The following is a 110,742-nucleotide window of genomic DNA, read 5'->3' as shown; positions in this document are numbered from 1 at the left end:
AGTCGACCTCGCCGAGCGGCTTCGCACCGACCGTCTCGAAGGCGTCACGTCGCGAGGTGTGGTTCTTCCGGACCCGGGTACCGCGGTGGAGCGCCACCCGGTCGTCGCTCTGGGTCGCGTGCATGGCGACCATGACCTCGGCGGCGTCGGCTTTCGCGGCCTCGACGGCACAGACCGCGTTCATCACGTTGTCCGACGAAGGCCGATCCGCGGAGCGCTGACTCCCGGTGAAGACGATCGGCACCGGCGTGTCGAGCATGAACGCGAGCGTGCTCGCGGTGTACTGCATCGTGTCGGTCCCGTGCATGACCACGACGCCGTCGGCGCCGTTCTCGACCTCCTCGTGGACGACGGCCGCGAGGTCCTGCCAGACCGACGGGTCCATGTTCTCGGAGAGGATGTTGGCGACGACCCGACCGCGGTAGTTCGCGCGACCGGCGAGGTCCGGGACCGCCCGGAGGACGTCCTCGGCGTCGAACTGGGCGGTCACGGCGCCCGTCCGGTAATCGACGGTGGAGGCGATGGTCCCGCCGGTCGAGATGAGCGCGATGGTCGGCAGGTCGTCGTCGAACTCGACGGCGGACGTCTCGTCGGTCGTCCCCGAGTCGACGTCGTAGACGTCAGATTCGAGCACCTCGACGGTGGCGTCCTCGCGATCGATCCCGACGTTGTACCCGCTGTCGAGTTTGACGACGAGCGAGCGAGCGGACGAGGAGGGCAACAAGATGCCCTCGTGGGTCGTTCCGCCGTCGTCGACACGGATGCGGTCCCCTGGGTTCATGGAACGGCCTACCCGGGCGGGAGCCTTGAAACCATCTATGGCGGCCCGTCGGAGCGGCTCGGACTCAGCCGGTGATCGTCCAGCCGACGTCGGTCTGATCGACGACGTCCTGCTCCGCGAGGTCCGCGAGGACACGTTCGATTAGCGTGTCGGGGACCTCCACCTCGCGCGCGAGGGAGTCGATTGTCCGTTCGTCCCCCGCGAGCGCACCGAGGACCTCCGCCGTGAGTTGGCTCCCGTTGCCGTCGGCGTACTGGTTCAGCTCCGTCTGGACCTCCGTGAGGCGTCCCTGGACCCAGCGCTGGGCCATCGAGAGTTCGCGTTCCAGGTCCCGCAGGTCGTCGAGTCGCGACGCGAGGGTGGCGACGTCGTTCTCGTCGTCGAAGGCCGTCGTGATGGCGAGGTGCGAACACCGACCGAGGTCCAGGTCCGCGGAGGCCGGATACGCACTCTTGGCCCCGAAGTCGTAGGGCGAGACGCGGACCTCGAGGCGGAGGTTCTGGGCGATGTGGAAGTACTTCCGCCGCTTTTCGTCCACGTGACTCTCGACCAGCCCGGCCTCCTCGAGTCGCCGCAAGTGGTCGATGACCGCCTTCGGACTCACGCCGATGTACTCCGAGATCTCGGTGACGTAACTCGGTTTCCGCGCGAGCAGCCGCAGGATGCGTCGGCGGTTCTCGTTGCCGAGCAGGTCGAGCAGCGCCCCGGAGTCCATTTTCAGCGAGGGGTAAGCCATCCGCGGGGAAAAGCATGTCTGCTCGTCGGCCCCCGCCCCGACCGGCCGGCCGCCCGAGGGCGGTTTCCACCCACCGGCACCCTTTTCACTGGCCGTGCCTGACATACACACGCATGTTCGAGCCGTTCTCGAGCGGATACTACCTGGGACGGCTGTTCGTGGAACCGAGCCACGACGAATCGGCCACGATGCAGCAGAATCAACACGAGCGCGTCAACCGGCAACTGTACGCCAGTGGGGACGGCGTCGAGCGACTCGACGCCCCGCTCGTGATGAAACTCGGGGAGACACACCTCGCGGTACACGGATCGCCGGAGGTCCCCGAAGGGACCCTCGCGGTCCCCGAGGAGACCCTCGAATCCATCCGCATCGAGAATCCGCCGACCCTCAGCGACGTCCTCCTCGCGAAAGCCGAGCACGCCGAGCGACTGGTCTCCTATGGTGCGGTCTGATCGGTCGACGATGGCGGTTCGGGACCTCCCTCCTGGCGTGGGTCTCCGGAGCCATTAAGCGGCCACGGGTCCCTCCTCCGGACGATGCTGGATCGGTTGCTCGGTCGCGCGTCGCTCAAGGAGCGCATCGAGACGCTCGAGGCCGAACGCGACAGTCTCGAGTCCCAACTCGAGGCCGAATCCGACCGCCGAAGCGAGGCTGCGCGCAAGCGACAGGAGGCCGAGGCGCGCGTCAATCACCTCGAGGACCGCATCGAGGAACTCGAGGACCGCGTGGAGCGCGCCGAAGCGACGGAGAGCGACACGGCCGTCAGGGGCGAGGAGATCCTTCGCGGCGACCGCCTCGACGCGGTTCTCTCTCGTCTCGAAAGCGTTAGCACTGGCCCGGAAGGGGCGCTCTCCGCGATGGTCGACGGGATGCTGCCAGATGCGGTCCGCGAGGCGTTCGGCGAGCGCACACCGCTCGTAGAGCACGCGGCCCCTGCGCTGGTGTACGCCGACGACGCCCACCTCGTGAACGTCGCCCTCAGACCGCCGGTCGCGCCGGACCCGTTCGTGCGATGGGACGACTCGTTCGAGATCGACCGCGAGTGGTTCGAACCGTCGGGCGAGTACGCTCTGACACTGATCCGGGCCGATCGCTTCGCCATCGGCGAGTACGACGGGCGCGAACGGCGCTCCGTGACCGGGTTCGAGAGCGACGTAAAAGGTGCCCACTCGAAGGGCGGGTTCTCGCAGGCCCGGTTCGAACGGCGACGCGACGCCCAGATCGACGACCACCTCGAGGCCGCCCGGGACGCCATCGAGGACCGAGATACCGACCGGCTCTACGTCGTCGGCGAATCCACGCTGCTCCCGGAGTTCGCCGACGTGGCGACCGTCACCCATCCCAGCGACGCCACCGGGAAGCCGACGGCCGCCCTGGAGGAGGCGTTCGCCGATTTCTGGTCGGTCCAGCTGACCCTCCTGTAGAGGGGGTGGCGGGTGCGAGACCGTACGACACCGCACCGCTCTCGACAGCTGGTTCAGCAGCGTTAAGCATCCGCCGCGCGATTTCCCCGACATGCGTGTCGCACTCCTCGCACACGAGAAATTTCCGGACGACGCCAAGACCGCGGTCGGCGTGCTCCGGTACGCGGATTACGACGTGACCGCGGTCCTCGACAGGGATCTCGCCGGCGACCGGGTCAACGACCACCTGGAGGGCGTTCCGGACGCGCCCATCGTCGCGGGGATGGACGACCTCGACGAACCGGTCGACGCCCTGCTTATCGGCATCGCCCCCATCGGCGGTGGCTTCGACGACTCCTGGCGCCCGGACGTCAGGGCAGCCATCGAGAGCGGTGCGGACGTCATCGCTGGCCTCCACTATTTTCTCTCGGAGGACGACGAGTTCGCCAGTCTCGCGGCCGAGAACGGTGTGGACCTCTGGGACGTCCGCAAGCCCGACGCGGACCTCACAGTCGCCCAGGGGGTCTCGGGTGACGTCGCCGCAGACGTAGTGCTCACGGTCGGGACCGACTGCTCGACCGGGAAGATGACGGCCTCCGTGGAGATGACCGACGCTGCGACGGACCGGGGTGAGGACGCCGCCTTCGTCCCGACCGGCCAGACCGGAATCATGATCGCGAACTGGGGCCATCCCATCGACCGGGTCATCAGCGACTTCACCGCGGGCGCGGTCGAGGACATGATCGTCGAGAAAGGCGACGAGCACGACTACCTCTTCGTCGAGGGACAGGGTGCCATCACCCATCCCGCCTACTCGGCGGTGACCCTGGGTATCCTCCACGGGTCGATGCCCGACAAACTCGTGCTCACGCACAACGCGGGCCAGGAGGTCGTCCACGGCTACGAGGACTTCGAACTGGCCGACCTGGAGACCTACGTCGACCTCTACGAGGACCTCGCGGCGCCGGTCCACGAGGCCGAGGTCGTCGCGGGGATGCTCAATACCTCCGCCATCGAGTCGGACGAGGCAGCCCGTGAGGCAGTCGAGACGTACTCGGACGCCATCGGTGCTCCCGCGACCGACCCGGTTCGGTTCGGCGCCGAGGAGATACTGGACGCGGTCCTATGAGTCTGACCGCGTCGTTCGAACGGGTCGAGTACGCACTCGAGCACCCGTTCACCATCGCCCGAGGCACCCAGGACACCGCCGAGAACGTCATCGTTCGCATCGAGGACGACGAAGGGACTGTCGGCGTCGGCGGGGCCGCGCCGTCGACCCACTACGGCGAGACGCCCGATACCGTCGAGGCTGTCCTGCCCGCCCTCTTCGAGGTCGTCGAGTCGGTCGGTGACCCCCACCAGCTGGACCGCATCGAAGCCAGCATGGACCGCGTCGTCACCGACAATCCGTCGGCGAAGGCCGCTGTGGACATCGCGCTCCACGACCTCGCGGCCAAACGGGTCGACCTCCCCCTCTACCGGTATCTCGGTCTGGATCCCGCGGCGAGCCTGGAGACCTCCTACACCATCGGCATCGACGACCGGGAAACGATGCGCGAGAAGACCCTCGAGGCACGAGCGCGTGGCTTCTCCACGCTCAAGGTGAAGGTGGGGACCGACCGCGACCGCGAGATCCTCGAGACCGTGCGGGGTGCCGCCCCCGACGCCATCATCCGCGTCGACGCGAACGAAGGCTGGACGCCTCGCGAGGCGGTTCGCAACATCGAAGCCATCGCCGAGTTCGACGTAGAGTTCGTCGAACAGCCGGTCCCGGCCGAACACCCCGAGGGACTACGATACGTCTACGAGCGCTCGCCACTACCCATCGCCGTCGACGAGAGTCTCGTCCGGGCGACCGACGTGCCCGACGTGGCGGACCGGGCCGACATCGCGAACCTCAAACTCATGAAGACGGGCGGTATCCGGGAGGCGATCCGGCTGATCCACGCCGCCCGCGCCCACGGGATGGAGATCATGGCCGGCTGCATGATCGAATCGAACGCCTCGATCGCTGGCGCCGCACACCTCACACCCCTTCTCGATTACGTCGATCTCGACGGGTCGATCCTCCTCGCCGAGGACGACTTCGAGGGCGTCCCGATCGACGACGGGTCCGTCGACCTCGCCGCGATCGAGCGGCCCGGAACCGGCGCCCGAATCTGAGCGCCGACGAACCGGGAGCGGTTCGGCACGTTCTCAACAGGCTTATAGCGGGCACCCAAGTTAGTGGCCTGCATGAGCAGTGTCACGGTGACGCTCCCCGACGGCTCGACGCTCGATGTCGAGGCGGGGGCGACTGTCGAGGACGTAGCGCACGAAATTGGCCCCGGCCTCGGCCGTGACACAGTCGCCGGAAAACTGGACGGGGACCTCGTGGCCAAAGAGCAACCAATCGAGGACGACGTCGCCATCGAGATCGTCACCGATGGGTCCTCGGAGTATCGGTCGGTGCTCCGGCACACGGCCGCACACGTCTTCGCCCAGGCTCTCCAGCGGTTGTTCCCCGAGGCCAAACTCGCCATCGGCCCGTACACCGACGACGGATTCTACTACGACGTCACGGGCGTCGACCTCGACCAGGACGACCTCGAGGCCATCGAGACGGAGATGGAGGCGATCATCGAGGCCGATTACCCGGTCGAACGGGTCGAAGAATCCCGGGAGACGGCGACGGAGAAGTACGCGGACAACCCCTACAAACTCGAAATCTTGGATGAGGAGGCCGCCGGCGAGGACCCGGTGACCTTCTACCGACAGGACGGCTGGGAGGACCTCTGCAAGGGTCCGCACGTCGAGTCCACCGGCGAGATCGGTGCCGTCTCCCTCCTCAACGTCTCCGCGGCCTACTGGCGGGGCGACGAAGAGAACGAGACGTTGACCCGCATCTACGGGACGGCCTTCGAGTCCGAGGACGAACTCGAATCGTTCCTCGAACAGCGCGAGGAGGCCAAAAAGCGCGATCACCGCAAGATCGGTCGGGAGATGGAACTGTTCTCCATCCCCGACGTGACCGGACCGGGCCTCCCGCTCTACCACCCGAACGGCAAGACGGTCCTGCGCGAACTCGAAGCGTACGTCGACGAGTTGAACCGGGACGCCGGCTACGACTTCGTCGAGACGCCACACATCTTCCGAACGGAGCTCTGGAAGCAGTCGGGTCATTACGACAACTACGTCGACGACATGTTCCTCCTCGACGTCAACGACGAGGAATACGGTCTGAAGCCGATGAACTGCCCGGGCCACGCGACGATCTTCGGTCAGACGACCTGGAGCTATCGCGACCTGCCGGTGCGGTACGCCGAGAACGGGAAGGTCTACCGCAAGGAACAGCGCGGCGAGCTCTCCGGGCTCTCCCGCGTCTGGGCGTTCACCATCGACGACGGCCACCTGTTCGTCCGGCCGGACCAGATCGAAGACGAGATCAGACAGATCATGGGCATGATCTTCGAGGTCATCGAGAACTTCGATTTGGACGTCGAGGTCGCCCTCGCGACCCGCCCCGAGAAGTCGATGGGCTCGGACGATATCTGGGAGCAGGCGGAATCCCAGTTGCGCTCCGTGCTCGAAACGGGTGGCTACGACTACGACGTCGAACCCGGCGACGGCGCCTTCTACGGACCGAAGATCGACATCGGCTTCGAGGACGCCCTCGGCCGGACCTGGGACGGTCCGACGGTCCAACTCGACTTCAACATGCCCGAGCAGTTCGACCTGACCTACGTCGGGACGGACAACGAGGAACACCGCCCGGTGATGATCCACCGCGCCCTCTACGGAAGCTTCGAGCGCTTTTTCATGGTGCTCATCGAGCACTTCGACGGCAAATTCCCGCTCTGGCTGGCGCCCGAACAGGTCCGCATCCTCCCCGTCTCCGACGACAATCTCGGCTACGCCCACCGCGTGAAAAACGAACTCGACGGCTACCGGGTCGAGGTCGAGGACCGCGACTGGACGGTCGGCAAGAAGATCCAGCAGGCCCACGAGGACAGGGTCCCCTACATGATCGTCGTCGGCGACGACGAGGAGGCGGCGGGGACGGTCTCCATCCGCGACCGCATGGAACGCGAGGAGAAGGACGTCTCCATCGGTGAGTTCCGGACCCATCTCGATTCGGAACGGGACGAGAAGCGGACCGCCCCGGACTTCCTGGCGGAGTAGCTGGCCACCGGGACGGGCGACCCGATCGACGGCGTCTCGTCGGAACGGAGCCGCCGTCACGCACCGACGCCCGATCATTCTGGTGCACGGTCGTGATTTCTCACGAGGCGACGGTCCAGCTGGCGGCGCTGGTCCGCCGGAATCCCTCTCGATCGAAACTGTCGTGTCCGCAGGCTGCCGGTGCAGTCTCGCCGGCAGATCAGACCGTGGCTGGCCGAGCGACGGCGAGTGACGCGGAGGCTTCGTCTGGTGGCGTCTCGAGGACGGCGTCGATGACGACCTCGGTCTCGGCGGCCGCGTCCTCCATGACGTCGGTCACCGTGCCGCCGAACGGTTTGGCGACGAGACCGCTGTTCATCCGGGCGATGTAGGTGTTGCCGTCGGCCTTCTCGTAAATCGCCACACGGCACGGCATCATCGGGGTGACGATGCGTTCTTCGCTGCCCGCGAGGATCTCCGATGCGTGACCGGCGTTACAGAGTTCGAAGACCTTGACCTGCTCGACGTCGTGGCCGTGTTTGTCCATGGTGGCCGCGAGGTCGTGGGTCGTCACGAGCGACCACTCGGTACCCGATACTTCCTCTTCGAACAGTTCCACGGTCGTTTCGAAGTCGTGGGGACTCCGGTCTTCCTGAATCATGAGCGAGGGCATGGCGTAGAACCCGATTGCTCCAGTCAACAGGCTCCCGACGAGAACTCCGGCGATACCGACGATGATGACGTTACGATCCATCGATCGAGCAAGGGACCGCCCCGCTCATTATATTTTGGGTTGTGTACAATACTACCAAGAACGGAATGCGAATTTTCCCGCTGAATAGGGGTGACACGTTCGCTCAGCGAGCGTACTCCATCACATTCCAGGGGCCGTGACATTCGAGTACTGCGGTGGGACACGTTCGGAAACCGGCTGTCCGATCACGTCACCGCTGGCGTCGTCGGTCTGTACGCGGCCTGTCGATGTGTATTGAACAATGTCTCCAATAACGACGACGTGTGCGAAGCGTTTCCACGGAACAGAACGGCGAACAGAACCGACGTGCCCCGGTCGCCTGGTCGCCGTACGGGCGTCGCTCGGAGGCAGGGTCCGGCGAAAACGATCGTGTGATCGGGGTCGGCACACGTCCCCTCGATTCGGGTGCTCACTCTCGGGTCTGTTCGTCCCGCAACTCCTCGAGTTCGGCTTCGACGGCCTCCTCGTCGACCGACTCATCGATAGCTGCCTCGGCTTCCGCTTCGTCTGCGGTTGTCTCCTCGCCGCCACTCTCCCCTCGAAGCGTTTCGAGTTCGCTCTCGATGGTGCGTTCGGTGCGGCCCGCCTCGAGTTCCTTGTCGATTGCGTCCTCGTCGGAGAGTGGGTCTTCGAGGACGCCGCGATCCTGCAGTTCGTCCATCGCGGCCGCCCGCGCCTCCATGTCCTCGGTCCGTTCGTTGGCGCGCTCGATGGCGCGGCCCACGTCTTCCATCTCGTCCCCGACGCCGGTCATGGCCTCGGAGACCCGTGTCTGGGCTTCGGCGGCCTCGTAGCGGGCCTTCACGGTCTCCTTTTTGGTCTTGAACTCGTCGATCTGGCTCTTCAACTCGGACTTCTGCGATTCGAGGTTGGACTGGGTGGTCTGTAACGAGCCGATCTGTTCTTCGAGTTCCTCGATCTGGGACAGCTTGGCCTGCTTTTTCTCGAGCGCCCGTTTGGCCAGATCCTCTCGGTCCTGGGCCATCGCCTCGCGGGCCTGTTCGTTGTGTTTCTCGACGTTCTCCTGGAGGCGATTGCGCTGGACCTCCAGGCGCTTTCGCTGGGCGGTTACGTCGGCGATACCCCGTTCGACGTCCTTGAGTTCGTCGCGCATCTGTTCGTAGGAGTAATCCAGTGTCTCGCTCGGATCCTCGACCCGCCCGAGGATCGCGTTGATCTTCGAGCGGATGATGAAGGAGATGCGTGAGAGGATGCCCATACCCGGTCAAAGGGTTCGGTGCCATAAAATACTCTCCCCGGCCGCGCGGTTTTTGACGCGGGACGGCGTTCTGGCCGATATGGCCGACACGACGGTGCTGGTTCCCGGTGCACGGACGGTCGAATCGTCCCTCGACGAACCGACCGACGGGACAGACGTCTGCGTCGTCGCCTGCCCGCCACATCCCCAGCACGGCGGGCATCGAGGCGACAGACGGCTTCTGGCAGTGAGCGATTATCTCGTCGAGCACGGTATCGCGGTTCTCCGCTTCGACTACGGCGAGTGGGACGATGGAGAGGCCGAACGGGAGGACGTTCGCAATGCCCTCCGCTGGGCCGCCGACCGGTACGACCGGGTCGGTCTCTTCGGATTCAGCTTTGGCGGTGCCATGGCCGCGCTGGCCGCCGCCTCGACGCCCGTCGATCTCTGTGGAGTGGCGCTGCTTGGACCGGCCGCCCAGGTCGCCGATGACCTCGACGCCACGGCGACACTCGAGGCCATCGACACCCCGCTCCGCCTGGTCTACGGGACCCGCGACACCACGGCGGAGTGGAAACCCTTCTATCGTGCGGCCGAGGCTCTGGAGAACTCTATCGAATCGATCGAGGGCGACCACTTCTTCGTGGGGCAGTCAGCCGCGGTGGCGGCGGCCGTCGGCGAATTTCTGGCCGACCACTGCGATGACGTGACGTAGGCGCTCGCGCGCTCCGAAATGGTTTTTGCCGCCCCTCTCTCACACACGGTATGCCGACAGAGACCGGGTACGATCCGACACTCGGGAACAAATTCATCTTCGTCACCGGCGGGGTGATGTCCGGGCTCGGGAAGGGCATCACCGCCGCGAGCCTCGGACGGCTTCTCACGAATGCCGGCTTCGACGTGACGGCGGTCAAGATCGACCCCTACATCAACGTCGACGCGGGGACCATGAACCCCTACCAGCACGGGGAGGTGTACGTCCTCGACGACGGCGGCGAGGTCGACCTCGACCTGGGGAACTACGAACGGTTCCTCGAGACGGACATGGCCTTCGACCACAACCTCACGACGGGGAAGATCTACCAGCACGTGATCGAACGCGAGCGTGCCGGCGACTACCTGGGCAAGACGGTCCAGATCATCCCGCACGTCACCGACGACATCAAACGCCGCATCCGCGAGGCCGGCGAAGGACACGACGTCACCATCGTCGAGGTCGGTGGCACGGTGGGCGACATCGAGAGCATGCCCTTCCTCGAGTCGCTCCGCCAGTTCTCCGACGAACAGGACGACGAGGACGTCATCTTCGCCCACGTCACCCTCGTTCCCTACGCGCCGAACGGCGAACAGAAGACCAAGCCCACCCAGCACAGCGTGAAAGAACTGCGCAGCATCGGACTCCGCCCCGACATCGTCGTCGGCCGGTGTGACGACCCGCTCGAACCGGACGTCAGAGAGAAGATAGCGCTGTTCTGTGACGTTCCCACCGACGCCGTGTTCTCGAATCCGGACGTCGAGGACATCTACCACGTCCCGATGGTCCTCGAGGAGGAGGGCATGGACGAGTTCGTGATGGATCGACTCGACCTCGCCGACGCGGCCCTGCCGGACGCCGAGCGCTCCACTGCGTGGCGAGAGCGAGTCACGACCGAGGCCACCGAATCCGTCGACATCGCCCTGGTCGGCAAGTACGATCTCAGAGACGCCTACATGTCGGTTCGGGAGGCGCTGAAACACGCCGGCATGCAGCAGGCCGTCGACGTCGAGGTCGCGTGGGTCGACGCCGAGCGGATGGAAGACCATCACCGCGAGCGCCTTCGAGCGGCGGACGGGGTCGTCGTCCCAGGCGGCTTCGGCAGTCGGGGAACGGACGGTAAACTCGAGGCCATCCAGTACGCCCGCGAGCACGACGTCCCCTATCTCGGTCTCTGCTTCGGGTTCCAGCTGGCCGTCATCGAGTACGCCCGCAACGTCCTCGGACTCGAGGACGCCAACTCGACGGAACTCGACGACGAAACGCCCGATCCGGTCATCGATCTACTGCCCGAACAGTACGACCTCGAGGACCTCGGTGGGACCATGCGTCTGGGCTCCCACGAGACCCAGATCGACGAGGGTACCATCGCTCACGACCTCTACGAGGCGGATTCCTGCATGGAACGCCACCGCCACCGTTACGAGGTCAACCCCGAGTACATCGACGACCTGACCGCGGGCGAGTTGACGTTCTCGGGGCGCGCCGGCAACCGGATGGAGATCCTCGAGATGGACGACCATCCGTACTTCGTCGGCACCCAGTTTCATCCCGAGTTCACCTCGCGACCGACCAGTGCGAGCCCGCCGTTCGTGGGCCTGCTAGAGGCCGTCCTCGACCGCACGATCGACGACGAGGGAGGTGACTGAGATGGTCGACACCGATCAGTTCATCGAGGAAGCCGTCGCGGAGATCGCCGACGAACTCGGCGAGAACACGGCCATCATCGCCCTCTCCGGTGGCGTCGACTCCTCGACCGCCGCCGCGCTGGCCTACGAAGCGGTCGGCGAACAGCTCGTCCCGGTCTACGTCGACACCGGCCTGATGCGGAAGGGCGAGACCGACGGCGTCCGTGAGACGTTCGATTACATGGAGAGTCTCCGGATCGTCGACGCTGCCGACCGATTCTTCGACGCGCTCGCCGGCGTGACCGATCCCGAGGCGAAGCGAAAGGCCATCGGGGAGCAGTTCATCCGCGAGTTCGAGACCGTCGCCCGTGAGGTGGACGCGGACTATCTCGTCCAGGGCACCATCTACCCCGATCGCATCGAGAGCGAAGGGAACATCAAGTCTCACCACAACGTCGGTGGCCTTCCCGAAGCCGTCGACTTCGAGGGCATCGTCGAACCGGTGCGCGACCTCTACAAAGACGAGGTTCGCGAGGTCGCCCGTGCCCTCGACCTCGAGGCGGTCGTCTCCGAGCGCATGCCCTTCCCCGGCCCCGGACTGGCCGTCCGCGTCATCGGCGAGGTAACGCCCGAGAAGGTCGACGTCGCCCGCGAAGCGACCGCCGTCGTCGAGGAGGAACTCGAGGAGTACGAGCCATGGCAGGCGTTCGCCGCGGTGCTCGGGAAAGCGACCGGCGTCAAGGGCGACAACCGCGTCCACGGGTGGGTCGTGACCGTCCGCTCGGTCGAGAGCCGCGACGGGATGACCGCCCGCGCCCAGGAACTCGACTGGCAGACCCTCCAGCGGATCCAGAGCCGGATCACCGGGACGCTGGACAACGTCTCTCGTGTCGTCTACGACGTGACTCACAAGCCGCCGGCGACCATCGAGTACGAATAACCCCACTTTTTTACTCGAGGTATTTCCTCGTGCCTTCGGCACTGCGGGAACCCCTCGACCAAAAACCTGGACTAAAAACGTCCCGCTCGCTCGCTTCGCTCGCTCGCGGCCAGCGACACACCCCCTCCCGGCGGCCACGATTCCCCACTGCCACGGCAAATTTTACGCCATCTGTCGAACTCCATTTTCGGAGTGCTGGAACGCGCCCCGTCTTTAAGCTATGCCGATTTGAACCTCAAATTGTAGATGATTGTGGAATAGAGTCCGAATATACGTTACAAACAAAAACTAAACTCGAACTCGACCACGATGTTCAAATTACGGCTTCGGCCGGCGCTCGGATCGCACCGGAACGGTGGAAGTACCCGTAGCTGGCGTGTCGATCGGCCTTCGGAGGTGTTCTCGTAATGGCATTCGTCGAATCACTGGTGGGTAGTGGCGTCTTCGTGATGTTCCTGGCCGTCCTCATCGGGATGGCCTTCGGCAGAATCAACCTCGGCCGGGGCATCAAATTCGGCGTCGCCGGTCCGCTGTTCGCTGGCCTGGTCCTCGGCCACGTCGGATTCACCGTCCCGGGGGCGTACTCGGGGCTGACCCTCGCGCTGTTCGTTGCCGCGGTCGGCCTCATCGCGGCTCACGAGATCGAAGGGACGGTGAAGACCTACGGGCTGAACTTCCTCGTGATCGCGGTCCTGATGCCGACGATCGCGGTGATCTTTACGTACATCTGGACGCAGTTCGTCTTCGCTGACGCCTCGACGGGGCTGATCATGGGGTCCTTTTCCGGGGCGCTGACGAGCAGTCCGGGCCTTGGATCGGCCATGGAGGCACTCCCCGAGGCTGCCGCTCAGCAGTACCAGATCGGCCACTCGGTCGGGTACGTCATCGGGGTGTTGATCATCGTGATGTTCCAGCAGTTGTACCCGAAGGCCATCCAGATGGACGTCGCTCACGAGAAACAGCGATTCACGGAAACGGTGAGCCAGATTGCCGGGGAAGACGGTCCCGGAATCGAAGAGGTAACCTTCAGCGTCCTCGGATTCGCGATCGTGCTCGTCGCGGGGTCGATCCTGGGCAGTATCCCGATCCCGCTGGGGCCGATCGGGGTCATCTCCCTCGGGACGACCGGCGGCGTGCTCATCGCGGCCCTGGTCCTGGGGTACATCGGTACGATCGGTCCGGTCACGATGCGCATGGAGACGACGGTGCTCTCCGAGATCCGGGCGTTCACCCTCGCGATGTTCCTGGCCGTGGTCGGTATCGACGCGGGTGCGGGCCTGGTCGAGACGATTCAGGAGTACGGCGTTCAGATCGTGATCGCCTCCGGGCTGAACAGTATCCTCGCCATCGTCGGCGGCCTACTGATCACCCGGTTCGTCTGGAAGATGGACTGGATCCACGCGGCCGGCGGGATCGTCGGTGGGCACACGGACACGAAGGGCCTGGCCGCGGCCATCGACGCGACCGACTCCGACGAGGTGGCCGCCGGCTACGGGAACACGTACCCCTTCGCCCTCCTCGCGATGGTGATCTACGCGAAACTCCTGGTGGCGGTGATTCCGCTGTAACCCATCGCGGCACCGCTGGAGGGTGACGGCCGGTCGGACAGCATCGGCGATGCTGATGCCGCTGCGTTAGGGCCGTCGGACCGGGCGACCCGAACCGTCGCGGACCCGAACCACGTCCCCGCTACTCGGCGATGGATAACTCCACGACGAACACCGACCCGACGGGGTCGTTGTCCTCGACGTACACGTCGCCATCGTAGCGGTCCACGAGAGTGTCGACGAGATAGAGTCCGAGACCGGTCCCGTCGCTATCGAGGCCCATCTCCCCTTCCTCGAAGATGGTCTCCTTGCGATCCTCTGGAATCCCAGGGCCGTTATCGGCAACGCGCACGACGGCGGTATCGTCGTCGACAGCCGCGCCGACCTCGACTTCTGGAACCGTCTTGTCGTTGTGGATGATGGCGTTTTTCAACAGGTTTCGGAACACCGACTCCAGCATGTCGTCGGCCCGGACTGCCACCTCCGGAATTGGGCCATCGACCGTGACCAGCCCACTCCGATTGCTCTCTCGAACGTTGTCGACCGCTTCTTCGATCACGTGGCGGAGGCGTTTCGGGTGCTGGTCGACGCCGGACTGCAGGACGACGTCGGCGACCTCCCGGGCCGTCGTGGTGATATCGACGGCGTCACGGGCCGCTGCGAGAACCTGGTCGACGTACTGCGCTCCGTCACCTTCCACCTGGGATTGCAGCATCTCTCCGTAGGCCAGTACGAGTTGCAGATCGTTGCGGATGTCGTGTCGCACGACCTGGCTCAACACTTCGAGATTGTCTCGCTGGGTCTCGAGTTCGCGCTCGTACTCTTTGAGTTCGGTCACGTCGCGAGCGTAGCCGAGTACGGCATCCTCGCCGCTGCCCGCGACCTCGAACGGTATCTTCGTCGTGTCCAGGATTCGCGTCTCGCCGTCGGCCGTCGTCAACTCCTCCGCTGGGATGAACTTCGGCTCCCCGGATTCGATCACCGCGATGTCGTCCTCCCGGAAGTCCTCGGACTCGCTGCGCTCCGGTAGCAGCTCGTCCTCAGTCGATCCTTCGATCTCGTCGATGGTCTTTCCATAGGCATTCGCAGTCGCCTCGTTCGCCAGCAGGTACCTCCCCTCGCGGTTCTTCGCGAAGAGCAGGTCGGGGACGAGATCGATGACCTGTCGGAGCTCGTCCTGGGCTCTCGCCAGGCCGTCGCGTTGGGCTTCGATCCCTCGTTTCGCCCGTTCCTGTTCGAGTTCGTAACTCGCCCACTTCGCGAGGACCTGCACCAGGGTGCGCTCTGCCTCGGAGAACGCTCGTTCCCGCGGTTCCGTCGCAGCGAAACAGAACGTCCCGTAGAGCTCGTCGTCGACGTCCACCCGCCCGCCGATGTAACTCCCGAGATCGAACGTTTCGTACGCCGGATCCCCCTCCCACCCGTCGTCGACGGCGTTTTGGATCGTCAGGAGACTGTCCGACTGGATCGTCTTCCGGCAGTACGCCTTCGAGAGCGGGGCCGATTCGCCGGGTTGTAACCGCTCGTGGTCGCCCTGCGATCGGTATATTTGCTGGACGCCGGACTCCTTGCCCCTCTCGTCGACCGTAATCCGGGACAGAAAGCCGTAGGGGAGCCCCGTCGCGTCGACGCCGATCGTCAGGAGTCGATCGATTTTCTCCTCGAAGGAGAGCGCCGAGTTCGTGGTGACGTCGTGGATCGATTGGAAAGCCGATAGCACGTCACCGGGTTCCACTGATTCGTCTGGTCGACTCGCGTCTCCCGGTCCGTCTTCGCCGTCAGTCGAATTCATCGAATGGCTACTACATTCCGTTCGATGGCCTTTTAGCTTCCGAGCAGATGCAACTGAGCGGATCGGACCCCATCGTCTCACCGCTGTGACGTTCGTCGCCCCGAGAATCACCCCAAAGAGTTTCATGGTTGTTCGTGTTCTCTGTTCCATGCACCGAGGAGGCACGTAACGGTGCCCGAAGAGCGATCCGAGGCCGTGGCATCGGTCGGCGAGGACGACGCTTCAGCCCCCGAGCGGGACGAAGCCCGCACACTCATCGGCCTCGGTACCGACGGCCGGATTCGATCGTGGAACCGACCAGCGGAGGAACTGACTGGATTCGCGGCGTCGGACGTCGTTGGCGACGAACTCGACGTTCTCGTCGCCGAGGACGACGGCCTGGACCGCGTGACCCGAGCGCTGGAACGAGTGGCCGATGGCGAACAGTTCGTCGACCGGATTCGCCTCCAGCGGAAGGGTGGCGGACGATTCACGGCCACGGTCACTATCGCCCTCGGTCGGGGCGGGGACGGCGAGCGAACGGGATATCTCTGCTCCATCGAGGTGGCGGCAGCTGGGACAGCCACGAACCGAGCGTTCTCCTGGAACCGACGATGGCTGCAGATCCTCTTCGACGAGTCCCCCCACGCGATTGCCGTTCACGACGACGTCGGTCGAATCCAGGCGGTGAACGAGCAGATCGTCCGGGACCTCGGGCACTCTCGTGATGCCCTCCGCTCGATGAACGTCGCCGAGTACGACGTCGCTCACGACCGGGCGGAACTCCGGGAGATGTGGGCCGAAATGGAGACCGGTGACCGGGTGAAAGCCAGATCCGAGCACCGCCGGAAGGACGGAACCACGTTCCCGGTGGAGGTCTGGGTGACGAAACTGGGGCTGGACGACGAGGCGCTGTTCCTGGCACTCGGCCGAGACGTATCCGACCAGCGAGAGCGAGAACAGAAGCTCGAACGACAGCGTACATCGTTGCAGCGGATCCAGCAGATAACCGAGAGCCTTCGCCCGCTGAATCGGTCACTGGCCAGGGCGTCGACTCGCGAGGAGATCCAGTCGCTGGTCTGCGAGCAACTGGCGGCGACCGATTCCTACCGGCTCGCCTGGTACGGTGAGTACGAGCCGCTCTCCGAACGGATCGTACCCCGTGCGTCCGCCGGGTTCGACGATGGGTATCTCGATTCGGTCGAGATCGCGGTCGGTGCGGGGAACACCGCGCTGGGACCGGCCGGCCGGGCCGCCCGAACCGGGGAGGTACACGCGTCCCGAAAGATCGTCTCGGACCGGACGTTCGAGCCCTGGCGGGAGGAGGCCCTCGCCCGCGGTTTTCGCTCCGGGGCCGCGATTCCAGTGGTCATCGAGGGCAACGTCCACGGCGTCGTGGGGGTGTACGCGGACCGGCCCAACGCCTTCGACGAATACGAGCGTGGGTTACTCGGCGAGCTCGGCGAACGGGTCGGCCACGCGCTGCACGCCGCCGAACAGCGACGATTGTTACATTCCGATGCGGTCGAGGAGCTGGTCTTTCGCACGGAAGACGAACGCTCCCCGTTCGTCGCGGCCAGCGATCGATTCGACTGTCGGCTGGAACTTCAGGCAGTCATCCCGGCCGACGACAACGCCTACGTCTGTTATCTAGACGTCGAAGGCACCGAACCAGAGCGGGTGGCATCTCTCTTCGAGGACGCCGAAGGCGTCTCCTCGCCTCGGGTCGTGTCGGCGGACGGCACGACGGGAACCATCGAATATCGGGTCTGTGACTCGCCAGTGACGAAACTGCTCGAGTACGACGCGTCGGTCTCGTCGGCGGTTATCGAAGACGGCGTCGAGACTGTCCACGGCCAGGTCACACCGAAAGCCTCGACGAAGTCCATCATCGCCGGTATGCAATCGGCGTACTCGGACCTGCAGCTGGTGGCCAAACGAACCGTGGACCGGCCGTTCCGGACGACTGAGGGCGTAAAGACCGCGATCGTAGACATGTTGACCGACCGTCAGCGCGAAGTCCTCTCGCTCGCCTACCACGCGGGCTTTTTCGAGTCACCCCGGCGCTCGACCGGGGACGAACTCGCCGACGTGCTCGGCATCGCAGCACCGACCTTCTACCTCCACGTCCGCCGCGGAACGGTGAACGTCCTCGAGCAACTCGAGGAGTTCGGCATTCTCGATTAGGGGAAGCGGTGGGTGGGGGGGGGGGTCAGCCACCCGTGTCCAGTCGGTCTCCCGACATCGTATCAGCCATCGGATACCGTATGGCTAGCTGACTAGCACGTAGCTTTCTACCCCTTGCCATCGACTGTCAATAGGCCGGTCGAAGGTGCGTGGGGGAGAGAACGGTGCGACCCGGACCGGTGGGAGCGGGAACTCCCATCGCCGCGTTCCCGCGGCACTCGTTCGCCAGTGCATCCACGATACCGGCGAAATGGGGAGCTACGACGCATGAAAACGTGCAACTCGTGTGGTGGATTCGTCACGCCCGATTTCGTTCGCGTCTTCGGATCCGAGGAGGGAGAGATATACGGCTGTCCCGATTGCGTCCCGAATACGGCCCTCTATGGGGGTGTCGCTGCGCGTGGTCCATAACGATTCACTCGCAGCCACTGTCATGGCTACCGTGTCGAGACGGGAGTCGGTCGAGCGAGGGTGGTCTCTATGAGATACTACCGGTGCTCGAACGGATCGTTCTACTCCGACGAGGAGATATGGGAGCGACTGGAGGCCGGCGTCTGGGAAGTCTGTTGCTGGGACGAAGCGACGGGCGAGGAGTGGATGGCGTCCGGCGAGGGGCGACTGCTCCACCTCGCGCCAGTGGACGCTGGGGACGTCCCGGCCGAACGCAGCATCGGGCAGATCGAGGGATAGATTTCGGGTGGATGACGGGGGGGGGGGGGACGAGTGGACCCTCCGAACTGTGGACCGCATTCGTCGATGGGGACTTCCGCGGAGATCGGGATGATCTGTCCGTCGCTGCGCATTCACAATAGGGGAGGTTCTCGCTATCGCTCGAGCCTCGCAGCTCACGCATCGCTCGTCCCTCGCTCCGCGTTCGCCATATCGAGGTTCTCGCTGTCGCTCGAACCTCGCAGCTCACGCATCGCTCGTCCCTCGCTCCGCGTTCGCCATATCGAGGTTCTCGCTGTCGCTCGAACCTCGCAGCTCACGCATCGCTCGTCCCTCGCTCCGCGTTCGCCATATCGAGGTTCTCGCTGTCGCTCGAACCTCGCAGCTCACGCATCGCTCGTCCCTCGCTCCGCGTTCGCCATATCGAGGTTCTCGCTGTCGCTCGAACCTCGCAGCTCACGCATCGCTCGTCCCTCGCTCCGCGTTCGCCATATCGAGGTTCTCGCTATCGCTCGAACCTCGCATACACCAAATTCATACCTACTCCCCACCGAGAGACGACCATGCAGGCAGTCATCGTCGGCCCGGACCGCGGCATCGAAGCGGCGCTCGCGGACCACGACGTCGAAACCACCCGCGTCGAGGGCCTCGCGACCGGCGAGTCACTCGACGACGCGGGCCTCGCGGACGCCGACCTCCTCGTCATCACCGACGCCGCGGAGGCGACCGCCGTCCCCGTCGCCAAGGACCGTCACCCATCGATCCGTATCGTCTTCTACACCACCGACTCCGTCCCCGAGTTCGTCACCGGACAACTCGACCTCGCCGTCGACCCGGACCTGCTCTCGCCCGACGTCGTCGCCGAGGAACTCGTCGCCTCGATCAGCGCGTAACGCCGGGGTGCCAATCGTTTTCCTCCGGGCCGACGTAGACCGGATATGGCACTCGACCGTCTCCCGGATCTCGATCCCGACGAGGGAACCGTCATCGACGAAGAACTCGCGTACTTCGAGGACGTCCTCGTGAAGGTCTTCGCGTTCGGGCCGAACGCGACACTGGAACCCCACGCTCACGAGGGCTCCACGAACGTCTTCCACGTCGTCGAGGGCGAGGTCGTCGTGGTGCAAGACGACGTCGAAGAACGGGTGACCGCTCCTGGGGTCGTGGTCCACGAGCCAGGCGCAGTCCACGGCGCGCGGAACGAGACAGACCAGCGGGCGGTCCTCACCGCGACGTTCGCTCCGTCGCCGGGCTAACCGCGCCCGCGCCGCGAGGGACGGAGTCGCTGGAGGATCGGAATGGCCTCGATGGTCGCCTCGTCCAGGCGTTCCCACTCGATACCCGCCGGTCGATCGTCCCGGCGGTCGGTCTCGATGGTTCGCTCTGGCGTCACGATCAGGTCGATCGGGACGTCGTGAGGTTCGGTCTCGACCGTTCGGTCGAGCACCTGCATCTCGTGGACGGTCGTGACGATGGTCGTCTCCGGACCCACCAGTTCGGCCTCGCGAAGGATGGCGAACTCCAGGTCGCTGTAGCCCTCGCCTTTGCCAATTCGGTCGCCCGCTGGCGTGACCGCGACGCTGCCGGCGACGATGAGGTCGACCGGCCCCATCCCGTCGGGACCGACCCGGGTGGCGTACTCGTCGACGTGGGAGATGGTCGCGGCGGCCTCGGTGTCGTCGATGGTGGCCGGATCGAGTGTCAGGAAACATCGTTCGTCACGGAGTCGCGGTACAGCCATGGACACCCGCTTGCCTGCTCGTAGTGCTCCGCGCCTGACCGGAAGCTGGGGCGCGTCGGGATTGGACTTCACGGTCCCGGCGGCCCGCCACTCGGATCGGTCGAACAGCCGGGCTGCCGCCTCCTCGGCCCCCGCGAAGTTGGGGATGCGGTCGTGGGGCGGGAACGGAAAGCGCGCCACTCTCTCGGCCTCGAGGGCGTCCCAGACCCGCTCGCGGAGGGTCTGTTTGTCTTCGCTCATCTCAACTGAACTCCTCCGAGAGGGGGACGGCGAGCGGTCTGTCGGTCGGCCGGTCCGCATCGACGACGGCAGCGACCGGGCTGACGTGCTCCCAGCAGACGAAGGTAGCCACGCGCTCCGGTTCGTAGAGAAAGAAGTCGGCGGGGCTGGAACACGCCTCGCACTCGGGTTCGGTCGTCCGATTGGCCAGGGCGGCCGTGAGGGCGTCGTCCGCTCGCTCGCGCGCCTCCTCGGCGTGTTCTCCTGGCCGGGCCATCGTGTCATTGTTGGCTGGTATCACTGATAAATTCGAACCCGCCGGCGGAGACGGCCGTCGCTCCTCGGTGTGAAAGATGACGGCCCGATAGTTGCGGTTTGGCGGTGGGCCGAACGCACCAGACCGGTTGTTCGCTGACGATAGCGCCTGGTTACAGACGTTCGAGATTCTCGGCGCGCGGGCCCTTGTCGCCCTGGCCGATGTCGAATTCGACTTCCTGACCCTCTTCGAGGTCCGGGCCGCCGACATCCTCCATGTGGAAGAACACGTCGTCGTCAGAATCGTCCGTTTCGATGAAACCGTAGCCCTTCCGATCATGGAAGAACGAGACCGTACCTGTTGCCATTGTAACTCCGCTTTGCAGTAGCGCGCTTCGACGTATATGCCTGCCGATGCCGTACCGCGACGAGATCACTCCTCGTCTTCGTTCCGGTCGCGAGTCGCCAGACCAGCCAGGTGCCCCGCTTCGGGCAGGATGATCTCGGCCGTCGCGAGGGTGACTGCGTTCTTGCTTCCGGGGAGGACGAACACCGGGACGCCGTTCGCGATGCCGGCGGTGGCCCGCGTCCCGACGACCTTCGTCCCGATTTCGTCGTAGGACTCCGCCCGGAACACCTCGCCGAAGCCCGGCAGGTCCTTCTCGAAGAGTGGGCGAACCGCCTCGACGGTGACGTCGTCGGGTGAGACACCCGTTCCGCCCGTCGTCACGACGAGGTCCACGTCATCTCGCTGGACCAGGTTGTCCACGGTTGACTGGATGACGTCCCGGGAGTCGCGGACGAGTTCACGGGTGACGATCGTGTTGCCCGGGGATTCGAGGATCTCCTCGATGGCGTCACCGCTGGGGTCGTCGTCGAGTGACCGTGTGCTGGTGATGGTCACGACGCCGACGCCGAGTTCAGTCTTGTCGTGGGCGTGATGTTCGTGCCCGTGTTCTTCGTGAGCTCCATGGTCGTGTGCCCGTTCGTCGCTGGTTCCGTGGTCGTGGGCACGTTCCTCGTGTGATTCGGGCTGCTGGGCTCGTTCGCCCGCGTCGTGGTCCGACTCGCCTCCGTCGTCCTGGTCGGGTGATTGCTCGTCGCTCGCCGCCTCGCCATCGCCGTCGATCCTGGTGTCCCGCGACTGGTAATCGACCATGGCGTCCCTTTGCCCGCGGACTACCTAAACCTTCGACGCCGTCGGGTTCGTCCGCGGGACGGTCGCCCGGGGCCGCGGACGAACACCGTCGGCCATACAGTAAAGGTCTCGACCCGCAAGGACTGGGACATGAAGGCAGTCCAGTTCCACGGACACGGTGAGACCGACGTCATCGCGTACGAGGAGGCGCCCGACCCGGCTGTCGGGCGAAACGACGTCCTGGTGGACATCGAGGCGGGGGCACTGAACCATCTCGATATCTGGACGCGCCGGGGGCTCCCGGGCCTCGACCTCGAGATGCCCCACGTTCCGGGGAGCGACGGGGCGGGCGTCGTCCTCGAGGTCGGCGACGGCGTCTCCCGGTTCGAACCGGGCGATCACGTCGCGCTCAGCGCTGGCGTCTCGTGTGGCGAGTGCGAGTTCTGTCGCGACGGCGAGGAATCGATGTGTACGAACTACCACATCATCGGCGAACACGTTTCGGGCGTCCACAGCGAACTCGCGTCGATCCCCGAGGACAATCTGGTCCTCGTCCCCGACCACGTCGACTGGGAGACCGCTGCGGCCGCCCCGCTCGTCTTCCAGACGGCCTGGCGGATGCTCGTCACGCGGGCGGATCTCTCGCCGGGGGAAACGGTCCTCGTCCTGGGCGCGAGCGGCGGGGTCGGCCACGCCGCGGTCCAGATCGCCGACTACGCCGGAGCCGAGGTGATCGCCACGGCGAGCAGCGAGGAGAAACTCGCCTACGCCGCGGAGATCGGTGCCGACCACGCTATCGACTACGAATCGGAGAACTTCGCGAGCGCCGTTCGCGAACTGACCGGGAAGCGGGGCGTGGACGTGGTGGTCGATCACATCGGCGCGGCGACCTGGCAGGACTCGCTCCGGTCGCTGGCGAAGGGTGGCCGACTGGTCACCTGCGGCGCGACGACCGGCCCGAACCCGGAGACCGACATCCGCCGCATCTTCTGGAATCAGTTGTCGGTCATCGGGTCGACCATGGGGACGCCCGGGGAGGTCGACGACGTGCTCTCACTCGTCTGGGACGGCACCTTCGACGTCCGGGTCCGCGACGTCCTTCCGATGAGCGAGACGGCAACCGCCCACGACATGATCGAGAACCGCGAGGGCTTCGGCAAGGTGGTCGTCGTCCCGGACGGGGAGTACTGATGGCGGATTCGACGGACCTCTCGGGGTCACGGGGCTGGCTGCTGGTCGGGCTCATCGCCCTGACGCTGGTCGTCGTCCCGGCGGCGGTGTGGTATCTGACCATCGGTCTTCAGGCTGGATACGGCGTCTACGTCGCTCTCGCCATGCTGCCGGCACTGCTGTTCGGGGCCATCGGCGTCTGGACGGCGCTGCGCCACCGGGACGCTGTCTGATCGTCAGGTCCCGTCCGCCGACCTGACCGACAGGGCAGCGAGTTCGAATTCGCTCCCGGTCCACCGCCACGCGTCCATTACCGGCGGCCGGCGGGCGAGCGAAACGATCAGGTAGTAGTGATCCTGCCACGTGGCACGCTCGTGGTCGGTCTCGCTCGGGCGCTCTGGACCGGCCGGATGGGAGTGATAGAACCCCACGACCGACTGGCCATGTTCCTCGATGGTCTCCATCACCGCGAACTGTTCTTCGGGGTCCATCTCGTAGGTGATCCGTGGCGCGGCGGCGACGTTCTCCAGGCGAAGGGCTCGCTGGACCACCCACCGGTCGTCCAGCTTCCGACCGGCGAGGATACCACAGGCCTCCCGGGGCACGTCCTCCTGGGCATGGTCGAGGACGTCTTCGTAGGCGTCGGCAGTCAGGACGAGCACGATCGACGTTTCGGCGGCCTGGAAGAAAAGTCCTCACGCTCGGGCCGGGATCACCGAGCGTTCAGAGATCGGTCGTGTCGACCGAGGGATCGAGGTCGCGGCGCATCGCGATCTCGAACCACGGGCAGAGACGGAGTTGCCGGTAGTAGCGAGCGTTCTCGTAGAGGTCTTCGTAGTCGACCCAGAGCAGGCCGCCGACCTCGGCCTCGTCCGGTTCGAAGTCCATGTCGGTGACGGTCGCGGTCAGTACCGAACAGACCTCCCATTCGAGTCCCTCGTCGAGGTAGTAGCGCTTGTACTCGAAGCGGTCGGTCACCGCCAGGTCGTCGTACTGGTCCGGGGTGAGTCCGAGTTCCTCCTCCAGGCGTTCCTCGGTGGCCTCGACCTGGGTCTGTCCTTCCACCGGGTGGGAGGCGACGGTGCCGTCCCAGTAGGTGTCCCAGAGCCGTTTCCGGGGGGCCCGCTGGGCGAGCAACACTCGTCCCTCTTCGTCGAAGAGCATGCAGGTAAAGGCGCGATGGCGGACGCCCTCGCCCGTGTGGGCGTCGAGACGGTTGACCGTCCCCTGTGGGGTGTCGTCGGCATCGACCGCGATCACGTCCTGGCTGGCGTTCTCTGCGGTCTCGTCCTCGCGGTCCGGGCCCGCGCTGGGTGTATCGGCCATACCGATTCAAGGCGAACCCGGATAATTTATCCTGCGGTCTGCGCCGGTCCCGGCGAGGGTGTCACCCGAGCGTCTCGTCGAGGATGAGCCGGGTCTTGGTGCTCACGACCTCGTCTTGCTCTCTGGCCTTCGTGATGAGGTCGTTGACCCGCTGGGTGTCGGCGGCGTCCACGACCACCACGATGTCCTCCTCGCCGCTGACCTGCCAGACGAAGTCGACTTCGTCCCACGCGGTCATCCGCTCGCCGACGGCTTCGGTGTTCACGTCGACGGCGACGCTGACCTCGATCATCGCCTTGACGTTCCCCGTGTGGGTGGCGACGGTGAATCGCTCGATGACGCCATCCGCGACGAGTCGGTCCACGCGATTGCGAACCGTGCCCTCCGAGACGCCGATCGCGTCGGCGATCTCGGTGTACGGCGTCCGCGCGTCCCGTCGCAGGAAGTCGAGTATCTCTCGGTCGAGGTCGTCCATGGCGGGCCCAGGTGCTCGCGTCTCCTAAACGTTACGAATATCGTAACTTCGTTACGAAAGCAAGGCTTTAGTACGCTGCATACTTTCGAATCTCATAATGACGGATGCCTACATTGCCCTGGAGACGGGTGACGTGGTGACCGCTCGCTCCCGGGCGCCCGGCGAGGCCTACGGCGAGCTGGTGTTCACCACTCCCTACACGGGCTACGAGGAGAGTCTGACCGATCCCTCCTACGAAGCGCAGGTGCTCACCTTCGCGTACCCCCTCATCGGGAACTACGGCGTCCGAGAGGATCGATTCGAGTCCGACCGCGTCCACCCATCCGCCGTCGTCGCTCGGGAACTCACCGACGACGTCGCCGACTGGCTGACCGAGGAGGCCGTTCCCGCCATCGATCGGATCGACACCCGCGACCTGGTACTCGACATCCGGGAACGGGGTGCGATGAAATGTGGCATCGCCGCCGGGCCGGATGCGACCCCGGCAGACGCGAAAGCGCAACTCGAGCAGTGTCCACACATGAGCGACGTCACGGACATCGGCGATCGGGTCTCCGTCGACGACGCCGAGTTCCACCCGAGTGGTGCCGACGACCCGCTGACCACGGCGCTCATCGACTGCGGCACGAAAAAGAGCATCGTCGACTCGCTCAACGAGCGCGGCGCGGACGTGCACGTCTTTCCCCACGACGCCACCCGGGAGGACGTCGACGCAGTGGACCCCGACCTCCTGTTCGTCTCGAACGGCCCGGGCGATCCGGCCAACTTCGAACGGACCGAGGAACTCGTCGTCGATTCGATAGACGAGGTGCCCATCGCGGGCATCTGCCTCGGCCAGCAGATCGTGGCTCGCGCGGCCGGTGGAGAGACCGAGAAGATGGACTTCGGCCATCGCGGGGTCAACCAGCCAGTGCTCGACGTGCGGACGGAGAAGGTCGTGATGACGACCCAGAACCACGGTTACAGCGTCGCCGACCCGGGCGAACTCGAGGTCACGCAGATCAACGTCAACGACGACACCTCCGAGGGCCTCGAGTCCGCAGATCGGGATATCATCACCCGCCAGTACCACCCCGAGGCGCATCCAGGGCCCCACGACACGCTCGGGTTCTTCGACGACGTCCTCGAAATGGCCGAGGACGGTCGCCATCCGTCCAGGGCAGATTGACCCCATCGCTGTCCGCTACCTCACCATTCTTGGCGCTTCACGAATGAATGGCTCGTATGCCCAGTGACTACGTAGCGCGGATGCGTGAGGAGCGCGAGCAAAAAGAGCAGTACTTCGGAAACAACCCGCGGTCGCCGATTCCGCCCGAAGAGCGCGAGGACTTCGAGGGGCTGGCGTACTTCCCCGTCGACGAGGACCTGCGTTTCGAACTCCCGCTACACGAACACGACGACAAAGAGGAACTGATCGTCGAGACCACGACGGGGAGCCAGCGAGAGTACTTGCGATGGGGCGAGTTCCGCTTCGAAATCGATGGCGAGGCAGTCACGCTCCAGGCGTACAAGGCCGACCCTCACGAGGAGTATCTCTGGGTGCCGTTCCGGGATGACACCAACAGCGAGGAGACCTACGGTGCGGGGCGGTACCTCGACCTCCACTACGGCGAGGACCAGGTCGACGACCGATGGATCCTCGACTTCAACGAGGCGTACAACCCGACCTGTGCGTACAACGAGGCCTACGAGTGCCCCCTCATCCCGACGGAGAACTGGCTCGACGTCCGCATCGAGGCCGGTGAGAAGGCGTATCCCGGCGAGACGCAGGGCTACGAACACTGAGTTAGGTGTTTCTCAGGTCGTCGACATCCGTCTTTGCCAACGCCGTCGTCCCGACGGAGTGGGACAGAAGCGTGCGGCGTCGGTTATTTTGGCTGGCCCCAGTACTCCTCGCGTTTCGTCCGGCGCTGTACGGACTCGACGTCGAGCGGTTCGTCCTGGGCCTCGATGGCCGAGAGCGCCGCCTTCGCGGAGGGGTACGTCGAGAAGTACGTGATCTCCTCCTCGACGGCCACCTGGAGTGGCTCCTCGTTGCGGGAGATGATGAGGTCGATGTCGCCGGCCTGGATGGCCTCCATGAACCGCTCCGTGTCCGAGAAGTCCATGAGGGCGAAGTGGCCAGCGAACCCTTCGAGAAGCTCCTTGCCCGCCTCGCTCTCGGGGTCGGGGAACTCCTCGTCCGAGAGGTCGACGAGTGCGGTCCCCTCCAGGGGGATCGGCTTGCCGACCGCCATCTGGGCCTTCTGATAGGCCTTGCCGAACGTGGCCGCCGTGCCCATCACCTCGCCGGTGGACTTCATCTCGGGGCCGAGACGGGGATCGGAGTCAGGAAGGCGGTCGAACGGCAGGACGACCTCCTTGATGCTCACCGATTCGGGAACCGTCTCCGTCACGTCCAGTTCGGCCAGCGTCGAACCGGCCATGACCTTCGCCGCGATTTTGGCGATCGGAACGCCCGTCGCCTTCGAGACGAACGGAACGGTCCGCGAGGAGCGGGGGTTCGCCTCGAGCACGTAGACCGTGTCCTCTTTGACGGCTAGCTGGACGTTCAGGAGGCCGACCGTGTCGAGGGCGTCGGCGATGTCCTCGACGACCTCGCGGATACGACGGTTGACGTCCCGACCGAGGGTCTGGGGCGGGATTGCCACCGAGGAGTCGCCCGAGTGGACGCCGGCGGTCTCCACGTGCTCCATGATGCCACCGATGAGCACCGTTTCACCGTCGGAGACGGCATCCACGTCGACCTCCGCGGCGCCCTCGAGGAAGTCGTCCACGAGGATCGGCTTGTCCGGGGAGACCCGGACGGCCTCCTCGATGTACTGCTCTAAGTCCTCGTCGCTGTAGACGACCTCCATCGCGCGCCCGCCCAGGACGTAACTGGGGCGGACGAGGACCGGGTAGCCGATGTCGTGCGCCAGTTCGATGGCCTCCGCCTCGCTCGTCGCTGAGCCACCCTGGGGCTGGGCGATGCCCTTCTCGGTCATCAACTGATTGAACCGATCGCGATCCTCGGCGAGGTCCATGGCGTCGACGGTCGTCCCGAGGAGCTCGCAGTCCAGACCGCGGCGTTCGATCTCGTCTTCGAGGGGTTCGCCCACGTTGACCGACGTCTGGCCGCCGAACTGAACCATCACGCCGTCCGCATTCGTCGCTTCGATGGCGTCCGCGACCTCCTCGGCCGTGATGGGCTCGAAGAAGAGGCCGTCGGAGGTGTCGTAGTCCGTCGAGACGGTCTCGGGATTGTTGTTGACGATGTGTGCGTCGATACCGTCTTCGCGAAGGGCGCGGACGGCGTGGACGGTACAGTAATCGAACTCGACGCCCTGTCCGATGCGGATGGGGCCCGCCCCGACGATGACGACACTCTCCGCGTTCCGGTCGGCCTGCACCTCGTCGTGAGTGGCGCCGAGCGACCGCGAGGAGTAGTAGTACGGCGTGGAGGCGGCGAACTCGCCGGCACAGGTGTCGACCTGCTTGTACGTCCGGCCTGGCGCCGTCGCCTCGACGTCGTCGACGGTGACTGACGTCCCGGTTCCGTCCGGCAGGGGTTCGCCTGGCGTGGGTTCGGACGACCCCTCGCGGACGCCGCCCCGGGCGCTGGTATCCGGTTCGCCAGTCGTCGCCATCTCCGCGATCTCGACGTTCGTGAAGCCCGTCTCGGCGGGCGTCTCGAGGTCGCCTTCGGCCGCGGCGACCGCGGCGTCGGCCACCCGTTCGAAGCGCTCGAGGTACCACTCGCGGATGTCGGTGAGATCGCGGATCTCCGCGACCGTGTAGCCGCGGTCGAAGGCCTCGAAGATGGCATAGGGCCGGTCGGGCGAGGGGCGTTTTAGGTACGTCGTCTCGAGTTCCTCGTCGTCTACCGTCTCCCAGTCGACCGAGGGGACGTACTCGGAGGAGCGAAGCGCCTTGAGGAGACTCTCCGGGAAGGTCCGTCCGATGGCCATCGCCTCGCCAGTGGACTTCATCGCCGTCGAGAGTTCGAAGTCGACCTCGGGGAACTTGTCGATGGGCCAGCGTGGGACCTTCGTTACGACGTAGTCGATGGCTGGCTCGAAGGCCGCGGTCGTCTCGCCGGTGATCTCGTTTTCGATCTCGTGGAGGCGTTTGCCCAGGGCGACCTTCGCGGTGACGCGCGCGATGGGATAGCCAGTGGCCTTCGACGCCAGCGCGGACGAACGGGAGACGCGCGGGTTGACCTCGACGACGCGGTACTCGCCGCCCGGGGTCCCGTCGTCCTGCCAGGCGAACTGGATGTTACAGCCCCCTTCGATGCCCAGGTCGCGGATGACCTCCAGGGCCGCGTCGCGCATCTCCTGATGCCCCTCGTCGGGGATGACCTGACTGGGCGTCACGACCGTCGACTCGCCCGTGTGGATGCCCATCGGGTCGATGTTCTCCATGTTGCAGATGATGACCGTCGAATCGCCGGCGTCGCGCATGACCTCGTATTCGAGTTCGACCCACCCAGCGATGGACTCGGTAACGAGGACCTCGTCGTTGCGGGAGAGCCGAAGGCCCTTGCGGACCCTGTCGACCAGCTCGTCCATCTCGTAGACGATGCCCGATCCTGAGCCCCCGAGCGTGTAGGTCGTCCGGGCGATGACGGGGAGTCCGCCGACGGTCTCGACGGCATCGTCGACCCGTTGACGCAGATTTTCGGCGGTCATATCGCCGACCGACTCGTCGTCGTCCAGCGTGATAGTCGTCGAGCGCGCGACCGGTTGGCCCAGTTCTTTCATCCGCTCGCGGAACAGGTCGCGGTCCTCGGTCGCGTAGATGGTGTCCAGCGGGGTTCCCATAATCTCCACGTCGTACTCGTCGAGGACACCTTTCTCCGCCAGTTCGGCGGTGACGTTGAGTCCCGTCTGCCCGCCGAGGCCGGCGATGACGCCGTCGGGGCGTTCTTTCTCGATGATTTCCCTGATGGCCTCCGTGGTGATGGGCTCGATGTAGACCTCGTCGGCCATCTCCGGGTCCGTCATGATGGTCGCCGGATTGGAGTTGACGAGGACGACTCGGGCCCCCTCCTCCTGCAGCGCTCGACAGGCCTGCGCACCGGAGTAATCGAACTCGGCTGCCTGTCCGATCTGAATCGGGCCACTACCGATGAGGAGGACGGTCCGGTCGTCAGACATTCTATCGGAGTCCAATCCGTACATCGTAATAAGTCCGACGAAACGTTGCAGTTATCGCAATCGAATTTCGAATATCGTAAGTTACCCGACCCATCGCGTTTTCATCACTGAGAGTCGGGTCCGAGGACATAAATACGATACTTCAAAGCATTTCGATACTGGTATCATATGGGTATCGAGGACTTCGCTGCCTCCTTCGCGGGGGACGACGAGCGCATTGGATCGGTCGAGGCGGAACGTGACTTCTGGAAGGCGATGTTCGAGTCGGTCGCGACCGGGTTTCCGGAACCGATCTACACGATCGACACCGAGGGTGTCATCACGTTCTGGAACGAGACCAACGCCGAGTTCACCGGCCACGATGCGGCGAAGGCCGAGGGGATGGCCGCGATGGACCTCCTGGGGACCGAGGGTGAAGACGAGGTCCTCTCGGAGACCGTCGTCCGCACGGACGAGGCTATCCGGGAGGAGAAGATTCGCACGGCGTACGACTCGGACGGCAATCAGTTCCACGTCCGCGCGAAATCGGTCCCGCTACACGATCAGCACGGTGCCGTCGTCGGTGCGTTCCAGATCAACGCCCGGGAGACCGAACTCGTCGAACAGCGCGAGCAGGTCGAGCGTCTGCAACGCGAGCTCGCCGAAGACGTGGAAGCGGGCGTCGAGGACCTGGTCGAGTCCGCGAGCCGGGTCGCGGACGCGTCCCAGCGCATGACCGACATGGTCTCGACGCAAGCGAGCAATCTCGATCAGGCGAGCCGCGAGGTCGGCACGTTCTCCTCGACGGTCGAAGAGATCGCGGCGAACGCCGAGGAGGTCAACGCCGAGGCTACCCAGGCCGAGGACGTCGCCGAGCGCTCGGCCGAGACGGGACAGACGGTCCGGGAGCGGATGGATCGGGTCGGCGAGCAGGCGAGTGCCCTCTCCGCGGCGACGGCCGACCTCGACGAGAAGATCGCGGACGTCGATTCGATCGTCGAGGTGATCAACGACATCGCCGATCAGACCAACATGCTGGCGCTCAACGCCAACATCGAGGCCGCGCGATCGGCGAACGGCGGGGAGGGCTTTGCCGTCGTCGCCAACGAGATCAAGGGACTCGCCGAGCAGTCCAAAGACGAGGTCGACGAGATCGAGGCCATCGTCGAGGAGATCCAGTCGACCGCCGCCGAGATGAACGAAAACGTCGAGCGGACCACGGAGAACCTCGAGGCGTCCATCGAGGACGTCGAGGGGCTCGTCGACAATCAGGCCGAGATCGCCGAGGCAATTCGCGAGGTCTCGGTCGGGATCGAGGAGATCGCCGATGCGACCGACGATCAGGCGGCCAGCGCCGAGGAGATCGCTTCGATGATCGACGAGACCGCAGACCGAGCCGAGCAGGTCGCCGAGGAAGTCGAGGAAGTCGCGGACGCCACGGACGGGCAGAAGGAGGAGCTCGAGGAGATCGAAGAGCGCGTCGCAGCCGTTTCGGCGAAGATGAACGCGGAGTGAGCTGTCCCCCGTCTCCGACCGTGACCACGTACCCCCACTAGTGGGTCAGCACGAGCAGCTGATCGGGCGCCCGAACCAGACATATCGGTCCGTTCGGTGAACTGGAGAAGGTCACCGTCTCCTCGTCGGTCACGAACAGCCGGTCGAAGACCGCCCCGCAGGCGGGACACTCCAGGCCGCCGCGGTTCTCGAGGTGCATCGACTCGGCGTCCTGTCTGAGCAGTTTGAACTTCGACCGCTGTTCGTGGACGTCGAAGCCGCCGGTCACGTCGAGTTCGGCCATTATCTGGACAGGAAACCTGGATCGACAAGAACGTTCGGTCGGTGCGGCGGGCGGACGGCGTCTGCGGAGTACGGTCGCTGCGTTGCGGTCAGGTCGGTTCGTCCCATTCGTCCTCGAAGTCCCGCACCTCTCGGTACTCGTCGACGAACGCGTCGACGTCGAAGTCCGCGAGTTGCGTCTCGAACGCCTGGAGCGCCGCGTCGTCCTCCGCGTGTCCGAGCGCGTGCTCCATCAGATTCACCACGAGTTCGACGACCCGGCGGTGGAGTTCGCGGGCGTCGAAGCTGGCGACCCAGAGGAGCGCGTAGCCGACGCTGCCGTTTCGGGAGGCGTCGTGGACGACCATCTCCTGGGGGTGTTCTTCCATCACCGCCCCGAGCAGGTGGGCGATGCCGAACTCCTCGAACTCGTCGTCGGGGCTCGTCCCGATGGCCGTCTTCAACACCTCGACGGTGTCCTCCGGGACGAACCGGGAGAGCGGGTGCGGGTCGAGGACGACCGCGTGACTGTCGCCGCAAGCACACTGGTACTCGCGCATCCCGAGGTGGAAGTCGGCGACCGGAACGGTCCGGCCGCAGGGCAGGTCGACGGACGAATCGTCATCCTCGCCGGGTACGCCTGGCTGCGCCATCGAATGACCGTATCGGGTCTGCGGGGAAAAGGTTCGCGGCTCCCATTCCTCACGGGCCGCTGGCCCGTTCGGATTTCTCGCGGACCGGTGGTCCGCGCTCTCACCGAAAAATCCTACGGCCAGTCGTCCCGAACCGGCTCCTCGTCGTCGACCGCGGCTTCGTCGGCGAGTTCCCAGTCTGCGGCCCGAGCCGCTTCGGCGACGTCGAGGTACTCCCAGCCGACCGTCTCGGCCAACGCCTCGTCGGCCTCGTCGGTTCCGATGAAGACGTACCGCTCCGACTCGAACTGCTCTTTGACGCTCTCGAGGGTCCCCCGCTTGCCGGTCGGGCCCGAGAAGAAGTCCTGGCGGATGCGTCGCTTCCGGGTGTAATTGGTCACGACGTACGTCGGCTCGTCGGAGACGACACCGGTGTAGGTCGTCCACTGGCGGGTGTTCGCGAAGACGGTGCTCGGCTTGGCGAGGGCCCGTAGCGCCGAGAGTTCGAACGCGAGGGTCATGTCCTCGCTGCCGCCTGCTTCGTTCATGCAGGCTGGTCGGTGCGGTTCGTGGAAAACGGCTTCGGTCGGGGATGGGCCGGTTCAGGAACTCGAGTCCGCGCGAACCCCGACCGGGTCGTCCAGAATCTCGATCCGGTAATAGCGTGTGAACTTCACGAGTTCCCCGTGGCGGAAACCGGCGGCGGTCTCGGCCGGGACGACCGGGTTCCCTCCTTCGAGAAGCTTCGGTAGTCGCTCCTTTGCGTCCTCGGGCAGTTCGTCGTAATGTCGTACGCGTGTCGCCATCGACGGGTCATCGACGGGATGCGCGCGGATTGTCGGTGTCATCTATGCCTCGGCCCGTGTGGGCTATGCTACCTTATACCACACAAAAATATAAAGGCATCGTCCTCGGCGATGGCGGCTGGAAGAATCGGGTCAGCGGGCGATCGGACGGCTCCCCGGTCGTTACTGCTCGATCGGTTCGGCCAGGTCGAGTTCGTCGAGTTCGAAGCTCTCCTGGAGGAGGATGTCCTTCTGATCGGCCACCTGGGCCTCCTCGAGGATGAGTTTCTTGTATTTGCCCTGCTGTGAGAGGTCGCCGATGAGCACGCCACCGACGAGCTGGCCATCCTCGAAGACAAGCCGGCGCCACTCGTTCTCGCCGTACTTCCGCTCGGCGTCGTTGGGGGCGCCGGCGTACCCGTCGCCCTCGTTCCGCGTCGGATGGCCGAAGGAGAGGAAGGGGAAGTCGAAGTGCGTGATGGAGTACGTGGAGACCCAGCGGAACGGTTCGACCGTCACGTCCAGGCCCTGGTCTTCCAGCATCGCCTTCGCCGCGACGGTCCCCTGCTCCTTCGCGGAGCCCCAGGAGCCGTTCTGGGCCCGATCGCCGATGACCTCGTCGTAGAACTGCGTGATGTCGCCGGCCGCGTAGATGTCGTCTTCTTCGGTCCGCATGGTCTCGTCCACCTGGATACCCCAATCGAGGGTGACGTCGGTGCCCTGGAGCAGTTCGACGTTGAAGTTGAGACCGATTGCGATAGCGCCCCAGTCCATCGGATAGACGTCGCCGTTCGCGTCGACGGCTTCCGTTGCATTGCCATCGTCGTCGACGCGGAACTCGGAGACGCCGCTGTCGAAGACCAGGTCGACGCCCAGATCGCGCATCGCATCGTGCATGATCTCGGCACCGTCGGCGGTCAGTCCGTAGCGCCACCACCGGTCACCCCGCATGACGTAGGATGCGTTCTCGACGTCCTGGTGGCCCACGATGGCGGCCAGGTCGATACCGAGCAGGCCCGCACCGACGATGACCGCGTCGTCGGCGTCCTCGACGTTCTCTTTGATGCTCCTGGCGTCCTGGAACGTCCAGAAGTGGTCGATGTTCTTCGCGTCGCTGTTGGGGACCGGGAGCTGGATCGGTGTGCCGCCGGTCGCGACGAGCAGTTTGTCGTACGCGATCTCCTCGCCGTCGTGGGTGAGGACGGAGTGGTCGTCGGCACGCACGTCCGTGACGAGGGTGTTGAGTCGCAGGTCGATGTTACGGTCATCGTACCACGATTCCTCGTGGATGGCGACGGGTGCTTCGGGGAGTTTCCCCTTCGCGTATTCCTTGATCAGGATGCGGTTGTACAGCGGTTCGCCCTCGTCGGTGATGACGGTGATGTCGGCCTCGGGGTCCGCTTCCCTGAGTGTCTCCGCCGCAGAACTGCCCGCCACCCCGTCGCCAACTATCACGTACGATGCGCTCATATTCACAATCATAGCAGTCGGCCCTAAAGTGGATTGCTATCTGTGTTAGCCGCCGCGTTCGACCCGAAAACCGGCAGAGCGAGCTGCACGGGACCGCTCGGGCACCCGGCAGCGGTTGCCGGTTCCAGTGGTCGGCTGGCCCCGCAATCAGTCGTCGGCGTAGACGATCTCCGCGATCTCGTGGCGGGGAGTATCGCCATCGTCGCCTTCGTACTTGTACAGCGTATTCGGGTCTTCGTCGGCCGTCGCGTCGTGCGAACCGTCGCAGAATGGATAGTTCGCGGACAGTCCACACATGCAGATGGCGATATTCCCTTTCTGCTCGTCGATGTCGTCCTCGTCCAGGATCTTCGGCCCGTGGGCGTCGTGGGTGATCTCCCGTGGCATGGTGTCACGGTTCTCAGTGGTCGATAAAAGTGTTCTCGTGGAGAGCGGTCAGTCACTCGACGATCCGGTCCGCCGCGGCGTACCCCGCCTCGATGGCCCCGTCGAGGCTCCGTTCTGGATACTGGGCCCGCGATGCCATTCCGGCGTAGTACACGCCGTCGGCGACTGCCTCGCCGAGGTCGTAGGGGACGACCATCTCGAGGTAGCCACGCTCGTAGACCGGGGCCGTCCGGGGATTGCGCGCCGTCTCGATCCAGTTGACCGATTCGCGGTCGAACTCGGGAAAGAGGTCCTCGATGCCGTCGAGCCACAGTGATTCGACGGCCTCGTCGTCCATCTGCCAGACCTCGTCGTCCGGGGACTGGATGTATTTCGGGACGTAGAGGAGGTGCTCGCCACCGTAGTGGGACTCGTCGACGTAGTTCGTGTGCTCGATGAGCGCGCCGAAGGGTGCGTCGTCGGCGATGTTGAGCCAGTAGGTGTCGGTCAACGGTTCGTCCATGCTCACGACCGAACAGACCGTTCCCTGGAAGTCGATGTCGCACTCGTACCCGGTGAGGTCCTCGAGGACGTCGGGCATCGCCGCCACGACGACCCCGTCGACCTCGACCTGGCGTATCCCCTCGTCGACGGTGTTGACGGTGATGCCGGCTACCGACCCCTCCACGATGTCGACGTCGGTCACCCTCGCATTCAGGGTGACGTTCTCCTCGCCGACCGCGTCCACCGTCGCGTCGAGCAGGCGACCGAACCCCCCGTCGAGGTAGCCGAGGGGTTCGCCCCGGAGCAGGTCGCGCTCGCCGCGGAAGCGAACCCTCCCCAGGAGCCAGGCCGCGCTCACGTCCTCCTTGCGGGAGCCGAACTTCGCCTCGAGGAGCGGTTCGAAGAAGTTCTCGTAGACGCTTCGGGTGGTGTGCTCGACGACGAACTCGCGGATCGGGACCGCCTCGTAGTCCTCCAGGCGATCGTAGGAGCCGGTGGTTGGTATGCCGCCCCGCACGTCCACGCCCAGAACGAGCATTCCAAGGCGGAACTTGTCGTAGAGGCTCAGGTGGGGGTACGCCGCGATCTCCCAGGCCGTGTCGAGCGGATAGACTACCCCGTCGACGTAGTAGGCGTCCCCGCCGATCGGCCAGTGGAGGTCGTCACCGAGGCCGAGTTCCTCGATGAGTTCGACGATGGTCTCCTCCGTCTTCGAGAGGTGGTGATAGTACTTCTCGATCCGGTCGCCGGTGGTCTCGTAGGTCGCGGCGAGGCCGCCGACCTGGTCGGTGCTCTCGTAGACCTGGACCGACTCGCCGTGCTCCTGGAGTCGGTAGGCGGTCGCCAGTCCAGCGAGTCCGCCACCGACGATGGCGATCATGGCAATGACTCCGATTGCCCCGCGGTTTACGGTTACGGTGACGGGTCGGCTTCGCTACCCTTTTTGCCCCCTCACCCGCTACTCGCGGTCATGGTAACCGTCCGCGCGCCGGCGACGAGTGCGAATCTCGGCAGCGGCTTCGACGTGTTCGGCGTCGCCTTCGACAGGCCGGCGGACGTGGTCACGGTCGAGCGCGCCCGCGAGACGACCATCGAGGTTACGGGCGTGGGCAGCGAGTACATCCCGAGCGACCCGGCGAAGAACACTGCCGGCGTGGTCGCGTCGGCGCTCGACGCGCCCGCTCATATCGCCATCGACAAGGGCGTTCGTCCCTCCTCCGGCCTCGGGTCGTCGGCCGCCAGTGCCGCCGCGACGGCGGTCGCGCTGAACGAACTCTACGACCGCAACCTCTCAGATCACGAACTGGTCCGGGTCGCCGCGGAGGGCGAGGCAGCGGTCTCCGGGACCGCCCACGCGGACAACGTCGCGCCCGCTATCCTCGGTGGGTTCACCGTCGTCAGGGATGGCGGCGTCGAGTCCGTCGACGCCTCGATCCCACTCGTCGCGGTCCTCCCCGACATCGTGGTATCAACCCGGGACGCACGCCGCGTCGTTCCAGAGACGCTCTCCATGGACGACATGGTCGAGACGGTCGGGAGCGCGGCGACGCTCACCATCGGCATGCATCGGAACGACCCGGAACTGGTGGGCCAGGGGATGCGAGAATCAGTCGTGACGCCCGCCAGAGCTGCACTCATCCAGGGCTACGACCGGGCGGTGGATGCCGCGTGTGCTGCCGGTGCCACCGGGGCCACCGTCTCCGGTGCCGGCCCCGCCATCCTCGCCGTCACCCACCGTGGCGACCAGCGCGACGTGGCCGGCGCGATGCTCGACGCCTTCGAGGCAGAGGGGATCGACGCGCGCGCGTACACGTCGACGATCGGGAACGGCGCGACGGTATTTTAGCAGGAATCGGTCACTCGATGGCGTCGACCAGGGCCGCAGTGACGTCCTCGGTCGTCGCCGTACCGCCGAGGTCCGGCGTGCGCGGTCCGTCGGCCAGGACCGATTCGACCGCGTCGCGAACGACCGCACCCTCGTCGTCGTAGCCGAGGTATTCTAGCATCATTGCGGCGGAGAGGACCGTCGCGCTCGGGTTGGCGATCCCCTCGCCGGCGATGTCCGGCGCGGTACCGTGGACGGGTTCGAAGACGGCCCGCTCGGGGCCGACGTTCGCGCTCGGGAGCAGTCCCAGACCGCCCACGAGACCCGCCGCCAGGTCCGAGAGCACGTCGCCCGCGAGGTTCGGCGTCACGACGACGTCGTACTCCTCGGGGCGCAACACGAGGTGCATCGCCAGTGCGTCCATGAGGACCTCCTCGGTCTGGACGCCCCGTTCGTCGGCGACGTCGATGACGGCGTCGCGGAACCGACCGTCGGTCTCCCGCATCACGTTCGCCTTGTGGGCCACCGTGAAGCCGTCTTCGTTCCGGTCGCCGACGAACTCGCAGGCGTACTCGGCGAGGCGGCGCGAGGCGGAGTCGGTGACCACGCGGGTCAGCGTGCTCACGTCCTCGGTGAGACGGTCCTCGTGTCCCGAGTAGACCCCCTCCGTGTTCTCCCGGAGGAAAACGATGTCCGTCTCCGGGCGGACGGCGTCGATGCCCGGGTAGGTTCGCGCGGGCCGCACGTTCACGAAGGAGTCGACGGCCGCGCGCAGCGGGAGGATGACGTCGGCGGCGCTCTCGCCCGCCGCGCCGAACAGTGTCGCGTCCGCGCGCTCGGCGAGTTCCCGGGTCTCGGACGGGAGCGGTTCGCCCCCGGCCTCGACGACGTGATCGCCCGCCTCGGCCTCGGTAAAGGAGAAGCCGAGATCGAGTGTCTCGAGGATGGCGACGGCGGCCGGGACGACCTCCTGGCCGATGCCATCGCCGGGGATGACGGCGATCTCCTCGCTCATCGGTTCGGTACCTCCCCTTCGCTCACGTACGGGAGACTCCGGGCCGTCTCGCGCACCTGCTCGAGGTTGTGACGCATGACCGCCGTGGTGTCCCAGACCCCCTCGACGAGGGCCTGTTGCTGGGCGTCGGAGACTGTGACGTCGACGGTGGTCTCCCCGTAGGTCACGGTCCCGTCGGCAACGTCGACCGTGATCTCCTGGTCGGGGTTGGCCTCGACCCACGCCTGGAGGGTCTCGATGGTCTCGTGATCGGCGGTGACTGTCGGCATCCCGAGGGCCAGGCAGTTGCCCGCGAAGATCTCGGCGAAGGACTCGCCGACGACGGCGTCGATGCCCCACCGCTGGAGTGCCTGTGGGGCGTGCTCGCGGGAGGACCCACTGCCGAAGTTACTGTTGACGACGAGGACGGACGCGTCCTTGTACTGCGTCTCGTTGAACGGATGGTCGGTCGAATTGCCTTCGTCGTCGAAGCGCTGGTCGAAGAAGGCGTACTGGCCAAGCCCCTCGAAGGTCACGACCTTCATGAACCGGGCCGGGATGATCTGGTCGGTGTCGACGTCGTTCCCGCGGACGGGGACGCCGGTGCCCGAGACCGATTCGATCCGTTCTGCCGGCGGTTCGTCGGGAGTGGCGTCGGCACTCATACCTCCACCACCTCCTCCAGGGTACGGACGTCGGTTACCTCGCCGACGATGCCGGCGGCGGCGACCATCTGTGGGTTCATCAGGACCGTCTTCCCGTCTGGACTGCCCTGCCGTCCAACGAAGTTGCGGTTCGACGAAGAAGCGGAGACCTCGTCGCCGACCAGCTGGTCGTCGTTCATGCCCAGACACATCGAACAGCCGGCACCGCGCCACTCGAAACCGGCGTCGCGGAACACCTCGTCGAGGCCTTCGGCCTCTGCTGCGGCCTTCACACGCTGGCTGCCGGGGACGACCAGCCCACGGACGTCAGGGTGGAGCTCGTTGCCTTCGACGATTGCGGCGGCCTCGCGGAGGTCGGGCAATCGACCGTTCGTACAGGAGCCGAGGAAGGCGACGTCGATGGGATAGCCCACCATCGAGTCCCCGGGTTCGACGCCCATGTGCTCCATGGCTCGCTCTGCGGGCTCGCGTTTGTCTTCTGGCAGGTCCTCGAGTGCCGGCACCGTCTCGCTGATGCCCATGGCCTGCCCCGGGGTGGTCCCCCAGGTGACGGTCGGTTCGATGGCCGACCCGTCGATCGTGACCACGTCGTCGTATGTGGCGTCCGAATCGGAGCGGATGGACTCCCAGTAGGCTTTCAGCTCCTCGAACTCCTCGCCTTCTGGTACCGCCTCGCGTCCTTCGAGGTAGTCGTAGGTGGTCTCGTCTGGGTTGACGTAGCCCGCGCGGGCGCCGCCCTCGATGGACATGTTGCACAGCGTCATCCGCTCGTGCATTTCCATGTTCTCGACGACCTCGCCGCCGTACTCGTAGACGTAGCCGACGCCGCCGTCGGTCCCGAGTTCCCGAATGATGGTCAACACGACGTCCTTGGCGGTGACGGCCGGGCCGAGTTCGCCGGTGACCTCGACCTTGCGGACGGCCTGTTTCGCCATGGCGATGGAGCCGGTCGCGAGGACGTCGCGAATCTGACTCGTCCCGATGCCGAAAGCGATGGCGCCGAACGCGCCGTGGGTGGCGGTGTGGCTGTCGCCACAGACGACGGTCATGCCGGGCTGGGTGAGTCCCTGCTCCGGGCCGATGACGTGGACGATGCCCTGGTTGCCACTCTCCGGGTCCGCGAAGTCGATGCCCGCCCGCTGGACGTTGATCTCCAGGGCCTCGAGCATCTCCTCTGCGGCCTCGTCGTCGAAGGGCCGGGTTCGGTCCTCGGTCGGCACGATGTGGTCGACCGTTGCGTGAGTGCGGTCCGGGAACGCGACGTCGATGTCGCGCTCGTTGAGCATCCCGAACGCCTGCGGGCTGGTCACCTCGTGGATGAGGTGGAGCCCCACGAACAGCTGGTCCTGGCCCGTCGGTAGCTGGGTCACGCGGTGGCGGTCCCACACGTTGTCGTAGAGCGTCCCCTCGCTCATCGGTCGGGGCTACCTACCTTCCGGCCACGGGTCCAGACGCCGTTCGCGTCGGTTCCGTCGGGCGCTTCGTGGGCGACGTCGGCCATGCTCTCTGCGTCGGTGGTCCGGCGGCCACCGTCGGTGGTGGTGCTCGCACCCCGGCGGAACATCTCGCCGAAGACGTTCCGCGGGTCGTCACGATGGGAGTGGTTCACCTCGCCCATGGTCTTAGTCATCGGCGGGCACCTCCGGCGGTTCGTTAGCGTCCTCGTCCGCCCACGCGAAGAGGTCGCGCAGGCGCGCGCCTACGTCCTCGATGTCGTGGTCCTGTTCGGCCTGGCGGCGCTGCCGGTAGGAGGGACGCCCGGCCTGGTTCTCCGCGATCCACTCGCGGGCGAACTCGCCGTTCTGGATCTGTTCGAGGGTCTCCTCCATGTTCTCGCGCACCTGCTCGTCGACCACGACGTCGCCCTTCGTGAGACCACCGTACTCGGCGGTGTCGGAGACGGAGTTCCACATCTCCTCGAGTCCGCCCTCGTACATCAGGTCCACGATGAGTTTGAGTTCGTTCAGGACCTCGAAGTAGGCCATCTCCGGGCTGTAGCCGTTGTCGACGAGGGTCTCGTAGCCGGTCTTCACCAGGCTCGTCACGCCGCCACAGAGGACGGCCTGCTCGCCGAAGAGGTCGGATTCGGTCTCCTCGCGGAAGGACGTCTCGATGACGCCGGCTCGGGCACAGCCGATGCCCTGGGCGTACGCGAGGGCCTCGTCGGTCGCTTCGCCGGTCGCGTCGCGGTAGACCGCCAGGAGAGCCGGCGTCCCCTCGCCGGCGACGTAGTTCCGTCGGACGAGGTGCCCCGGGCTCTTGGGTGCCACCATGGTCACGTCGACGTCTTCGGGCGGTTCGATCTGGCCGTAGTGGATGTTGAATCCGTGCGCGAACTGGAGGGTGTCACCGGGGTCCAGATGCGGTTCGATCTCCTCGTAGACGGTGGGCTGGACCGTGTCGGGGACCAGCATCGAGACCACGTCGGCCTCGGCCGCGGCGTCGGCGGGGGTCGCCACGCGGAGGCCGTCCTCCTCGACGGCCGCGCGCGAGGTGGAGTCCTCCTTGAGGCCAACGACCACGTCGACCCCGCTGTCCGCGAGGTTCTGTGCGTGGGCGTGGCCCTGGCTGCCGTAGCCGAGGACGGCCACGGTCTTGTCGTCGATGTGCGAGCTGTCCACGTCGTCTTCGTGATATACCGGTTGGGTGAATGCGTCGTCAGTCATGCTGTAGGTTCGGTGCCGGCGGCGAGCGCGGCGGTGCCCGTCCGGGCGACCTCTCGCACGCCGAATCGTTCGAATGCGTCTATCGCGTCGTCGACCTGTGCTTCCGTGCCGCTCAGTTCGACCGTAACGACCTCGCTGCCGGCCTGGACCGCCTCTCCGCCGTACATCTCGGCGACGGCGGCCACGCCGGCGGGGTCGTCCCCCCTGACCTTGATGAGCGCCAGTTCGCGTTCGGTGGCGCCGTCGATCTCGCGGACCGAGTGGGTCGCCACCTCCTTTCTGAGCTGGCGTTTGACCTGCTCGATGCCCGGGGTCGGCTCCTCGGCCACGATGGTCATCCGGGCGAGGTCTGAATTCGACGTCGGACCGACCGTCAGGCTCTCGATGTTGAACTGGCGGCGGGCGAACAGTCCGGAGACCTTCGCCAGCACGCCCGGTTCGTGGTCCACGAGGGCCGAGATGACCACGCGTCGAACCTCGGGTTCGGCGACCGCGTCGGGATCGATGCGGATTCCCTGGGCGTTGCGTTTGCCCTCGACCGGTGGACGCTCTTCGGGTGCGGGGCCTTTCATTTCGCCAGTCATTGGAGATGTCCCTCCTCCAGCGCGAACTGATCGTTCGCCCCGCCACTGGGGACCATCGGATAGACGTCCTCTTCGGGGTCGATCCGGAAGTCGATGACAGAGGGGCCATCGTAGTTCAGTGCGGACGTGATGACCTCGGGAGCCTCCTCGTACGACATCGCGGTGAGCCCCTGCGCGCCGTAGGCCTCGGCCAGTTTGGCGAAGTCCGGCGCCCACGACCACTCGCTCTCGTAGCGGCGCTCCTCGTAGAAGGCGTCCTGCCACTGGCGGATCATCCCGACGTATTCGTTGTTCAGGATGGCGACGGTGATATCCAGGTCCTCGCGAACGGCCACGGAGATCTCCTGGCCGGTCATCAGGAACGAGCCGTCACCCTCGAAGGCGACGACCTGCTGGTCGGGGGCGGCGACCTTCGCACCGATGGCGGCAGGCACGCCGTAGCCCATGGTTCCCAGGCCGTTCGAGGAGACCCAGGTCCGGGGTTCGCGGTAGGTCCAGTACTGGGCCGCCCACATCTGGTGCTGACCGACGCCGGTCGCGACGATGGCGTCGTCTTCGGTCGCTTCGTCGAGTGCTTCCACGACGAACTGCGGTTTGATCGGCCGGTCGTCTGGCGCTTCGTACTCCATCGGGTACTCCGCCTTCCACTGGCGGGTCTGCTCGCGCCACTCGGTGGCGTCTGGTGCACTCGGCATCGCGGCGGTGAGCTGTTGCAAGACCGTCGCCGCGTCCCCCGCCAGCGGGTAATCGGCGTGGATGTTCTTGGATATCTCGGCGGGGTCGATGTCGACGTGAATGACCTCCGCGCCCGGCGCGAACGTTCTGACGTCGCCGGTCAGTCTGTCGTCGAACCGGGTCCCGACGCCAAGGAGCACGTCGGCGTGAGTCAACGCCAGGTTGGCGTAGCCGGTGCCGTGCATCCCGCCCATCTCCAGGGCGAGTTCGTGATCTTCCGGGAAACTCCCGAGTCCGGGCATCGTCGTCACGACCGGGATGCCGTACTCGGTGGCGAAGGTTCTGATCTCCTCGGAGGCGTCGCCCTTGATGACCCCTCCGCCCGAGAGGATGACCGGTTTCTCGGCAGCCGCCAGTGCCTCGGCAGCCGCCTCGACGGTCTTCGGGTCGGCGTCACCGGTCGGCACCTCGTGGGTGTCGGGCGCGCGCGGTTCGACCGGCTCCAGGTCGGTCGGTGACTGGGTCACGTCCTTCGGTAGATCGACCAGGGTCGGTCCCTGTCGCCCCTCCGCGGCGAGGGCGAAGGCCTCGCCGACGTCGCTCCCGACGGTCTCGACGTCGCCTGCGAAGTAGTTGCCCTTCGTCACGGGGGCGGTGATGCCGATGGTGTCGGTCTCCTGGAAGGCGTCGTTTCCGACCATGTCGCTGGCCACCTGCCCGGTGAGCGCGATGACCGGGTCGGAGTCCATATTCGCGTCCGCGAGCCCCGTGACCAGGTTGGTCGCACCCGGGCCGGAGGTCGCTATCGCGACGCCCGGCGTCCCCGAGACGATGCCGTACGCGTCGGCGGCGTGTGCGGCACCCTGCTCGTGGGACATCGAGATGTGGCGGATGTTCGAGTGATACAGGGCGTCGAAGACCGGCATGATGGCGCCGCCCTGGATGCCGAACGTGGTTTTGACACCGGCGGTCTCCAGTGTGGCGATGACTGAGTCCGCGCCGTTCTGGACCTCGATGGTCTCGGCCGCCGTCTTCTCGTCCGATTCTTTCGTTCGTGGTCGTGCGTGTTGTTCTGTCATCGATACCGGTGTGCTGTCGGAGTTGGTGTTCGTGGCATACTGTGTGCGTGCCGATCGGCTGGGAGTCGATACGATCCGTGTGGAGAAGGTGTGATAATGAGGGGCGTTAGACCCCTACAATAATCGCGCGAATGCCGACGGCCGCACCGCTCGGGAGCCGCGAACCCGTGGGGACGGTGGTCGTCTGCATCGTATGTCTGGTGTGACTCGCGCTGACGCTTAACCGTTGCGGTCAGACACCTCCTCCCGGTGGCCGCCATCAGGCGCGGACCTCTTGGGTCTCCGTTTCCTTCTCGACGCCGACGTCGGCGGCGAATCGGTGGAGGTCCCGAGCGGTGACGTGTTGCTTCTCGGCGGCGTAGTCTTTGACCTCGCGGGTTACCTCCCGTACCTCCGCGTCGGTCGGATCGTAGCCGGCCTCCTCCAGGTGCTGGCGGACGGCGTGAGTCCCGGTGTGTTTGCCCAGGACCACGCTCCGTTCCGCTCCCACCATCTCGGGAGTCATGACGCCCGGCTCGAAGGTGTCGGCGTTCTCGATGATCCCGGCGGCGTGGATACCGCTCTCGTGGGCGAAGGCGTTGTCGCCGACGACCGGCTTGTTGACCGGGACCGGCACGTCGCTTTTCGCCGAGACGATTCCGGAGAGCTCCATGATACGAGTCGTATCGATGCCGGTGTCGGCACCGTAGACGCTCTCGGCGGCCATCACGACCTCCTCGTAGGCCGCGTTGCCTGCCCGTTCGCCGATGCCGTTCACCGAGACCTGGACCTGGTCCGCACCGGCTTCGACGCCTGCGACCGCGTTGGCCGTCGCCATGCCGAAGTCGTCGTGGGTGTGGACGTCGATGCGAGCGTCGGCGTGCTCGTCGACGAAGGCCACCAGGTCGGCGAACCGCGACGGGCTGGCGACGCCCGTCGTGTCCGGGATGTTGATCCAGTCGGTTCCCGCCTCGTCGACCGCCTCGACGACCGCCGCGAGGTACTCACGGTCGGTCCGCGTGGCGTCCATCGGCGAGAACATCACCTCCACGCCGGCGTCGACTACCTGTTCGACCGCCGCGATGGAGCGGTCCATCACCTGTTCGCGGGTAGCGTGCATGGAGTCCTCTATCTGGACGTCGCTGGTACTCGCGAACACGTGCACCATGTCGACGCCCGCGTCGAGTGCCGCCTCGACGTCGGACTCGACCACGCGTGCCAGTCCCGCGACCGTGTTCTCGGTCGCCGCGGCGATGTCCTGGATGGCCTCGAATTCGGCGTCGCCGTTGGCCGGGAACCCCGCCTCGATGACGTGGGTCCCCATCTCGTCCAGCACTGCCGCTATCTCGCGCTTGTCGTCGTAATCGAATGACGTCCGCGGCGTCTGTTCGCCGTCACGTAGTGTCGTATCGAAGATCCGGACCGTTTCGAACTCGCTACGCTGGGCTAATGTGCCCTGGAAGAACTCGATCGCCCGTGGTTGCCCCGGGCATGTCGTCTTGCGACATCGTACCAGACTCAAACGGGCCCTCCTATATAAACGTGTCCACCGTACAGCGTCCTTGCCAGTCCGCTGGGAATTCCTGTGACGAACCAGATGGCCAAAACCGGCAGACGGCGTCGGCTACTAGGAGATACTAGGAATTATATGTCACATGGTGACACGCGACCGGCCACATTCGAATTTCTCCACGATTTCAAGAAATCATCCCGTCAGTGCGCTGGTGCGCGGACGAATGTCCACCTCGACACGCCGTCCAGGGCAGGCTCGAACTATCCACTCGATAGCTCCTGTGTGGGCCAGGGTTGAAATACCGAGCCCCGGCCACCCAGCGGTATCACGTAGTCACCAGCGCGGGACGAACACGGCTGGAGTGTGGCGCACCGTCTCGCGACGACCATCCCCGACCAGAACGGCCACCTCACCGAAGTCCCGCGCCACCTGCTCGCCACAGTTGCTCTCCTGGACCACTCCCTCGCACATCGCTGCTCTCCGCCCACGGCGCCGACGCTCCCCCGTGTTCCAAACCCACCCCGATAGCCCGAGGTCCACCGACCGGATTCAGGCGTCCGGCCAGCGTTCGATGTAGACCGCCTCGTCGGTGTAAAAGCGGATGACGTCCTCGTCCTGGGCGTGGAGGTCGCCGAAAAAGGAGTCGTTCCAGCCACCGAAGTGGAAGAAGGCCATCGGCGCGGCCGTCCCGATGTTCACGCCGAGGTTGCCAGCCTCGACCTCGTGGCGGAACCGCTTCGCGTCCGCCCCCCGATCGGTGAAGAGACTCGCCGCGTTCCCGAACTCGCTTCGATTCACGACGTCGTACGCCTCGTCGAGGTCGTCCACCCGGATCAACGAGAGGACGGGCCCGAATATCTCCTCGCGCGCGATGGTCATCTCGGGAGTGACGTCCGCGAAGACGCTGGGACCGAGGTAGTGACCGTCCCCTGGCTGGTCGGGGAACGTCCACTCGCGGCCATCGAGGAGGAGGTCGGCACCCTCGTCGATGCCGGTCTCGATGTAGTCCTCGACGGTCGCCCGATGCTCGGTCGTGATCAGCGGTCCCATCTCGGTTCCATCCTCGAGTCCGGGACCGACCTCGAGGGATTCGGTCTCCTCGAGGACCAGGTCGACGAACTCGTCGTAGACGGCGTCGGCCACGACCGCCGTCGGGTTCGCGAGACAGCGCTGCCCGGAGTTGGCGAAGGCCGAACCCACGGTTTGCTCGGCGGCGAACTCGAGGTCGGCCGATTCGGCGACGACCACGTGGTTCTTCGCGCCACCCTGCGCCTGGACGCGCTTGCCGTGTGTCGCCGCCGTCTCGTAGACGTGCTTCGCGACGGGCGTCGATCCGACGAAGGAGACGCCCTCGACGCCGTCGTGGGCGAGGATGGCGTTCACCGTGTCGGGTCCGCCGTTGACGAGATTGACCACGCCATCGGGGAACCCGGACTGGTCCAGGAGGTCGAACAACCGGCCCGCCGTGAGCGGGGTGCGTTCGCTCGGCTTGAGGACGAAGGTGTTCCCGGTCGCGACCGCGTACGGGAGAAACCACAGCGGGATCATGCCCGGGAAGTTGAACGGCGTGATCGCCGCGAACACTCCGAGAGGTTTCCGTACGGCCGTCTCGTCGATGCCAGGCGCCGCGTTCTGGAGGTGCCCGGCCTGCATCGCCGAGGGGATGCCGATGGCCCGCTCGACGTTCTCGATACCCCGTCGAAGCTCGCCAGCGGCCTCTTTTCTCGTCTTACCGTGTTCCCGGACCAGCGTCTCCGCGAGGCTATCCTGGTGGTCCTCCAGCAGCGCCTTGAATTCGAACAGGGGCTGGATCCGCTGCTCGACGGGGGTCGACCGCCAATCATCGAAGGCCGCACGGGCCGTCTCGACCGCCTCGTCGACCTCGGATTCTGTCGCGAACGGTGTCCGGGCGATAGTCGCTCCCGTCGCCGGGTCGACCACGTCCTGGCCGGGATCGCCGTCGGTCGCACGCCAGTCGCCACCCACGTAGTTCCGCGGCCGACCGTCTTCGACCTGGGTGAGGGCGTCGATATCTCGTGTCATTTCACTCGATGCGCTCCGCTTCGATATGGATGTCTCGGTCGGCCAGCTCGTCGATGAACTGTCCGGGGTCAAAGAGTTCTTCGGGAGCCTTCGCGCCGGTCGTCAGCGCCTCCCCCTCGCCGAGCAACTGCGCGCCCACCGCCATCGGGACGCCGGTCCAGACGGCGGTCGCTTTGAGTCCCCAGTCGTCGAGGCGCGATTCGACGACCACGGTGTACCGGTACTGTGCTGGTTCGCCGTCTTTCGTTCCCTCGACGTCGATGCGGAAGGACTTCCACTCCTCGACGGCGTCCGGCGCGGGCTGCTGGTCGAAGTACCAGTCGATGAACTCCCGCGGGCTGAACGTCGCGCCCGCGAACTCGACCTCCTCCTCGCTCGTGAGCCCCTGATTGATGAGCACCTCGCCGATGTTGACCAGCGACGGGGCGAAGGCGACCCGGAAGTCGACCGTGTCGACGCCGTCGAAGGTGTGCGGCATCGTCGCGAGTTCCGAGTGGATGCTGTGAAAGCCCTCCACCTCGCCGACGGGGTCGGGCATCTCGTAGCGCTCGCGGCCGGAGAGGGCCGGCAGCGTCTCGATCTCGCCGTCCTCGTAGACGATGGGCTCCATCGTCAGTTCGTCGAGGATGGTCTTCGCGGAGTACGCGAACCCTTCGGCGCCGCCCTTCGCGCCGGTGCGGATGTGGACCTCGTCCACCTCGTCGAGTTGTTCGACGCCCTTCGCGGCTGCGACGTTGGTCATCCCGGGACTCGCGCCCATCCCGAGGACCGCGACGAGGTCCGCCTCGTCGAAGTCCGCGTCGTATTCCAGTTGGTCCTGGGTGACGTGATAGAGGCCACCGAGGTCGAGGTAGTCGGCGTCGGCGTCCAGGCAGGCCTCCATGACGTCGGTGTTGAAGAGGTACGGCAGCGCGTTAGCCACCACGTCGCTGTCCTCGATGACGGCGACCAGGTCCTCGTGGTTCGTGACGTCGACCTGTGCCGTATCGACGTCGCCGGGTAATTCGGCCGCGAACTCCTCGGCGGACTCGATGTCCGCGTCCGCGATGAGGAGGTCGTCGACCGCGCTATTCTCCGCCAGATCCCATGCCGTGGCACGGCCCATTGCGCCGCAACCACCGAGTGCTGTGACTTTCATATCAGTCGTGTTCGTCGTGTATCGTGACACCGTGCACCTGGGGACGGCCCCGAGTTCGTCTCCTCCGTTGCCCGACTGCGACCGCCGTTTCTCCGTCGACGTGCGCCGCGGCCGGTACCGTATCGAGAACTCCACTGGTGCCCGGTGAGGGGACCTCGAAACCCGTCGAGGTGTCGGCGTCGGCCCATTTCCCGTCCATGTAGCGCTGTCGCATGCGTGTGTCGCTCACACCAATGGCGGCCCGCACGAAAAATCTTTCTACAGAATGCGTAAAATTCAGAAAATACTTCGACACGTCACCCGGAGGACCGACGCAATTCTGTCGCCCGTCCGGTGACAGGCGGCCGCATCAGTCGGCGACCGAGGCCGGGGCCACGTCCTCGATGTCGAGTCGCGAGAGCGTCTCCGCCTGTGGGATGCCCTCGTCTGTCCAGCCACGTTTCTCGTAGTACTCTTCGAGCATCGTCTCGAAGGTCTCCTGGTCGAGGGCTTTGCCCGTCGCCGGTCCCGCGTCTTCGGTCGGGACGGTCAAACGCTCGGGGAGGGTGTCGTCGTCGCGGTCGAAGCCCTCGCGGACGTTGAACAGACGGGTCATGTTCCACGCTCGCTCGCCGACGGTCTCGAGTTCCGCGGCCGTGACGTCGTAGCCAAGGACGTTCAGCCACTCGGCGGCGTACTCGAAATTGTACCCGGTGAAATCACACGCGACCATGCTGTAGGTCAGTGCGTTCGCGTCCTGGTCGTCGATGACGGCGTCGGCGTGGCCCTCCGTTCCGAACGGGTCGCGGTCGCCACCGAGGGCGTCGGTGCCGATGGGCCAGGCGCGCTGGTGGCAGGCACCCCGATCCGAGGTCGCGTAGGCGAGACTCATGCTGAACGAGGCGCGGGGATCGTAGGCCGGCAGTTCCAGACCCTTGACCTCGACGGCGGCCTCGCGGGCCGCGTCGGCACCGTCAGCCAGTTCTTCGGCCGCGCGTCGGGTTCCCTCCGCGAGGGCGTCGCCGACGCCCTCGCGGCTGGCGACCATCTCGACGAGTCGCTTCGCGGCGTCGGCGTCGCCGAACTCGATGTCGTACTCGATGAGCCCCTTCTCCGAGGCCTCCATCGCCCACGAGATGACGTTGCCGAGGGTGATCGTGTCCATGCCGAGCGTGTCTGCGGTGCGGGCCAGTTCGGTCACCCCGGTGACGTCGGTGATGTCCGTGTTGGCGCCCATCATGCCGATGGTCTCGTACTCCGGCCCCCAGTCGACGTGGGCGTCCGGGAACGCGCCGTCGAGTTCGGTTCCCGAGAAGTCGGTCACGTGGCCACAGGCGACCGGACAGCCCGAACAGGAGTCGACGCCGACGTGCCCCGGCTCGAAGGCGTCGATGTTGAGATCGTCGATGTCCTCGATGGTCCCCTTCGTCCAGTTGTGCGAGGGGAGTGCGCCGACCTCCTGGGTCCAGTCCGGGACCAGTTGGGTCCCGCCATCGCGGGCCCAGGCGACGTCGTCGCTGGTTCCCAGCCGTTTGGTGTGTTCGCCCTTCTTCTGCCGGATAGCGTCGGTGTCGAAGGGGGAATCGCCGTGGGAGACGACCGCTTTCAGGTTCTTCGACCCCATCACCGCGCCGACGCCACCGCGACCGGCGTGGTGGGTCCCCTCGTCACTCGTGATCGTGGCGAATTTGACCTGGTTCTCACCCGCCGGCCCGATGGCTGCGGTCTTCGTGCGCTTGCCCTCGAACTGGCGAGCGGTCTCCTCGGTGTCCATCCCCCAGAGGTCGGTTGCGTCCTCGAGCGACGCGGAGCCGTCCTCGTCGATCTCGAGGTAGACCGGGTCGTCGGCAGCCCCCTCGAACACGATGGCGAGGTACTCTGGGAGCGAATACCGCGTCATCGCGGGGAAGTGTCCGCCCGAGTACGAGTCGACGTACGTCCCCGTTAGCGGTGACTTCGTGACTGCCGCGTACCGGGAGGTACCCGGCGCGTACCCCGTCAGCGGCCCGAACATGAAAAAGAGCGGGTTCTCGGGGGAGAGCGGGTCCACGCCCGGTTCGGTCTCGTCCATGAGAAGCGCTGCGCCGAGCCCTTTTCCGGAGATGAATCGTTCCCGGTACGTCTCGGGGACCTCCTCGGTTTCGATCGTTCCCTCGGAGAGGTTCACGCGCAGCAGATATCGTAGCTGGGGAACCGCCGAGGTCGATGTGCTCTCTGTTGACATCCGGGTTGGGCTACGTTGTCCTCCCACTAATAACCACTCGAAAAACCTGCCGGAAATCGGACAGAATACGACGTATACGGCCTGTGCAGCCGCTTTTCGACACCTCCCGTCGCCACCGACCAATCGTCATCGAGTCAGGACGACCACGTTGTCGGCGTCCCAGCCGACCGTCACGTTGCTCCCGACGGAGAGGTACTCCCCCTGGTCGCGGATCTGCATGTCGACGGTGAGTTCCTGCCCGTTCTCGAGGTGGACGACGAACTTGCCCAGGTTCCCCTTGTATATCTCGTCGACGACCGCTCCCTCGACGACGTTGTCCGCTCCCGCCGCCTCCTGACCGATGCGGATCTTCTCGGGCCGAATGGCGAACGACACCTCGCCGCTCGCCTCGGGGGTCTCGGGCACCGCGTAGGTGTCGCCATCGGACTCGACGACGGGCGTCCCGCCGTCGACCGCGTAGGTTCCCCGGACGATGTTCGTCTCGCCGATGAAGTCGGCGACGAACTCGCTGGCCGGCTCCTCGTAGATCTCCGTGGCCGTGCCGAGCTGTTCGAGGTGGCCGTCGTTCATCACCGCGATCTCGTCGCTCATCGTCAGCGCCTCCTCCTGATCGTGGGTGACGTAGACGAAGGTGATCCCCAGGTCCTCCTGGAGGTTCTTCAACTCGACTTGCATCTGCTTTCTGAGTTTGAGGTCGAGTGCGCCCAGCGGTTCGTCGAGCAACAGCAGCGTCGGTTCGGTGACGAGCGCCCGTGCGAGCGCGATGCGTTGCTGCTGGCCGCCGGAGAGCTCCGATATGGGCCGATCCTGGGTGTCCGGCAGTTCGACCAGTTCGAGTGCCTCGGCGACGCGGGCGTCTATCTCTTCGCTTCCGTGGCGCGAGACGAGCCGTTTGAGCGACCCGGCGATGCCACTCGTCCGTTCGGTCGCCGTCCCGCCGTCCGTCTCGGCCGGGAGCCCCTGCATCTGGAGGCCAAACGCCACGTTCTCCCCGACGGTCATGTGGGGGAAGAGGGCGTAGGACTGGAACACCATGCTCGTGTCCCGTTCGAACGGCGGGACCTCGTTGACGCGTTCGCCGCTGATGGAGACCGCTCCGCGCGTGGGCGACTCGAAGCCGGCGATCAACCTGAGCGTCGTCGTCTTGCCACAGCCACTCGGCCCGAGGAGGGTGAGGAACTGTCCCTCCTCGACGGTGAGATTTACGTCGTCGACGGCGAGGAGGTCGCCGTACTTCTTCGTCACGCCGTCGAGGTGGACGTCTACGTCGTGCATGTGGTGGATTCAGGCGTTCTGGATCTCGGTCCAGGCTTCGCTGTAGTGCGACCGTGCGTCACCGACGTTCTCGATGTACTCGAGGCTATCCATGACGTCGTCTGGCGGATAGATGGCCGGGTCCTCCAAGATCTCTTCGTAGATGTGCTCCTCCGCGGCCTCGTTCGGGCTACCGAAGTACGTCCAGTTCGTGATGGCCGCCGCGACGCGCGCGTTCGAGTAGTAGTTGATGAAGGCGTGGGCCGCGTTGGGGTGCTGTGCCTCTGCGGTGATCGCCCCGTTGTCGACCCAGACGACGCCGCCCTCCTCGGGGACCCGGTAGTTGACCGGCGAGGAATCGTCCTCGTAGGTCTCCCAGTAGGCCCGGAAGATGTCCCCGGACCAGCCGTGAACGGGGCTGGCCTGCTCGTTGATCAACTTCACCTCGAAGTTCGAGGAGTCGTAGGTGAGCAACAGCTCTTTTTGCTCGATGAGGTCCTGTTTGGCCTCCTCGATCTTCTCGGGGTCCGTGGTATTCAAAGAGTATCCCCGGCGTTTGAGCGCCGCACCGATGGTCTCGCGCATGTCGTTCATCATCGTGATTTCGCCGGCGTAGTCGTCGTTCCACATCGCGTCCCACGTGTTCAACTCGGTGTCCCCCAACATCTCGGTCGTCCAGCCGATCCCCGAGGTCCCCCATTGATAGGGGACCGAGTAGGTCCCTGGATCCGGGTCGTAGGACGGATCGGAGAACTTCGAGGCCACGTTCTCGTAGTTCGGGATCTTGTCCATGTCGAGTTCCTGGATGACGCCCTGCTCGGCCATCGTCCCGATCATGTAGTCGCTCGGGAACACCAGGTCGTACTGCCCGGTCCCACCCGCTTTGAGTTTGTTGAACATCTCCTCGTTCGACGCGAAGTTGGAGACGTTCACAGTCACCCCGAAGACCTTCTCGAAGGTCGGGATGATGTCCTCTCCCCAGTAGTCGCTCCACTGGAAGATGTTCAACTCGTCCTCGAGTTCGTAGTCCAGTTCTGCGAGATCGTACTCCTCACGCAGGTCTTCTGCGTCCGCATCGACCGTCGTGGAGTCCCCAGAACCACCGTCGCTGCTGCTGGTGGTTTCCGTCCCGCCACCATCCCCACCCCCGGAACAGCCAGCCAGCCCTGCCAGTCCCGCCGTGGCGATCGAGCCAGTTACTTTGAGGAAGGTCCGCCGACGCGCCGAGTTGGTTCCTTGCTTGTCCATGTGTATCACGCCAACTCTTTCGAGTCAAAGGCCCCTTCTCTAATAACTATTGCGGAAAAACGTTACAATTGCCAAAATTTTTCCGGTCACCAGATCGGCCCTTCGTATCGCTGGGCGAGGGCCACGATGGCGATGGAGAAGATGATGATCGCGGCAGCGATCACGTTGACGCCCGGCGTGACGCCCATGCGGACCTTCGAGAAGAAGAATATCGGGAGCGTGTTCTGGTTGCCGATGATGAAGAAGGTCACGACGAAGTCGTCGAAACTCATGGCGAACGCGAGTAACGCACCCGCGATGACGCCCGGTTTGATAGCGGGGAACGTGACGTAGCGGAACGTCTCGAGTCGGTTCGCTCCGAGGTCCTGGGCGGCCTCCTCGAGGGTCCGATCGAAACTCTGTAACCGCGCGGCGACCACGACGGCCACGAAACTGATGTCGAAGGCGATGTGGCCGATGGTGGCCGTTCCGATGCCCAGGCTCATGCCGACCATGTTGAAGAAGATCAGCAGCGAGATGCCCATCACGATGCTCGGGATGATGATCGGCATGTAGACGGTCCCGAGCAGGAGGCCCTTTCCGGGGAAGTCGTAGCGGTCCAGGCCGAAGGCGAGCATGGTTCCGAAGACCGTGCTCACGACGACCGTGACACTGGCGATTTTCAGCGAGTTGAGGAGCGCCACCCAGGCCACGGCGGGGTCCACTCGCGCGACCGTCTGTCCACTGAAGAAGGCCTGCCACCACTCGATCGTGAAGCCCTGCCAGACGAGGACGTACTGGGAGTCGTTGAACGAGAGGGCGATGACCACCAGTATGGGCACGTAGAGAAAGAGGTAGAGGAACAGCGCCTCCAGCGACAGGAGGACCGTTCCCTGCTCGAAGACCCGCGAGCGCATGCGCTTGATCCGCTGACCCACGGTTGGCTCAGTTGCGGTGCTCATGCGAGATCACCACTCTCGCCGAATTTCATGTAGAAGCCGATGGCACCTAGCATGACGGCCATCAGGATGAACGACCCCGCGGCGCCCAGCGGCCAGTTCATCGCGCTCCCGAACTGGTTTGCGATGAAATTGCCGATCATCTGGCTATCCGGACCGCCGAGGAGTTCCGGGATGACGTACGATCCCGCACTCGGGATGAACACGAGGATGCTCCCGGCCACGACTCCCGGCATCGAGAGCGGGAAGATGACCCGACGGAACGCGGACGCACGGTCTGCCCCCAGGTCCATGGCCGCCTCCTGAAGGGTAAAGTCGATTTCTTCGATGCTGGTGTAGACGGGGAGGATCATGAACGGGATCCAGATGTACACGAGACCGAGCATGACCGCGAACTGCGTGTTCATCAACCGGAGTCCCGGTTCGACGAACGGGAGCAACGACAGGCCTTCCATCAGGAAACTCCCTCGGGAGAGGAGCAACTGGATGGCGTAGATGCGGACCAGAAAGGACGCCCAGAAGGGCAGGATGACGAGGACCAACAGGAGGTCCCGGTACTCCTCCGGAGCGACGCGACCGATGTAATAGGCCGCTGGATACCCGACGGCGAATGAGACGACGGTCGCCACGATGCCGTAGCCGATACTCTTGATCGTCAACTGGATGTAAGGCGTCGGGTCGGTCGCCGCCAACTGGGCCTCGAAGGGGAGCAGTCCCTCCAGTATCCACGCGACGGTGTGCCAGACGGCCGCGAGCGCGGACACCTCGCTGGGGACGAAAAACTGCACGTACTGCTGGATGCCCAGGTACTCAGCGCTGACGAGCACCTGCCCGAACGGCCCCGTCTCGCCGAAGCTGTAGTAGAACATGACCGCGAGCGGGACGAGGAAGAACACGAGGAGCCAGAAAACGCTGGGTAGCAGGGTCACGACGGGCCCGAGCCACTCGCTTCGCTGGATTCGACGACGCAGCGAGCCCGTGTCCGTCTCCGCCTGCCCGGTGTGTGACGTGGTTCGACTTGCCATACTACTCTGGTGTGTGTTCTCGGGGCAGGGCTCAAATATGTTTTCCCTCGAAGGGATATTTCCGTGACTTTCTCGGAGATACGGGACACTGGGCAAAAGTTATCCGGCGCCCTCGCGTAGTCCCGGCCAGTGACCGAGCGTGTCGTACGGTAAAACCCATGGGGATCCCGGTCGGCTAGCGGATATGGACGACGTCGACGTCAAGATCCTCAAAATTCTACAGGCAGACGGTCGGACCGCGCTTTCGGAGATCGCTCGACGTCTCGAGATGGGGAACGCGACCATCCACGAACGGGTCGATTCACTCGAGGCCAACGGGTACATCAAGGAGTACCGGGCCGTGCTCGAACCGGAGCTGTTGGACATCGATCAGGTCGCATTCGTGCACGTGCGGACGGACCCGGGCCGATTCTCGTCGGTCGCCGAGCGACTGGCCGAGGAACCCGACGTGCAGGAGATCCACGAGGTGACCGGTGACTTCGACCTCCTCCTCAAAGTCCGTGTGCGTGAGCGCAGCGAGTTGACCGAGTTACTCACGACCGTCGGCGGCTACGACGGCGTCCGGGACACGTCGACAGACGTGGCGCTCCGATCGGTGAAAGAGGACCACTCGCTGAACCTCGAGGGCGTATGACGGCCCGGGACCTGACCCCCTCCGTCCGCACCGAGATCGGTTCCCTCGAGCACGCGCTCGTCCACGAACCGGGCCCGGAGTTCAAGACGGTCGTCGACCCTGACGCCTGGAACTGGGACGGGCTCCCGCGCCAGGAACGGGCCGCCGAGGAGCACGCTGGGCTGGTCGAAGTGCTCGAAGACCACGGGGTGACGGTGCACCGTCTCGAGACAGCGGGGGAGGTGCTGGCCGAATCGCTGTTCGTCCGCGACGCTGGATTCGCCATCGAAGGGGGGATGGTCATCGGCCAGATGGTCGAGGCGACCCGCCAGGGCGAGGAACGCTGGCTTACGGAACGGGTCGTGGAATTGGGTATCCCCATCTACCACACGGTCCACGGCCCCGGGGGGTTCGAGGCGGGCAACATGGTCTGGATCGACGAGGAGACCGTTGCGATCGGTCGCTCACGGACCACGAATGCCGAAGGGATTCGGCAGGTCCGCACGGTCCTCGAGACCTACGACATCGACATCGTCGAGGTCCCCATCTTCGGGAGTACCGAGTCGACGGGACAGACCCACCTCGCCCTCGTGTTCTCCATGGTCGACGTCGATCAGGCCCTCGTCTACCCACAGGCGGTCCCCGACGAGTTCGTCTCGTTGCTCCACGACCGGGGCATCGAGACGATCGATGTTCCCATGCGCGAACAGCGCAACCGGGCGACGAGCACGGTCGTCATCGAACCGGGGACCGTCTTGCTTCCGTCCGGTAACCCGGTAACCGCCGAGGCACTCCGAAACTCCTGTACCGAGGTGCACGAACTGCCGATGCGCGAGATCGCGAAGACCGGCGGTGGACTCAAAGGACTCGTCCTGCCGCTGGAACGTTCTCCTCTCTAACGGAACGTTTTTGCTCTCCTCCGGCTGGTTGACAGAATACTTTCGGATTCGAGACAAGCTCACCAAAGATTTATTGACTTCCCTCCCATCGGTGGCGGTGATGAGCCTGGGTGACAATCAACACGACCACGACACCCCATTGACCGACCGGACCCCGGAGAGCCAGGAGTACCACGACTGGGCGTCCTCGGTCACGCCACTCGGCGTGGAGTCGAACGTTCGTTCGTTCGACCCGTACCCCTTCTACGTCGAATCGGCGGAGGGACCGTATCTCTACGACAGGGACGACAACGAGTACATCGACTTCCTGCTGGCACTCGGCCCGATCATCCTGGGACACAACCACCCGGCGGTGACCGAACGGGTCCAGGAGCAAGTCGAGAAGGCGACCGTGACCGCGATGCCCCAATCCGTGGCCATCGAGTTCATGGACACCGTGCGGGAGATGACCCCGAGCATCGAGATGGTCCGGATGGCCAACTCCGGGACCGAGGCGACGATGCACGCGCTCCGCGTCGCGCGCTCGTACACGGGCCGCGAGAAGATCGCCAAACCCGAAGGTGGCTACGCAGGGGCCCACGACTACGCACTCCAGTCCGTCTACGCCAGCGAGGCGGCACTCGGACCGGCAGACGAACCGAACGCCGTCCCGTACGGAACCGGCATCCCGGACGCCATCAGCGATCTCGTCGTCCCCTTCCCGTTCAACGACAAGGCGGCGACCGAACGGCTCCTCCGCGAGGAGGCAGACGACCTCGCGGCGGTCATCATCGAACCGGTGATGTTCTCGTGTGGTTGTCTGAAACCGCGAGACGACTATCACGAGTTCCTCCGCGAGTTGACCGACGAACTCGGTATCGTCCTCATCTGGGACGAGGTCATGACCGGATTCCGACTCGGCCCCCAGAGCGCCCAGGGCCGGTTCGGTATCACGCCGGACATGACCACTTTCGCGAAGGCCGTGGGCAACGGCTACCAGGTCGCCGGCTTCGGTGGCCGCGAGGACATCATGGCCGAGATCATCCCGCCGGAGAAGACGGAGGCCGAGAAGTGGCGCACGTCGGCGTTCCACGGCGGAACCTACAACGGTCACCCGGTCGCGGCGGCCGCGGGACTCGCCACACTCGAGTTCATCCAGGACAACGACGTCTACGAGCACATCGACCGCCTGGGCGACCGACTGTTCACCGGCCTGCAGGAGGTGGCCGACGACGTGGGCGTCCCGGTCAACGTCCAGCACATCGGGTCGATGGGCCAGGTCTACATGACCGATCACGACATCCACCGGTACCGGGACACCTGGCACGCCAACGAAGAGCGGTTCGCCGACTGGTGGAAAGAGGGGGCCGCTCGCGGTGCCCTGTTCGGCAATCCCCACCAGGGCGAACGCTTTTTCACCTCGTACTCGCACACCGAGGCGGACGTGGACCAGGCCCTCGAGATTGCGGAGGCGGCCTTCCGCGAGGTCGACCACGAATACGAGTGACGATGTCGGACCAGGACAGCGCGGAACGGGGCGTGGGATGGCGTCGCGAGAGTCAGTCGCGTCGAGTCCATGGTCCCCGCGTCGCACTCACCCGAGATGACCGCTGGCGTCCAGTACCCACTCCGGTCTCGGGAACGCGGTCCGTATGACCGACCAGGACGTCGACCTCGTCGTCGTGGGTGGTGGCGTCACTGGCTGTGCCATCGCCCGCTCCGTCGCCCCGGACCTGGACGTCCTCGTCATCGAACGGGACAAGATCGCGACGGGCGGCGCGACCGCGCTCGCCGCGGGCGAGGTGACGATGACGCCCTCCTACTCGGACGTCCCCGGCATCGCGAACCACGCGATGGCCTTCTTCCGCGATTACGACGGGACCGGCGCGTTCTCGTTCCACGAGCGGCCCAGCGTGGAGCTCGTCCCGACGGATCGGGAGGATGAGGCGCGCCGGCGTGCCGACCGACTGTCCGAGGCGGGCTTTCCGGTCTCCTTCCGCGAACCGCACACCGTTGCGACCGAGCATCCCCGACTCTCCCTCGACGAGTACGCCGGGGTCGTCCGACACGAGGACACCGGCTTCCTCGATCCGTACACGCTCACCGTCGAACTACAGAACGACGCCGAAGACCGGGGTGCGACAGTCGAGACTGGCCGTACGGTCACCGACGTCCGCGTCGAGGACGGGGCCGTCGCCGGTGTCCGGACCGCAACGGGCCGGATCGACGCCGACCAGGTCGTCGTGGCCGCCGGCTGGCGGACCCGGGACCTCCTCGAGGACGTCCTCGAACTGCCGATACGGCCCTACCGGACCCAGGTCGTCGTCCTCGAACCGGAGCCACCGATGGACGACTCCTTCCCCATGGGGTGGATACCGGGGCGACACGTCTACTTCCGACCGGAGGTCAACGGCGACCTCGTGGTCGGTGGCTACTCGTTCGCCGAGGACCACCCGGAGCGCGCGAGCGGACAGGAGGACGAGGCATTCCGCGACCACGTGGCGTCCCTCGTCCCGACGTTCCTCGACGACTTCGACCGCGCCGGTTTCGTGGACGGCTGGGCCGGCATCGACGCGGCGACGCCCGACACGCGACCGATCGTCGACGCACCCGACGAGGGCCCAGACGGTCTCGTGGTCGCGACGGGCTTCCACGGCCGCGGCGTCATGACCGCCCCCGTGACCGCGACGGTCGCTCGGGAACTCCTCCTCGACGAGGAGGCGTCGATTCCCCACGACCCGTTCGCCCTCGACCGCTTCGATTCGCGGTCGGCCGATTTCCCCTTCTACAGCATCAGTTCCGGCGACGACGAGTACGAGGACTGACCGCGCTGACTCCCCGTTCTGGCCGCGACCAGTACGGCTTTGACCGCTCGGGTGTATCCTGGGGACATGCTCCCAGAGCGCGATCCGTTGCCGTGGTACGTCGCGCCCCTCCCGAAGGCGCTCGAGGATCTGGGACTCCGTCTCGCGTGGCTCATCGCAGCCGTCAACCTCGCCGGGACGGCTTTCGGCTTCTGGTACTACCGCGCCCAGTTCGCGGCCGCCAATCCCCTCGCCTGGCCGTTCATCCCCGACAGCCCCGTGGCGACCCTGTTCATCGCCGTCTCGCTGATCGCCTTCAAACTCGACCTCGACGCGGACTGGGTGCACGCGCTCGCCTTCGTCGGCCTGCTCAAACTTGGCCTCTGGACGCCCTTCGTGCAGGTCGTCCTCAACGGCCAGGGCGGCCTCGCCACCTGGCTCTACCAGTTCCTCATCTGGAGTCACCTCGCGATGGCGCTCGAGGCGTTCATCATCCACCGGTACGCCACGTTCTCGGTCCGGGCCGTCGCCGTCGCCGTCGGGTGGTACCTGTTCAACGACGTGGTGGACTACTTCGTCCCACTGTTCGGCGACGTCCACCACACCTGGATCCGCGCGGAGTTCGTCGGCGGCGTCCAGGACCACACGCTCGCCGTCCACGACCTGGCGGCCGCCTGGGCGGTCGTGCTCACCGTCCTGGCTACGTTCCTCGCGCTCGCGACCCGAGTCACGCGTCTCGAACTGGCCGAGAACTGATGGTCGACGGGTCGGCCGCGCTCACTGCTCGGCGTGCGAGCGGACCCAGAGCTGTCCGATCCGCGAGAGACTGATGCGGTAGGACTTCCCGTGTTCCTCGCGTTCGACGTAGCCGATGCCACCGGGGCCGAGACGGTCGACGTTGTAGATGACCTTCGACCGGAAGCTGTCGGTGTACTCCTCGCCGAGTTCCGACGCGAGCGTCTCCGCGAGGTCGGAGATGCTCTCGAACTCGCCGTGTTCGCCGAGCGTGTAGAGGATGAGCTCCTCGAACGGTTTCACGTTGGCAAACGAGGCGACGGGCAGTTCGAGGACGTGACTGTCGTCGATGCATTTCGCGCCGATGGTCGTCCCGCGCTCGTCGAACTCGGTCAGGAGGTCGCGGGCCGTTCGCAGTCGCTCGTCGATCCGGTTCTCGTCGACGGCGACCGATCCTCCCTCCCCGGCCGCCGCCAGCAGGTCTTCGAGGAGCGCTATCTCCTCGCGTAGCTCCTCCGCGAGTTCGGTCTCGAGGTACTTCTCGGGGGCCGTGTAGTAGGTGTGGATGCGGTCGCGGTCCGCTTCCCGTTCGACCATCACGGAGTGGGCGGCCGTGGCGAACGCGAAACTCACCGTCCGGGGCATCGCGGAGACGTTCACCCAGACCTCGTTCCCCTCGTCGAGTTCCGCCTCGATACGACGGAACGCCCGCTCGAAGGCCGTGTCGTAGTCGTAGACGTCCTCGATGGTCATCCGCTCGGTCGTCGCGCCGAGCAGGTTCGTGAAGTCGGCCTCGAGTTTTCGGGCGATGCGTTCGGAGTACTCGACGTTCGCCTCGCTACCGACGGCGCCCTGGAGCAGTACGACCCGGTCGACGGACACGTGGTCTCTGACCAGTGGGGCGATGAGGCGGTCGTAATCGAACCCGACGGGGATGATATGGGTCTGCATTACCGGTCGTTCCCCTGGAGGTCGAAGAACTGGTCTATTCGCTCGCCGGGGCCCGCGGCGCTCATTGCCGAGACGGCGACAGTCACCACGAGGCCGAGCATCATCCCGTACAGCGAGATTCCCCATCCGAGATAGGCTTCGGCGAAGAGGGGCACGCCGGCGACGACGGTCTCCGGCAGGAAGTTGAACGCGAGGTAGACCCCCTGGGGAACGAGCACGCCGGCGTACATCCCCGCGGTGGTGGTCTTTCGCCAGTAGAGCGCGACGATGACGGCGGGGGTCAACTGTGCGAACCCACCGAAGGCGAGGTCGCCGATGTCGACCAGGAGCGATCCGACGGTCGCCGCGCCGATGCCACCGCCTTCGGCCCAGATACTCGCGGCGAGCGCGCCGACGGCGAAGACGACGACGCCGGCGCGACCGAGCAGGTCCTCGCCCCGATCCGAGATGGTCTCGTCGACGAAGGGACGGTAGACGTCACGGGTGAAGTACGACGACCCCGACAGCAACATCGAATCCGAGGAGGACATCATGGCCGCGATGGCGCCCGCGATCACCAGGGCAGCGAACCACGCCGGCGTGTACTCGGCGAGGACGAGGGGCAGGACGCTCTCGCCGGCGCCGACGTTCGCCTCGATTCCCAGTCCGGCCGCCCACGTCCCGAGCAGGAACGCGGGGACGAACAGCAACAAGACGAGCACGGGCCACAGCGTGAACGACCGCTTGAGCACCCGTTCGGAGGACGCGGCGAAGAATCGCTGGTTGATCTGCGGGAACATGGCCACGCCGAACGCGATGGAGATGGCGAACGTGAGCATGAACTGCGGGGTGTAGGCGCCACCGCCCAGGGCGAAGAAGCCGGGCACCTGCTCCTGGATGCCGGCGTTGATCGTTCCGATGCCGCCGTCGACGGCGACCAGCACCCACGCGAGCGCCAGCCACACCATCGAGAGCATGAAGACGCCCTGGAGCGTGTCCGTCCAGGCGATGCCACGCATCCCGGCCAGGACCACGTAGACGATCATGAAGCCGGTGATGAGGGTCGCCCCGGCCCAGAACGGGACGGCCCCCTCGGTCAACCCGGCGATGGCGGCGCCCGCGCCGATCTGCTGGAGCATCACGTACGGGAACAGCCAGAACAACGAGACGACGGCGATCAGCCCCCTGAGTCCCAGCGACGCGAACCGGTCTCCGAGCATCTCGCCGAGGGTGACGTAGCCGTGACGTTGGCCGAGCAACCACTGCTTGTAGCCCACGACGTACCAGAGGAGGGCGAAGATGATGCCGTCCATCAACCCCATGACGAGGATCCACTCGGGTCCCAGCGCGTAGGCGTTGTCCGGCCCGCCAAAGAACGTGAACGCCGACAGGAGCGTCGCGAAGACGGTGAACAGCAGGACCACGGTGCCGAAGGTACGACTCGCGAGGAAGTAGTCCTCCGCCGTCCGTTCGGTCACTCGGTAGGCGACGAGGCCGACCGCGAGTGCGACCAGCAGGTAGCCGACGATGATGCCAATCTCGAGTCCGGCATTCACGGATGCCCACCTCGGAGGTCGCCCGAGCCGCTATCGTCTGGTGGATTCTCGACGATCCAGAGCCCCCACGCTCGTCGGGTGAACGAGCGAAAGACGACGGCGGCCAGGAGCATCCAGGCGATGTGCCACCAGAGCCAGACCGGGAGTCCGGCGATCACCCGACTCGACCCCCAGAGAAACCATGGGATCGCCAGTGCCACCAACAGGGCGAAGGCGGTCGCCCACGCCAGCGAACGAAGCTTCATCGTTACGCGAAATATCGACGATGCGCCAATAAGTGTTACTATTACCGTTCAAATTTGCATATTGAAGAAATAATCTCTTCGGAAAGGCTCACCGACCGGTCGTTCTCGTGAGGTCGGTCGCCCACCGCCGGTCCGTCGGCCGAGTGACGACGCTCTCTCGCCACCGGTTCGGGGACTCCCCGCCGTGCACTGCGGTCGTTCCGTCGTCCGTTCGTCCCACGGTGACGACAGCTATTTCCGGCCGCCGACACCTAGTACAATGGGATAGCTGACGATGGAGGACACCGCGAAATATCTCATCCACGCCGACTTCCTCGCCGACGGCGTCGTCGAGCGCAGCGACGTCGTGGGCGCGGTCTTCGGCCAGACGGAAGGCCTGCTCGGCGACGACCTCGACATCCGCGACCTCCAGCAGTCCTCGAAGCTGGGTCGCATCGACGTCGAAGTCCGCCACGAGAGCGGCCAGTCCGTCGGTGACATCACCATCGCCAGCAGCCTGGACCGCGTCGAGACGGCCACGCTGGCGGCCGCCCTGGAGGCCATCGAGCGTATCGGCCCCTCGCACGCCGCCGTCGAGGTCTCGCGCATCGAGGACGTCCGCGCGGCGAAACGCCGTGCGGTCGTCGACCGGGCGAAGGAACTCCTCGCGACGGCCTTCGACGAAGGCGTCATGGACAGCGACGCCATCCTCGACGAGGTTCGCGAGAGTATCCGCGTCGAGGACATCACGGAGTACGCCGGCCTCCCGGCCGGGCCGAACGTCGAATCGAGCGACGCCATCATCGTCGTGGAGGGCCGCTCGGACGTCCTCACCCTGCTGAAGTTCGGCGTCAAGAACGCCATCGCCGTCGAGGGGACGAACGTCCCCGAGGCGGTGGCCGACCTGACACGGGGGAAGACCGTCACCGCGTTCCTCGACGGCGACCGTGGCGGCGACCTGATCCGTCGCGAACTCGCTCAGGTTGGTGACCTCGATTACGTCGCCGTCGCCCCGGAGGGAACATCCGTCGAGGACCTCTCCCGGGCCGAGGTCGACGTGGCGCTCCGGAACAAGGTCACGGCGGACCGATACGCCGAGGCCGACAACGAAGCCGCGGCGACCGACGGGAGTCCGTCTCCAGCGCCGCCGGTCGACGAACCCCAGTCCGACGCCCAGACCGTCGCACCGGGTGGCGATACGGGCCCCGTTCCCGCCGAGGACTCGGTCGACGAAGCCACGGACGAGCCCGTGGCGGCGTCGGCAGGTGACACAGAAGACGGGACGTCCGAGCCCTCCGCAACGGCCGAAGACACGCCAGTGGGGCCGTCTGAACCCCCAACGGACGTCGGTGGCACCCTCGGCGACCACGTCGCCGCGGTGATGGGCTCGGGTCGCGCTCGCCTCCTCGACGACGCGATGGACGTCATCGACGAGGTGGCAGCCGGGGCGGCCTTCGAGACGCTCCGGGACGCCGAGACCGTTCCGCGGGCAGTGGTCCTCGACGGCGAGGTCGCACAGCGGCTCGTCGACGTCGCGGCCCAGCGCGGGGTCAGGGAGGTCGTGGGCAGCGAGCGAGGATCGTTCGTCAAACAACCGACGAGCGTGCGGGTTCGGACCGCTGCCGAGGTCACCGCCTGACCGGTTCTCAGGCGAACGCGAGCAGGTAGAAGAGGCCACCAGCGATGCCACCGACGCTCGTGGCGATGAAGTTCACCGCCTGATTCCCGACGACGGACCCCTCGATGGTGGCGCCGACGACGCTGTCGGCCGTCATGCCCACGAACCCGGCCGCGATCACCACGAGGCCGAACGCCGGTGGGTAGTCGAACAGCCAGATGGTCATGGCGGCGATGACCGCCGCTCCCGCGAGGCCGGCGAGTTCACCCTGCCAGGTGATGGCGCCGTCGGTGCCCGGTTCGACCCGTCGCAGGGTCGTCACGAGACGCGGTTTATCGTAGAGCCCACCGATCTCGCTGGACAAGGTGTCGGCGAGAGCGGTGGCGACGCTACCGGTGAACGCGAGTGCGAACGCCGCTCCCGGCAGGGGTAGGCGGGCGTGCGCCGCGAACAGGAGGAGCGCGACGAGTGCGGCCAGCGAGTTCCCGAGCACGTTTCCGGTCCCCCGCGCTCCCTCGTTGGGTTCGGCGACGCCCCGCTCGAGTTTCTCCTCGTAGCGGTACTTCGTCGCCAGTCCGCCGATGGCGAAGAAGGCGATGAGGACCGCGAACCAGCCGTAGCCGCCGAGGACGACGGCGAGCAGCGCCAGGAACACGCCGGTGAGCATCCCCGGGATGGAGGCCGTCTCGAGGGCGTAGGAGAGGTAGCCGAACACGACGGCGATGGCCATCGCGACGACGATCCGCTCCCAGCCCACTGCGACGGTGAGGTCGGCGAACAGCCAGAGCGAGAGCGCGATGATCACGAGCACGAGGGGGTCGTCGCGGCGGGTGAACATCGAGCGCAGGAGCGCCCCGAGCAGCGCGGCACTCGAGGCGACGAAGAGGAACTCGGGAAAGGCACTCGTCGAGAATACCCCGAGGATGGTGCTGATGGCGACCTGGCCCGCGAAGGCGGCGGTCCCCCCGAGGATCACGAAACCGGCGACGCCGGCGACGGCCGATTGGCGCACCTCCAGGACGGCCCGCCGCCCCAGGTCGCCGAAGCCCACGGTGAGCATCGTCGCGACGAACACCGTGACGGGAAGGTCGAACGTCGGGAGCAACAGCGCGAGTCCGGCGCCGGTGAGACTGAAGGCGATGAGCGTGTACAGCGTGTCCTCGGCGCGGTCCCGGTGTGTGGCGAACGCGTCGAAGAGTTTCCCCTTCGAGACGAGCGAAGCGCCGATGGCAACGGCGACGAACGGCACCGCTGTGTACTCCTCGAGCACCCCGGACGCGAGTGACAGCAGCGAGACGAGGGAGAACGCCGCTGTTCGGCGTAACGGACGAGTCACGTACCGACGCCTTTCGCCGTACGGCACTTAAGGGTCCCGGACCCAGACCGCTGCCAGGCGGCGTGTCAGCGCCGTCCGGTCGTTTTAGGGGGCCGCGGCCCTCACGCCCAATCGTGGGACTGTACGAACGCTACCTCGCCCTCCGCCTCCGTCGCACGCCAGGAGACCCACCGTCGCACGTCGCCCTGGTCATCACCGAACGCGACCTCCTCGAACAGGGAGCCTACGAGACGCTGGAACGGTTCGTCTCCTGGTCGTTCGAGTACGGCGCCGGGCGGGTCACCATCTACGTCAGCGTCCTCGACGAGGCGGTCGTCGACACCCTCGAACGGGAACTCGGCCGGTTGTCCTTCCCGCGACCGGTCGCCATCCGCAGGCCGTCCGATACCGAACCCGCGACCGAACCGATCCAGATCAGTCTCGGTCTGGGCGGCAAACACGAGTTCGCCATGGCGGTCCGCCGCATCGCCGAGGACGTCGAGGCGGGCGCACTGAATGCGGACGACGTCGACGAAACGGAGATAGAGCAACGACTGGTCTTCCCCGAGGAACCCGACCTCGTCATCAAGACCGGGGAGGAGCGCCTCTCGGATTTCATGATCTGGCAGTCGGTGTACTCCGAACTCTACTTCACCGACGTCAACTGGCGGGACTTCCGCGAACGGGATTTCATCCGGGCGGTCCAGGCGTTCGAGAATCGACAGCGGCGGTTCGGTCGATAGGCACGGGAAAGCGGGTCGTCAGTCCACCGGTCGTTCGTCCATCCCTTCGTCCTCGATGGATTCCGGCAGGTGCTCGCGAAGCCGGTCGAGGACTCTTCGTGCCTCCTTGACCTCGCCCCCGAGCGCCCGGACGAGCGCCAGGGCTCGTTTCGCGCGAGTCTGCCGCCAGGACGCCTCGCGCGCCTCGTAGGTGCGGATGGCGCGGAGGAAGTCGATCTTCGAGAACTCCGGCCAGTAGGGGGTACAGAAGAACGCTGCGGCCTCGTTGCCGTTGGCGTGCCAGGGCAGGAAGTTGCTCGTCCGCTCGTCGCCCCCGGTCCGGACGATGAGGTCCACGTCGCGGACGGCCCCGTCGTACAGCCGATCCTCGACGGTCGCAGCGGTCACGTCTCCGGGGTCGAGGTCGCCCCGTTCGACGGCGGCGGCGACCTCACGCGTCGCACCGAGGAGTTCGGTCCGGCCGCCGTACGCGAGGGCGACGTTGAGGGTGAACGCGTCGTAGTCCCCGGTCCGGTGCTCCGCGTATTCGACCGCCTCCTGGACTCGGTCGGGGAGTCGCTCGGTGTCGCCGATGGCCCGGACCCGCACACCGTCCTCGTGGACCCGGTCGGCGTCCGCGAACTCGTAGAGTTTCTCCTCGAGCAGGTCGAAGAGGTGTTCGCGCTCTACTCGTGGCCGTTCGAAGTTCTCCGTCGAGAAGGCGTACAGCGTGAGTTCGTCGACGCCGAGTTCCGAACACCAGTCGAGGACTCGTTCGGTGGTCTGTGCGCCGGCACGGTGACCATCGGTGGCGTCGCTCCCCCGGTTTCGTGCGTACCGACGGTTGCCGTCCTGGATGACGGCGACGTGGGAGGGCGCGCCGGTGATCTCGTATCGGAGGACCCGCTCGTAGACGGACCTGAACTGGGCTCGAAGCCACTGCCGCATCGTGTCAGCGTACGCCGCTATCTGGCAAGAGTGTTCCCCTGTCGGTGTCGGCCCGTCACGACCGTAGTTGGTAAACGGCCCCGGGTAGTACCCCGATTCATGACCGATGCGGCCAACGCGGATCTCTACGAGGAAGCGGTAGCGCTGCTCGAACCGGGTGAGGTCGCGCTCCACGGCGCGGTCGTCCACACGGACATCCCCCAGTCCGACGAACCGGCCATGAGCGAGGCCACCCGCCAGATCGGCGAGGCCATCGCCGCGAACGTCGCGGAGGAGGACACCTACGTCTACGCCGGCGAGGACGACCCTCGGTTCGCCGCCAGCCAGTTCCAGGGTCGCCGACTGGCGGACGACGAGTTCGTCTGGGAGTGCCAGCAACTCCTGCGGGACGGTCACTTCGATCTGGTCTTCTACTGGAAGGCGACCGACGACCACGACGCGATCGTCGAGGGCATCGCCGATCTCGGCTACGAGACCGTCGCGGTCACCGAAGACGGCTACGAGCACTGAACCTGGCGGCGCCGTTTCGGGGATGTTCACCGTCACCGTTACCCGGCTCGTTTCCGTCTCTGCAGACCGTTGCAGCCGGTGTAAGCACCGCTTACACCTCCTCTCGTCCGTGTTCGACTTCTCGGTAGTCGTGCAGTCTTTCGATACTGGCGTCCCGTGGAACGGCCATCGTGGCTCGTGAGCCTGTGATGATTCGGTCGCGTCGCCGCCGGTAATCTCGCTATTACAATCAGGATTGGTGGCCAGGGGGACGTCTGGAGTACGAACGTGAAACACTACAAACGACGGACCGTCCTGAAAACGGTCGGTGGAACCGGTGCACTTCTCGCAGTCGGGACCGGATCGGCAGTGGCACGTGGCCCGCCCTCGGGCAGCCCCGGCCGACAACGGCAGGGTGCAAGTGCCGAGAACACGATATACGATATCGCGGCCGGGAACGATGACTTCTCCACTCTGGTCGCCGCCCTCGATAAAACGGGTCTCGACGACGTCCTCAAGGGAGACGGTCAGTACACCGTCTTCGCACCGACGAATGCTGCGTTCGCGGCATTGCTCGACGACCTCGGGATCTCCGCGGAGGAATTGCTCGCCCGAGATGACCTGACAGAAATCCTCCTGTACCACGTGACGAACGGCCGTCGGTACTCGCCATCGGTCGTCAATGCACCGAAAATCAGGATGCTGAACGAGCAAGACGTTACTGTGGACGGGACCGTGCTCAACGGGAACGTGAACCTCATAACCGACCTCGTCGACATCGAGGCATCGAACGGTGTGATTCACGCCATCGACGGCGTCCTGTTGCCCTGAGCCACTCGCGGATTTTTTGCCGGCGACCGCCGATAGCGGCTTAGCCGATGGCCAGTTAGTGGACCATAGCCGAATATGTTCGGCCAAAAACGCTGGGTAATAGAACGATAACGGGTTTCACCAGCAGCCGTGTCCCCCTCGAGATATGCAGTACCGGCGGGCGTTGGCAGAGACACTGCTCCCTTCGGAAGACTTTACGTCCGGGGGAGAATAGCTTCAAAGCGAACCGTGTGGAAACAGGGTGGGACCTACACATCGTGAACCGACATTCGACGGTCGTGACCGGCGCCCGGGTGACCCACGACGACGCCAGGGTCTGTGACCTCGAGTCGGTCCGACGTGAGACCGAACGCGACCTCCTCGCCGAACTCCGCACCGAGTCGGCGGTCGAGGAGGCGTTCGCCCTCCAGACGTGCCATCGTGTCGAAGTGTACGTCGTGACCGGCGCTGTGGCGGCCGGCGAGGGGGCACTCGCCGCCGTCGGCTTCGATGCCGACGACGCGCACATCATGGACCACGAGGACAGCATCCGCCATCTCATGCGCGTGGCTGCCGGTCTCGAATCGGTCGTCGTCGGCGAGGACCAGATCATCGGGCAGGTCAGGGACGCCTACGAGAACGCCGAATCCGCCGGTGCCATCGGGACGGTACTCGGCGAAGCCATCCCGAAGGCCATCCGCGTCGGCGAACGTGCCCGGACGGAGACGAAGATCAACGAAGGCGTCGTCTCCCTCGGATCCGCCGCCGTCCAGCTGGCCGACCGTGAGGTCGGCATCGCGGGCGCCACCGCTACCGTCGTCGGCATCGGCGAGATGGGGACGTTGACCAGCCTTGCGCTCGACAGGAGCGATGTCGACGATCTGTACGTGGCCAACCGGACCCCGGAGCGCGCCCGGAACATCGTCGACGTCCACGACGTGGATGCGACGGTACTCGGCCTCGGTGACCTCCCGGATCGATTGCCGGAGACCGACGTTCTGGTCGCCGCTACCGGGGCGCAAACGCCGGTGGTCGACGCCGAATGGCTCGCGAACGCGGGCGAGGTCTACTGTATCGACCTCGGACAACCGCGAGACGTCGCCCCGGGCGCGAGTGACCTCCCCGGGGTAACTCTCAGGAACCTCGACGACCTCGACGAGGTGACCGAACGGACCAGAGCCCAGCGGGCGGCCGCCGCCGAGGCCGTCGAGGACATCATCGACGAGGAGTTCGACCGTCTCGTCGAACAGTTCAAACGCAAGCGTGCCGACGAGGTCATCGCCGCCATGTACGACGGTGCCGACCGCATCAGACGTCGCGAGTTCCAGACCGCGCTGGCGAAACTCGACGACAGGGGGACGGTGACGGACGAACAGCGCCAGGTCGTCGAGGCGTTCGGCGAGGCCCTCGTCTCGCAGTTGCTCTCGGCGCCGACGCGGGCGTTGCGCGACGCGGCCGAGGCGGACGACTGGTCGACTATCGCGACGGCCATCCGACTGTTCGACCCCGAATTCGAGGACGAGGACGTCCTCGCCAGCGAGTTCCTCGCCGGGCCGCGCACCGAGGACACGGCGGTCTCCGTGGACGGCGGCGACGCCGACGAATAACCCGCCTACTTTCGACACTCCGGACGAATAGCCCGCATACTTTTCTTTCGGCCAACATATGTGGGTATATGGTAGACGCGCTCGAGGACGACGAGGTAGAATCGAACCTACCGAACGGGTGGGAACTCGACGGTGACGAGATCGTTCGCACCTACGAGTTCGAGGATTATCTGGTCGGGATGTCGTTCGCGGTCGAGGTCGCCGAACTCGCCGAAGAGGAGTTCCACCATCCGGAGATGACCATCGGGTACGAGACCGTCGAGGTACGCTACACCACCCACGAACACGGGGGAATAACCGAACGCGACATCAAGATGGCCGGACTGACCGACGAGCTTCGGTGATGTGGGCCCGTTACCGGTTCGCCGTCACGTTCCGTCTGGACCCGGCCCGTGACGTCTCGCTGGATCCCGATTCCTTCGAGACGAGCATGACACGGGCGGCCGACGATCCGGGCGAACCGGGATGGCGATTCTTCCGGGACACCCTCTGGCGGGGCGAACTCGCCGACCCGGCGCACTTCAGCGCGCTGACCGAGTCGGCGCTCGGCGTGACGGTCCTCTCGGTCGACTATCGGGCGTTCGAGACGGACGAGGAGTATCGACTGGCGCTGAGAGCGGCCATCGAGGACGACCTGCCCTCCTTCAAGGACGATTCGGTCGACGCGGTCCTGAACAAGTACTTCGGCAGCACCACCGAGGTCCGATAGGCCACAGACTGACGGTCACGTTCGGTACGCCGCCCCCAAACGCTCTTGTGGTCGAACCGCCTACGTGCCGACTCGATGGACCCCCGTTCGTACGACGTCTGGCTCCTCGACCTCGACGGGACCCTCGTGGACACCGAGTGGTCGTACACCCGCGAGGTCTTCGACCGGGTCGGCGACGAACTGGGTCGCTCCTTTTCCGATCGCGAAGCGGAGCTCCTCTGGCACGGTCTCGGCGGAACCCGCAACGGCTATCTCCGCCAGTGGGGCGTCGACGTCGACGCGTTCTGGTCGACGTTCCACGCCCTCGAGGATCCCGACGCGAGAGCGGAGGCCACCTACCTCCACGACGACGCGGCGTTCGTCGGGGACCTCGACGCCCCCGTCGGCGTCGTCACCCACTCACAGCCCTTCCTGGCGGGGCCGGTGATCGACGCGCTCGACATCGGCGACTGGTTCGACGTGGTGGTCTCCTGCTCCGACGAGATCGGGTGGAAGCCCGACCCACAACCGGTGCAACTCGCGCTCGATCTCCTCGAAGTGGACACCGCGGACGCGACGGGCGTCCTCGCCGGCGACGGCGCTAGCGACATCGGCGCGGCCTGGAACGCCGGTCTCGACGGGATTCACGTCGAGCGGCACGGCTACGACCACCGGGGCCACTGCGTGCTCGGCGATCATCGCGTCCGCTCGTTCGACGAGTTGTGGGCGACCGGCGCGGCGGACTGATCGCCACCCGTTCAGCGCTCGAAGCCCGGTAGCGACTCGACGATCTCTCCCAGGTCGTCCGTCAGTGCCCGTTCGAGGTCTCGAACACCTGGTTTTTCCCGTCGATCCGCGGCGACGAACACCCGAACTGGCTGGCCGCCCACCGGGACGAACCCGAGCCCGAGGCGTTCGGCCGTGGACCGCAACCCGAGTCCCACGTCGACCGTTCCACTGGCGACCGAACGGGCGGGACTCTCGTGGGCCCGAACCGTGCGTTCGTAGCCCGCAATCTCGCTCGCGACCTCGTGGCGACTCGCGCCCCGTTCGTCGGCGAGTGCGTCGATCGTCGCGTCGAGATCGGCGCGGAGCCCCGAGTTCGTCCCGCGATTCACGAATCGCAAGTCCTCGTCCACCAGCGACTCGACGCCCTGGACTGCGGCTGGATTGCCCGCGGGGACGACGAGCCCCCATTCGCGTTCCCATCTGGCTATCTCCGTCGCATCGGGCGTCGTGGAGAGCGGCCCGGCGGCGACCGCGACGTCTGGAATCCCGTCTCGCAGGCGGCGAAGCCCCTCTCTCGTGCCTTCGGCCAGATACCGGGGCGTCCGGACCGCATCGAGGAGACGGGCCAGGGCCGGGTCGTCCTCGCCCACGCCCAGGACGCGGGGAGCGCGTACGTCGGGCGAGAACAGCGTCACCGTGACCGCTTCGCCCTCGCCCAGGTATTCGGTGTCGGCGTCGACCTCGACGAACCCGTCGGCCTCGACGAGGCTCGTGGTCGCCCCACTCCCCTTGTCCACGGGGTAGACGAGTCGGTCGCCGGCACCGTTCTCGACGAGGCCGACGGGGAGCATGCGCGTTCGGCCTTCGGCGTAGCGTTCTCTGACCGCCATCGTCCCGTCGACGCTCGCCGTCTGTGGTTCGGGGCGGCCGGCGGCCTCGCGGATGGCCGGTGCGACGAAGGTCCGGAAGATCGTCAGCGCCGAGACCGGGAAGCCGGGCAATCCGACGTACGCCGAGTCGTCGAGGCGACCGACCAGCATCGGCTTCCCGGGTTTGACTGCCACGCCATGGAGCAGCAACTCGCCACGGTCCTCGATGACGCGGTAGATGACGTCGACCGCGCTCGCGCTCGTCGACCCGGAGGAGAGGACCAGATCGCACTCGTCGGCGGCGTCGCGGAGGACGCGTTCCATCTCCTCGCGTTCGTCCTCGGCGTGGGGGTAGATCCTCGGCTCACCGCCAGCCTCGGCGACCGCAGTGGCGATGGTGTAGCTGTTGACATCGTAGATCTGGCCCGCCTCGTGGTGCAGCGACTCGCCCGGTCGGACGAGTTCGTCGCCCGTCGAGAGTATGCCGACGGTCGGTTCTCCTTTCACCGGCACTTCGTCGACGCCGAGCGCAGAGAGCAGCCCGATCTCCCGTGCTGTCAGGACGGTCCCGGGACCGAGTCCCCGTTCGCCGGCGGCGATGTCGGCGCCGGCGTCCATGACGGCATCGCCGGGGGCGATGGCCGTGCCGACGAGGACCGACTCGCCGGCCGCCTCCGTTCGTTCGACCATGACCACGGCGTCTGCCCCGTCTGGCATGACCGCGCCGGTGGATATCTCCGCGGCCTCGCCGGAACCGACGACCACGTCGGGCGGCGCCCCCGCGTGGACCTCGCCGACGATTTCGAGTTCGGCCGGATCGGTCTCCTCGGCACCGAACGTGTCCCGGGCCCGAACCGCGTAGCCGTCCTTCCCAGCCCTGGCGAATCCCGGCACGTCGATCGTCGCGTCGACCCGCTCGGCCAGGACCCGGCCTCCGGCCGTCTCGAGTGGGACCGTCACGGTCCCTGGATCGAGGTCCAGTTCCCCGACGACCGTGTGGGCCTGGTCGAGACTCGCGAGGTCGCGGAACTCGCGTCGGGTCATACCATGGCCTCCCACCGTTGGACGACGATCTCGCTATCGGTCGGGTATCCTTCCGTGGATTCGGGCACCTGGACCCAGCCGTCTGCCAGCGCCACCGTCGAGAGCACCCCGGCGCCGCTCGCACTCACCGGGGTGGCGACCCAGCCGTCGTCGTCGCGTTCCAGGGTCACTCGGGCGAAGGTGCGAATGCCTGGTTCGCTTCGGACCTTCCCGTCGAGGCGGGCGGAGACGGTCGGGGGATCGATTCGTTCGGTGCCGAGCGCCCACTTGACGGCCGGCCGCAGGAACTGCATGGCGTTGACGATACAGGAGACCGGGTATCCCGGGAGGAGGATGATCGGGGTCGACTCGACCGCCCCGATGGCGACCGGGTGGCCCGGCTTGAGCGCCACACCGTGTACCACCACCTCACCGAGGTCCTCGACGACGTCGACGGTGAGGTCCCGTTCACCGACCGAGGACCCGCCCGTGGTGACGATAATGTCCGCGTCGAGGTCGCGTTCCAGTGCCGCGCGCAGTCGGTCCTCGTCGTCGGTCACGACGTCGCGGTATCGCGTCGTTCCGCCCCATCGTTCGACGAGTTGGCTCACCGTCAGGCCGTTCGTCTCGATCACTTCGCCGGGGCCCGGGTCGGTCTGTACGACCTCCTCGCCGGTGGGGATGACGGCCACGTCGGGGTGGGCTCGCACCGCCACCTCGCGGACGTCGACGGATTTGAGCAACCCGAGGTCGGAGGGGCGCAACTGGTGGCCCGGATCGTAGAGGTGGGTGCCCGCTTCGACGTCCTCGCCGACCGGTCCCACGTTCTCGCCTTCGGCGACCGCGTCGTACACCTCCAGGTCGTCGCCGACAGCTTCGACGTGTTCGACCATCACGACTGCGTCGGCACCGTCGGGTAGTTCGCTTCCCGTATGCACTCTGACCGCCGTACCCGGATCGACGGTCTCGTCGTCGGTCCGGAGCAGTTCCGGCGACCGATCGCTGGCCCCGAACGTGTCCGTGGCACGCACGGCGAACCCATCCATGGCTGCCCGTGGATACCCCGGGACGTTCGTCTGAGCGGTCACCCCTTCGGCTAACACCCGTCCGTCCGCCTCGGCGAGTGGCACGCGTTCGGTCCCGTCGACCATCTCGACGAGCGATTCGAGCGTGGCTCTGGCCTCCTCGACGCGGGTTCGATGCTTGAATCCCGCGTGTCGTCGATCCCCATGTGCTGTCATGTGGATGTCTTGGTGACCGCGCGAGAAAAATGCGCGGAACCTGTTCCCGTCGTGCCGGATAATCCGGCTTAATTCGGCTAAAGTATCTGCAATCGGGGGCCACGGTCGCCCCCATTCTTTACGGTCCCTCCGTTTGGGTCATACGTCGACTGCGCCCCCGGCCCACCGGGTCACCGGCCAGCTGCCACGACTGGCCGTCGACCCAACGGGGGTATCGCGGTCGGCACGATCGACCAGTTCGATCAGCGACGGAGACGGGGCACTCCCCTGGGGAAGGGGGAAAGTGCGTGGCGGTGTTCCGACCACCGCCTTTTTCGCCTTACGTGACATAGTGCCAGCCATGACCGGACTCAGCGACGCACTAGCTTCTGTACCGGAGGCGGTCTTCGCGGACCTCCTGGAATCCGACGACGCCTACCTCCTGGTATTCGACCTCCCCGGCGTCGAAGCGGACGGTCTCGATCTGACCGTCCGGGACAACCGCCTCACCATCGAGGCCATACGGGAGAAGACGGTCCCCGACGACTTCTGGTTCCGGGAGGAAGAGCGCGCGCTCTATCTCGACGCGGACCTCCCACTCCCACCGGATGCGGCCGGGAACCAGGCCACGGCCGACCTCGATGCCGGTGTCCTGGAGGTCACGCTGCCCAAAGTGTCCGGACGAGAGACACCCGTGCCGATAGAGGGATAACGCGTGGTCGCCGTCCGTGCCTATCGTCGGTTCGTCCTGGTCGCCTGGCAGTTCCTCCCGCTGGTCCTGAGTTACCTCCGTGACAGGCACCGATTCCTCCTGTTCGGTCGGCGCCGCCGCGTCACGTCCGAGATGCGGGTCGAACGCGCACAGACGCTCCTGGAGTCGTTGCTCACCCTGGGGCCGACGTTCATCAAACTCGGTCAGTTGCTCTCGACCCGCCCCGACGTGCTGCCGCCGGAGTACATCGACGTCTTCTCGCAGTTACAGGACCGGGTCCCGCCAGCCGACTGGGCGGACGCCCGGACCGTGATCGAAGACGAACTCGGCCCCGTCGACGAGCACTTCGAGGAGTTCGACACGGAGCCCATCAGCGGGGCGAGTCTCGGTCAGGTGTATCGTGCCCGCACCGACGGCCGCGAGGTCGCGGTGAAGGTGCGTCGGCCGGGTATCGAGGACCTGGTCGAGGCCGACCTGACCGCCATCCGCTGGACGCTGCCGATCATCATCTACTTCGTCGACGACGCGCGTGCGTTCTCGCTCGGGAACCTCGCCGACGAGTTCGGGAAGACGATCCGCGAGGAGATGGACTACGATCGCGAGGCGTCGATGCTGGAGGAGATCAAGGGGAACTTCGCGGACGATCCGATGATCGTCATTCCGTCGGTCGTCCACTCCCATTCCGGTCCACGGGTGCTCACGATGGAGTACGTGGGCGGGACGAAGATCACGGAGGTCGAGGAACTCGACGCGCAGGGTGTGGACCGTTCGGCAGTCGCCGAACGGCTTACGCGCGCGTATCTAAAAATGATTACCCAAGATGGTGTGTACCACGCCGATCCACACCCCGGGAACCTCGCGGTGAAACCCGACGGTCGGATCGTCTTCTACGACTTCGGGATGAGCGGACGGGTCGACTCGTTCGTCCAGGAGAAGATCATCGAGTTCTACCTCGCGGTCGCCAGCCGCGACATCGACGAGATCCTCGACATATTGATCGCGATGGGTACCCTCTCTCCGGACGCCGACCGGGCGACCATGGCCGAGGTGATGGACCTGGCCATCCAGGACGCCCGGGGTGAGGACATCGAGACCTGGCGGGTCCAGCAGATCATCGGCAAGGTCGAGGACACCATCTACGAGTTCCCGCTCAGATTGCCCTCGAACCTCGCGCTGGTGATGCGCGTCGCGACCGTGGTCGAGGGGGTCTGTCTCTCCCTCGACTCGGAGTTCGACTTCATCGCGGTAGCCTCCGAATTCCTCACCGAACGCGGGTATCGCGAGGAATCGATCCGGGCGGTCCTCGAGGACGCGGGCGACGACGTCAGGGATGCCGCCAGGGCCGCCGTCACTATCCCGCCGAAACTGGATCGATCGCTCGATAGTCTCCATCGGGAAGATCTCTTCGTCCGCGCCGGTATCGAGGACCGCAACGGTGCGCTCGACCGACTGGCCAGACGGGTCGTCTACGGTGCACTCACCGGTGCGGGGGTCGTCTCGACGACCCTCCTCTACGTCGTCGACGATATGCTGGTGGCCGGTGGCGCCGCCCTGGTAACCACCGTCGTCGCCATCCTCACGTGGCAGTCGTTCCGCGAACGGCGCGGTATTCGGACCGCGCCACAGGTCACCGAACAGTATCTCGACCAGCGAAAGCGCTACCGCGAGTAGCCCCTTTTTGGTGTCTGCGACCGTCTCGTCGGCATGGACATCGCGCCCTTCGAACTCGAACGGTGGTTCGCCGAGTACGAACACGAGGCCGACCTGATGCTCGCGGAGTCTGGGATCCGGAGCCTCGACGCCGACCGGTTCGACCTCGACCCGGGGTCGCTGGGATACGTCATCCCTACCAACGGTGATCCCGAGTTCAGAGCCGCGGTGGGCGAGCGGTACGGGCGTGGCCCCGAGGAGGTGCTGTTCACGGTCGGCACCCAGGAGGCCAACTTCCTGGCCTTCCAGGCGCTCATGGACCAAAACGACCACGCGGTCGCCGTCACCCCGACCTACCAGGCCCTCCACGCCGTTCCGTCTGCGATCGGCGAGGTCACGCGAGTCGGGCTTCGACCACCCGAGTGGACTCTCGACGTGGATGCTGTCGCCGAGGCCATGCGTCCAGAGACCCAGGTCATCGTCCTCAACAACCCCAACAACCCCACCGGCCGGTACCACTCCCAGGAGACTGTCGCAGCATTGTACGACATCGCGGCCGACAACGATGCCTACCTCCTCGTCGACGAAGTCTATCGGCTTCTCGCCGAGGACCCCCACCCGCCCGCCGCGACCCTCGGCGAGTGGGCGCTCAGCACGGCGAGCGTGACGAAAGCCTACGGACTCGCCGGTGTCAGGTTCGGGTGGCTGGTCGGTAACCAGTCGGTCGTAGAGCGCGCCTGGGAGTGGAAGGACTACACGACCATCTCGCCGACGAAGATCGGCCAGCACGTCGCTCGCCAGGCGATGGGCGACCAGGAGGACGCCATCCTGGCCGCGAATCGGGAACTCGCCGCACGGAACCGGGAGATGGTCCGCGAGTTCGTCGACGAACGGGGCCTCGTGTGGTACGACCCGGTGGGGGTGAACGGCTTCGTCACCGTGCCAGACGGTTTCGAGAGCTCGACGGCGTTCTGCCGCCAGTTCGTCGAGGCGGAGTCGGTGGTGCTCGCCCCGGGGGCGCTCTTTGGGCACGACGACTACTTCCGCATCGGCTTCGGGTTGCCAACCGCGGACCTCGAGGCGGGACTCGATCGACTCGAAACCTTCCTGGACCGCCGCAGGTGACCCGCAGACCCCCGCTCGGGGCGGCGCAGTTCCAAACCACTTATAGCCGGTAAACGAGAATCCCGCGGTATGCCGAAAGAACAGAAAGAAGTTCGCGACCTCCAGGAAGGAAATTACCTGATGATGGATGACGCGCCCTGCAAGATCACCGCCTACAGCACGGCGAAGCCGGGCAAACACGGCAGCGCCAAGGCCCGTATCGAGGGCAAGGGCGTCTTCGACGACAAGAAACGCTCGCTCTCCCAGCCGGTCGACGCCAAGATCTGGGTCCCGATGATCGACCGAAAGGGCGGCCAGGTCGTCAACGTCGAGGGCGACGACGCGCAGATCATGGACCTCGACACCTACGAGACGTTCACGATGCGTATCCCCGAGGGCGTCTCGCTGGCGGCCGACGACGAGATCGAGTACCTCGAGTACGAGGGCCAGCGGAAGATCGTCGACTGAGATGTTCCCCGGCGCGACCACCGAGCGCGACGCGGCGGACTACGTCGTGGTCGGCGCGCCACTCGACGTTTCTACCACGTTCCAGCCGGGCACCCGGTTCGGCCCGGACCGAATCCGACGGTTCGCGGAGACCTTCGACGACTACGACCGCCGCACGGACCAGTTTTTCACCGACCTCGCGGTTCACGACCACGGCGACGTCCACGCCTGGGACGACGCGGCCGAATACCTCGAGTACGTCAACGGCGTCCTCACGGACGTCGTCCGAGACGACGCCGTCCCACTCCTGCTCGGCGGCGAACACACCGTCTCGAAGGCGGGCGTCGAGGCCGTCTCACCCGATATCTTCGTCACTCTCGACGCCCACCTCGACCTCCGGAGCGACTACGCCGGCAACGAGTTGAGCCACGCGACGGTCACCCGTCACGCACTCGAGACCGCCGATCGGGCCGTCATCCTCGGTGCCAGAACCGGCAGCGAGGCGGAGTGGAACCGGGCGGCCGAATCGGACGTCACGGTCGTCGCGCCGGCGGACGTCGCGGACTGGCAACCGGAGTTCGACGCGACTGCCGACGTCTACCTGAGCGTCGACATCGACGGTGCCGATCCGGGCTTTGCCCCCGGAACCGGGACGATGGAGCCGTTCGGACTCACCCCCCGAGAGATGCGCGACGTGGTCCGCGCGGTGGCCCCACAGGTGGCGGGTATCGACGTGGTCGAGGTCAACGACCGGGACGACGGACAGGCCCCCTCGCTGGGGGCGAAACTCCTCAGGACCGCCGTCTACGAGCACGCCGCCAGTCAGTGAGCGACCGCCGCCATCGATTGCTGGCGTGTCCCGCGAAGCGGGTGACGTTCTCGCACGAGGCGCGTCTCGGTGTCCTCTCACGGGAGTTTATATGGGATGGCCGGCCCAATCGGAGACATGGACCGCACAGCGTTCGTCTCTCGGCTCGACGAGTCCCTTCGAACGGCGGCGTTCGCCGACCTGGACGCCAGCGCCAACGGTCTCCAGGTAGATCGCTCGAGCGATTCCATAGAGCGGGTCGCCTTCGCGGTGGACGCGGCCGTCGAACCCATCGAGGCGGCGATCGACTGGGGCGCCGACGTGTTGGTCGTCCATCACGGCCTCTCGTGGGACGGCATCGACCGGGTCACCGGCCGGGAGTACGACAGACTCTCGCGACTGATCCAGGCCGACGTCGGCCTCTACGTCTCCCACCTGCCACTCGACGCCCACCAGGACATCGGCAACGCCGCCGGCATCGCCGACGTTCTCTCACTGACCGACCGCGAACGGTTCGGCGAACTCGGCCCCGAATTCGTCGGACAACGCGGTGTCTTCGCGGCTCCTCGCTCGACCCAGACCGTGCACGGGAAACTCGAGGAAGCCCTCGACCACGGCGGCGAGGGGGTACAGGTCCTGGACTTCGGTCCGGACCTGCTCGAGTCGGCGGCCATCGTCACCGGGAGTGGCGCCGACTGGTTCGACGAGGCGGTGGCGGCCGGCGTCGACGCGTTCGTGACCGGCGAGGGAAAGGGACAACTCTACCACCAGGCGAAGGAGTCGGGGGTGACGGTCTTCCTGGGTGGCCACTACGCAACGGAGACGTTCGGCGTGGCGTCGCTGGCCGACCAGGTCGCGGACTGGGGGCCCGAGACGACGGTCATCGACGCGCCGACCGGGCTCTGATCAGTACAGTTCGAAGCCGCCGGCGACGAGCAGCGGGACGACGAGCGTCGCCTCGGCCTGTACCTGGGTGTAGTTCGTCTCGGTCTCCTTGATCTTGCCCCACGAGACGGCCTCGCTGGGTGGGGCACCGGAGAGCGAACCGTCACCCTCCATCCCGGTCGAGACGTAGACGGCGTAGTCCGCGCCGCCCCGGAAGAGGTTCGTCATGATGGCGTGGTGTTTCGGCACACCCCCACCGAGGACGACGAGGCCGGTCTCGTCGGCGAGGAGTCCCTCCTCGATGAGTTTCTCGTAGTCCTGGAGGATCTCGATGCCCACGTCGTGGTCTGCGGCTTGATTGTAGTAGTAGAGGAAGTTGCCGACCTCGGCGTCGGTCAGCGCTGGACAGAAGACGGGCACGTCGTTGTCGGCGGCCTGTTTGAGAATGGAGTCCTCGTCGTCGAGGGTCTCGCCGAGTTCGGCAGCGAACTCGGTCGGGGTGCGGATGGACTCCTCGGCGAAGAACTCGGGGAAGAAGTCGTTGAGATACGATTCGAGCCAGACGTAGCGGTCCGACGGCACGAAGATGTTGCCGAGGCGGTTGATGCCGCGTTCGCGCATCGCGGCCTCGTCGACGTCCCACTCGCCCATCTTGAACGGTTTGGCCGTCTTGATGACGTCCTCGGTGATCGACCCGGAGGTGGTGATGAGCACGTCGACGTACCCCTCACGAACGAGGGCGGCGACGGTCTCGCGAAGCCCCGAGGAGACGATGTTCGACGTGAGGGTGAGATAGACCGTCGCGTCTGCCTCGCGCATCTTCCGGACGATGTCGACGGCCTCGGCGAGGTGGCTCGCCTGGAAGCCGGTGGTCTCGTAGGCCGAGAGCATCGCCTCGAAGTCGAACTCCCCACGGAAGTCGTAGCCGCGAACGTCGGCGGTGTCGAGGTCCTCCTCGGACCCCGGCACCACGTTCTCGCGCGTGTCGTCGCTCATATGGCACACACCGCGGTCGAGGAATAAGTGTTCACCACTTCGTCCCCGGGTGGGCCGCCGCGACTCCTCCCCCCAAGAGTCCCGGCGTGGACCGCCCGATCTCCCCTGGTCCGGGCGGCGGTGGTTGCGGGGTCGGGGGCTGCTGGGTACAGACTATCCGTTCCCCGGTTCGTGTACACGTGGACACCCCTATTCAAGTCATTGCCAGACACAGACGTGGCCGCTGTCGTGTCGGACACTGCTCGTCGATATCGACACATCCTGTCGAACTCGACAATGGTCGTCGCCCACCCATTCACCTCGAATGTCGGTCAGAGCGGTCTGGCCCGCTCGAACACCGTTCGAAATCGCCGCTCGATGACCTCGAGAAACGCCTCGTTCGAGGTGCCCAAGAGGACTGACGGGAGTCCGTCGTCGTCCGAGACCGTGAGAATGGCGTGGTCGTCGATGATCCCACAGGTGAAGGGAAACTCCTCGTCGAGGACGTATAGATCCGCGCCCGTCGTTTGTTCCGTGAAGAGTTCGTGGTACTCCGGTCGCGTCTCGATGGCTTCCTGGACGGTCTGGTCGAGGACGATGGTCCGGTCGATGTCCCCTTCCCTGGCGACTTCCGTTATCTTCTTCAGCAGGCCGATCGAGACGTACGTGAGCAGGACGTTCGCGTGTTCAGACGCCTCGCGATACCGTTCCTGGACGTACTCCACGGTGGCAAACGGGTATGCCGGGTCCATCTCGATGACCGTCGCGTCCTCGAAGGCAGTGGGACCGGCATCGCAGTCCTCCTTGGCGATGCGTGAGAAGAAGGGACGGAGTTCGTCGACGAGTTCGGCTCGATCCGTGAAATCCTCGTAGGCGTCGAGAATGAACGCCCCACCCACGGACTGCGTTATCTCGCCGTCCCGTTCGTGGATCCACCCCCGTTCGTCGAACTCCTGGAGGGTCCGTTTCACCGTTCGACGTGATGCCTGGATTCTGGAAAACAGCTCGAGACGGGATACTCCCCCCTCGTCGCCCAACGTTCGCAGTATCTCCACGCGGTGTGGCGAATTGGAGAGAAACTGTAACGTGTCGGACCGCTGGCTCATTAATGGGGATTCCGTCACCCCAATACTTCAATCTAACCACAGGTCCTGGCGCGAGCACTGCCATCGAAACGCATAGACGGATCCGTCCCGTCTGTCGGCCAATGCGACTGGCCAGAGCCTGGACCGACGACGGCGTCGTGACCGGCGAGTACGTCGATGGCACTATCGTCACCGACGACGACCGATACGACGTCTGTGCGGGGAGCGCCGACCTCCTCGCGCCGACCGAGCCGACCGCGCTCTACTGCGTCGGGCGCAACTACGCCGCGACGCTCGACCAGATGGACTACGACCGGCCCGAGGACCCCGATTTCTTCATCAAGCCGCCGGCTGCCGTCCTCCCGCCGGAGACCGACATCCCCTATCCGGCGTTCTCCGAAGAGGTCACCTACGCGGGCGAACTCGCGGCAGTGATCGGCGAACGCGCGAAGCACGTCGATCCGGCCGAGGTCCCGGACGTCGTCCGCGGGTACACCATCATGAACGACGTCGACGCTCTCGACCAGCCCGGTCGGACGGCGCGGAAGGCCTTCGACGGGTCCGCCCCGCTCGGCCCCTGGCTCGAGACCGATATCGACCCGCACGGCATCGAGATGTACACCGACGTCGACGGCGAGCGTCGACAGGCGGCCTCGACCGACCAGATGCTCTTCGATCCCAACGAGGTCGTTGCCTTCCTCTCCGACCGGGTCACCCTCGAACCCGGCGACGTGATCGCCTTCGGGAGCCCCGCCAATCCGGGCACCATCGAACCCGGCGATACCGTCGAGATCACCTACGAGGGGATCGGGACGCTCCGGAACGGGGTCGCCGAACCCCGCCGATAGCGTGGCTTCGGTCGCGGAGCCGAGGCAATCCGTTCCGCAAGGACACGCCCTTTGCGGGGTGGGCCCAAATGTCCCCTCCATGACCCAGTCCTGTCCCGCCTGCGGCACCGACGTCGTCCCGTTCACCGAGCTCTCCGAATCAGTGCGCGACCGCCTCGAGGCCGACCCCGAGCGACAGCGCCAGTCGGTTCCCCACCGGCGCGAGAAACACACGGTCTGTCCGGCGTGCGAGTTCGAGATCCACGGCTGCGGCCAGCCCTACGCGATTCCCGAATCGGTCATCGGATAACGGTCGGCCGCGGTGGGAAATCGGTTAGTGTACTCGTCACTGAGTGGTAGGTGGCCGATGACGATGCACTCGTTCGGAGTCGGACTCGGCACCCGGCGATGACGAGCCCTATGAGTGCCGAGGCCGCCGTTCTTCGGGAATGGACCATCGTCGTGTTCCGAGACCGTTCCGGACAGCCTGCATTCGCCGTGAATCGGGCCGCTGCGGGCTCGGTGGATGGGAAAGAGATATGCTCGATCACACTATCTGTACTACATGTCTCAGGGACCAGTCCGGGTAGCCGTTCTCGGCGGGGGCGTCGGGGGCCTGACTGCCGCTCACGAGCTCGCGACGCGCGATTTCACCGTCACCGTCTACGAAGCACGGGACCGCCTGGGCGGGAAGGCCCGCAGTTTCCCCGTCACCACTCCGGATGGGGGCACTGTCCCGGCCGAACACGGCTTTCGGTTCTTCCCCGGTTTCTATCGCAATCTGCACGCGACGATGGACCAGATCCCGCTGGGCGACGGCGGGACGGTGGCTGACAATCTGGTCCACACGGACGAGACGCTCATCGCTGCGACCGATGGTCGGGAGACGATCGCGGAGACGCGAACACCGACGACAGTCACCGAGTGGGCCGAGGCGATCAGACCGACCATCGGCGGCGGCGAGTTGAGCCCCGTGGAGACGACCTACTTTTTGCGGCGCCTGCTCGTCCTGCTGACGAGTTCTCGGGCACGGCGCGAGCGCGAACTCGACCGGGTTTCGTGGTGGGACTTCGTGGACGCCGAGGCACAGTCACCAGCCTACCGCAAATACCTCGCGGAGAGCACACAGGCGCTCGTTGCGCTCAAGCCCCAGCGGGGGAGCGCCCGGACCATCGGCCAGATCTACGTCCAGTTGCTGCTCGATCAGCTCGACCCCAACCGTCCTACTGAGCGGGTGCTCAATGGTCCGACGAGCGAGGTGTGGATCGACCCGTGGGTGACGTATCTGCGATCTCTGGGCGTCGAGTTCCACACCGAGACGCCGGTGACGGGCATCGAAGCGGACGGCGAGCGCGTGACCGGCGTCGAACTGGCGGCGAACGAGCGAGTGAGTGCCGACCACTACGTCGTGGCCCTCCCCGTGGAGGTGATGGCGTCGCTCGTCACCCCCGAACTCGTCCGGGCGGCGCCGTCGCTCTCGAACGTGGGGAGACTGGACACGGCGTGGATGAACGGCATCCAGTTCTACCTCACCGAAGACGTCTCCCTGGCGCGCGGCCACCAGGCCTACACCGACTCGGCGTGGGCCCTGACCGCCATCTCCCAGCGGCAGTTCTGGGACGATGGCCCGTACGATATCGGTAGCGACACCGACGACGCCGTCCAGGGGGTTCTCTCGGTCATTATCTCGGACTGGGAGACGCCGGGGACGGTGTACGGCAAGCCTGCTCGCGAGTGCAGCCGCGAGGAGATCAAAACCGAGGTGTGGGACCAGCTCGAGGCGCACCTGAATCGCGACGCCGAACGCCTCTCGCAGGACATCATCTACGACTGGGTACTGGACCCCGCGATCGTCGAATCAGAGAACGGGATGGCGAACACCGAACCGCTGTTGATCAACACGGTCGACTCGCTTCGCTACCGACCACGAGCAGTGACCGCCGCGCCGAACCTCGTCCTCGCGGCCGATTACGTTCGCACGGAGACCGACCTCGCGACGATGGAGAGCGCGAACGAGGCGGCCCGTCGGGCGGTCCGGGGCATCCTCGAACGGACGGGGACCGACGCCGACCTGCCCGACGTGTGGGGTCTCGACGAACCGCGGCTGTTCGACCCACCCAAGCGTCAGGACGAGGTGGCGTACAGGCTGGGTCTTCCGCATCCGGGCGAGGCAGAACGTGATCTACGGCGGACCGTCAGGGGACTATGGAGCTGAACCGGCCGCCGATCCGTTCCGGAGCCGTTCGAACATCTGTCGACGACAGGTGCCGTCGCCGACCACCTCGATAGCAACGGAAACTTCGCTGTCGGGGCAGCGTTGACACACTATTTGCACGGCCGTCGACGGTATGACGCGGCGAGCACGGTGTCTGACAATCGAGTGGTGGGTGAGGAAAATGGGTTGCGGTGTCCAAGACGGAGTCCCAGTTCCGACACCGATCGCCGCCGGCACGTTTATCGGATTCGGGTCCGACGAACGCACTAGTGACGAATCCGTGACATCAGGCCGGGGATCGACCCAGGGCGTCGGCGAGAACGTCAGCGGGGAGTCCCCCGAACAGGAACCGGACCTCGTCTCCGACACCGTCACCGTCCACGAGGACGTCGAACTCGAGCGGACCATCGGTCTCGCCGGCGGACTGGCTATCGGCATCGGGACGATGATCGGCGCGGGCATCTTCGTCTTCCCGGGACTCGCGGCTGGGAACGCGGGTCCCGCGGCGGCGCTGTCGTTTGCCATCGGTGGGACCATCGCCCTGCTCGTCGCACTCCCGGCCTCGGAGTTGGCGACGGCTATGCCCCGAAGCGGTGGTGGGTATTTCTTCGTCTCGCGAAGCATGGGCACGTCCTACGGGGCGGTCGTGGGCCTCGGTCTCTGGCTCGGACTGGTGTTCGCGGCCGCGTTCTACCTCGTGGGACTCGGCCACTACGCCGCCGCCGTGCTGGCGGAGGTCGGCATCGTCCTCTCGGTCAGTCCGATCATCCCGCTCGGCCTGCTCTTCGGTGTCGGACTGACCGCACTGAGCATCCTCGGGACGGAGAACACGGCGTCCCTGCAGAACGCTGTCGTCGCCATCCTTCTCGTCGTACTGACGCTGTTTCTCACCTACGGCGGCCTCGACGCGCTGGGCCTCTTCGGTCGCGAGGCGGTGCCCGAGGCCCTCTTCCCGCGTGGGTATCTCCCGGTGCTCTCCACGGCCGCACTGGTGTTCACCTCCTACCTCGGCTTCGCCCAGGTGGCGACGGTCGCCGGCGACATCAAACAACCCGGACGGAACCTGCCGCTCGCGATGGTCGGCTCCGTGCTCGTCGTGACGGTCTTCTACGTCGCCACCATCTTCGTCGCGACGAGTGCCTTCGGTGCGGCTCACCTCGCGACCCTCGGCGAGACGGCGATGGTCGAGGTCGCCCGGGAGTTCCTCGGGCTTCCGGGAGCAATCGCCATCCTGTTCGCCGGCCTGTTAGCGACATTTTCCAGTGCGAACGCCTCGATACTCAGCGCCTCCCGCACTGTCTACGCGCTGAGCCGGGATGCCCTCCTCCCCAGGCGGGCCAGCGAGATCAACCTGCAGTATGGAACGCCCCACATCGCCCTGCTCGCGGCGGGCGGACCCATCCTCGTCCTGGTCGCCACCGGCCAGGTCTCCGTGCTCGCGGAGGTGGCGTCCTTTTTGCACCTCATCATGTACGGGTTGATCTGCGTCGCGGTGGTCCTGTTGCGCCGTCGCAACCCGCCGTGGTACGACCCGAGCTATCGGATGCCCGGCGTTCCGGCCCTGCCGGTCGTCGGCGCCATCGCCAGTTTCGGCCTGGTCGTCTTCATGCAACCGGCGGCCATCGTCATCGGTGTCGTCGTCATCGTGGTGGGGTACCTGTGGTACCGCTACTACGCCGGCACCGTCGAACTCAAGGGGGACTTCTGACTATGACCGACAGACCCACAATCCTGCTCCCGATCCGCGTCCTCGAAGGCGAATCCATCCCCGAGGGCGTGCCTGAACTGCTCGCGACCGCCCACGTCGTCTTGCTCGGCTACCACGTCGTGCCCGAACAGACGGCCACCGATCAGGCTCGCCTGCAGTTCGAGGAGCGCGCCACGAACCGGATGGACCAGTTCGAGGAGATGCTCACGGATGCCGGAGCGACCGTCGAACGACGACTCGTCTTCACACACGAGGCCCAGGCGACTATCGATCGGACCATCTACGAACACGATTGTCTTGCCGTGCTGGTACCGCAGGCGACGGGTCCACCGGACGACGTTCTCGTCGCGGTTCGCGGAACGGTCGGCGTCGACCGCCTGGTCCGCCTCGTCTCCGGGCTGTTCGCCGACACGGACACATCGCTTACGCTGTTCCACGTGCTGGACGAAAGCGAGAGCGAAGCGGATGCCCGGACGCTACTCGACGGAATCGCGGACCGACTCGACGCGAACGGCTTCGACGCCGACCGTCTCGACGTCCGCGTCGCGGACTCCGCCGGCCCGATGAACGCTATCGTCGACGTTGCGAACGAGTTCGACGCCGTGGTGATGGGCGAATCTGACCCGTCCGTGGTCACCTTCGTCTTCGGCATGCGGTCCGAACAGGTCGCCGACCAGTTCCTCGGGCCCGTGCTCGTCATCCAGCGGGCACGACCGGACGCGGAGAGCGAGTCGAACGAGACCGCTGCCAGCGGGTCGGGAAGCAGGGAGTGACCCCATCTCGGCGTCGGTGACGACTCGATCGGTGGCACCGTCTCTCCGAATACAGAATTCCTTTACTTCCGCTGGGCGAACGACCAGCTAGTGGTCCGCGTCCCGAATCCCCTCCAGGCATTGCTCACGGTAATCGGCCGACTGCTCGCCCGTCTCGGTCTCATCTCCGGGCCACGAGCGAACGAGACCGTCGAGCTCGCGTGGCCGCGCATCGTGACCGGTATCGCCCGGATGTCCAAGAGCGCTGCGGACGTCGCGATGGTGGGGGTAGCTCTCGGTCCGGCAGCCATCGCCGGCGTCGGGTTCGCGGGACCGTACTGGGGAATCGCCTTCTCCATCGGGGGTGGGCTGGCGGCCGGCACCATCGCGCTCGTCTCCCAGCGGTACGGCGCGAGACGGTTCGATCAGGCGGGCCAGGCCATCCGGTCGAGCGCCGTCCTGGTGATCGTCGTGACAATCCCCGTCTCGGTGGCCTTCTGGACCTATCCGACCGCGCTGATTTCGGTGCTGACGAACGACCCTGCTCCGCTCGAATACGGCGCCGACTACCTCCAGCTGGTCGCCCTCGGTGTCCCCTTCGCGGCCCTGAACCTCATCGGCAGTCGGGCACTCATCGGTGCAGACGACGCCTGGACGCCGATGGTGCTCAGAGGGACCGGTGCGGTCGCGAACATCGCCCTCAACGCCGTGTTCATCTTCGGCCTCGGACTCGGCGTCGTCGGGGCGGCGGTGGGGACCGTCCTCTCGAACGTCTTCGTGACGGTTGGCATCGCCGTTGGCCTCGCCAACGGTCGACTCCCGGGCGTCGGCGAGTTCCCCATCACCGTCGCCGCGACCGGTCGGTACCTCGACCTCGCCACGTTCAAGGACCTGATCACCATCGGCACGCCGGTCATCGGCCGGAATTCGGTCTGGACCGTGGCCAGATTCCCCGCACTCGCGTTCGTGGGCCTGTTCGGGCAGACGACCGTCGCCGCGTACATCATTACCCGCCGCATCTGGGGCCTGATGAATACCCCCGGCTGGGGCTTCGGCCTCGCGGCCAGCAGTCTGGTCGGCCAGGAGCTCGGTCGCGACGACGAAGAGACCGCGGAGGCGTTCGGGCGGGAGATCACCATCTTCTCGGTGGCGACCTACGGCGTCGCGGCGGTGATCGTCCTCGCGTTCGCCCCACAGATCGTCCGCCTGTTCGTCGGCAGTTCGACCGACGTCTCGATCCCGATCGCGGTCGCCATGGTGTACGCCTCGGCGTTCGCCATCATTCCCCAGGGGGTGAGCAGTGCCATCGCCGGCGCCCTCGACGCGACCGGGGACACCCGCTGGCCGTTCTACAGTCGCGTCGTCGGGATGTTCGGCGTCTCCATCCCCCTCATCTACCTCGGCGCGACCACGGCCCTCGGCGTCTGGGGGATCTACCTCTCCTTCTTCGGCGAGACGCTGGTGCCGGCGGTCATCAACTACTACCGGTTCGCGACGGGCAAGTGGAAGAAGATTAGTCGCGGCTACCGACCGGAGCCGGTCACGTCGACCGACTGACCAGCGACCCGGCGTCGGAAGGTGGCGTTTCGGCGAGCCGCCGGCTCACCAGCGGTGAGCGCAGAATGTGTCGGAGTTCAGTCGATGTGCCCTTCGGCGCGGAGCTGTTCGGCGTCCTGGCCCGAGTAGCGCCACTCGATGTTGGCCTTCTCGTCTTGCCAGTCCCAGGGCTCGACGAGGACGACGTCGCCCTCGTTGATCCAGGTGCGGTATTTCATCCGGCCAGGGATACGTCCCATCCGGTTCTTGCCGTCCTCACAGCGGACGCGAACGTGGTTACCCCCATTGTGTTGGGTTACGACGGCGAACAGTTCGTCACTATTGGGCATTCGAAGGTTCTTCCGCCCGGTTTCTTCAGTCACACCCGTACTATGCGGCAGGCACGGATAAATCATCGGCGACGCATGCTAACGTTTGACAATCTCCACGTCCCCGCCCCTGGTACCGACTTGCAGGGAGCCGACGACGGACGATCTACTGGCGACCGAAGAGTCGTTTTCGGAGACTCCGTTTCGTGGGACGTTCGGCCAGGACCACCGGTCGGTCGACCTCCGTGATGACGTCGTAGTGAAGCGAGTCGCTCACGAGTCGAGAGAGCAGTCCCCGCTCGGTCGCCCCGATGAGGACCAGCGAGTGGTCGGCGGCCTCGCGTTCTATCGCCGTCTCCACGTCGCCCGTGTCGTCGACGATACGCGTCGCCTCCTCGAGTTCGTTGTCGACGGACCAGTTGCCGAGGAACTGTTCACCGCGCTCCCGTCGTTCGGGATTGTCTACCACGTGGAGGAGCGTTACCTCCGACTGGAGTTCGTCGCGGAGCGCCCTGGCGACCGAGGCGTTGAGTTCGGCGTGCTGGTTGTCGACGACCGGCAACAACACCCGTTCTGCCGCGAAGTTCTCCTCGTCGAGGATGAGGAAATCACAGGGCAGCGAACTGGTGAGTTCGCTCACGTGGCGTTCGGCACGACCCGACGCCCACAGGCGATTGTCCGCCTGCTCCATGACGACCAGGTCGGAGTTGCGTCGCTGGGCGATGTCGAATATCTCCTCGTAGGTGCGGTGGGTGACGACGGTCGAGGTGTTGCAGGTGATGCCGTAGCTCTCGACGGCCTGGCGCATGTCGGCGAGTTCGGCCGTCGATTCCGCGACTAACTGGCCCCCGTTCTCGCCCCGATACCCCGAGTGACGGTCGTAGGTCGGGACCACGTGGACGAGTGTCACGACCGCATTTTCGCGATGGGCGGCGATGGCGCCAGCGAGCGTGACCACGCCGGCGTCCGGGTCCGGATCCGCGACCGGCACCAGTATCTGATACGGGCCTTCGGTCTCCTCCTCGGGGATGGTGGTGTCGATGAGTGGGACGTACGAACGCCCGGCGAGGCTACCGAAGAGCCACTCTCGTGAGGACAACTGCCGTTTTGCTCCCTCGAATCGGGCGGTCTGGAGTCGCTTCTCGCTCGTCTGGAAGTAGTTGACCACGGTGACGAGGACGACCCCGCCCGCCGTGTTACCGGCGAGGACCGGGAGGACGAACTGGGTGAGGCCTACCAGAACGTCAACGTCGCCGGTGAACGAGAGGTACATCATCTCCGTGAACGAGACCACGACGTGGAACAGTCCCCCGATCGGGATGGCGAGGAAGGCGAGGTAGACGACGACCAGCCGGGAGATGGTATCCCTCGCGGAGTACTCCACCCAGACGACACCGGCGACGATGAGGCCGGCGAACGCCGCCTTGACGAACAGGGGTCCCCACCCCGTCTGGATTCCCTTCTCGGCGATGGATGCCGCGGCCGTGGCGGCTTCCGGCGAGAGGACACCGCCCCAGGCGAGGGTGGCCGCACCGGCCAGCCCGCCGGCGAAGTTCCCGGAGAGCACCACGATCCAGTTCCGCAGGAGCGCGGGGATGCTGGCGAGTCGCTCGAGGGTCAACGCGACCGGTGGCAGCGTGTTCTCGGTGAATAGCTGATACCCGCCGATGATGATGTAGATGAAGCCGAGCGGGTACAGCATGGCGCTGAGGATCGGATCCCCGTGGGTCTTGGCCGTGAGCGAGACGTAGAGGAGGAAGGTGATGGTGATGGCGAAGCCCGCAGCGAGACCGCTGAAGAACAGCTCCCGGCTGCCGGACGTGATCTCCTCGTCGGCCGCCGCGACGATGCGCTGGAAGACCTCGTCGCTGGAAAAGCGGTCCCGCAACACTCGCCCTGCGGCGGGCGCCCCCGAACGGGACCGGTCGACGGCTTCGCGGACCGAATCCTCCGCATCTGTCTGCTCGTCGTCGTTCATCTGTCGAGCGGTTTCACGTCTGTCGGTAAATCGCTTGGCATATCGGTCGTCCGGTAGCTACAGCGCAGTCGCGGGGGAGCCGGCGGAATCCAGTGACCCGGCGGGAGGCCTGCCGTCCCCACACCGGGAGGCCCGCCGTAATACCAAGTGTTATTACTGACGAATACCGACAATAGGACATGACAGTCACCGCCATGTTGAGCGTCTCGCCGGTCGACGACCCGTCGGTCGACTTCGAGGCAGAGATAGCGCGGGCCATCGACGCACTGGAGGACTTCGACGTCCGTTACGAGACCCACCCGATGGAGACGACGATCGAGGCCGAGAGCCTGGGCGAGGTGTTCGCGGCCGCCCAGGCAGCAACCGAGGCCCTTGAGGCGTCACGAACGCTGACTTCGCTGAAGATCGATCACTTCCGGGAGCAGACACTCGCCGTCGAGGAGAAAGTCGACATGGTCGAGACACACCTCGGTCGGGACGCACGGGGTGGCCGATGAGCCACCAGCGACACGTTTCGCGTCGATCGGTGCTCGCCGGTCTCGGGTCCGCCGTCGCGGTGGGTAGTCTGGCCGGGTGTGTCGGTAACCCCGTCGGGGACGAGCCGGACACACTCCGGGTGGGGACCTACCAGGCGTACGTCGACGCCCCCAGCACGAGCGCCGGCGAGTGGGTGAAAACGGAGTTCGAGGACCGCTACGACTACACCCTCGAGTGGGTGGTCCGGGAGAACGAACTCACCGACTTCATCCAGCGACGTCAGGAGGGCGCCCCACTCGAGGCCGACGCGTACCTCGGCGTGACGGCACAGGACCTCGTCAAGGCCGACGCGAACCTCGACGACCCGCTGTTCACCGGCTTCGAGACGGACGAGATCGCTAACGCCGCCAACATCGAAGAGCACTATCATTTCGACCCCGACCGCCGCGTTCTACCGACCGGCGCGTCGTACGTGGCCCTCGTCTACGACGAGACCGTCGTCGACGCCCCACCCACGTTCGAGGCACTGAAAGACCCGGAGTACGAGGAGCAGCTACTGCTCGCGAACCCACAGAGCACGGCGACGGGTCTTCTCTTCTTGCTCTGGACTGTCAACACCGTCGGCGCCGATTCGTACCTGGAGTACTGGCAGGACCTGATGGACAACGGGGTCACCGTCCTCGGTTCGTGGTCGAGTGCGTACAACGCTTACCTTCAGGAGGAGGCGGCGATGGTGGTCTCGTACTCGACGGACCAGGTGTATGCCGCGAGCGAGGGCCAGGACATGGCGCGCCACCAGATCGCCTTCCCGAACGATCAGGGGTACGCCTACGTCGACGGCCTCGGCAAGTTCGCCACCACCGAGCGACACGAACTCGTCCAGACCTTCGCCGACTTCATGCTCGAACCCGACGTCCAGCGGAAGACGGCGGTCGACAACGTCGGTATCCCGACCGTCTCGAACGCGACCCTGCCCGAGGACATCCGACAGTACGCCCACGTTCCCGACGAACCGGTGCAGCTGTCCTACGACGACCTCGCGGCGCACATGACCGAGTGGCGCGACGCCTGGGCCCAACAGGTCGCGACGAACTGATCGGCGCGTGCGGAAACAACATTTTTGCCGTCGCAAAACCGAGTGATCGGCTGTCGCAAAACCGAGTGTTTGCCGGGCCCGTCACGACCCGGAGCCCATATCCCGGTCGACCCGCTCAGTAGGGTATGGACTACTCCAACGCTCTCGACCGGGCTTTCGATTCCATGCCCGACAGACCGTCGACGGAAGGCGACCGACTCTCCGTCCCCGACCCGGAGGGGGAGACGGACGGCGCATTCACCCGCTTGACGAACATTACGGACATCGCCGACGCCCTGTCCCGGGACGCCGAACACCTCCACCGGAACATCCAGCGCGAACTCGGGACGAACGGCCAGTTCGACGGGCAGCGGTCCCGGTACAACGGCTCCTTTACCGTCCAGGACTTCTCGGACGCCATCGACGAGTACGTCGCCGAGTTCGTCACCTGTTCGGAGTGTGGCCTCCCGGACACCGTCCTCGTCAAGGAGAACGGCATCGACATGCTGCGCTGTCAGGCCTGTGGGGCCTTCCGTCCGGTCTCGACGAAATCGGGCAACCGGTCGTCGCAGACGCGGGACACCGTCGAAGAGGGACAGACCTACGAGGTCGAGATCACTGGTACCGGTCGCAAAGGCGACGGCGTCGCGGAGAAGGGCTCGTACACCATCTTCGTGCCGGGCGCGCGCGAAGGACAACAGGTACGCATCTACATCGAGAACGTCAGCGGCAACCTGGCGTTCGCCCGTCTCGTCTGATCAGGCCGTCTCGCCCCGCCTGGCTGAAAACAACCCCGAGGCCGACTGGTCTGCTCACTTCACCCGCTCGAAGGGATAGCTGTGTTTGATGTGTTCGGCGTGGTACGAGCCGTGTGAGTCGACGGCCATGAGTCCGGCATACACCGATTCCGGGACGTCGAGGTACCGGTAGAGCCCGCCCTCCTTGAACTCGATCTCGAGGATCTGCTCGTCGGCGTCGTACCCGACGCTCTCGATGATGCTCGACTCGACTGGCTCGCGTTTCATTCGGTCGAGCGTACGACGGAAGCCCAGATAAATCCACGGCCACGAGAGGGGGAGTCGACACACCACTCGCTCGCTGTCGTGGCCGTCATCCCTATGTGAGATGGCCACATATGCTGGTTCGCATGCGAACACCTGCGGTCTACGACCTGCAGACCGAGAAACTCGCGTTCCCGGAGTCCTCGACGTTCTCGCTGGGGACTGCCGCGGACGTGACCGCACCCATCGCCGAACCGTGGGGGAATCGGGGTGGTATCGACAACATCACGCGATTGCTGGAGGGCGTCGATGCCCGGCACGCGACCGTCGAGATCGGTGCCGAGGGCGCCCGTATCGTCTCCAACCGGCCGACGTCGACGATATACGTCCAATCGAGTCCGGTCGAGGACGCGGCCCCGATCAGGAACGGCGAGACGGTGGTCCTGGGCTCGGAGAAGTCCGACCTCTGGGAGGGCTATCGCGTCCAGGTATTCTTCTGAGTCGGGCCGAATTTGGGTCACTGTCCGGTCGAATTCTGGGGACATTTCGGAAAATCTATACTTATGAGCCGATCCTCCGTCCAGTCGTGGTGAGACCACGATGAAAAGGATCTACACGGCATTCGGTGTCGCGATGGTGGCGCTACTCGCCTTCACGGGCTTCGCGGCGGCCACCGGCGGTGCCGGACCGACGACTCCAGTTGCGACCGCACAGACGAATGACGCCGGATTCGGTCCCGGCGACGGTTCGGGACCACTCGGTGCCGACGGTGACCGGCCACTCGATGGTTCGAACAGTCCCTGGGTCACCGGTGACGAGCGCCTGGACCGGTTCCAGGAACGCTTCGAATTGACCGATGAACAGGTAGACGAGATACGGGACGAGGTCCGGTCCATGATGGCCGATGGCGCGAGCCAGGACGACATCCGGCGCACGGTCAGCGCTATGCTCGAGGACTTCGGGGTCGAAAATCCCACCCTTGGACCGATCGCCGATAGTGGACAGGCAACTGGGCAGACCGGTCACGGGCCCGGTAGCGGTGCCGGGCACGGCAGCGCTGGCGGTTCCGGTCCGCACGGACCCGCGGATGGATCCTGTCTGGCCTGATCGTACAGCTATTTAGGACCGACCCACGAACCAGGACCTAGTCGATGCGCAAGGTGCTCTGGTGGTTGCTCGGCGGTTCGCGAGGCGGTCGGAACCGCCTCCGCATTATCAGAGCACTCGACCGCGAACCAATGAACGCCAATCAACTCGCCGAGACGCTCGATCTGGATTACAAGACGATTAGACACCACCTCGAGCTGCTGGGCGAGCACGACGTCGTGACGACGATGGGTGACGGATACGGTACCATGTACTTCCTCTCAGACCGGATGGAACAGCACCTGGACGTCCTGGACGAGGTCGCGGAGGCGGCCGGACTGGGTGACGTCGATGGGTGAACATTCTCCCGAGACGGTCCGGCGACGAGTGGCCCTCGTCGTCCTGGGGGCGATCCTCGCAAGTGCCGTCATCACGACTGTTGCCGCCCCCAACGTTCGAGGTCCAGGTATGGGGCCGGGTATGATCGGTCCGGAGATGGCGCTGTTCGTCCAGATTCGGCTGTTCATCTCGACGTTCAACGTGCTCGTCCTCCTGGCGTTGACTGCGAGCTATCTTGGCCTCTACCGCGACCTGCCGACCCGGTTCACCGGGAGTCTCCTGTTGTTCTCCGTGGCCCTGTTGCTCTACGCTCTCTCGGCGAGTCCGGCGATCCAGCTACTCTTCGGGTTCCGGGGCGGGACCGGGCTGGGGCCGTTCACGTTCCTGCCGGACCTCTTCGCGAGCGTCGCGGTCGTCGTCTTGCTCTATCAGAGCTATCAGTGAGCGTCGGCCGATCGGTCACCGTTCAACACGGTCGGCAACGCCGTCAACGACGTGATCTCCGCGGTTGGCTCGACCGACAGGTCCAGGTCCGCCCGATGGTCCCGGCGGACGAAGACGGAGTCCATCCCGGCGTTCTGGGCAGCGACGACGTCGGACTCCGAATCCCCGACGTAGACCGGGTTTTCGGCGCCGATGTCCGCGATGGCGCGGTCCAGGTAGTACGTGGCCGGCTTCTTTCGACGGAGTCCGTCGACCGACATCTCCCGGCCATAGTACGTCTCGAAGTGGTCGTCGACCCCGTTGAACTCGAGGACGTGCTCGACTGTGGGGTGTTGATTCGAGGAGACGATTCCCCGAGGGAGGGGGATGTCGAGTACCGACTCGAAGTCCTCGTACAGCGCCTTCTCCCCCGTCTCGACCGCCCGCTGTTGGGCGTTCGTGGCGTGCTGGTCGCGGCGCGCCCAGAACGCCTCGGGATCCAGGTCGTACTCGTCGCTTACGGCCTCGAGGGTCTCCGGCGTCACGCCGATGGTGAGCGCCTCGACGTCCCCCTCGTCGGGGTCCTCGATGCCCATCTCCGCGAAGGCGCGCTCGACCGCGCGCCTGAGCACGGGCAGTTCCGTGAGGTGAACCAGCACGCCGTCGTTGTCGAACAGGACCGCGTCGTATCGCATTCGGTCGGTAGTCCGGGCTGGAGATAGTTAGGGATATCGCGCCGTGCCAGGGGACGACGACCGAGACGACGTCGCGGCAGACACGGTCTTCCTCGAAGCGTACGTTTACGTTACTGGGCCGACAGGAGCCGCCCATGGAAGGCACAGTGCTCCTCACCGGTGCCGGAACGCCCCTCGCCGATCGGGTCGCGAGGGGATTCGCCGAACGGGGGGCGAGGGTCGTCCTCGGTGGTCGAGACGAGGCGGCCGTCCTCGACCTCGCGGAAGCTATCGAAGGGGACGGCGGGTGGGCCACCGGACTCCGGACCGACGCCCGAGACGAGTTCGATCTGGAACGGCTCGCGGAGACCGCCGCAAGGTTCGGCGATGGCATCGACGTCGTCGTCCCGGCGGCGAGTGTCTCCCACGGCGACACCGGCTCGGAACCCCTCCAGTCCACCTCCTTCAGCGCGTTCGACGACACGCTCAGGACTATCGCCCGTGGCGCGTTCGCGACCATCCGCGAAGCGGTCCCGCATCTTCGCCCGGATGGCCGGGTCGTGGTGCCCGTCGTCCGGCTGGACGAGCGAGCCGGTGCCGGGCCGCTAGGCGTCGCGCAGGCCGCCCGCATCGCCGTGATGGCTGGATTTGCGGCCGACCTTGATCAGGCGGTCGGCGCCGTAGCCGTGGACACGGTCCCTGAGACGGCCTCGGCGGCGGAACTCGACGAGGCCGCCGACCGGATCGTCTGGGTCGGCACGACGCCCGATCTCCCTCTCGATGGCGCCGTCCTCGACGGATCGGATCGCGAGTGAGGCGTCGCCGGCGCCGTCGCAATCGGAACGCTATTACCGAGACACCAGCTGGTGTTATTGACATGCACGGCCACGCCGACCGGTCCGCCGATTCGACAATCAGGCGGCGGACCATCGTCCTCGGATTCGTGAGCTTTCTCGCGTTCCTCGTGCTCTCGGCCGTCTCACTCCTGCTCGTCCCCGCGCCGAAACTGCTGTTCATCGCCTGGGTCGCCTTCGTCACGATGTCGGCCGGTGCCGTCCTCGGTGCCAGGACCAGGAACCGCCATCCACTTGGCGTCGTCTGGACGTACGGTCTCGCCAGCGGCGCGATGGTCACCTCCTCGGCGGTCTTTCTGGTCCCGTCGGCCATCGGCCACGATCCCTCGTGGGGCGGCTTCGGCATCGCAGCCGGCGTCCTCACGGGATTCGGTGCCCACGCGGTCGGCCATCGGATCTCCCATCGGAACCTGCCCCTCGACCGGACGGCGGCCCAACTCTCCGCGCACTCGCTGTCCGCCGGTGCCATCATCGGACTCGTCTACACCTCCATGCCGTCGCTCGGCGCGTTACTCGGTCTCTCCATCGTCTCGCACAAGGGGCCCGCCGGCTACGCGGCCGCCCGCCGGTTCACCCGTGCCGACCGCCCTCTCACCACTATCCTGTTGCCGGCGACCGGCGTCGGCATCGCCGCGCTCACCGTGAGTCTGTTCGAACCGCCGGCGTCGGCGCCCCTCCGGGGTATCGTCTTCGGCTTCGCGGCCGGGACGTTCCTCCACGTGGCGATGGACTTCCTCCCGAGCTGTGAGACCGGCGGCGAGGTCCACACGGAGGCCGTCGCGATGTCCGGTGAGTCCCACGAACTCCTCGACAGGCTGCGCTTGCACGCAGTCGCGTCGACCTTTCTCGGCGGCTTCGTCGTCTTCCTCGGCTGGGTGGCGGTCTGACGGCTGGTAGCCACCTCGGGTGTCAGTTGTACCCGCGCCAGCGAGCGCCACACTCGGTGCACTTGAAAAATCGCGTCGGCGGTTCGTCGGCCGATCCGGTCTGTTTGATGGTGTACCAGGCTTCGTCGTTGTCGCACTCGGGACAGGCCTCGTTCGCGGTCGGCTTCCCCTCGAAGTCCGCGCCCTCCTCGGTCTCGATGACGTCGCTCTCGTCCTGCGACTCGGTCGAGACGTAGGACTCGGCGAGCGCCTCGTCTTTGGGCTCCTCGTATCCGCAGGACGCACACCGCATCACGTCCCCCTCGGCTCGTAGCATGGAGCCACATTCATCGCAGAATTGCATGTATTGCGGTAGACGCGCGCCACCAATAAGCTCCGGGACTCCCCGTCGCGCCGATCAGGAGTCGTCGTCTCGTTCGTCGTAATCGTCGGCCACCATCGGACAGTCCGTCACCCGATAGTGGTCCATGCCGACGAGTTCCTCGATGCTGGTCCCCTCGTGAGTGCAGTGCAGCGTCGGCGGATCGCCGAAGTACTCACACCGGTGACAGAGTCGCTTGGTGACGACTTGCCCGGGCCCCTCGTCTCCCTCGTCGTGTTCCGTCGCGGGGAATGCACCCTCTGTCGGGCCGCCGTCGTCGAAGAGCAGGTCGGCCCAGACCTCGTCCGCGTCGACGTCGTCGACGTCCATCTCGGCGAAATGGCCGTCGTCGCCGCCCCCCGTTTCCGCCGACTCCCGGTCGGTTTCGTCCTGCCCGGTCACTCCTTCCGTCTCGGAGCGAGATGCAACCTCTCGACGAAGGTCGCCGAGTGGGCCGTCGTCCGCATCCGTTCGACCGGTATCCGGGTCGCTCGGCCGGTCTCCTGCATCAGGCGGTCGCTCGTCCGGGGCGGACGGTCGCTCGCCCGCGTTCACACGGGGCTCGTCATCCGCTGTCTCCCCGTTCGACCGATCGCTATCGCCGTCCCCGGTCCGAGATTCGACTTCCCGGACGAGGTCCTCGAGGGGGTCTTCGGCATCGTCGTCACTCATTCCGACTCTCCTGTCGCTCGACGGTCGATTCGCTGTCGACTGGCTCCGCGTCGACGAGGGAGCCGTCCTCGTCCAGGATCGCCGTCGGATCGGTTCCCCCGTCCCGGTCCGTCTCGGCGGCGCGTCCGGTCGGTTCTTCTGTCAGGTTGGCCAGTTCGTCGGCCGGCGATTCGTCGGGTTTCTCGAGTGCCGGTGGGACGCCCGTATCGAGCGTGGCCGATCCGAAGAACCCCTGTTTCGGGGTCACTCCCGCGACGTCGGCGTTACAGACCGGACACGCCGGTTCGGTCAACAGGGCGACGGTCACGTCGCTGCCACAGGAGTCACAGCGGGCTTCGGTGACGCCCTTCCGGTTGGCGGCTTCCTTCAGTTCGTCGGTCCGCTGGCGGCGTTGTCCCCGGCTGCGGAGCACCTGGAGATGCCGAACGAGCGCGTCGGTCGCGCTTTGGAGCGACAGCAGGTCCTCGGACAGATCGTCCGTGCGATCGACGAGATACTCGAGGATCTCCTCGTAGTTCTCGAAGCCCCGCTCGAGCCGTGACTCGATGGTGTCGACGGTCTCCTCGAGGGACGCTGTCCGCTCTTTCGCCTGTCGAGCCCGGTCCAGTCCGGTCGCGACGTCCTCACGTAGCTCCGGGTGACCGTGGTCGACCGGCGCCTTGCCGTCCGTCTCGCGTTTGACCTGGACGACACGCTCTCGAACGTCCTGGATCTTCGTCTGCAGAGCGTCGTCCAGTGAGTCGACTCGCTCCTCGAGGGCGGCGTACTCCTCGGCGGTGGCCAGATCGTCCCGGGGGTCACCAGCTTCGACGGCCCGCAGCGAGACGACCACGCGCTCGAGATACGTCTCCGGCTCCAGACCGATGGTCGCCGCTCGCTCCCGAATCCACGCGGCCGAATTGCCGGTCATGGTAAGGCCGTCGGTGCTCTCGGCGCCCTCCTGGTTCTCGACAGCGTCACCACCGGCGTCGGGTTCCACGGGTTCGTCCCCTGGTTGGCCAGCCATTCACCGTACCGTTTCGCTGTGACGTACTTAACAGTTGGTTAGCGGTGACTCCTTCCAGCGGGATAGGAAAACCCCGTACAGCGCGGGTCCACTCCGGTCGAGACGCTGCCGAGGGTCCATCCCAATAATACATTATAAACTTTTAGGTAGTAACAATCTGACAGGTGTCCCGGGCCGTAGGGTCAGACCCTGTACATTGGGGATATGCGGCCTGAGGCGTCAGTATTGAATACCACATGTATAACTGTTGTTGTCGGCATGCAATCCCGCATTCTTAATAGTAGATGTATCTTACCGCCAGTTGCATGCCGGGTGGATTGGGAACAGCCGACTGGATTGGACTGGTAGTTCCGTTTGTCGTGTACTTCATCCTGCTGTGGGTGTGGTATTTCTGGGAAGGCAAACGCGAAAAGAAACTTCGTAAACAGTACGAGGAGGAGATGAGCGATGGCGTCTGAAGCCATCGCCGGCGGCGCAAGCAACTGGGTGCTTGGCACGTTCGCCATCTACCTCCTCGTCCTCATCGGCATTGGCGTCTGGTCCTCGCGGTTTATGGACACCGTGGGCGACTACGTCATCGGTGGCCGCCGCGTCGGCCCGGTCGTGACCGGGTTCTCCGAGCGGGCCTCCGAGATGAGTGGCTGGCTCACCCTCGGGGTGCCGGCCGACGCCTACGGCGGCGGTATCATGGCGTTCTTGAACGGGCTGGGGATGATCCCAGCCGACCTGTTCGCCTGGTCCGCCATCGCCAAACGGCTCCGCAAGTACTCCGAGATCGTCAAGGCGGTCACGCTCCCGACGTTCTTCGAGACCCGTCTCCAGGACGACACCGGCCTGGTAAAAGGTGTCTCGGCGGCCGTCCTCATCGTCTTCGAGGGCGGGTACGTCGGTGCCCAGATCGTCGCCGCCGGGACGCTCCTGCGCGTCCTGACCGGGATGGAGATGTGGCTGGGCGTGGTCATCGGCGGCGTCATCGTCGTCGGGTACACGTTCCTCGGCGGCTACTTCGCCGTCGCCTGGTCCGACTACTTCCAGGGTGCCATCATTCTCATCGCCTTCATCATCCTCCCGATCATCGCGTTCACGACCTACGGCTCCCCGTTCGAGATGCTCGCGCAGATGGAGGGCGGCGCCTCGCTGACGAGCATCACCGGTGGGATGAGCGGCTGGGCGGCACTCTTCGGTATCATCTCCTACGCCGCGATCGGTCTCGGCGTCCCCGGGAATCCGCACATCATGGTGCGCTTTATGGGGATCGACCGCGTGAAGAACGTCCGGAAGGCGGCGCTCGTCGCGCAGTTGTTCATGTTCGTCGCCTACATCGGCGCGGCCCTGGTCGGTATCTACGCGCTGATCCAGCTCGGTGCGGGCCTCGAGAACCCGGACAACGCGATGCCCCTGCTGACACTCGAACTGCTGCCGGGCGTCGTGGCCGGCGTGGTCCTCGCGGCCGCGCTCGCGGCCATGATGTCCAGCGGAGACTCACAGCTCCTCGTCGCGACCAGCGCGGTCGTGGAGGACGTCTACCACGGGTACGTCAACCCGGACGCGAGTCAGGAGAAACTCGTCCTCTACTCCCGTATCGTGACTCTGATCATCGGTGGGGCGTCCATCGCCTTCGCCATGCTGGCCAAGGACACCCCTATCTACACACTCGTCCTCGACTACGCGTGGGGCGGTCTCGGGGCCTCGCTCGGTCCGCTACTGATCGCCACGCTCTGGTGGAAGGGTCTGACCAAGTGGGGCGCCGTCGCGAGCATGCTCTCCGGTGGCATTACGATGATCGTCTGGCCACAGTGGCCGGCGATCATCGGCCAGGGCACTATCGACGCGATGGGGCCGTTCATGAACGGTCTGTTCACCGTCTACGGCCTCGCACCGGCGTTCGTCATCTCCGCCGTCGCGTTGATCGTGGTCTCGCTGCTGACGACGCCGCCGGACCAGGGCGACGTCGAAGAGCACTTCGACGTCATGCACAAGCCGCTCTCCGCGGTCATCGACGAGGAGGGCAGGGGCAAGGCCGGCACCCCCGACTTCATCACTGACGGCGGTATGCCCGAACCGAAGGCCGTGACCGAGATGGACAACGTCCGCGGTCACGTCGCCGCCAGCGACTACTGGAACGAAGAATGACGACGAACGCGAAGCGCCCGGCCGTCGATGGGCAGGGTCGTGAGGACCCGGTCCGGGGGGCAGCGACGCTCTCGGTCATCGAGCCCGGCGTCCCACGGGACGCGGTCGACGCCGACGGCAGAGTCGGTGCCGTCGCCTATCCCTACCGCGCCTATCGTGGGCGCGCGACGATCTCCCCGCCGCTCCTCGACGACCGCGTCGAGGAATACGTGGTGACCGTGGACCGATCCCGACGGCTGACGCTTCGCGCCGATACCTTCCCCGAACCGGTGACCAGAACGGTCGACGACGTCCTCGTCCTCCCCGCGGAGGTCTCGCCAGCGCAGTGCGACGAGCTGGCCGAGGACGCCGTCTTCAAGTGGACGTTGCGGAAGTTCGCGGTGGGATCGACCCCAGACATCGAGGTCGAGGACCCCATCGACGTCTACAAACTGTTCTGGCTCGTCGAACGCGAGGATCGCGACGTCATCGTCGACAGCGTCGACGGGACCGAACGCGCCCTCGAGGATTGAACGGCGTGGCGGCCTACGTGGGCCGTTAGCACGCCTGAACCGATTGGGTAACACCCATTTACACAAACGAACAAAGAGACATTATGGGCTACTGGAAGCAACTGCTAGCGGTCGACCTGACGACGGGGGACGTCGAGACCCGGGAACTCCCCGAGGAGTTCCTCCGCAAGTATCTCGGCGGCACCGGGTTCACCACGAAGCTCCTCTACGACGAGGTCGGGCCGGACGTCGACCCCCTCGATCCCGAGAACGTCCTGGCGATCGCGCCGGGACTCCTGGTCGGGCCCTCCGTTCCGACGGGATCGAAGACGACCTTCGGGTTCAAATCGCCGCTGACCGGTGGCTACGGCAAGTCGCTCGTCGGCGCGAAGATGGGCGATCAGCTCAAACGGGCCGGGTACGACGCGCTGGTCATCAGAGGTGCCGCCGACGAACACACCACACTCGTCATCGAGGACGACGACGTCCGTCTGGAGAGCGCCGACGACCTCTGGGGAATGGACACCTGGGAAGTCGACGACGCGCTCAAGGAGACCTACGGCGGGCAGTTCCGCACGGCCGTCATCGGTCCGGCGGGCGAGAACCGCTCGAAGATCTCGATGATCGAGTGCGAGGACCGTCAGGCCGGCCGCGGTGGCCCGGGCGCGGTCATGGGCTCGAAGAACCTCAAGGCGATCGCGGTCAAGGGGACGAAGGGGGTCCCCGTCGCCCGGGAGGACGAACTCGAGGAGCTGAACAAGAAGTGGCGCCTGGAGACCACCGGCCGCGGCGATACCGCCATCGAGGGTACGGGCAACCCCAACGTCGACGTCCAGTACGGCACGGGCGAGGCCTTCGACGCGAAGAACACCGAACTGGGCATCTATCCGACGCGTAACTGGCAGTCGGGATACTTCAAGAAGGCCTACGACCGACTCGAGGACCCGGACAACGACCGCGTCTCGGTCGATCCCCGGTACTGGACCGAGGAGTACGTCCAGACCAAGCGACCGTGTCCGTACTGCACGAAACCGTGCAGCCAGTACTTCGAGGCGGAGGACACGAAGTACGGCGACATCGCGGTCGACGGTCCCGAGTACGAGACCCAGTACGCACTCGGTGGCAACGTCGAACTCGACGACATCGAGGCCGTCGCGAAGGCGAACGAGATCTGCGACCACGAGGGCCTCGACACCATCGACGCCGGGAACGCCATCTCCTGGGCGATGGAGGCGGCCGACCGCGGTCTCCTCGACGACGAACATCTCGACTCTATCGAGGCGGACCTCGAGTTCGGGAACGCCGACGCGGTCCTCGAACTGCTGGAGAAGATGGCCCACGCGGAGGGTGAACTGGCCCAGCTTCTCATGAACGGCCACGCCCACGCGGCGCAGGAACTCGGGGCTGGCGAGGAGTTCGCGATCCACGTGAAAAACCAGGCCCCTGCCGGCTTCGAGGCCCGGGGCATCAAGGGGATGGCGCTGGCGTTCGGCGTCTCCCCCCGCGGTGCCGACCACCTCACCTCCTGTCTGTACGCCCTGGAGATGGGCGGCGACTTCTGGGAGTTCGAGAACTACGACCGCAAGCGCATGGACGGCAAGGCGCTCGCGCTCAAGGCGCTCGAAGACCTGATGACCATCTACGACATCACCGGCGTGTGCAAGTTCACTCGCGGCATCACCCTCGCCGAGGGCGTCCGGGAACTGGTGAACGCCATGACCGGGTTCGATCTCTCTACCTCCGAACTGCTGACCACCGGCGAGCGAACCTACAACCTCTCGAAGGCCTTCAACATCCGCGAAGGGTTCGGCCGCGAGGACGACCGGCTCATCCCGCGACTCACCGAACCCGCAGCGGATGGCCCGAACGAGGGCGAGGCCATCGACGAGGGGGAGTACGAACGCGAACTGGACCGATACTACACGGCCCGTGGCTGGACGATCTCCGGAACGCCCCTCGACGAGACGCTGGAGGAACTCGACCTCCCCGATGTGGCCGACGACATCGGCGTCACCAACGAACTCGCGGCCTGACTGCGAGAGCCCGCCCACAAACAGCAACAGGGACACACCACTGACAATGATTCCCCCAATCGCCAACAATTTCGTCGCCGGAGAATCGGCTGAAGAGGCAATCGACCACGCACGGTCGCTGAATCGCAAGAACATCAAGGCCATCGTCAACCTGCTCGGCGAACACTACCACGAGCCGGAACCGGCCGCCGAGGACCGGGACCAGTATCTCGACCTCGTCCGGGCAGTCGACGCCTCGGGGGCCGAGGCAGTGGTCTCCGTGAAGCCGTCACAGATCGGTATCGACGTCGGCGAGGAGACGTTCCGCGAGAACCTGCGGGACATCGTCTCCATCGCCGACACCCGCGACGTGTTCGTCTGGGTCGACATGGAGGACCACGAGACGACCGACGTGACCCTCGACGCCTACGAGGACTTCGCTCGCGAGTACGAGGGTGGCGTCGGCGTCTGTCTGCAGTCCAATCTCAAGCGCACCAGCGAGGACCTCGAACGGGTCAAGGACGTGCCCGGCAAGATCCGGCTCGTCAAGGGTGCCTACGACGAGCCGAAGGACATCTCCTACAAGAAGAAATCCCGGGTCAACGAGCGCTACCGGGCCGACCTCGAGTACATGTTCTCGGAGTTCGAAGAACAGGCCGGTATCGGGGTCGGCTCCCACGACCAGAAGATGATCGACTTCGCCATCGAACTGGGCGAGGAGTACGACCGTGACTACGAGTTCCAGATGCTGATGGGCGTTCGCGACGACGAACAGGAGCGCCTCGCTCGCGAGGGCTACGAGGTCTACCAGTACGTGCCCTACGGCGGCAAGTGGTTCCAGTACTTCTATCGTCGCGCCCGCGAGCGCAAAGAGAACATGCTGTTCGCGCTCAGGGCCGTCCTGGGCTGAACTGGCGCCGGATCGCGGCTGGCTGACGACTACCGGATTTTTCTGATATTACTCACTTCGAAGCCCGCGTCGTGGATCTCGGTCTCGAAGCGGATGATATCCTCCGCTTCGAGTTGCGAGAGGACGCCGCGAAACTCGTTGACGAACATCGTCCTGACGCGCTCGTTGCCGCCGGTCTCCCATTCGAACTGGATGGTCCCGTCGACGGCGGTCATCAGACTCCCGAGTTGCCGGTCGGTCACGGCGTCCTTCTCGAGGAGGATCATCACGAGGCCGTCCCACTCCCGGGACGCCCGGCGGAGTCCCTTGAGCAACATGACGACGTCGCTGAACTGCACTGCCTCGCGGCCCGCCGCCAGTAAGTCGTCGAGTGAGTCCACCAGAACCAGGCCGCCGGCGGCGTGCTCGTCGAGGTAGTCGGCGAAGGCTTCCAGGACCCCTCGCCGATCGCTACCCCGGCCGATGTCCGTGATGGTCCGATGACTCTGGGCGTACCAGTCGTGGGGGACGGGACTCAACTGGAAGAACTCCGGCGAAAGGTCCACGAACTCGACGGGCTCGAGGCCCGCATCGACCATCTCGCGGTCCATCGCGAACGCGATCTCACCACGAAGGTCGTTCGCGTCGGCGGTGAACGAGACGTAGTGGATGCCGTTCGGCGGCGTCGCGTCCTCGTGGAGGTCGCCGTAGTGGAGCGAGAAGAGGTCCGGGTCGGCGGAATCGAGTCCGTTGAGCACCGCACTCGTGTACACGAACTCCCGCGCGCCGGCACCCGCCTCGCCGGCGAGCAGGACGACGCTTCCGGAGGGCACACCACCGCCGATGCGGGAATCCAGGCGACCGATACCGAACGGAATCCGGTCCATACTCGTCTCTCTCGTCCCCAGTGCTTACCAGTTACGCCGTCGCCAGCGTGGCCACTGGGTCGCTGTCGACGAAGACCGAACCGATCACTCGACGAGAACGGCGTTGACCTGACCGGTCTGGCCCGGGCGGGAGGTGACGCGGGCGGTCCCCTCACCGGTCTCGATGACGGCGCCCTTCGTGAGGATGTTCCGTCGGACGTAGTTCGGGTTCGCCGTGTTCTCGACGACGTCGAGGATCTCGGTCTGGACGGTCTCGCCCTCGTCGGTGACGTTGGCGACGTCCGTCGCGAGGGCTCGAACCTTGCGGTTCCCGCCACGGGACTCGACGACGCGGAAGCGCGGCTCGTCGAGTTCCGTCTCCGTCGGGGAGCGACCGAGTTCGTGTTTTTTCTTCTTGTGCTGTGGCCGTGCGCGGGCCCCCGTCTTCATCCGCTTGGAGCGTCCCTGGTACTGCATGTGGGGAAAAGAGTCCCGTCGCGTACTTGAATCGTTCGTTTGGGCGAGATGGCAACCGTTAGGGTGTCCGACCGACTGGGTTCGACGATGAGCTTGCGCGTCGTCGTCGCCGCCCCGTTCAAGGGGACGGGACGAGATCGGATGGGGGAACAGGCGTTCGTGGTCGCGCTGTCACTCGACCGCGACTGGGTATCGCCGGACCAGGCCAAACGCCTGGTCGATATCGGCGAACGGAGTGGACTCCTCGACCGCGATGGCGACGAACTCGTCGCGACGTTTCCGTACGACGAGGTCACCATCCCGGAGGACTTCGAACCGGACGCGTCGATATTCCGGGAGCGGTCGGTCTTCGAGCACGTGCTCGACGCGCTCGTCGACAGCGGGATGGAACGGCAGGCCGCGGTCGCCGCCATCAACGAACGCCAGCAATCCCTCGGGGTGACCGCCGAGGTCGCGGCGGTGTTGACCGCCAGGGCCACCGGCGTGGACGTCGAGGAGACCGCGGCGAAGGCACGAGACGCCATTGTGCAGTGACGATGGTGGACCGCGAAATCACGGACGGCCGTCGCATCGCCGACCTCCTCCGTGCCGAGGTCGACGGGCTGTCGGAACCCCCCTTCGACGAGATGGTCGTGGGGAACGAACGGGCAGACGCCGACACGGAACCACCGGGCAATCGGATCTTCGACGTCGAGCGAGGCGGTGATTCCCTCGCGTCCGTCTATCTGCAGGACGACCGGATCTCCCTCGAGGTGGAGGGCGACCTGGTCGCTGCCCGCGAGAGCGCCGAGGCGGTCGGGCTCCGGACGCGACCGAAGGCGACGACGCCACCGGGCCTGCTCGTCTTCGTCGAGAACGGCGCGACGATTAAGCGGGCCCTGGACGTCCTCGAAGCGGCCGCTACCGGAACCGCCTGACCGGTTGCTGTCCGGATGAGGAACGCTTTTCTGCCGGCCCGGCACAGGGCGAGCCATGCAGTTCTTCGACGACCTTGCGACGCGTATCGACCGCGTCGACAGCGTGGTGAGCGTGGGCCTCGACCCCGACCCGTCCCGCCTGCCTCCGTCGGTCGCTGACGCCGACCTGCCTCGATGGGCCTTCAACCGCCGCATCATCGACGCTACCCACGAACACGCGGCCGCCTACAAACCGAACGTCGCCTTCTACGAGGACGCGGACGGCTGGCGAGCCCTGCGCGAGACCATCGCGTACGCCCACGGGAAGGACGTCCCGGTCGTCCTCGACGCCAAGCGCGGCGATATCGGGAACACGGCCCGGCAGTACGCCCAGCTACTGGACGACGCCGACGCCATCACGGTCAATCCGTACCTGGGTCAGGACTCCCTCCAGCCGTTCCTCTCGCGGGCCGACAAGGGCGTCTTCGTCCTCGCGCGGACCTCTAACCCCGGTGGCAGCGACGTGCAGGATCTCGAACTCGCCGACGGCGACCGCGTCTTCGAACGGGTCGCCGAACTGGCGGCCTCCTGGAACGAACACGGGAACGTCGCCCTGGTCGTCGGCGCCACCGCCCCCGAGGAACTCGAGGCAGTCCGCGAACTGGTCCCCTCCTTGCCGTTTCTCGTCCCCGGGGTCGGGGCACAGGGTGGCGATGCCGAGGCGGCGGTCGAATTCGGCCTGGCCGACGGCGTCGGCCTCGTGAACTCCTCGAGAGGAATCATCTTCGCCGGCGAGGGCGAGAAACGCTGGGCGGCGGCCGCCGGTTCGGCCGCGAAACGACTCAAGCGACGGCTCAACGAGTTCCGCTGAGACTGGCCGGCTACCGGAGCACGTCGTCGCCGGAGTCCAGGTGGTCCGGCGGCCGGTTCGTCTCCCTGGCACACTCGAGACAGCGGCCGACTGCCCGGTCGTAATGCGTCTCACAGACCAGCGCCCCACACCGGTCGCAGGCGTGTTTGGCCGGTTCGCGCTCACAGATCTGACAGAGCCCCTCCACGCTCATGAATGTGAATTGCACCCATGCACGCTAAGGCATTGCGCCGGGGATGACGCGCCCGTCCCCGCCGCGGGCGGGGTCGAAACCCGAGGAAGGTTTTTATCCGGTAGCCACCAACCCGCGCACATGTCCGGCGACCGAGCCCTGCTGCGAACGGCCCTGGCCCGTGGGGAGCAGGAGGGCGGCAGCGTCGAATTCAAGGAGCGATTGACGCGCGAACTCCACCTGGCGAGCGGCCGTCGCGAGAGTCTCGCCGCCCAGCTCAGACACCGGGTTCTCTCCGGCGACGGCGAGGCGATGTACGTCGTCGGCGTCACCGACGGCGGTGGCATCGCAGGCATCTCCCAGGAAGCCTTCTCGGAGACGATGGACGTGTTGAGTCTGCTCGCCGAGGAGGCCGGCGCTCACATCGAGGACGTCGAGACCTGGGGTACCGAGGACGGCGGTCTCGTCGGGGTGGCCACCATCGTGGACGGTGGGACTCTCGAGGTGGCGGACGACCACCTCATCGTCGGGACGGCGGGCCACGTCGACCACGGGAAGAGCACGCTGGTGGGCAGTCTCGTCACCGGCACCCCAGACGACGGCGAAGGCGGCCTTCGCTCGTATCTCGACGTGCAACCCCACGAGATCGAGCGAGGGCTCAGCGCCGACCTCTCCTATGGGGTCTACGGCTTCGACGAGGAGGGCCCGCTCCGCGTCGACAATCCGGACCGGAAATCGGACCGTGCGGCGATCGTCGAGGAGGCCGACCGGGTCGTCTCGTTCGTCGATACGGTGGGTCACGAACCGTGGCTCTCGACGACGATCCGCGGGCTGGTCGGGCAGAAACTCGACTACGGCCTGCTGACCGTCGCGGCGGACGACGGGCCGACGACCACGACCCGGGAGCACCTCGGGGTGTTGCTGGCGACGGAGTTGCCGACCATCGTCGCGATCACGAAAGCGGACCTCGTCTCGGC

At 65.8% G+C, this 110,742-nt stretch carries 117 protein-coding genes (2 of these 117 only partly in view); 61 read left to right on the top strand and 56 right to left on the bottom strand.

Annotated features, from left to right (window positions below):
* Positions 1-781, bottom strand: the 5' portion of a protein-coding gene (gatD, locus tag HSRCO_RS12565) for a Glu-tRNA(Gln) amidotransferase subunit GatD (RefSeq protein ID WP_259517989.1). Its footprint begins 461 nt before the window's first position; the window shows 781 of its 1,242 coding nt (coding positions 1-781); the start codon lies at positions 779-781; the stop codon falls past the left edge of the window.
* A gap of 64 nt (positions 782-845) precedes the next feature.
* On the bottom strand, positions 846-1,496 hold the full coding sequence (locus HSRCO_RS12560; protein ID WP_259519805.1) for an ArsR family transcriptional regulator: 651 nt from the start codon (positions 1,494-1,496) through the stop codon (positions 846-848).
* A 134-nt stretch (positions 1,497-1,630) separates the two neighbouring features.
* On the opposite strand from HSRCO_RS12560, the gene HSRCO_RS12555 reads away from it, so the two are divergent.
* From HSRCO_RS12555 to thrS, 5 genes are all read left to right on the top strand, one after another.
* Complete coding sequence (locus HSRCO_RS12555) at positions 1,631-1,969, top strand: DUF5802 family protein (protein WP_259517988.1); 339 nt, start codon at positions 1,631-1,633, stop codon at positions 1,967-1,969.
* Positions 1,970-2,053: 84 nt separating this feature from the next.
* Complete coding sequence (locus tag HSRCO_RS12550; protein ID WP_259517987.1) at positions 2,054-2,941, top strand: Vms1/Ankzf1 family peptidyl-tRNA hydrolase; 888 nt, start codon at positions 2,054-2,056, stop codon at positions 2,939-2,941.
* Positions 2,942-3,032: 91 nt separating this feature from the next.
* Positions 3,033-4,049 carry a DUF1611 domain-containing protein gene (locus HSRCO_RS12545; RefSeq protein WP_259517986.1) on the top strand — a complete coding sequence of 339 codons (1,017 nt, stop codon included), beginning with the start codon at positions 3,033-3,035 and terminating at the stop codon, positions 4,047-4,049.
* Positions 4,046-5,083: a dipeptide epimerase gene (locus HSRCO_RS12540; RefSeq protein ID WP_259517985.1), complete on the top strand. Its 1,038-nt coding sequence runs from the start codon at positions 4,046-4,048 to the stop codon at positions 5,081-5,083. Before HSRCO_RS12545 ends, HSRCO_RS12540 begins: the two co-directional genes overlap by 4 nt.
* A gap of 72 nt (positions 5,084-5,155) precedes the next feature.
* Positions 5,156-7,081, top strand: a complete 1,926-nt coding sequence (thrS, locus tag HSRCO_RS12535; RefSeq protein WP_259517984.1) for a threonine--tRNA ligase — start codon at positions 5,156-5,158, stop codon at positions 7,079-7,081.
* A gap of 199 nt (positions 7,082-7,280) precedes the next feature.
* On the opposite strand, the gene HSRCO_RS12530 is transcribed toward thrS, so the two are convergent.
* Positions 7,281-7,814, bottom strand: coding sequence for a DUF302 domain-containing protein (locus tag HSRCO_RS12530; protein ID WP_259517983.1), 534 nt, complete (start codon positions 7,812-7,814; stop codon positions 7,281-7,283).
* A gap of 409 nt (positions 7,815-8,223) precedes the next feature.
* Positions 8,224-9,033, bottom strand: coding sequence for a PspA/IM30 family protein (locus tag HSRCO_RS12525; protein ID WP_259517982.1), 810 nt, complete (start codon positions 9,031-9,033; stop codon positions 8,224-8,226).
* Between the two features lie 79 nt (positions 9,034-9,112).
* Here HSRCO_RS12525 and HSRCO_RS12520 point away from each other — a divergent pair, with 79 nt between their 5' ends.
* From HSRCO_RS12520 to HSRCO_RS12505, 4 genes are all read left to right on the top strand, one after another.
* Positions 9,113-9,727 (top strand): alpha/beta hydrolase, encoded by a 615-nt coding sequence (locus HSRCO_RS12520; RefSeq protein WP_259517981.1) that lies wholly within the window; start codon positions 9,113-9,115, stop codon positions 9,725-9,727.
* Positions 9,728-9,777: 50 nt separating this feature from the next.
* A complete protein-coding gene (pyrG, locus tag HSRCO_RS12515) occupies positions 9,778-11,415 on the top strand; it encodes a glutamine hydrolyzing CTP synthase (RefSeq protein ID WP_259517980.1) in 1,638 nt (545 codons plus the stop codon).
* 1 nt (position 11,416) lies between these two features.
* Positions 11,417-12,334, top strand: a complete 918-nt coding sequence (gene guaA / locus HSRCO_RS12510; RefSeq protein ID WP_259517979.1) for a glutamine-hydrolyzing GMP synthase — start codon at positions 11,417-11,419, stop codon at positions 12,332-12,334.
* A 407-nt stretch (positions 12,335-12,741) separates the two neighbouring features.
* Positions 12,742-13,902 (top strand): hypothetical protein, encoded by a 1,161-nt coding sequence (locus tag HSRCO_RS12505; RefSeq protein ID WP_259517978.1) that lies wholly within the window; start codon positions 12,742-12,744, stop codon positions 13,900-13,902.
* A 121-nt stretch (positions 13,903-14,023) separates the two neighbouring features.
* On the opposite strand, the gene HSRCO_RS12500 is transcribed toward HSRCO_RS12505, so the two are convergent.
* Positions 14,024-15,673, bottom strand: coding sequence for an ATP-binding protein (locus HSRCO_RS12500; protein ID WP_259517977.1), 1,650 nt, complete (start codon positions 15,671-15,673; stop codon positions 14,024-14,026).
* A gap of 171 nt (positions 15,674-15,844) precedes the next feature.
* Between HSRCO_RS12500 and HSRCO_RS12495 the strand changes: the two genes are divergently transcribed.
* The 4 genes from HSRCO_RS12495 to HSRCO_RS12480 all read left to right on the top strand — a co-directional run bounded on the left by HSRCO_RS12495 (position 15,845) and on the right by HSRCO_RS12480 (position 19,764).
* Positions 15,845-17,839 carry a bacterio-opsin activator domain-containing protein gene (locus HSRCO_RS12495; RefSeq protein WP_259517976.1) on the top strand — a complete coding sequence of 665 codons (1,995 nt, stop codon included), beginning with the start codon at positions 15,845-15,847 and terminating at the stop codon, positions 17,837-17,839.
* Positions 17,840-18,319: 480 nt separating this feature from the next.
* On the top strand, positions 18,320-18,529 hold the full coding sequence (locus tag HSRCO_RS12490; RefSeq protein ID WP_259517975.1) for a hypothetical protein: 210 nt from the start codon (positions 18,320-18,322) through the stop codon (positions 18,527-18,529).
* Between the two features lie 542 nt (positions 18,530-19,071).
* Entirely contained in the window at positions 19,072-19,401 is a 330-nt protein-coding gene (locus HSRCO_RS12485; protein ID WP_259517974.1) for a CTP synthetase, read from the top strand.
* A gap of 45 nt (positions 19,402-19,446) precedes the next feature.
* Complete coding sequence (locus HSRCO_RS12480; protein WP_259517973.1) at positions 19,447-19,764, top strand: cupin domain-containing protein; 318 nt, start codon at positions 19,447-19,449, stop codon at positions 19,762-19,764.
* Here the strand turns inward: HSRCO_RS12480 and HSRCO_RS12475 are convergent.
* The 4 genes from HSRCO_RS12475 to HSRCO_RS12460 form a co-directional block, all read right to left on the bottom strand.
* Positions 19,761-20,489, bottom strand: a complete 729-nt coding sequence (locus HSRCO_RS12475; protein ID WP_259517972.1) for a 5-formyltetrahydrofolate cyclo-ligase — start codon at positions 20,487-20,489, stop codon at positions 19,761-19,763. The genes HSRCO_RS12480 and HSRCO_RS12475 overlap by 4 nt on opposite strands.
* A gap of 1 nt (position 20,490) precedes the next feature.
* Complete coding sequence (locus HSRCO_RS12470) at positions 20,491-20,745, bottom strand: hypothetical protein (RefSeq protein WP_259517971.1); 255 nt, start codon at positions 20,743-20,745, stop codon at positions 20,491-20,493.
* Between the two features lie 151 nt (positions 20,746-20,896).
* Positions 20,897-21,091 (bottom strand): cold-shock protein, encoded by a 195-nt coding sequence (locus tag HSRCO_RS12465; protein ID WP_050049025.1) that lies wholly within the window; start codon positions 21,089-21,091, stop codon positions 20,897-20,899.
* 65 nt (positions 21,092-21,156) lie between these two features.
* Positions 21,157-21,882, bottom strand: a complete 726-nt coding sequence (locus HSRCO_RS12460) for a molybdenum cofactor biosynthesis protein B (protein ID WP_259517970.1) — start codon at positions 21,880-21,882, stop codon at positions 21,157-21,159.
* Positions 21,883-22,011: 129 nt separating this feature from the next.
* Between HSRCO_RS12460 and HSRCO_RS12455 the strand changes: the two genes are divergently transcribed.
* Both HSRCO_RS12455 and HSRCO_RS12450 read left to right on the top strand, forming a co-directional pair.
* Positions 22,012-23,052, top strand: coding sequence for a zinc-binding dehydrogenase (locus HSRCO_RS12455; protein WP_259517969.1), 1,041 nt, complete (start codon positions 22,012-22,014; stop codon positions 23,050-23,052).
* The gene (locus tag HSRCO_RS12450; protein ID WP_259517968.1) at positions 23,052-23,264 is read left to right on the top strand and encodes a hypothetical protein; all 213 of its coding nucleotides are present in this window, start codon (positions 23,052-23,054) and stop codon (positions 23,262-23,264) included. Before HSRCO_RS12455 ends, HSRCO_RS12450 begins: the two co-directional genes overlap by 1 nt.
* Before the next feature lie 3 nt (positions 23,265-23,267).
* Here the strand turns inward: HSRCO_RS12450 and HSRCO_RS12445 are convergent, their stop codons facing one another.
* From HSRCO_RS12445 to HSRCO_RS12435, 3 genes are all read right to left on the bottom strand, one after another.
* Positions 23,268-23,693 carry a desampylase gene (locus HSRCO_RS12445; protein WP_259517967.1) on the bottom strand — a complete coding sequence of 142 codons (426 nt, stop codon included), beginning with the start codon at positions 23,691-23,693 and terminating at the stop codon, positions 23,268-23,270.
* A gap of 61 nt (positions 23,694-23,754) precedes the next feature.
* Positions 23,755-24,357 carry an isopentenyl-diphosphate Delta-isomerase gene (gene idi / locus HSRCO_RS12440; RefSeq protein WP_259517966.1) on the bottom strand — a complete coding sequence of 201 codons (603 nt, stop codon included), beginning with the start codon at positions 24,355-24,357 and terminating at the stop codon, positions 23,755-23,757.
* A gap of 61 nt (positions 24,358-24,418) precedes the next feature.
* On the bottom strand, positions 24,419-24,832 hold the full coding sequence (locus HSRCO_RS12435; protein WP_259517965.1) for an Lrp/AsnC family transcriptional regulator: 414 nt from the start codon (positions 24,830-24,832) through the stop codon (positions 24,419-24,421).
* Between the two features lie 97 nt (positions 24,833-24,929).
* On the opposite strand from HSRCO_RS12435, the gene carA reads away from it, so the two are divergent.
* Positions 24,930-26,000, top strand: a complete 1,071-nt coding sequence (gene carA, locus HSRCO_RS12430) for a glutamine-hydrolyzing carbamoyl-phosphate synthase small subunit (RefSeq protein ID WP_259517964.1) — start codon at positions 24,930-24,932, stop codon at positions 25,998-26,000.
* A gap of 56 nt (positions 26,001-26,056) precedes the next feature.
* Positions 26,057-26,617, top strand: a complete 561-nt coding sequence (locus tag HSRCO_RS12425; RefSeq protein WP_259517963.1) for a DUF1684 domain-containing protein — start codon at positions 26,057-26,059, stop codon at positions 26,615-26,617.
* Positions 26,618-26,700: 83 nt separating this feature from the next.
* Here HSRCO_RS12425 and carB read toward each other — a convergent pair whose 3' ends face one another.
* Positions 26,701-29,973: a carbamoyl-phosphate synthase large subunit gene (gene carB, locus HSRCO_RS12420; RefSeq protein ID WP_259517962.1), complete on the bottom strand. Its 3,273-nt coding sequence runs from the start codon at positions 29,971-29,973 to the stop codon at positions 26,701-26,703.
* 168 nt (positions 29,974-30,141) lie between these two features.
* Between carB and HSRCO_RS12415 the strand changes: the two genes are divergently transcribed.
* Positions 30,142-31,467 (top strand): methyl-accepting chemotaxis protein, encoded by a 1,326-nt coding sequence (locus tag HSRCO_RS12415; RefSeq protein WP_259517961.1) that lies wholly within the window; start codon positions 30,142-30,144, stop codon positions 31,465-31,467.
* 37 nt (positions 31,468-31,504) lie between these two features.
* Here HSRCO_RS12415 and HSRCO_RS12410 read toward each other — a convergent pair whose 3' ends face one another.
* The 7 genes from HSRCO_RS12410 to HSRCO_RS12380 form a co-directional block, all read right to left on the bottom strand.
* Positions 31,505-31,750 carry a flagella cluster protein gene (locus HSRCO_RS12410; RefSeq protein WP_259517960.1) on the bottom strand — a complete coding sequence of 82 codons (246 nt, stop codon included), beginning with the start codon at positions 31,748-31,750 and terminating at the stop codon, positions 31,505-31,507.
* Between the two features lie 88 nt (positions 31,751-31,838).
* A complete protein-coding gene (locus tag HSRCO_RS12405) occupies positions 31,839-32,381 on the bottom strand; it encodes a DUF5815 family protein (RefSeq protein WP_259517959.1) in 543 nt (180 codons plus the stop codon).
* A 113-nt stretch (positions 32,382-32,494) separates the two neighbouring features.
* Positions 32,495-32,908: a hypothetical protein gene (locus HSRCO_RS12400; protein ID WP_259517958.1), complete on the bottom strand. Its 414-nt coding sequence runs from the start codon at positions 32,906-32,908 to the stop codon at positions 32,495-32,497.
* 54 nt (positions 32,909-32,962) lie between these two features.
* The gene (locus HSRCO_RS12395) at positions 32,963-33,208 is read right to left on the bottom strand and encodes a hypothetical protein (RefSeq protein ID WP_259517957.1); all 246 of its coding nucleotides are present in this window, start codon (positions 33,206-33,208) and stop codon (positions 32,963-32,965) included.
* Between the two features lie 120 nt (positions 33,209-33,328).
* Positions 33,329-34,615 (bottom strand): NAD(P)/FAD-dependent oxidoreductase, encoded by a 1,287-nt coding sequence (locus HSRCO_RS12390; RefSeq protein ID WP_259517956.1) that lies wholly within the window; start codon positions 34,613-34,615, stop codon positions 33,329-33,331.
* Positions 34,616-34,762: 147 nt separating this feature from the next.
* Positions 34,763-35,002, bottom strand: coding sequence for a CDGSH iron-sulfur domain-containing protein (locus HSRCO_RS12385; RefSeq protein ID WP_259517955.1), 240 nt, complete (start codon positions 35,000-35,002; stop codon positions 34,763-34,765).
* Between the two features lie 52 nt (positions 35,003-35,054).
* The gene (locus HSRCO_RS12380) at positions 35,055-36,365 is read right to left on the bottom strand and encodes an NAD(P)/FAD-dependent oxidoreductase (RefSeq protein WP_259517954.1); all 1,311 of its coding nucleotides are present in this window, start codon (positions 36,363-36,365) and stop codon (positions 35,055-35,057) included.
* Positions 36,366-36,455: 90 nt separating this feature from the next.
* On the opposite strand from HSRCO_RS12380, the gene HSRCO_RS12375 reads away from it, so the two are divergent.
* A complete protein-coding gene (locus tag HSRCO_RS12375; RefSeq protein WP_259517953.1) occupies positions 36,456-37,331 on the top strand; it encodes a homoserine kinase in 876 nt (291 codons plus the stop codon).
* Positions 37,332-37,341: 10 nt separating this feature from the next.
* Here the strand turns inward: HSRCO_RS12375 and HSRCO_RS12370 are convergent, their stop codons facing one another.
* From HSRCO_RS12370 to HSRCO_RS12290, 17 genes are all read right to left on the bottom strand, one after another.
* Positions 37,342-38,325, bottom strand: coding sequence for an isocitrate/isopropylmalate dehydrogenase family protein (locus HSRCO_RS12370; RefSeq protein ID WP_259517952.1), 984 nt, complete (start codon positions 38,323-38,325; stop codon positions 37,342-37,344).
* The gene (gene leuD, locus HSRCO_RS12365; RefSeq protein ID WP_259517951.1) at positions 38,322-38,969 is read right to left on the bottom strand and encodes a 3-isopropylmalate dehydratase small subunit; all 648 of its coding nucleotides are present in this window, start codon (positions 38,967-38,969) and stop codon (positions 38,322-38,324) included. Before leuD ends, HSRCO_RS12370 begins: the two co-directional genes overlap by 4 nt.
* A complete protein-coding gene (gene leuC, locus HSRCO_RS12360; protein ID WP_259517950.1) occupies positions 38,966-40,384 on the bottom strand; it encodes a 3-isopropylmalate dehydratase large subunit in 1,419 nt (472 codons plus the stop codon). Before leuC ends, leuD begins: the two co-directional genes overlap by 4 nt.
* Positions 40,381-40,599: a hypothetical protein gene (locus HSRCO_RS12355; protein ID WP_259517949.1), complete on the bottom strand. Its 219-nt coding sequence runs from the start codon at positions 40,597-40,599 to the stop codon at positions 40,381-40,383. Before HSRCO_RS12355 ends, leuC begins: the two co-directional genes overlap by 4 nt.
* A complete protein-coding gene (gene ilvC, locus HSRCO_RS12350; protein WP_259517948.1) occupies positions 40,592-41,635 on the bottom strand; it encodes a ketol-acid reductoisomerase in 1,044 nt (347 codons plus the stop codon). The genes HSRCO_RS12355 and ilvC overlap by 8 nt, the downstream gene beginning before the upstream one ends.
* Positions 41,632-42,219: an acetolactate synthase small subunit gene (ilvN, locus tag HSRCO_RS12345; protein WP_259517947.1), complete on the bottom strand. Its 588-nt coding sequence runs from the start codon at positions 42,217-42,219 to the stop codon at positions 41,632-41,634. Before ilvN ends, ilvC begins: the two co-directional genes overlap by 4 nt.
* Positions 42,216-43,973: a biosynthetic-type acetolactate synthase large subunit gene (gene ilvB / locus HSRCO_RS12340; RefSeq protein ID WP_259517946.1), complete on the bottom strand. Its 1,758-nt coding sequence runs from the start codon at positions 43,971-43,973 to the stop codon at positions 42,216-42,218. The genes ilvN and ilvB overlap by 4 nt, the downstream gene beginning before the upstream one ends.
* Positions 43,974-44,232: 259 nt before the next feature.
* Entirely contained in the window at positions 44,233-45,474 is a 1,242-nt protein-coding gene (locus HSRCO_RS12335; RefSeq protein WP_259517945.1) for a LeuA family protein, read from the bottom strand.
* A 324-nt stretch (positions 45,475-45,798) separates the two neighbouring features.
* A complete protein-coding gene (locus HSRCO_RS12330) occupies positions 45,799-45,936 on the bottom strand; it encodes a hypothetical protein (protein WP_259517944.1) in 138 nt (45 codons plus the stop codon).
* 78 nt (positions 45,937-46,014) lie between these two features.
* On the bottom strand, positions 46,015-47,508 hold the full coding sequence (locus tag HSRCO_RS12325) for a CoA-acylating methylmalonate-semialdehyde dehydrogenase (protein WP_259517943.1): 1,494 nt from the start codon (positions 47,506-47,508) through the stop codon (positions 46,015-46,017).
* A gap of 1 nt (position 47,509) precedes the next feature.
* Positions 47,510-48,646, bottom strand: a complete 1,137-nt coding sequence (locus HSRCO_RS12320) for a saccharopine dehydrogenase family protein (RefSeq protein WP_259517942.1) — start codon at positions 48,644-48,646, stop codon at positions 47,510-47,512.
* Between the two features lies 1 nt (position 48,647).
* Entirely contained in the window at positions 48,648-48,875 is a 228-nt protein-coding gene (locus HSRCO_RS12315) for a hypothetical protein (RefSeq protein ID WP_259517941.1), read from the bottom strand.
* Positions 48,876-48,995: 120 nt separating this feature from the next.
* Positions 48,996-50,849, bottom strand: coding sequence for an aldehyde ferredoxin oxidoreductase family protein (locus HSRCO_RS12310; RefSeq protein WP_259517940.1), 1,854 nt, complete (start codon positions 50,847-50,849; stop codon positions 48,996-48,998).
* 126 nt (positions 50,850-50,975) lie between these two features.
* The gene (locus HSRCO_RS12305) at positions 50,976-52,124 is read right to left on the bottom strand and encodes an ABC transporter ATP-binding protein (protein WP_259517939.1); all 1,149 of its coding nucleotides are present in this window, start codon (positions 52,122-52,124) and stop codon (positions 50,976-50,978) included.
* A 9-nt stretch (positions 52,125-52,133) separates the two neighbouring features.
* Entirely contained in the window at positions 52,134-53,351 is a 1,218-nt protein-coding gene (locus HSRCO_RS12300; RefSeq protein WP_259517938.1) for a spermidine/putrescine ABC transporter substrate-binding protein, read from the bottom strand.
* Positions 53,352-53,437: 86 nt separating this feature from the next.
* On the bottom strand, positions 53,438-54,292 hold the full coding sequence (locus tag HSRCO_RS12295; RefSeq protein WP_259517937.1) for an ABC transporter permease: 855 nt from the start codon (positions 54,290-54,292) through the stop codon (positions 53,438-53,440).
* Positions 54,289-55,314, bottom strand: a complete 1,026-nt coding sequence (locus HSRCO_RS12290; RefSeq protein ID WP_259517936.1) for an ABC transporter permease — start codon at positions 55,312-55,314, stop codon at positions 54,289-54,291. Before HSRCO_RS12290 ends, HSRCO_RS12295 begins: the two co-directional genes overlap by 4 nt.
* Before the next feature lie 184 nt (positions 55,315-55,498).
* Here HSRCO_RS12290 and HSRCO_RS12285 point away from each other — a divergent pair, with 184 nt between their 5' ends.
* From HSRCO_RS12285 to HSRCO_RS12265, 5 genes are all read left to right on the top strand, one after another.
* Positions 55,499-55,948, top strand: coding sequence for an Lrp/AsnC family transcriptional regulator (locus tag HSRCO_RS12285; RefSeq protein ID WP_259517935.1), 450 nt, complete (start codon positions 55,499-55,501; stop codon positions 55,946-55,948).
* Positions 55,945-56,826, top strand: a complete 882-nt coding sequence (locus HSRCO_RS12280; RefSeq protein WP_259517934.1) for a dimethylarginine dimethylaminohydrolase family protein — start codon at positions 55,945-55,947, stop codon at positions 56,824-56,826. Before HSRCO_RS12285 ends, HSRCO_RS12280 begins: the two co-directional genes overlap by 4 nt.
* Before the next feature lie 100 nt (positions 56,827-56,926).
* Positions 56,927-58,312 carry an aspartate aminotransferase family protein gene (locus HSRCO_RS12275; protein ID WP_259517933.1) on the top strand — a complete coding sequence of 462 codons (1,386 nt, stop codon included), beginning with the start codon at positions 56,927-56,929 and terminating at the stop codon, positions 58,310-58,312.
* 145 nt (positions 58,313-58,457) lie between these two features.
* Positions 58,458-59,630, top strand: coding sequence for an FAD-binding oxidoreductase (locus HSRCO_RS12270; RefSeq protein ID WP_259517932.1), 1,173 nt, complete (start codon positions 58,458-58,460; stop codon positions 59,628-59,630).
* A 66-nt stretch (positions 59,631-59,696) separates the two neighbouring features.
* Positions 59,697-60,365, top strand: coding sequence for a DUF1405 domain-containing protein (locus tag HSRCO_RS12265; RefSeq protein ID WP_259517931.1), 669 nt, complete (start codon positions 59,697-59,699; stop codon positions 60,363-60,365).
* A 21-nt stretch (positions 60,366-60,386) separates the two neighbouring features.
* Here the strand turns inward: HSRCO_RS12265 and HSRCO_RS12260 are convergent, their stop codons facing one another.
* Genes HSRCO_RS12260 through HSRCO_RS12250 form a run of 3 tightly spaced genes read right to left on the bottom strand, consistent with a single transcriptional unit; the run spans position 60,387 to position 63,075 of the window.
* Complete coding sequence (locus HSRCO_RS12260; RefSeq protein ID WP_259517930.1) at positions 60,387-61,295, bottom strand: DUF6293 family protein; 909 nt, start codon at positions 61,293-61,295, stop codon at positions 60,387-60,389.
* A complete protein-coding gene (locus HSRCO_RS12255; protein WP_259517929.1) occupies positions 61,295-62,830 on the bottom strand; it encodes a sodium:solute symporter in 1,536 nt (511 codons plus the stop codon). The genes HSRCO_RS12260 and HSRCO_RS12255 overlap by 1 nt, the downstream gene beginning before the upstream one ends.
* Positions 62,827-63,075, bottom strand: a complete 249-nt coding sequence (locus HSRCO_RS12250; protein ID WP_259517928.1) for a DUF3311 domain-containing protein — start codon at positions 63,073-63,075, stop codon at positions 62,827-62,829. The genes HSRCO_RS12255 and HSRCO_RS12250 overlap by 4 nt, the downstream gene beginning before the upstream one ends.
* 274 nt (positions 63,076-63,349) lie before the next feature.
* Here HSRCO_RS12250 and dnaG point away from each other — a divergent pair, with 274 nt between their 5' ends.
* A complete protein-coding gene (dnaG, locus tag HSRCO_RS12245; protein ID WP_259517927.1) occupies positions 63,350-64,693 on the top strand; it encodes a DNA primase DnaG in 1,344 nt (447 codons plus the stop codon).
* Positions 64,694-64,700: 7 nt separating this feature from the next.
* On the opposite strand, the gene HSRCO_RS12240 is transcribed toward dnaG, so the two are convergent.
* Positions 64,701-66,008, bottom strand: coding sequence for a DUF92 domain-containing protein (locus HSRCO_RS12240; protein WP_259517926.1), 1,308 nt, complete (start codon positions 66,006-66,008; stop codon positions 64,701-64,703).
* A gap of 113 nt (positions 66,009-66,121) precedes the next feature.
* Between HSRCO_RS12240 and HSRCO_RS12235 the strand changes: the two genes are divergently transcribed.
* The gene (locus HSRCO_RS12235) at positions 66,122-66,730 is read left to right on the top strand and encodes an undecaprenyl diphosphate synthase family protein (RefSeq protein ID WP_259517925.1); all 609 of its coding nucleotides are present in this window, start codon (positions 66,122-66,124) and stop codon (positions 66,728-66,730) included.
* 18 nt (positions 66,731-66,748) lie between these two features.
* On the opposite strand, the gene uppS is transcribed toward HSRCO_RS12235, so the two are convergent.
* Positions 66,749-67,657: a polyprenyl diphosphate synthase gene (uppS, locus tag HSRCO_RS12230; RefSeq protein WP_259517924.1), complete on the bottom strand. Its 909-nt coding sequence runs from the start codon at positions 67,655-67,657 to the stop codon at positions 66,749-66,751.
* A gap of 99 nt (positions 67,658-67,756) precedes the next feature.
* Between uppS and HSRCO_RS12225 the strand changes: the two genes are divergently transcribed.
* The 6 genes from HSRCO_RS12225 (at position 67,757) to HSRCO_RS12200 (ending at position 71,998) form a co-directional block, all read left to right on the top strand.
* Positions 67,757-68,167, top strand: coding sequence for a DUF5778 family protein (locus tag HSRCO_RS12225; RefSeq protein ID WP_259517923.1), 411 nt, complete (start codon positions 67,757-67,759; stop codon positions 68,165-68,167).
* 267 nt (positions 68,168-68,434) lie between these two features.
* The gene (locus HSRCO_RS12220; protein ID WP_259517922.1) at positions 68,435-68,977 is read left to right on the top strand and encodes a fasciclin domain-containing protein; all 543 of its coding nucleotides are present in this window, start codon (positions 68,435-68,437) and stop codon (positions 68,975-68,977) included.
* Between the two features lie 257 nt (positions 68,978-69,234).
* Complete coding sequence (gene hemA, locus HSRCO_RS12215) at positions 69,235-70,563, top strand: glutamyl-tRNA reductase (protein ID WP_259517921.1); 1,329 nt, start codon at positions 69,235-69,237, stop codon at positions 70,561-70,563.
* A 68-nt stretch (positions 70,564-70,631) separates the two neighbouring features.
* Positions 70,632-70,907 (top strand): 4a-hydroxytetrahydrobiopterin dehydratase, encoded by a 276-nt coding sequence (locus tag HSRCO_RS12210; protein ID WP_259517920.1) that lies wholly within the window; start codon positions 70,632-70,634, stop codon positions 70,905-70,907.
* Positions 70,907-71,272, top strand: coding sequence for an LWR-salt protein (gene lwrS / locus HSRCO_RS12205; protein ID WP_259517919.1), 366 nt, complete (start codon positions 70,907-70,909; stop codon positions 71,270-71,272). The genes HSRCO_RS12210 and lwrS overlap by 1 nt, the downstream gene beginning before the upstream one ends.
* A 75-nt stretch (positions 71,273-71,347) precedes the next feature.
* On the top strand, positions 71,348-71,998 hold the full coding sequence (locus tag HSRCO_RS12200) for an HAD family hydrolase (RefSeq protein ID WP_259517918.1): 651 nt from the start codon (positions 71,348-71,350) through the stop codon (positions 71,996-71,998).
* An 11-nt stretch (positions 71,999-72,009) separates the two neighbouring features.
* On the opposite strand, the gene HSRCO_RS12195 is transcribed toward HSRCO_RS12200, so the two are convergent.
* The gene (locus HSRCO_RS12195; protein ID WP_259517917.1) at positions 72,010-73,893 is read right to left on the bottom strand and encodes a molybdopterin biosynthesis protein; all 1,884 of its coding nucleotides are present in this window, start codon (positions 73,891-73,893) and stop codon (positions 72,010-72,012) included.
* A complete protein-coding gene (gene glp / locus HSRCO_RS12190) occupies positions 73,890-75,113 on the bottom strand; it encodes a gephyrin-like molybdotransferase Glp (protein WP_259517916.1) in 1,224 nt (407 codons plus the stop codon). Before glp ends, HSRCO_RS12195 begins: the two co-directional genes overlap by 4 nt.
* A 340-nt stretch (positions 75,114-75,453) precedes the next feature.
* Here glp and HSRCO_RS12185 point away from each other — a divergent pair, with 340 nt between their 5' ends.
* The 6 genes from HSRCO_RS12185 to HSRCO_RS12160 all read left to right on the top strand — a co-directional run bounded on the left by HSRCO_RS12185 (position 75,454) and on the right by HSRCO_RS12160 (position 80,719).
* Complete coding sequence (locus HSRCO_RS12185) at positions 75,454-75,804, top strand: Hsp20/alpha crystallin family protein (RefSeq protein WP_259517915.1); 351 nt, start codon at positions 75,454-75,456, stop codon at positions 75,802-75,804.
* A gap of 3 nt (positions 75,805-75,807) precedes the next feature.
* Positions 75,808-77,475 carry an AarF/ABC1/UbiB kinase family protein gene (locus HSRCO_RS12180; protein WP_259517914.1) on the top strand — a complete coding sequence of 556 codons (1,668 nt, stop codon included), beginning with the start codon at positions 75,808-75,810 and terminating at the stop codon, positions 77,473-77,475.
* A 33-nt stretch (positions 77,476-77,508) separates the two neighbouring features.
* Positions 77,509-78,579, top strand: coding sequence for an aminotransferase class I/II-fold pyridoxal phosphate-dependent enzyme (locus HSRCO_RS12175; protein ID WP_259517913.1), 1,071 nt, complete (start codon positions 77,509-77,511; stop codon positions 78,577-78,579).
* A 69-nt stretch (positions 78,580-78,648) separates the two neighbouring features.
* On the top strand, positions 78,649-79,026 hold the full coding sequence (locus HSRCO_RS12170; RefSeq protein ID WP_259517912.1) for a translation initiation factor IF-5A: 378 nt from the start codon (positions 78,649-78,651) through the stop codon (positions 79,024-79,026).
* A gap of 1 nt (position 79,027) precedes the next feature.
* Entirely contained in the window at positions 79,028-79,834 is an 807-nt protein-coding gene (gene speB, locus HSRCO_RS12165; RefSeq protein ID WP_259517911.1) for an agmatinase, read from the top strand.
* Between the two features lie 117 nt (positions 79,835-79,951).
* The gene (locus HSRCO_RS12160) at positions 79,952-80,719 is read left to right on the top strand and encodes a Nif3-like dinuclear metal center hexameric protein (RefSeq protein ID WP_259517910.1); all 768 of its coding nucleotides are present in this window, start codon (positions 79,952-79,954) and stop codon (positions 80,717-80,719) included.
* Here HSRCO_RS12160 and HSRCO_RS12155 read toward each other — a convergent pair whose 3' ends face one another.
* Complete coding sequence (locus tag HSRCO_RS12155) at positions 80,720-81,694, bottom strand: deoxyhypusine synthase (protein ID WP_259517909.1); 975 nt, start codon at positions 81,692-81,694, stop codon at positions 80,720-80,722.
* A gap of 311 nt (positions 81,695-82,005) precedes the next feature.
* The gene (locus HSRCO_RS12150) at positions 82,006-82,644 is read right to left on the bottom strand and encodes a hypothetical protein (protein ID WP_259517908.1); all 639 of its coding nucleotides are present in this window, start codon (positions 82,642-82,644) and stop codon (positions 82,006-82,008) included.
* Between the two features lie 236 nt (positions 82,645-82,880).
* Here HSRCO_RS12150 and HSRCO_RS12145 point away from each other — a divergent pair, with 236 nt between their 5' ends.
* From HSRCO_RS12145 to HSRCO_RS12120, 6 genes are all read left to right on the top strand, one after another.
* Positions 82,881-83,606 carry a fumarylacetoacetate hydrolase family protein gene (locus HSRCO_RS12145; RefSeq protein WP_259517907.1) on the top strand — a complete coding sequence of 242 codons (726 nt, stop codon included), beginning with the start codon at positions 82,881-82,883 and terminating at the stop codon, positions 83,604-83,606.
* 79 nt (positions 83,607-83,685) lie between these two features.
* Positions 83,686-83,895: a hypothetical protein gene (locus HSRCO_RS12140; RefSeq protein WP_259517906.1), complete on the top strand. Its 210-nt coding sequence runs from the start codon at positions 83,686-83,688 to the stop codon at positions 83,893-83,895.
* Positions 83,896-84,150: 255 nt separating this feature from the next.
* The gene (locus tag HSRCO_RS12135; protein WP_259517905.1) at positions 84,151-85,800 is read left to right on the top strand and encodes an FAD-dependent oxidoreductase; all 1,650 of its coding nucleotides are present in this window, start codon (positions 84,151-84,153) and stop codon (positions 85,798-85,800) included.
* Positions 85,801-86,080: 280 nt separating this feature from the next.
* Entirely contained in the window at positions 86,081-87,508 is a 1,428-nt protein-coding gene (locus HSRCO_RS12130; protein WP_259517904.1) for an APC family permease, read from the top strand.
* 2 nt (positions 87,509-87,510) lie between these two features.
* A complete protein-coding gene (locus HSRCO_RS12125) occupies positions 87,511-88,281 on the top strand; it encodes a universal stress protein (RefSeq protein ID WP_259517903.1) in 771 nt (256 codons plus the stop codon).
* 90 nt (positions 88,282-88,371) lie between these two features.
* Positions 88,372-89,817, top strand: coding sequence for an MATE family efflux transporter (locus HSRCO_RS12120; RefSeq protein WP_259517902.1), 1,446 nt, complete (start codon positions 88,372-88,374; stop codon positions 89,815-89,817).
* A gap of 77 nt (positions 89,818-89,894) precedes the next feature.
* Here HSRCO_RS12120 and eif1A read toward each other — a convergent pair whose 3' ends face one another.
* Both eif1A and HSRCO_RS12110 read right to left on the bottom strand, forming a co-directional pair.
* Positions 89,895-90,179: a translation initiation factor eIF-1A gene (gene eif1A / locus HSRCO_RS12115; protein ID WP_259517901.1), complete on the bottom strand. Its 285-nt coding sequence runs from the start codon at positions 90,177-90,179 to the stop codon at positions 89,895-89,897.
* A gap of 112 nt (positions 90,180-90,291) precedes the next feature.
* Positions 90,292-92,103 (bottom strand): formate/nitrite transporter family protein, encoded by a 1,812-nt coding sequence (locus HSRCO_RS12110; RefSeq protein WP_259517900.1) that lies wholly within the window; start codon positions 92,101-92,103, stop codon positions 90,292-90,294.
* Positions 92,104-92,282: 179 nt separating this feature from the next.
* Here HSRCO_RS12110 and HSRCO_RS12105 point away from each other — a divergent pair, with 179 nt between their 5' ends.
* From HSRCO_RS12105 to HSRCO_RS12095, 3 genes are all read left to right on the top strand, one after another.
* The gene (locus HSRCO_RS12105) at positions 92,283-92,600 is read left to right on the top strand and encodes a thiamine-binding protein (protein ID WP_259517899.1); all 318 of its coding nucleotides are present in this window, start codon (positions 92,283-92,285) and stop codon (positions 92,598-92,600) included.
* Positions 92,597-93,676 carry a thiamine ABC transporter substrate binding subunit gene (locus tag HSRCO_RS12100; protein WP_259517898.1) on the top strand — a complete coding sequence of 360 codons (1,080 nt, stop codon included), beginning with the start codon at positions 92,597-92,599 and terminating at the stop codon, positions 93,674-93,676. Before HSRCO_RS12105 ends, HSRCO_RS12100 begins: the two co-directional genes overlap by 4 nt.
* Positions 93,677-93,801: 125 nt before the next feature.
* Positions 93,802-94,413 (top strand): translation initiation factor IF-2 subunit beta, encoded by a 612-nt coding sequence (locus HSRCO_RS12095; protein WP_259517897.1) that lies wholly within the window; start codon positions 93,802-93,804, stop codon positions 94,411-94,413.
* A gap of 54 nt (positions 94,414-94,467) precedes the next feature.
* Here the strand turns inward: HSRCO_RS12095 and HSRCO_RS12090 are convergent, their stop codons facing one another.
* The gene (locus HSRCO_RS12090; RefSeq protein WP_259517896.1) at positions 94,468-94,680 is read right to left on the bottom strand and encodes a KTSC domain-containing protein; all 213 of its coding nucleotides are present in this window, start codon (positions 94,678-94,680) and stop codon (positions 94,468-94,470) included.
* Positions 94,681-94,802: 122 nt separating this feature from the next.
* On the opposite strand from HSRCO_RS12090, the gene HSRCO_RS12085 reads away from it, so the two are divergent.
* The 4 genes from HSRCO_RS12085 to HSRCO_RS12070 all read left to right on the top strand — a co-directional run bounded on the left by HSRCO_RS12085 (position 94,803) and on the right by HSRCO_RS12070 (position 96,525).
* Entirely contained in the window at positions 94,803-95,156 is a 354-nt protein-coding gene (locus HSRCO_RS12085) for a hypothetical protein (RefSeq protein ID WP_259517895.1), read from the top strand.
* A gap of 100 nt (positions 95,157-95,256) precedes the next feature.
* Positions 95,257-95,763 (top strand): hypothetical protein, encoded by a 507-nt coding sequence (locus HSRCO_RS12080; protein ID WP_259517894.1) that lies wholly within the window; start codon positions 95,257-95,259, stop codon positions 95,761-95,763.
* Positions 95,764-95,807: 44 nt separating this feature from the next.
* Positions 95,808-96,101 (top strand): winged helix-turn-helix domain-containing protein, encoded by a 294-nt coding sequence (locus HSRCO_RS12075; RefSeq protein ID WP_259517893.1) that lies wholly within the window; start codon positions 95,808-95,810, stop codon positions 96,099-96,101.
* On the top strand, positions 96,094-96,525 hold the full coding sequence (locus HSRCO_RS12070; RefSeq protein ID WP_259517892.1) for a hypothetical protein: 432 nt from the start codon (positions 96,094-96,096) through the stop codon (positions 96,523-96,525). The genes HSRCO_RS12075 and HSRCO_RS12070 overlap by 8 nt, the downstream gene beginning before the upstream one ends.
* Here HSRCO_RS12070 and HSRCO_RS12065 read toward each other — a convergent pair.
* Positions 96,519-97,199 carry an HAD family hydrolase gene (locus HSRCO_RS12065; protein ID WP_259517891.1) on the bottom strand — a complete coding sequence of 227 codons (681 nt, stop codon included), beginning with the start codon at positions 97,197-97,199 and terminating at the stop codon, positions 96,519-96,521. The two genes, HSRCO_RS12070 and HSRCO_RS12065, sit on opposite strands and share 7 nt — an antisense overlap.
* A gap of 134 nt (positions 97,200-97,333) precedes the next feature.
* Here HSRCO_RS12065 and HSRCO_RS12060 point away from each other — a divergent pair, with 134 nt between their 5' ends.
* Both HSRCO_RS12060 and HSRCO_RS12055 read left to right on the top strand, forming a co-directional pair.
* On the top strand, positions 97,334-97,993 hold the full coding sequence (locus tag HSRCO_RS12060; RefSeq protein WP_259517890.1) for an SDR family oxidoreductase: 660 nt from the start codon (positions 97,334-97,336) through the stop codon (positions 97,991-97,993).
* Between the two features lie 62 nt (positions 97,994-98,055).
* The gene (locus HSRCO_RS12055) at positions 98,056-98,919 is read left to right on the top strand and encodes a ZIP family metal transporter (protein WP_259517889.1); all 864 of its coding nucleotides are present in this window, start codon (positions 98,056-98,058) and stop codon (positions 98,917-98,919) included.
* Positions 98,920-98,941: 22 nt separating this feature from the next.
* On the opposite strand, the gene HSRCO_RS12050 is transcribed toward HSRCO_RS12055, so the two are convergent.
* From HSRCO_RS12050 to HSRCO_RS12040, 3 genes are read right to left on the bottom strand one after another with little or no spacing between them, the layout of a single operon-like run.
* Entirely contained in the window at positions 98,942-99,262 is a 321-nt protein-coding gene (locus HSRCO_RS12050) for a transcription factor S (protein ID WP_259517888.1), read from the bottom strand.
* A gap of 54 nt (positions 99,263-99,316) precedes the next feature.
* Positions 99,317-99,952: a hypothetical protein gene (locus tag HSRCO_RS12045; protein ID WP_259517887.1), complete on the bottom strand. Its 636-nt coding sequence runs from the start codon at positions 99,950-99,952 to the stop codon at positions 99,317-99,319.
* A complete protein-coding gene (locus HSRCO_RS12040; RefSeq protein ID WP_259517886.1) occupies positions 99,945-100,958 on the bottom strand; it encodes a hypothetical protein in 1,014 nt (337 codons plus the stop codon). Before HSRCO_RS12040 ends, HSRCO_RS12045 begins: the two co-directional genes overlap by 8 nt.
* 447 nt (positions 100,959-101,405) lie before the next feature.
* Here HSRCO_RS12040 and HSRCO_RS12035 point away from each other — a divergent pair, with 447 nt between their 5' ends.
* From HSRCO_RS12035 to HSRCO_RS12020, 4 genes are all read left to right on the top strand, one after another.
* Complete coding sequence (locus HSRCO_RS12035; RefSeq protein WP_259517885.1) at positions 101,406-103,091, top strand: sodium/proline symporter; 1,686 nt, start codon at positions 101,406-101,408, stop codon at positions 103,089-103,091.
* Positions 103,088-103,603, top strand: coding sequence for a hypothetical protein (locus HSRCO_RS12030; protein ID WP_259517884.1), 516 nt, complete (start codon positions 103,088-103,090; stop codon positions 103,601-103,603). Before HSRCO_RS12035 ends, HSRCO_RS12030 begins: the two co-directional genes overlap by 4 nt.
* An 83-nt stretch (positions 103,604-103,686) precedes the next feature.
* Positions 103,687-105,615 carry an aldehyde ferredoxin oxidoreductase family protein gene (locus tag HSRCO_RS12025; RefSeq protein ID WP_259517883.1) on the top strand — a complete coding sequence of 643 codons (1,929 nt, stop codon included), beginning with the start codon at positions 103,687-103,689 and terminating at the stop codon, positions 105,613-105,615.
* Positions 105,616-105,661: 46 nt separating this feature from the next.
* Positions 105,662-106,504 carry a proline dehydrogenase family protein gene (locus tag HSRCO_RS12020; RefSeq protein WP_259517882.1) on the top strand — a complete coding sequence of 281 codons (843 nt, stop codon included), beginning with the start codon at positions 105,662-105,664 and terminating at the stop codon, positions 106,502-106,504.
* A gap of 29 nt (positions 106,505-106,533) precedes the next feature.
* Here the strand turns inward: HSRCO_RS12020 and HSRCO_RS12015 are convergent, their stop codons facing one another.
* Positions 106,534-107,370 carry an HTR-like protein gene (locus HSRCO_RS12015; RefSeq protein WP_259517881.1) on the bottom strand — a complete coding sequence of 279 codons (837 nt, stop codon included), beginning with the start codon at positions 107,368-107,370 and terminating at the stop codon, positions 106,534-106,536.
* Between the two features lie 84 nt (positions 107,371-107,454).
* Positions 107,455-107,826 (bottom strand): 30S ribosomal protein S8e, encoded by a 372-nt coding sequence (locus HSRCO_RS12010; RefSeq protein WP_259517880.1) that lies wholly within the window; start codon positions 107,824-107,826, stop codon positions 107,455-107,457.
* A gap of 87 nt (positions 107,827-107,913) precedes the next feature.
* Here HSRCO_RS12010 and HSRCO_RS12005 point away from each other — a divergent pair, with 87 nt between their 5' ends.
* Genes HSRCO_RS12005 through pyrF form a run of 3 tightly spaced genes read left to right on the top strand, consistent with a single transcriptional unit; the run spans position 107,914 to position 109,593 of the window.
* The gene (locus tag HSRCO_RS12005; RefSeq protein WP_259517879.1) at positions 107,914-108,360 is read left to right on the top strand and encodes a DUF2240 family protein; all 447 of its coding nucleotides are present in this window, start codon (positions 107,914-107,916) and stop codon (positions 108,358-108,360) included.
* 2 nt (positions 108,361-108,362) lie between these two features.
* Positions 108,363-108,743: a hypothetical protein gene (locus HSRCO_RS12000; RefSeq protein WP_259517878.1), complete on the top strand. Its 381-nt coding sequence runs from the start codon at positions 108,363-108,365 to the stop codon at positions 108,741-108,743.
* A gap of 55 nt (positions 108,744-108,798) precedes the next feature.
* The gene (pyrF, locus tag HSRCO_RS11995; RefSeq protein ID WP_259517877.1) at positions 108,799-109,593 is read left to right on the top strand and encodes an orotidine-5'-phosphate decarboxylase; all 795 of its coding nucleotides are present in this window, start codon (positions 108,799-108,801) and stop codon (positions 109,591-109,593) included.
* Positions 109,594-109,603: 10 nt separating this feature from the next.
* Here pyrF and HSRCO_RS11990 read toward each other — a convergent pair whose 3' ends face one another.
* Positions 109,604-109,786, bottom strand: a complete 183-nt coding sequence (locus HSRCO_RS11990; protein ID WP_259517876.1) for a hypothetical protein — start codon at positions 109,784-109,786, stop codon at positions 109,604-109,606.
* A gap of 120 nt (positions 109,787-109,906) precedes the next feature.
* Between HSRCO_RS11990 and HSRCO_RS11985 the strand changes: the two genes are divergently transcribed.
* Positions 109,907-110,742, top strand: the 5' portion of a protein-coding gene (locus tag HSRCO_RS11985; RefSeq protein WP_259517875.1) for a GTPBP1 family GTP-binding protein. It continues 763 nt past the right edge of the window; 836 of the gene's 1,599 nt are visible here — the first part of the coding sequence; it begins with the start codon at positions 109,907-109,909; its stop codon lies beyond the right edge, outside the window.

The sequence above is a fragment of the Halanaeroarchaeum sp. HSR-CO genome (genome assembly GCF_024972755.1).
Taxonomy (GTDB): Archaea; Halobacteriota; Halobacteria; order Halobacteriales; family Halobacteriaceae; genus Halanaeroarchaeum.
The sequence above is the reverse complement of the archived record's forward strand: the minus strand, read 5'-3'. Positions and strand labels throughout refer to the sequence as shown.

Coding starts and splice junctions, on each gene's coding strand:
- HSRCO_RS12560 (WP_259519805.1), bottom strand. CDS start 1,496: ATGGACTCCGGGGCGCTGCTCGACCTGCTCGGCAACGAGAACCGCCGA.
- glp (WP_259517916.1), bottom strand. CDS start 75,113: ATGACAGCACATGGGGATCGACGACACGCGGGATTCAAGCATCGAACC.
- HSRCO_RS12210 (WP_259517920.1), top strand. CDS start 70,632: ATGGTAGACGCGCTCGAGGACGACGAGGTAGAATCGAACCTACCGAAC.
- HSRCO_RS12505 (WP_259517978.1), top strand. CDS start 12,742: ATGGCATTCGTCGAATCACTGGTGGGTAGTGGCGTCTTCGTGATGTTC.
- HSRCO_RS12435 (WP_259517965.1), bottom strand. CDS start 24,832: ATGGACGACCTCGACCGAGAGATACTCGACTTCCTGCGACGGGACGCG.
- carA (WP_259517964.1), top strand. CDS start 24,930: ATGACGGATGCCTACATTGCCCTGGAGACGGGTGACGTGGTGACCGCT.
- HSRCO_RS12035 (WP_259517885.1), top strand. CDS start 101,406: ATGGCGTCTGAAGCCATCGCCGGCGGCGCAAGCAACTGGGTGCTTGGC.
- HSRCO_RS12170 (WP_259517912.1), top strand. CDS start 78,649: ATGCCGAAAGAACAGAAAGAAGTTCGCGACCTCCAGGAAGGAAATTAC.
- HSRCO_RS12060 (WP_259517890.1), top strand. CDS start 97,334: ATGGAAGGCACAGTGCTCCTCACCGGTGCCGGAACGCCCCTCGCCGAT.
- HSRCO_RS12470 (WP_259517971.1), bottom strand. CDS start 20,745: ATGGCCCGGCCAGGAGAACACGCCGAGGAGGCGCGCGAGCGAGCGGAC.
- leuD (WP_259517951.1), bottom strand. CDS start 38,969: ATGAGTGCCGACGCCACTCCCGACGAACCGCCGGCAGAACGGATCGAA.
- HSRCO_RS12145 (WP_259517907.1), top strand. CDS start 82,881: ATGCGACTGGCCAGAGCCTGGACCGACGACGGCGTCGTGACCGGCGAG.
- HSRCO_RS12160 (WP_259517910.1), top strand. CDS start 79,952: ATGGACCGCACAGCGTTCGTCTCTCGGCTCGACGAGTCCCTTCGAACG.
- HSRCO_RS12405 (WP_259517959.1), bottom strand. CDS start 32,381: ATGGCGCAGCCAGGCGTACCCGGCGAGGATGACGATTCGTCCGTCGAC.
- HSRCO_RS12225 (WP_259517923.1), top strand. CDS start 67,757: ATGACCGATGCGGCCAACGCGGATCTCTACGAGGAAGCGGTAGCGCTG.
- HSRCO_RS12370 (WP_259517952.1), bottom strand. CDS start 38,325: ATGAGCGAGGAGATCGCCGTCATCCCCGGCGATGGCATCGGCCAGGAG.
- HSRCO_RS12005 (WP_259517879.1), top strand. CDS start 107,914: ATGAGCTTGCGCGTCGTCGTCGCCGCCCCGTTCAAGGGGACGGGACGA.
- HSRCO_RS12065 (WP_259517891.1), bottom strand. CDS start 97,199: ATGCGATACGACGCGGTCCTGTTCGACAACGACGGCGTGCTGGTTCAC.
- HSRCO_RS12055 (WP_259517889.1), top strand. CDS start 98,056: ATGCACGGCCACGCCGACCGGTCCGCCGATTCGACAATCAGGCGGCGG.
- HSRCO_RS12450 (WP_259517968.1), top strand. CDS start 23,052: ATGGCGGATTCGACGGACCTCTCGGGGTCACGGGGCTGGCTGCTGGTC.
- uppS (WP_259517924.1), bottom strand. CDS start 67,657: ATGCGGCAGTGGCTTCGAGCCCAGTTCAGGTCCGTCTACGAGCGGGTC.
- HSRCO_RS12135 (WP_259517905.1), top strand. CDS start 84,151: ATGTCTCAGGGACCAGTCCGGGTAGCCGTTCTCGGCGGGGGCGTCGGG.
- idi (WP_259517966.1), bottom strand. CDS start 24,357: ATGGCCGATACACCCAGCGCGGGCCCGGACCGCGAGGACGAGACCGCA.
- lwrS (WP_259517919.1), top strand. CDS start 70,907: ATGTGGGCCCGTTACCGGTTCGCCGTCACGTTCCGTCTGGACCCGGCC.
- HSRCO_RS12385 (WP_259517955.1), bottom strand. CDS start 35,002: ATGCCACGGGAGATCACCCACGACGCCCACGGGCCGAAGATCCTGGAC.
- HSRCO_RS12460 (WP_259517970.1), bottom strand. CDS start 21,882: ATGGTCGATTACCAGTCGCGGGACACCAGGATCGACGGCGATGGCGAG.
- HSRCO_RS12485 (WP_259517974.1), top strand. CDS start 19,072: ATGCAGGCAGTCATCGTCGGCCCGGACCGCGGCATCGAAGCGGCGCTC.
- HSRCO_RS12320 (WP_259517942.1), bottom strand. CDS start 48,646: ATGAAAGTCACAGCACTCGGTGGTTGCGGCGCAATGGGCCGTGCCACG.
- HSRCO_RS12415 (WP_259517961.1), top strand. CDS start 30,142: ATGGGTATCGAGGACTTCGCTGCCTCCTTCGCGGGGGACGACGAGCGC.
- HSRCO_RS12400 (WP_259517958.1), bottom strand. CDS start 32,908: ATGAACGAAGCAGGCGGCAGCGAGGACATGACCCTCGCGTTCGAACTC.
- leuC (WP_259517950.1), bottom strand. CDS start 40,384: ATGAGCGAGGGGACGCTCTACGACAACGTGTGGGACCGCCACCGCGTG.
- HSRCO_RS12090 (WP_259517896.1), bottom strand. CDS start 94,680: ATGAAACGCGAGCCAGTCGAGTCGAGCATCATCGAGAGCGTCGGGTAC.
- HSRCO_RS12395 (WP_259517957.1), bottom strand. CDS start 33,208: ATGACACCGACAATCCGCGCGCATCCCGTCGATGACCCGTCGATGGCG.
- carB (WP_259517962.1), bottom strand. CDS start 29,973: ATGTCTGACGACCGGACCGTCCTCCTCATCGGTAGTGGCCCGATTCAG.
- HSRCO_RS12045 (WP_259517887.1), bottom strand. CDS start 99,952: ATGAGTGACGACGATGCCGAAGACCCCCTCGAGGACCTCGTCCGGGAA.
- HSRCO_RS12375 (WP_259517953.1), top strand. CDS start 36,456: ATGGTAACCGTCCGCGCGCCGGCGACGAGTGCGAATCTCGGCAGCGGC.
- HSRCO_RS12410 (WP_259517960.1), bottom strand. CDS start 31,750: ATGGCCGAACTCGACGTGACCGGCGGCTTCGACGTCCACGAACAGCGG.
- HSRCO_RS12105 (WP_259517899.1), top strand. CDS start 92,283: ATGACAGTCACCGCCATGTTGAGCGTCTCGCCGGTCGACGACCCGTCG.
- HSRCO_RS12260 (WP_259517930.1), bottom strand. CDS start 61,295: ATGCAGACCCATATCATCCCCGTCGGGTTCGATTACGACCGCCTCATC.
- ilvN (WP_259517947.1), bottom strand. CDS start 42,219: ATGACTGGCGAAATGAAAGGCCCCGCACCCGAAGAGCGTCCACCGGTC.
- HSRCO_RS12000 (WP_259517878.1), top strand. CDS start 108,363: ATGGTGGACCGCGAAATCACGGACGGCCGTCGCATCGCCGACCTCCTC.
- HSRCO_RS12475 (WP_259517972.1), bottom strand. CDS start 20,489: ATGAGCGAAGACAAACAGACCCTCCGCGAGCGGGTCTGGGACGCCCTC.
- HSRCO_RS12305 (WP_259517939.1), bottom strand. CDS start 52,124: ATGCACGACGTAGACGTCCACCTCGACGGCGTGACGAAGAAGTACGGC.
- HSRCO_RS12280 (WP_259517934.1), top strand. CDS start 55,945: ATGACGGCCCGGGACCTGACCCCCTCCGTCCGCACCGAGATCGGTTCC.
- HSRCO_RS12525 (WP_259517982.1), bottom strand. CDS start 9,033: ATGGGCATCCTCTCACGCATCTCCTTCATCATCCGCTCGAAGATCAAC.
- HSRCO_RS12330 (WP_259517944.1), bottom strand. CDS start 45,936: ATGTGCGAGGGAGTGGTCCAGGAGAGCAACTGTGGCGAGCAGGTGGCG.
- HSRCO_RS12175 (WP_259517913.1), top strand. CDS start 77,509: ATGGACATCGCGCCCTTCGAACTCGAACGGTGGTTCGCCGAGTACGAA.
- thrS (WP_259517984.1), top strand. CDS start 5,156: ATGAGCAGTGTCACGGTGACGCTCCCCGACGGCTCGACGCTCGATGTC.
- HSRCO_RS12025 (WP_259517883.1), top strand. CDS start 103,687: ATGGGCTACTGGAAGCAACTGCTAGCGGTCGACCTGACGACGGGGGAC.
- HSRCO_RS12085 (WP_259517895.1), top strand. CDS start 94,803: ATGCGAACACCTGCGGTCTACGACCTGCAGACCGAGAAACTCGCGTTC.
- HSRCO_RS12500 (WP_259517977.1), bottom strand. CDS start 15,673: ATGAATTCGACTGACGGCGAAGACGGACCGGGAGACGCGAGTCGACCA.
- HSRCO_RS12110 (WP_259517900.1), bottom strand. CDS start 92,103: ATGAACGACGACGAGCAGACAGATGCGGAGGATTCGGTCCGCGAAGCC.
- HSRCO_RS12070 (WP_259517892.1), top strand. CDS start 96,094: ATGGGTGAACATTCTCCCGAGACGGTCCGGCGACGAGTGGCCCTCGTC.
- HSRCO_RS12425 (WP_259517963.1), top strand. CDS start 26,057: ATGCCCAGTGACTACGTAGCGCGGATGCGTGAGGAGCGCGAGCAAAAA.
- HSRCO_RS12125 (WP_259517903.1), top strand. CDS start 87,511: ATGACCGACAGACCCACAATCCTGCTCCCGATCCGCGTCCTCGAAGGC.
- HSRCO_RS12200 (WP_259517918.1), top strand. CDS start 71,348: ATGGACCCCCGTTCGTACGACGTCTGGCTCCTCGACCTCGACGGGACC.
- HSRCO_RS12310 (WP_259517940.1), bottom strand. CDS start 50,849: ATGTCAACAGAGAGCACATCGACCTCGGCGGTTCCCCAGCTACGATAT.
- pyrG (WP_259517980.1), top strand. CDS start 9,778: ATGCCGACAGAGACCGGGTACGATCCGACACTCGGGAACAAATTCATC.
- HSRCO_RS11990 (WP_259517876.1), bottom strand. CDS start 109,786: ATGAGCGTGGAGGGGCTCTGTCAGATCTGTGAGCGCGAACCGGCCAAA.
- HSRCO_RS12095 (WP_259517897.1), top strand. CDS start 93,802: ATGGACTACTCCAACGCTCTCGACCGGGCTTTCGATTCCATGCCCGAC.
- HSRCO_RS12530 (WP_259517983.1), bottom strand. CDS start 7,814: ATGGATCGTAACGTCATCATCGTCGGTATCGCCGGAGTTCTCGTCGGG.
- HSRCO_RS12010 (WP_259517880.1), bottom strand. CDS start 107,826: ATGCAGTACCAGGGACGCTCCAAGCGGATGAAGACGGGGGCCCGCGCA.
- dnaG (WP_259517927.1), top strand. CDS start 63,350: ATGGAGGACACCGCGAAATATCTCATCCACGCCGACTTCCTCGCCGAC.
- HSRCO_RS12300 (WP_259517938.1), bottom strand. CDS start 53,351: ATGGACAAGCAAGGAACCAACTCGGCGCGTCGGCGGACCTTCCTCAAA.
- HSRCO_RS12455 (WP_259517969.1), top strand. CDS start 22,012: ATGAAGGCAGTCCAGTTCCACGGACACGGTGAGACCGACGTCATCGCG.
- pyrF (WP_259517877.1), top strand. CDS start 108,799: ATGCAGTTCTTCGACGACCTTGCGACGCGTATCGACCGCGTCGACAGC.
- HSRCO_RS12290 (WP_259517936.1), bottom strand. CDS start 55,314: ATGGCAAGTCGAACCACGTCACACACCGGGCAGGCGGAGACGGACACG.
- HSRCO_RS12185 (WP_259517915.1), top strand. CDS start 75,454: ATGACCGGACTCAGCGACGCACTAGCTTCTGTACCGGAGGCGGTCTTC.
- HSRCO_RS12465 (WP_050049025.1), bottom strand. CDS start 21,091: ATGGCAACAGGTACGGTCTCGTTCTTCCATGATCGGAAGGGCTACGGT.
- HSRCO_RS12050 (WP_259517888.1), bottom strand. CDS start 99,262: ATGCAATTCTGCGATGAATGTGGCTCCATGCTACGAGCCGAGGGGGAC.
- HSRCO_RS12285 (WP_259517935.1), top strand. CDS start 55,499: ATGGACGACGTCGACGTCAAGATCCTCAAAATTCTACAGGCAGACGGT.
- HSRCO_RS12550 (WP_259517987.1), top strand. CDS start 2,054: ATGCTGGATCGGTTGCTCGGTCGCGCGTCGCTCAAGGAGCGCATCGAG.
- HSRCO_RS12075 (WP_259517893.1), top strand. CDS start 95,808: ATGCGCAAGGTGCTCTGGTGGTTGCTCGGCGGTTCGCGAGGCGGTCGG.
- HSRCO_RS12390 (WP_259517956.1), bottom strand. CDS start 34,615: ATGAGCGCATCGTACGTGATAGTTGGCGACGGGGTGGCGGGCAGTTCT.
- speB (WP_259517911.1), top strand. CDS start 79,028: ATGTTCCCCGGCGCGACCACCGAGCGCGACGCGGCGGACTACGTCGTG.
- HSRCO_RS12080 (WP_259517894.1), top strand. CDS start 95,257: ATGAAAAGGATCTACACGGCATTCGGTGTCGCGATGGTGGCGCTACTC.
- HSRCO_RS12275 (WP_259517933.1), top strand. CDS start 56,927: ATGAGCCTGGGTGACAATCAACACGACCACGACACCCCATTGACCGAC.
- HSRCO_RS12270 (WP_259517932.1), top strand. CDS start 58,458: ATGACCGACCAGGACGTCGACCTCGTCGTCGTGGGTGGTGGCGTCACT.
- HSRCO_RS12355 (WP_259517949.1), bottom strand. CDS start 40,599: ATGACTAAGACCATGGGCGAGGTGAACCACTCCCATCGTGACGACCCG.
- HSRCO_RS12040 (WP_259517886.1), bottom strand. CDS start 100,958: ATGGCTGGCCAACCAGGGGACGAACCCGTGGAACCCGACGCCGGTGGT.
- HSRCO_RS12020 (WP_259517882.1), top strand. CDS start 105,662: ATGATTCCCCCAATCGCCAACAATTTCGTCGCCGGAGAATCGGCTGAA.
- HSRCO_RS12195 (WP_259517917.1), bottom strand. CDS start 73,893: ATGACCCGACGCGAGTTCCGCGACCTCGCGAGTCTCGACCAGGCCCAC.
- HSRCO_RS12325 (WP_259517943.1), bottom strand. CDS start 47,508: ATGACACGAGATATCGACGCCCTCACCCAGGTCGAAGACGGTCGGCCG.
- HSRCO_RS12480 (WP_259517973.1), top strand. CDS start 19,447: ATGGCACTCGACCGTCTCCCGGATCTCGATCCCGACGAGGGAACCGTC.
- HSRCO_RS12250 (WP_259517928.1), bottom strand. CDS start 63,075: ATGAAGCTTCGTTCGCTGGCGTGGGCGACCGCCTTCGCCCTGTTGGTG.
- HSRCO_RS12545 (WP_259517986.1), top strand. CDS start 3,033: ATGCGTGTCGCACTCCTCGCACACGAGAAATTTCCGGACGACGCCAAG.
- HSRCO_RS12100 (WP_259517898.1), top strand. CDS start 92,597: ATGAGCCACCAGCGACACGTTTCGCGTCGATCGGTGCTCGCCGGTCTC.
- HSRCO_RS12555 (WP_259517988.1), top strand. CDS start 1,631: ATGTTCGAGCCGTTCTCGAGCGGATACTACCTGGGACGGCTGTTCGTG.
- ilvB (WP_259517946.1), bottom strand. CDS start 43,973: ATGACAGAACAACACGCACGACCACGAACGAAAGAATCGGACGAGAAG.
- HSRCO_RS12490 (WP_259517975.1), top strand. CDS start 18,320: ATGAGATACTACCGGTGCTCGAACGGATCGTTCTACTCCGACGAGGAG.
- HSRCO_RS12520 (WP_259517981.1), top strand. CDS start 9,113: ATGGCCGACACGACGGTGCTGGTTCCCGGTGCACGGACGGTCGAATCG.
- HSRCO_RS12265 (WP_259517931.1), top strand. CDS start 59,697: ATGCTCCCAGAGCGCGATCCGTTGCCGTGGTACGTCGCGCCCCTCCCG.
- HSRCO_RS12140 (WP_259517906.1), top strand. CDS start 83,686: ATGACCCAGTCCTGTCCCGCCTGCGGCACCGACGTCGTCCCGTTCACC.
- HSRCO_RS12030 (WP_259517884.1), top strand. CDS start 103,088: ATGACGACGAACGCGAAGCGCCCGGCCGTCGATGGGCAGGGTCGTGAG.
- HSRCO_RS12295 (WP_259517937.1), bottom strand. CDS start 54,292: ATGAGCACCGCAACTGAGCCAACCGTGGGTCAGCGGATCAAGCGCATG.
- HSRCO_RS12015 (WP_259517881.1), bottom strand. CDS start 107,370: ATGGACCGGATTCCGTTCGGTATCGGTCGCCTGGATTCCCGCATCGGC.
- HSRCO_RS12155 (WP_259517909.1), bottom strand. CDS start 81,694: ATGAGCGACGACACGCGCGAGAACGTGGTGCCGGGGTCCGAGGAGGAC.
- HSRCO_RS12380 (WP_259517954.1), bottom strand. CDS start 36,365: ATGATCGCCATCGTCGGTGGCGGACTCGCTGGACTGGCGACCGCCTAC.
- HSRCO_RS12540 (WP_259517985.1), top strand. CDS start 4,046: ATGAGTCTGACCGCGTCGTTCGAACGGGTCGAGTACGCACTCGAGCAC.
- guaA (WP_259517979.1), top strand. CDS start 11,417: ATGGTCGACACCGATCAGTTCATCGAGGAAGCCGTCGCGGAGATCGCC.
- ilvC (WP_259517948.1), bottom strand. CDS start 41,635: ATGACTGACGACGCATTCACCCAACCGGTATATCACGAAGACGACGTG.